Source organism: Aliiglaciecola lipolytica E3, from assembly GCF_000314975.1.
Taxonomy (GTDB): Bacteria; Pseudomonadota; Gammaproteobacteria; order Enterobacterales; family Alteromonadaceae; genus Aliiglaciecola; species Aliiglaciecola lipolytica.
Window position 1 is genome coordinate 1 of record NZ_BAEN01000064.1, and the last position, 87,013, is coordinate 87,013.

An 87,013-nucleotide genomic window follows, 5' to 3' on the forward strand; every position below is an offset into this window, starting at 1 on the left:
CCTAGCAAAGAAAACGTTAAGCTAATCGCCATGGACTTGTCAGAGACGTACCGTAGCATTGCTAACAAGTACTTCCCTAATGCGACGATAGTTGCTGACCGGTTTCATGTGGTTCGCCTGATAAACCACCACTTTTTAAAAGCCTGGCAGCACCATCACCCTGAGGGGCGTAAGAACAGAGGTTTACTGAGTTTGATGCGGCGGCATCAGTGGCGACTGAACGAAGATAATAACGCTAACTTACAACGTTACTTAGCTGATTATCCGGTGCTAAAAACCTTGTATGAGGTTAAACAAAAGCTCATCAGATATATGCTGTTAAAGACAATGAATGAAAAGCGGATGGAAAAGAAGCTCCCCGGTTTTTTAGATCTAGTTGAGCAATTACATCACAGTCCACTACGAGGACTGGCCAAAACCCTAACTTCATGGTTACAACCCATCATTGCCATGTGGCGCTTTACACGCAACAACGGCATTACAGAAGGCTTCCACAACAAAATGGAAATGATATCGAGAAGAGCGTATGGTTTTAGAAATTTTGAAAATTACAGAATAAGAGTGATGACCCATTGTGGGTGGAATGGTGTTATCAATCGAGTAAGGTGAATGCTGATCCCCCGTTTACAGGGTAGAGCCAGATTCTTTAATATGGCGCGTGTGGAAGGATTCGAACCTCCGACCGCCTGGTTCGTAGCCAGGTACTCTATCCAGCTGAGCTACACACGCGTGGTATTAAACTGTAAATATGTTGATGTCATCATCAACGTCTGACCTGCTAGAACCTCCTTCGGAGATTCTTTAATATGGCGCGTGTGGAAGGATTCGAACCTCCGACCGCCTGGTTCGTAGCCAGGTACTCTATCCAGCTGAGCTACACACGCGTAATACATTTGCCATTTCGCAAAGGAAATGGCGGAGAAGGAGGGATTCGAACCCTCGATAGGGCTACAAACCCTATACTCCCTTAGCAGGGGAGCGCCTTCAGCCACTCGGCCACCTCTCCAAATGTGGGAGCGAAGTTTACTGAATCGTAAAAGGAAGTCAAACCTTTTTTTAAACTTCTCTACCTGTATGCTGTGATTTTAAACGATCAGAGCAAAACCTCAATATTATGTTCAGATTTCATACAAAAAAATCGAAACCAATTAAACAAAAACGAATCTAACAAAATGAATTAAAAAAGGCTGGTTAAACCAGCCTTTTTCGTCACTCTACATCTTCGTTCGTATTTCCCGAACGTTCAGATGTCGAGCCATTTTTTTCAGCTTGAATGCGCATGTAAATTTCTTCACGATGCACAGACACTTCTTTTGGGGCATTGACCCCGATTCTTACCTGATTTCCTTTAACACCCAATACAGTTACGGTGACTTCATCACCTACCATCAAGGTCTCACCTACACGACGGGTTAAAATTAGCATTCTATTGCTCCTTTTGCGTTAGTCCACAATATGTCCCTAATTAAAATTAGCGTATTTATCAGGTAACTCCAGAAAAATACACAATCAGCAATCCATGTTTTTGTCGTCACTTACAAAAACTGTCTGATTAACACTTATAATCGCTCTTCTAACCAGTTTTGAACTGAGTCTATCGCTGCATCAAGGTTTTCAGGTTGACTACCACCAGCTTGCGCCATGTCAGGTCTACCACCGCCTTTACCACCAACTTGATTTGCAACAAAGTTTACTAGCTCACCGGCCTTAACTTTGTTGACAAGATCTGGCGTTACACCAACGATAACACTGACTTTATCAGCAGCAGGTAAACCTAAAACGATAACCGCGCTTTTCAATTGATTCTTTAAGTCATCGACCATTGTACGCAAAGTTTTAGATTCTACACCTTCAACTTTAGTAGAAAGTACCTTAACTCCATTTACTTGCGTTGCTTTGGATGCCAAATCAGAACCGGCTTGACTGGCCAATTTTTGCTTTAACTTAGCCAACTCTTTTTCCAGTTCTTTAGCATGATCAACAATAGACGTAAGTTTATTCTCTAAACTTGTTGTATCTGTTTTAAGTAGACCGGATAAACCACTAATTAATTTTGCTTGATTTTGCACATATTGCAATGCTGCCTGGCCAGTAATCGCTTCAATTCGTCGTACCCCGGACGCAATACCGCTTTCGCTAATGATTTTAAATAGGCCAATGTCGCCTGTTTGCTGCACATGCGTACCGCCACAAAGCTCCATGGAAAAGTCGCCCATTGTCACAACACGGACACTGTCATCATACTTCTCACCAAATAAGGCCATTGCTCCTGCATTTTTCGCCTCTTCCAATCCCATTAGTTTAGTCTCTAAACTATGGTTTAAGCGAATTTGTTGATTTACTAAGGTTTCAATTTCCAACAATTGTTGTTGGGTAACCGCTTCAAAGTGTGAGAAATCAAAGCGCAATCGCTCTGCATCAACTAACGAGCCTTTTTGATTGACATGATCTCCTAAGACCGTTTTCAATGCAGCATGCATTAAATGGGTAGCGCTATGGTTAAGCTTTATCGCTGCACGGCGTTCAGATTCAATTTGGGCTTCTACCACATCGCCTATTTTAATGTTTCGTTGTGCAACGCCTTTATGAGCCACTGCATCATTTAATTTTACGGTATCGACTACTTTAAATTCTGCAGACTCGCCAATAAGCGTTCCAGTATCACCAACTTGACCACCTGATTCTGCGTAAAAAGCTGTTTTTGATAAAACAACGATCCCTGAGTCACCTGCCTTAATTTCATTAACAGGGCCATTTTGATCAAATAATTCTACGACTTCTGCGCTGTTATTTTCTGCGTCATAACCCAAAAATTCACTAGCAGATTTGGCAAAAATGGCGTCATTATAATCTTTTCCAAAGTTGCTGGCTTGTTGGGCGCGTTCACGTTGTTGTGTCATTGCACGATCAAAGCCTTCTTGATCAATACTGAATCCTTTCTCGCGTGCAACATCATTGGTTAAATCTGCGGGGAAACCGTAAGTATCGTAAAGTTTAAACGCAAGCTCACCAGGTACAACATCGCCTGATAACTCTGTCAGTGCTTCATTGAGAATAGTCATACCACGCTCTAAGGTGCGAGAAAATTGCTCTTCTTCTACTTTAAGCACCTTTTCAAGAACGGGTTTCTGCTCAATTAATTCAGGATAGGCTTCGCCCATTTGATTACATAATTCGTCGATCAGTTTATAAAAGAAAATATCTTTTGCGCCCAGCTGATAGCCATGTCTAACTGCACGACGAATAATTCGACGTAGAACATATCCGCGGCCTTCATTTGAAGGCATGACACCATCACAGACTAAAAACGCACAAGAACGAATGTGATCGGCAATAACACGCAACGATTTATCTTCTAAATCTGTACTACCAACGATTTGCGCTGCGGCAGCTATGAGTTTCTGGAAAATATCGATTTCATAGTTACTGTGCACATTTTGCATAATCGCAGAGATACGCTCCAGCCCCATTCCGGTATCAATAGACGGTTTGGGCAATGGATGCATAACTCCATCAGCAGTTCGGTTGAACTGCATAAATACTAAATTCCAGATCTCGATAAAACGATCGCCGTCTTCTTCAGGTGTGCCTGGAGGTCCACCCCAAATATGTTCACCGTGATCATAAAATATCTCTGAGCAGGGACCACAAGGACCGGTGTCACCCATTGACCAGAAATTATCAGACGTAGCAATACGAATGATTTTGTCTGCTGGCAGCCCTATTTCTTTATTCCAAATATCAAAAGCTTCATCATCTTCGTGGAAAATGGTGACTAATAGTTTTTCTTTGGGTAACTCAAGAACTTCCGTTAAGAATTTCCAAGCATGTTGGATTGCTTGCTGTTTAAAATAATCGCCAAAGCTGAAATTACCTAACATTTCGAAAAATGTATGGTGTCTTGCGGTGTAACCAACATTTTCTAAATCGTTGTGTTTCCCGCCAGCTCTCACACAACGTTGTGAAGAGGTAGCTTTGTTATAGCGTCTAGTTTCAGTACCAAGGAATACATCTTTAAATTGATTCATTCCAGCATTGGTAAATAAAAGCGTAGGGTCATCCGCCGGGACCAATGAAGAACTGGATACAATTTGATGACCGTGATTGGCAAAATAGTCCAAAAAGGCGCGTCTAATTTCAGCGGTTGTTTTACTCATTCATTTTCCTGATAAAATAATTTATTCATACAAGCTCAAAGACTTGCTGCTAAGGCCATAAGCGGCGAACGATACCACAAATAGAGGAACCTTGTTAAGCTGTGAATCATAGCCATAGCTATTCTTTTGCTACGACTTTTAATGTATTTTGGATTTGTTGATGGTTAAATCCTCGATATTGTAAAAATCGCATACGCTTTTGTTTGTCTTTCCAATCCTCAATTGGCTTGTCTGCATATTTTTTTCGATAAGCTTCTAAAGCAGTTTCGGTGAAATCAGTTTCACACACTTCAAACGCTTTTAATATAATTGCTTCATCTATGTTGTGTTGCTGAAGATCCAATTGAATCCGTTGCTGTCCTTGCCCTTTTGACACTCTACTGCGAATAAATGCTTCAACATAGCGCTCATCACTTTGAATATCTTTTTCCACAAACAACGCTAGTTGCTGTTTGATTAAATCAGGATCTAATCCTTTAAGCGCGAGCTTCGAATAGAGTTCATGCCGACTATGTTCACGACGGGCTAAAAGTCGAGTGATCGAATGATTGATGATCTTCACATCATTGTCTGACATATTAATAGCCTATCAATTTGCATTACTGGAACCGTTGCTTTGTATTTTCAATTTATTCACTCTATTGATAAAGTACCAAAACAGATCTGGGATGATTTGAATCAAAATCAAGAGCCATTTTGTAGCTACGCCTTCTTGGCCGCCCTAGAACACTCAAATTCCGTTGGCGGTGACAGTGGTTGGACTCCTCACCACTTAATAGCATATCAAGATACTAACATCGTCGGTATCCTGCCTTTATTTAAAAAAAACCATAGTTATGGTGAATATGTGTTTGATTTTGCTTGGGCTGAAGCATACCAACGTTATCAAAAAAGTTATTACCCTAAATTTGTTAATGCCATCCCTTTTACTCCTGTTACTGGCACACGATTACTATCGATTGAAAAAATAGACCGGAATTTATTGTTAAGCCAAATGTTCGAATTTATAAAGCAGCAATTAACTGACTTGGGAATATCTTCAATCCATTTTCTTTTTCCCACACAACACGCTAGCGAAACGCTTTGTGAGTTAGGGACGGTTCAACGTAAGAGTGTGCAATTTCAATGGTTTAATCGAAATTATCAGAGCTTTGATGAATTTTTATCAACCTTCACAGCAAGGCGACGTAAAAGCGTTAAAAAAGAACGGCTAAAAATCAGCCAACAACAATTAGTTGTTAAACGCTTTCATGGCAGCCAAATAACTTCTGTCGAAATGGACTTTTTCTATTTATGTTACTGCCAAACTTATTTAAAACGTAGTGGTCATCATGGCTATTTAAGCAAAGCATTTTTTACAAATATTCTCGAAAACATGTCAGAGAATATTTTATTAGTCATCGCCTCTCACCACGACACGCCAGTCGCTGGCGCGCTCTACTTTTACGACAATCATCAATTGTATGGCCGCTATTGGGGGGCTTTGAGTGAATACGATGGCTTACATTTTGAGTGTTGTTATTACCAAGGCATTGAGTTTTGCATTCAACAAAATTTAGATAGTTTTAATCCCGGAACTCAAGGAGAACACAAAATTCTCCGCGGATTTGAGCCAATATTTTGCTATTCAAACCATTGGTTAAACGATCCATCGTTTCAGGATGCAGTTTCAAGATTTGTTCAACAAGAAGCGCCAGGTATCACAGCATACAAAGAAAGTGCCGCAAAAGTCTTACCGTTTAAACAACAAGATTAAATCGATTGGCAGCTATTTTTGCCACACCAGTAAATGATTGTTAGCCGGTAATTGAATCATTTCAAGCAATGAAAGTGGTTTCGCCCATTGCTGTAATTCTGCAATATCACGAATGCCGCCATAACCGCGTTGCCGTAAGCTTTGATCAAACTGAGCATTGCTATGACTGGTAAATTTGCCATCTATATTAAATGGGCCGTATTGGCAGAATATGCCGCTTAAAGGCAAATGATGGGCAACGGTTTCCATCATTAGTTTGGCTTCATTGGGCTGCATTATATGCGTTGTGTTAGCGCTGAAGACACCGCTCACATCGTCAAATAACCAATCATCGACACCGATAAAAAAAGGGACAGGCGGCAATACATTGGTGCACTTAGCCTCTTCTACCCACGCATTGATACTGCCATGATTATCTGGAATATCTGTTGGTTGCCAAATTAAATGTGGTAATGCTGGAGCGAAATAAGCAACGTGTTGTCCAGTTCCAGAGCCAATCTCCAGAATTTTAGCTTGATTAGCAAACTGCACTAACAACTGCTCTAAGATAGGTGCTTTATTATTCTCACAAGCCTGCGAAAAATCTTTGTTATTGAACATAAATCACCTAACGTTAAGCTTTCTAAGCGTTTAAATTTGGACCAAGCCACTTCTGTGCGTATTCAATTGTCCAACCTTTGCGCTGCGCATACTCTTCTAGCTGATCTTGCTGGATTTGAGCTACCGCAAAATAACGCGCTTCTGGATGAGAGAAATACCAACCAGAAACCGATGCGCCTGGCCACATGGCATAAGATTCGGTTAATTTCATACCGGTTGCTTTTTCGGCATCTAACAAATCCCAAATAACTTGCTTTTCAGTATGCTCTGGACAGGCTGCATAACCAGGTGCAGGTCTAATTCCTTGATATTTTTCGCGGATTAAATCGTCATTGGATAATTGTTCATCCGCAGCATAGCCCCAGATTTCTTTTCTCACTTTCAAATGCAAATACTCAGCAAAAGCTTCCGCTAAACGGTCAGCTATGGCTTTGACCATGATGCCATTATAATCATCACCATCATCAATATATGCTTGTGCTATTTCATCTTCACCGATACCAGCAGTTACCGCAAATGCACCGATATAATCTGCTTTCTTACTGGCTTTAGGAGCAATATAATCGCTTAGACAATAGTTAAACCCTTTAGGCTTTTGAGTTTGTTGACGCAAATGATGGGCAACGTGAAGCGTTTGCTGGCGACTCTCATCTGAATATATTTCCACGTCATCACCAACTCGATTGGCAGGGAAAATTCCAACTACACCTTTAGCAGCTAAATCACCCTCTTCACACAATTTATTCAGCATGTTAGTCGCATCATTGAACAGCTTTTTCGCTTCCTCACCCACAACCTCATCTTCTAAAATGCGCGGATACTTGCCTGCAAGAGACCAGGTCAGGAAAAATGGCGTCCAATCGATATAGTCAATAAGTTCTGACAACTCAACACTGATGGTTTGAACCCCTAATTGTTTGGGAGTTGGCGGATGATACACTTGCCAATCACATTCAAATCGATTCTCTCTGGCGGCTTCTAAACTGACCGGTTTTGAGCGCGGTTGTTTACGAGCATGTTGATCCCGCACGACATCGTATTCTTTTTGTAATTGCGCAACATACGCTGGACGGAACTCATCCGAAATCAGCTTTTGACATACACCCACAGCACGGCTGGCATTCGGCACGTATACAACTGGTCCGTTATAGTTTTGTTCTATTTTCACAGCTGTATGTGCTTTCGACGTTGTTGCCCCACCAATTAGCAGGGGAAGATTTAGTTCTAAACGCTGCATTTCTTTAGCTACATGTACCATTTCATCTAAAGAAGGCGTGATCAATCCTGACAGACCAATCATGTCGACTTTTTCATCTTTAGCAACTTGCAAAATTTTCGCCGCAGGCACCATGACACCCAAATCAATGATTTCATAGTTATTACACTGTAAAACGACGCCAACAATATTTTTACCGATATCGTGTACATCACCTTTTACAGTAGCTAATAATATTTTACCGTTACTGCTACTTTGGTCTTTTTCTAATTCAATGTAAGGTTCTAGATAAGCCACGGCTTTTTTCATTACCCGTGCTGATTTAACGACTTGAGGTAAAAACATTTTACCTTCACCAAACAAGTCTCCCACTACATTCATGCCGTCCATCAAAGGACCTTCAATCACATGTAGAGGTTTATCAGCTTGCAGTCGGGCAGCCTCGGTATCTTCAACAATAAAATCAGTGATACCTTTAACTAAAGCATGTTCCAAACGCTTATTAACCGGATAGTCGCGCCATTCCAAATTTTCTTTAACGACAGCTTTACCGTCACCTTGATATTTTGGTGCAAGGGCGAGCAAATTATCCGTCGCGTCAGGATGACGATTAAGAATAACGTCTTCAACAGCTTGCTTTAATTCTGCCGGAATATTGTCATAAACCTCTAACTGCCCGGCATTTACGATGGCCATATCCATACCAGCTTTAATGGCATGAAATAGAAATACCGAGTGCATAGCTTCACGAACAGGGTTGTTACCACGAAACGAAAATGAAATATTCGATAGACCACCGGAAATATGACAATGCGGTAAGTTTTGTTTTATTTGACGAGTAGCTTCAATAAAATCAACAGCATAATTGTTATGTTCTTCGATCCCAGTGGCAACAGCAAAGATATTGGGGTCGAAAATAATGTCTTCGGGTGGAAAGCCGATTTTTTCAGTTAATAACTTATAGCTTCGCTCGCAAATTTCGTACTTCCTAGCTTGCGTATCGGCCTGCCCTTTTTCATCGAACGCCATCACAACGGTAGCGGCACCGTAACGTTTTAATAGTTTTGCTTGCTCTAAGAAAGGCTTTTCACCTTCTTTCAAGCTAATCGAGTTGACGATCGCTTTGCCTTGTACACATTTTAGGCCCGCCTCGATGACACTCCATTTAGACGAATCTATCATAATAGGAACGCGTGAAATATCAGGTTCCGAAGCAATTAAGCATAGAAAACGTACCATCGCAGCTTCAGAGTCCAACATGGCTTCATCCATATTGATATCAATAATTTGCGCGCCATTCTCCACTTGTTGACGAGCGACATCCAAAGCGGTTTCATAGTCTTCTTCTAGAATGAGACGTTTAAACATAGCCGAACCTGTAACGTTGGTTCGTTCACCCACGTTTACAAAGGTAGCACTACTATTTTGTTGATTTTGTGACACTAATTACTCCTCTTAATGCACAAAGGGTTCTAAACCAGACAAGCGCATTCTAACTTCTTTTTTGACTGGAACCCGAGGTGCTATGCCATCAACTGCTCGTGCAATAGCGGCGATATGCTCTGGACTACTACCGCAGCAACCGCCAACGATATTGACTAAACCAGATTGCGCCCACTCTTTAATATGTTCAGCCATCTCTTCGTCATCCATGTCGTATTCACCAAACTCGTTGGGTAACCCGGCATTTGGATGAGCAGATACTAAACATTCCGCTTGATTGGCAATTTCTTCAACATATTGACGTAATAAATCGGGTCCCAAAGCACAATTAAGTCCAAATGACACTGGATTGATATGACGTAACGAGTAGTAGAATGCTTCTGCTGTTTGCCCTGATAACGTACGACCAGATGCATCCGTTATAGTCCCAGAAATCATTACCGGTAAACTTACACCTAACTCATCAAACACACTATCAACCGCAAACGCAGCTGCTTTTGCATTAAGTGTATCAAAAATAGTTTCTATCAAAATAATGTCAGCACCACCTTCGATTAAACCATGTGTTGCTTCTGAATAAGCTTCTACTAATTGGTCAAAATTCACATTGCGTTTGCCTGGATCATTAACATCCGGCGATATTGATGCTGTACGATTGGTAGGACCTAACACGCCTGCCACAAAACGCGGTTTTTCTGGTGTTTTTGCGGTGTATTCATCGGCTGCTTTGCGCGCTAATTTAGTGGCTTCAATGTTGATCTCTTTGGCCAAAGATTGCATGTCATAATCTGCCATTGCAATAGTGGTAGCGTTAAACGTATTAGTTTCAATGATATCTGCACCAGCAGCAAAATATTGGCAGTGGATATCATAAATAATTTGCGGTTGACTCAATACAAGCAAATCGTTATTACCTTTTACATCGCAGTGCCAATCTACAAATCGGTCACCACGATAATCTTCTTCTTCCAATTTGTGCCGTTGAATCATGGTGCCCATTGCGCCATCGAGCACAAGAATTCTCTGCTGAGCTAAAGAATACAATATTTCGGTGTTATTTTGCGCCACGCAGTTACCTCTTATTTTTTGGCTGGAAGATCAGCTAGATCAAATGGTGTCGTCTGATAAACATAATAGTTTAGCCAGTTGGTAAACAATAGCGAACCATGGGAGCGCCATGTTACATGATAGGGCTTAGTAGGATCATTGTTTTCGTAATAGTTTTCTGGAATACGTGGTGACAAAGCGTTATTAGTGTCACGCGTGAATTCTTGATCCAAGGTTTCCGGGTCGTATTCAGGATGCCCGGTAATACACACCATACGCTTATCTTTGGAAGCAATAATATAAGCCCCTGTTTGCTCCGAACTGGCCAACACATTTAAGCCTTCAACACTATGATAAACGTCGATGGGAATTTCGCCAAAGCGTGAATGAGGGGCATTAAATTCGGGATCAAATCCACGCAGTAGTTCGTCATGGGGCGCATTAACCTGATGTGTATATACCCCTGACAATTTGTGTTCACGTAGTTGACGGTTATGCCCGTAAAAATGGAACATCGCTGCATGAGCAGCCCAACATGAATACAAGGTAGACTGCACGTGGCGACGAGCCCATTCCATAATAGTGGTGATTTTATCCCAATATTTCACGTCAGCATAATCCAAATGTGCCAAAGGAGCGCCGGTAATGATAAGACCATCATAATTTTTGTGAGCAACTTCATCAAAAGACAGATAGAAAGCATCCATATGTGCTTTGGGTGTGTTTTTGGGTGCCTGATTGTCAATTCGAATCAAATCAATATTAATTTGCAAAGGCGTATTGGAAAGCAAACGCAAGATCTGCACTTCTGTTTCAATCTTATTTGGCATCAAATTTAGAATACCCACTTCAAGAGGACGAATGTCTTGCTTGGCGGCGGCTTCACCGTCCATTACGAATATATTCTCCGCGTTTAAAACGTCCTGAGCAGGCAGGTCACTGGGAATTCGAATAGGCATATGCACTCCAACGTGGTTGTAAAGTTGCAAATTTCGCTCATCCACACGTAAAAGTCAACATCTTTACGTCTAGACGTCTAAACGTATATCAGCTTTATATGTTGAATATTGATTAAGATTAGTACATCTAGCAACAATTTATAAAAATCGAGATAAGGTAAATCATTCAACAGTTAATGCGACGAATAAGTAAACGGATGATGCTGAAATAAATCGTCAAACATCTCGGCAATCGGCACTGTGTCGCCGTAAACCCGAATGTAGCTACGTATCCCTGAAAAATAAATTTGAATATGCCTTGCCAGATTTTGACTATCTTTAGTTTTGTCTATCTCCCCTGCTGCTTGCGCAGCAATAATGAGTTCTTCGAAGCCACTCTCCATGGTTTTTAACGATTCTCTAGCTTGAGCTAATAATTCTGCGTTGTTATCTGTCAATTCAGCAACTGATTTGACTAATAAACACATACAAGTTGGCGAGGCTTTTTGCGCTAATTTCACTCGTTCGATCATAAACGACTTAAGTGCATTAACCGGTGAGTCTGCTTTTCGTCGACATTCTGTTAATTGCTCACGTCCAAGTTGGGTGTAGCGAATTAGTGCTTCTTTAAATAAGCCCTCTTTACTACCAAACGTGGCGTAAATGCTTCCAGGACGCATATCAATCTCGTTCTGTAATGTGCGCATCGAGGTGCCGTGAAAACCACTATTCCAATAAAGGTTTATCGCTTTATCTATCACTTCTTCACGATCGAATTTGCTATTTTTCCCCATACACATCTCCCACATTACTTGAACAAGTGTTCAATAATAACTTGAACGATCGTTCAAGACTAGATATATTGCGTTACCGTAAAGTTGGTTGACTCGATTATTAGCGTCAATCAACTGCATATCTTATCGGTGTTTGGAATGGTGCTCAGCCATTTGTTAAAACACCAACATATTTATCATCAAAAAAGCGAGTATTCATGTACTTAAAAAAATCGTCTAAATTTATAACCTACCTATTTTTTAGTTGTTTTCTAATCGGAGTCAGTTTTATGAGTCAGGCTACAAGTAAACCTAAAGTTATCTTTTTTGATGTGAATGAAACCTTACTTGACCTTGAATCTATGCGTTCTTCCATCGGTAAAGCGTTAAACGGCAACGCCGATTTAACCAGTTTATGGTTTTCAACCATGCTTCATCATTCATTAGTGACAACTGCTACAGGCGATTATCAAGACTTTGGCAAAATAGGTGTCGCAGCCCTGATGATGGTCGCACAGAGCAATGACATTGATATCACCGAGGAGCAAGCCATAGAGGCCATAAAGACGCCATTGTTGTCATTACCTCCTCACCCAGATGTAAAAACAGGTTTAGCTGCCTTAAAGGAACAAGGCTTTACCTTAGTTAGCCTAACGAATTCCTCAAATAAGGGGGTTGAAACGCAATTTATCAATGCCGGTTTAACCGAATATTTTGATCAACGTTTAAGTATTGAAGACGTAAAAATATATAAACCTGACTTAAGATCATACGCTTGGGCACTAAATAAATTAGGTATCAAAGCAGAGGATACATTGATGGTTGCAGCACATGGCTGGGATGTTGCTGGTGCAAAAGCTGCAGGTATGCAAACCGCTTTTGTGGCACGCAAAGGAAAAGCACTTTATCCCCTTGCTGAGAAACCGGATTATATCGTTAAGGACTTAAATGAACTGGTAGAGATACTAAATTCTAAATAAATTATTTTTAGCTGAAAACGGACAGACTGATAAACTAACAATGCCGATAATCAATTTTTTATAGGCTTGATTTAAGAACATTCATATTCAGCTAGTAAGCAAATCAAAACAAAATGAATTTAAGTTATTTTTGTATTTTTTAGGTTGGTGTTTAGCGACTTTTTTTGACAGCAATGAGCAATTCGGCTTCAGCACGAGGCAGATCACACTCGCGCATTAGTTCTTCAACACTTGCACCTGCATCGACCATTTTAGCCGCTTGAGAATACAGTTTTGTATCCGGATCGAGAAATTCAATTTCTTGCAACTTGTCTTGTATTAAATCAACTTTAATTACCAAGTCTTTTACTTTAGCGCCAATCCCCATAGCCCCCGACCTTACTTCATGTAGTTCTTCGCGCAATAATGCGTTGGCTTGCTGTAAGCTAATTATTTGTTGACCTAAGCCTTCAGTTTTTAGATTGCCAGACTTTATGCGTTTACTAAGCACCACGTAAATGATCAAGATTATCAGCGCAAATATAACTATCGTAGCAAGCGCGAGGTAATGCAAAGTGAGCATTTATTTACGCCTTTTCACGCAAAATGCTCGAATTATATGCTACTAATTTCATCCCACTCTTCATCGCTTAGCAATTTGTTTAAGTCAACTAATATAAGTAATTCGCCGTCTCTGTTGCTCACACCTTGGATAAACTTGGCACTTTCTTCGGTACCCACATTAGGTGCGCTGTCAATTTCTGAAGAACGCAGATAAACAACTTCCGCAACACTATCGACTAAAATGCCTACGACTTGTTCTTCGGATTCGATAATCACAATACGAGTGTTATCTGTAATGTCATTTGGCGAAAGCCCGAAACGAGTTCGAGTATCAATAACGGTCACAACATTGCCGCGCAAGTTAATAATGCCTAGTACATATTCTGGTGCACCTGGCACAGGAGCAATTTCAGTATGTCTTAATACTTCCTGCACCTGCATCACGTTGATACCATAGGTTTCTTCACCTAAGCGATAAGTAACCCACTGTAGTACTTCATCGTTACTATCAACTGCCGCATTTTTTGCAATTCTATCATCACTCATTTGAGTCACTCCCTACATGCTGCATCTATTTACCATTACTGCCCTGCCCCTTGTTGAGTAACTTGACTAACTGTTTCACATTAACAAGTGCGCACATTTTTTCTTTTACCATACCCGCCAACCAGGGTCGCTTTCCATTTGCTTCTCGCCATTTCACGTCATTTGGCGCTAAGGTAGCAGTAGTAACCAGACTTTCGCAGGCTAATCCCCAACTACTGGAATCTAACATGATTAGGTATTGATATTTCAATGACTCAGCCAGTGCTTGATTGTACTTTTCTGGCATGACCCACATTGCAGTATCAACCACGCTAAGTTTTTCTTCTCTATGAAGCATAACACCTTTGAACCAATTTGGTTTACCAAACAAAGGGCCAATTTTTTGAATCTTGTGGATGCCACCTAACTCAGTCAAAGGTAAAGCTAAAGTTAGACCCGCCACATTAAAAAACAACGCTTGAAAACTCGTGGTTGGAATTTCCCACTCTGCAGTTTCTATTTTATTTACAGGCAACGCTTCTTGTTTGTCGACCAAAGCAGCGGATTCTTTAACTTCTACAAGCGAACTTTCAAGGTTTTCAGTGGGTAGAGTAACTTCTTTTTGATTCTCTACAACATTCGCTGTTTCTAGCAATTTAGCTACATTTTCGCGCTGCAACTCTTTTTCTGGGACCTCTTCGGTCAGCAATGCAGTTAAATAATCTTCTACTAACTCTTCTTTTGCGAAGGTGCCATTGCTCATGATACGTGACCGACTTTTGTTTGAAGTTGTGTTAATAAATTCTTGTACGCATAAACACCTCTGGCCTTCGGGCTAAATACTGAAGGAGGTGATTGCGCCTGACTGGCATCTCTAAAACGAGTGTCAACCGGAATCACACCTGACCAAACTTTTCCCTTATATGTCTCACATAAATTTCTATAAGCTTCGGTGGCAGCATTTACACGTTTATCGAACAATGTAGGAACAATAATATAATCAAAATCGCGTTTTTGCGACTTCGACATTATCTCTAGTGTGTGCATCATTCGTTGCAAGCCCTTAAGCGCTAAAAATTCCGTTTGCACAGGTACCAACAATTTGTCACATGCAGCAACTGCATTTACCATTAACACCCCTAACACTGGCGGACAATCAATTAGTACATAATCAAATTCGTCAGCAATTTTTGCAAATGCTTTTTTTAGTATTAATCCCATTCCAGGCTGCGTGCCCATGGTCCTATCTAAAGTAGCCAATGCCATAGAAGAAGGTAAAATAAATAAAGAATCTAATTTAGTCGAACAAAGGCTGTCGAGTACTTTGTCTTTATCTAAACTGTCACCAGCGGTAAAAACATCGAATACACTATGCGATAATTCTTCTGCATCAACACCAAAATAGTAGCTCAAAGACGCTTGAGGATCGGTATCAACCAACAGGACTCGGTTACCTTGTTGCGCAAGAATGCCCCCCAAGGTAACAGTAGTTGTGGTTTTGCCAACCCCACCTTTTTGATTGGCTATTGCCCACACTACCACGAGAATACTCTTATCGAACAAAAGCCTATATTGTTCATTTTACTTGCATTTCCAACAGAACACTCTTTGCGATATCACCAATAGGTAAATTTCGTTCTGAAATATTCGCCTTGGTCACAGCTTGCGGCATGCCATAAACGACACAGGTTTGTTCATCCTGAGCCCAAATTTTAGCGCCCTTTAGTTTTAACGCGTCACAGCCTTCTTTTCCATCGGATCCCATGCCGGTTAAGATAATACCCAACACGTCACCTGCATAAACCTCACTAATCGCTTTAAACGTTAAATCAACGCTAGGTTTAAATAGATGATGGGAAAGATTATCTGCATCTACAATTTTTACTCTTGCGTGACGACTAGATCCCTCAATTAGCATCTGCTTTCCGCCTGGCGCTAAATACGCGCAGCCTTTAAGTAATTGCTCACCATGGGTAGCTTCTTTCACTTTAATTTTGCAACTATTGTTTAACCTATCGGCAAATGCTTTAGTAAAACTGCCTGGCATATGTTGAACCAAAACAATAGGATACGGAAATGACGCTGGAAGTTGCGTGAGAATTTTTTGCAATGCTACCGGACCGCCAGTGGATGTTCCAATCGCTAAAATTCCATAGCGTTTTCCAGATGCTTTGCGCACATTCGCAAATTGTTCACCAATAACTGATTGTGACGAACTCGGTGCGACAGACAAGCTAGAACTGCGCATAAATACTTGCGTTTTAGGCGTAGTTCCCGGCGACTTTGTTTGCAATGTGCTAGAAATGCCACTTCGTCTGGCTACTAAACCGCGCTTTGCAGCAAGTGTTCTTACCCTGTTCTGCAACAACTCGATTGATTCTTTGCGATTACTGGCAATATCTTCGAATTTTTTGGGTAAAAAATCCAATGCGCCAGCATCTAAAGCATCTAATGTGGCTTGCGCCCCATCAGAAGTCAGTGAGGAAAACATCAGAATAGGTAAAGGATGAGACTGCATAATGCGTTTAACCGCTGTAATGCCATCCATAACCGGCATTTCAACATCCATTGTTACAACATCAGGTTTTAGTTCAGCAACCATGCGAATTGCTTCTTCGCCATTTCTGGCAACGCCTATGACATCCAATAGCCGATCTTGATTTAGAATATCTTTTACGCGTCGGCAAAAAAAACTTGAGTCATCTACCACCAATACTCTGTATGCCATCGCGGAAAAGCGTCCTCTTAATTAATTGGTTTTATTTCTTTTTAGCGTAACGTTTTAGCAAGCTTGGAATATCTATAATTAATGCAATGCCACCATCGCTGGTAATAGTTGCACCAGCCATTCCGGGGGTCCCTTGCAGCAATGCATCTAGTGGTTTAATCACCACCTCTTCTTGTCCAATCAAGGCGTCTACTACAAACCCGACTTGTTGTGTGCCTATTTGTACGACAACGACGTGTCCCTGATTTTTATCAGCACTGCCTTTACCATTTTTTAACCAGTCTCGTAAGTAAAACAATGGGATAGCTTTAGAGCGCACTATCATAGTTAACTGACCGTCAACCGTATTTGTTTTACTCATATCCATATTAATAATTTCGTTTACCGCGCCGAGAGGAAGTGCAAACGTTTGTTCGCCTACGACGATCATTAATGTTGGCAGAATGGCTAACGTTAAAGGGACTTTAATTTCTAGACGCGTTCCTTTACCGAGCTGGGAATCAATATTTACGGTACCGTTGAGTTGGTTAATTTTGGTTTTCACCACATCCATACCCACACCGCGACCAGAAATATCGGATATTTCTGTTTTAGTAGAAAATCCCGGTGCAAATATTAAATTGAATGCTTCTACATCTGACATTCTGGCAGCCGCATCGGCATCTAACACACCACGACTAATAGCGATATCTTTCAATTTATCTGGGTCCATACCTTTACCATCATCTTCAATGGTAAGTAGTATATGGTCACCTTCTTGTGATGCCGCTAATTTAACAACACCCATAGATGGTTTACCTGCCGCAACCCGGTCTGCTGGCATTTCTATACCATGATCAACTGAGTTACGCACCAGATGCACCAAAGGATCGGCTAACGCTTCTACCAAGTTTTTATCTAAATCGGTTTCTTCACCTTCAAGATTCAACGAAATCTCTTTCTTAAGGCTACGCGCCAAATCGCGCACGACGCGAGGAAAACGTCCAAAGACTTTCTTAATAGGCTGCATACGCGTTTTCATAACAGCGCCCTGCAAGTCACCTGTCACAACATCAAGATTAGCAATCGCTTTGGTCATGCTTTCATCATTAATGTTAATCCCTAGACTTAAAAGGCGATTACGAACCAGTACCAGTTCGCCTACCATATTCATAATTTGGTCTAGACGCTTAGTATCTACCCTAACCGTAGTTTCACCTTGCGCACTAGCTTGCGCTGAGCGTTTCTCTTCTTTTTTGGCAACTGGTTGAGGCGCTACAGGTTTCTTTTCTGCAGTAGGTGCAGCCTCTTCAGAGGGCTTAGCCACTGGTGGAGGAGGTGTTGGCGTTGGCGTTGGCGTCGGCGTCGGTGGAGGTGGTGGCGGAGCACTTTGCTTCACTGCCGGTCCTTTACCAGCACCATGCAATTGGTCTAAAAGTGCTTCAAACTCATCATCGGTAATTTCGCTATCATCAGAATCACTTACTACCTCAGCACTGGCAGGTATAGCGGGAGTCGACTCTGACTTTTCAGGTTTATTGGCTGAAAAGCTGCCTGCTCCATGCAGTTGATCTAGCAGCGCCTCAAATTCATCATCGGTAATATCTTCATCGCTTGCGCCCGTATCTAACTCCACTGATGGAGCAGGACTTGCTGAAGGAGCCTTTGCGGTCCCATGTAACTCGTCAAGCAAGGCTTCGAATTCATCTTCTGTGATTTCATCGAGATCATCGCTTTCGGTTTTTGCCTCTACCTTTTCCGGCGTTACTGGCGCAGGCGTTGCAGCTGGCTGAACTTCATCTTGTGATTCAGGCTTACTCAAACGGTGTAGCGTATCTAATAATTCAGGTTCTGCGGGATCAAGTGGTTCACGCTTTTTGACATTTTCGAACATTTGCACAACAACATCCGTTGCTTGCAAAATGACATCCATTAATTCTGGCGTCAGGGTACGTTGGTGATTACGCATCGTATCAAATACGTTTTCTGCACCATGGCAAATATCTACCAACTCGGTTAATGACAAAAATCCGGCCCCACCTTTTACTGTGTGGTATCCGCGAAATATTGCATTTAATAAATCAGAGTCTTCTGGATTGTTTTCGAGGTCAACTAGCTGCTCTTGCAACTGTTCTAATATTTCACCTGCCTCTACTAAAAAGTCCTGTAGAATATCCTCGTCAACTTCAAAAGACATGAATCAGTTCCTCTTAAAACCCTAAGCTAGATAATAAATCATCTACATCGTCCTGGCCGGATACCACATCATCACGCGTTTCTGCATCAATGATTGGTCCTTCCGCCTTCACTTTATCGGACTTGGTTTCAGATTTATGAGCATTTTCGTCAATTTTCGAAAACAAGGCAGCCGTATCAGGTGCACCAAAAACAGTCAGCATATGTACTAAACTGTCTTCAACTTCTTTGACTAATTCAATTACTCGCCGAATGACTTGGCCTGTCAGGTCCTGATATCCTTGCGCCATCAAAACTTCAGTCAATAATTCATTTAACTTTGCAGTATCAACTGTTGACTCTTCTAGTAACGTATCTAAGTCGTAGCAAAGTGTTTTAAATTCGCCAAGTTGTAACTGTCTCGTCATCAACTTTTTCCACTCTGGAAGCAACTTTGCAATACCATCATGCAGCTTTTCCGCAATTGGCATGCTGGCTTCAACAGCATCCATTGTTGTATTGGCAGCCTTTTCAGTGGTTTCAATTACATAGGTTAATCGGCTTTGTGCATCAGGTATATCTTCATTAGCTAAATTAGATATACGTGGATCTAGTTGAAAACTATTTAACGAATCATGCAATTGACGCGTTAATTTCCCCACCTCAGCAAATAATTCTACCGAATTGGTTAACGATGCTTCTTCCAGCAACTCACTGGCGGCTTGGTTTTCACCGTTTTCAAGTAATTCTACTAATTTTTTAGCATCATCAAGAGACAACGGAGCTGTATTAGAGCCTGTCATTCAGACACTCCTAATTTCTGTTACAGGTTATGTCTTAACCCAGTCTCTCGAAAATTTTGTCTAACTTTTCTTTAAGTGTAGCCGCTGTAAAAGGTTTAACGACATAACCGTTAACACCAGCCTGCGCTGCTGCCACAATTTGCTCCTTTTTCGCTTCCGCGGTTACCATCAAAACAGGCAAATGTTTTAAATTATCATCTGCTCGGATTGCGCGCAGTAAATCAATGCCTTGCATACCAGGCATGTTCCAATCTGTTACCACAAAATCAAAGTCGCCTTGCTGCAACATTGGTAATGCAGTGTTACCGTCATCAGCCTCCTGAATACTGGTAAATCCGAGATCCTTAAGTAAATTCTTGATGATACGTCGCATTGTTGAAAAATCATCAACAACGAGAATTTTCATATTTTTATCCAAAACTGCCTCCAATGAGGATTAAATCAAATGGTGTTTAATTATTCTTCGTTAACTCGCCAAGACTGCATTTTATTTTTCAATTTTAACATTGCTTGACTATGAATTTGGCTTACTCTTGATTCACTAACTTCAAGTACTTCACCAATTTCCCTGAGATTCAACTCTTCATCATAATACAAAGATAGAACAATTGCTTCTCGCTCAGGTAGTGTAGTAATAGCATGAGCCAAGGCTTTTTGAAATGAACCTTGCAATAAATCTTGAAACGGGGTGTCACTGCCTTTATTTTGCTCAGTCGCTATGACATCTTCAGTTATGCCTAAGTCCTCAATACCAATAATTTTTCCAGCGTTAACTTCATTTAACATCTGGTGATATTCGGAGAGTGTGACTTCTAGCTTTTCTGCGATATCGGTATCTCTTGCGTCTCTGCCAGTTTCTCGTTCTACTTGATTAATTGCTTCAGTAATTGCTCGGCCATTTTTATGCACTGACCTCGGTGTCCAATCGCCTTTACGAATTTCATCTAACATAGCGCCACGAATTCGAATTCCGGCGAAAGTTTCAAAACTTGCCCCCTTGGAACCATCAAAGTTTTTAGCCGCTTCTAACAAACCAATCATGCCAGATTGAATGAGATCATCCACCAGCACACTGGCCGGTAATCGCGCTAATAAGTGATGCGCAATACGCTTAACCAAGGAAGCATGTCTTTCTACAAGTTGAGCCATATCGGCTTGTTGTTGATAAGCTGCCGCCTTTCTAATCACTTTTGCCCACCTGCCATTTTTTCGACAACAAGTTGTTCTAAGAAAAATTCTAAGTGACCACCTGGTTGATTGGGTATGGGCCAATGAATTGCTTTTTCTGCCAACCCTTTGATCGCCACCGATGCTGGTGATCCTGGAAATGCATCAACTATCGCTTTTTGCTTGCGCACAGACTTACGAATATTTTCATCGTATGGAATAGTCGCAACCAATTCTAAGGCCACATCTAGGAACCGATTGGTTACTTTAGATAATTTAGCAAACAATTCTTGCCCTTCGCGCATGTTGCGCACCATATTGGCAACAATTTTAAAACGGAATACACCATGTTCACGATTGAGCAATTTTATCAATGCGTAAGCATCCGTTAATGAGGTAGGTTCATCACACACAACCATCATGATATCTTGTGATGCTCGTGAAAAACTGAGCACCATATCGGAAATACCCGCTGCAGTATCAACTATCAGTACATCAATATTTGTACGTAATTCGCTGAATGCACGAATCAAACCTGCATGCTCAGTTGCAGTCAGTTCAGTCATTGATTGTGTACCCGATGTTGCCGGAGCAATTAATATACCGTGAGGCCCTACCACCAGCACTTCATCCAAGGTGCATTCACCAGATAATACATGGGATAAGTTTTTTTCCACTCGCAAGCCTAGCATTACGTCGACATTTGCCAAACCTAAGTCAGCGTCTAAAACCATGACGCGCTTGCCCATTTTAGCCATCGAGATAGCCGTATTCAAAGTGATGTTAGTTTTACCTACACCACCTTTACCACCGGTTACCGCAATCACTTTAATTAATCGAGATTGATTCATTCGTCTTAAGCTACTCGCTTGGTCGTCAATCATATTGCCATTGCCGGATGTTTTTGTTCTGACTTAGCAGTATGGATCAAACCATATTTTTTATAAAGTTTAGCCGCTGCAGAGATTAAAAACTTTGCATCTGCAACTTTAATATCTTCTGGGACGCGTTGTCCGTCCGTCAAATAGCTAACGGCCAATTTATGTTCAATTGCCACACTCAAAGCTTCGCCGAGACTATAACTCTCATCTAGCTTAGTTAAAATACATCCTTGCAAATCTATCGCTTTAAATGCATCGAGTGTATGTTCCAGCACTTTATATTGTGCATTTGCTTGGATTACAACATACTTCTTGATATTAGCACATGAATGCTGATTCAAGGTATCTAACTGTTTGATTAAACGGGAATCTCTTTGACCAAATCCCGCTGTATCAATCAATACCAAACGTTTGTTGCGTAATTGATAGAGTATATCCGACAATTCTTCCGCATTTTGCGCTTTTTTTACATTGCAGCCAATAATTTTTCCATAAGTAGCTAATTGTTCATAAGCGGCGATACGATATGAATCAATTGTCACCATGGCTACATGCTCTGCACCGTATTTTTGAGCGGCTCTGGCGGCTAATTTTGCGATGGTTGTCGTTTTGCCTGTTCCGGTTGGTCCTACTAGCGCGACTACCCCTTTCTCAGCCAAAATAGCATTACCTGTGGTTTGAATTCTATTAGCCAAAAGTTTAAGTAAAAACAACCAGGATTGTCTTTCATCAGCATCTTCTGGCGTGTAAGAAACTATTTCGTTTGCAATATGATGACTAATTCCCATTTCGGTCAGTCTCGACGTCAAATATCCGTGCAATGGGTTTGCTCGCTGGCGCTCTTGTTTAATTAAACCAGACACCTGGAATTGTAATACGTTGCGTAGTGAATTTAATTCGTTACGAATATCGTTAATTGCTGACGAAGAAGCTACTTCTTCATTTGTGCTTTTTACGGGGCGGTTAGTAAAGCTATTATCATTTGACGTTTGAGTAGAGTCTGCATTTTGCTTTTCCAATAGTTCACGCAGACTATCCGGACCTGAATCACCTATTATTTCACTTAGACTCGGTACACTCTTTCCTTCAGAAGCAACCTGTTGCGATTTTGTTGCAGTTTGGTGAGTCGACTGAACCTGTCGATAATTTGCATTTGAGCCCTTTTCAGCCTGTGCTTTTTTCGGTATTTGAAAGCTAGGAACATTGACAGGTTCGGGGTTTGCCTGATCATAAGCGGCTACAATTTCGATTCCTTCCGAAGTCTTTTTATTTGACATAATAACGGCATCTCCACCAAGTTCCTTTTTAACTTGATTTAACGCATCGCGCATGTCTTTTCCGATAAAGCGTCTGATTTTCACATTGCCCCCCAAAGAAGCATTGGTTGTTTAATAAATTTAGTTACCGTCATTTTATTGACCTACTGCACTAACAATTCGAATTTGTTTATCACTTGGAATTTCTTGATAGGACAAAACGTGTAATCCCATAACGGAATGTTTGAAGAATTTAGATAACACAGGTCTCAACATTCCTGATGTCAGCAGAACCGCTGGCTCGCCCTCAAGTTCACGCTGTTGTGACGCTTCGGTAAGCGAGTTTTGTAGTTTTTCAGCCAATCCAGGCTCAATTCCAGCACCGTCGTCTCCGCCGGCTTGTAAGGACTGATGTAGCATTTGTTCTAAATCAGGAGCTAAAGTGATAACCGGCAATTCACGTTCATTATTATTAATTTCCTGAACGATAAGACGTTTTAACGAAATTCTTACCGCAGAAACCAATACATCTGGATCTTGCGTCTTAGGACCATACTCACATAATGTTTGTACTATGCTACGCATGTCTCGAATAGGCACACCTTCGTATAAAAGAGTTTGCAACACTTTTACCACGGTACTTAAGGGTAAAATGTCAGGCACCAAACCTTCCACTAATTTGGGGCTATTTTTTGCCAAAATATCTAACAGTTGTTGTACTTCTTCATGCCCTAATAACTGATATGCGTTATTTGTAAGCAATTGACTAAGATGCGTAGCAACTACAGTAGCTGCATCTACCACTGTATATCCAAGTGTTTGTGCGTGCTCTCGTTGTTGTGGACGAATCCACACAGCTTCTAATCCAAAAGCAGGATCTCGAGTGGCTTTCCCTTCCAATTTGCCAAAAACTTGGCCTGGATTGATGGCTAATTCATCATCATGGCTGATTTCAGCATCACCAACGGTGACGCCTAGCATTGAGATAGTATAACTATTTGGATTCAAATCGAGGTTGTCACGAATGTGCACAGGTGGAATCAAGAATCCCAACTCTTGCGATAACTTTTTACGTACCCCTTTAATTCGAGTCAATAATTCGCCACCTTGAGTTTTATCCACCAAAGGTATTAATCTATATCCAACTTCCAAGCCAATCGTATCGACATGCTGTACATCATCCCATCCCAGCTCTTTTATTTCCTGCGGTTGAGCTTGTTCTGGCACATTTTCCAACACTTGAGGCTCGGCAGCTTGTCGTTTAGCATTCCACACATTGTAATAAGCAACCCCCCCCACAAAAGCGCTGAAGCCTAAAAAGGCTAAATGCGGCATGCCAGGAACAATCCCCATTACAAACAAAATTCCAGAAGTGACATAAAGCGCTTTTTGGTTGCCCAATTGACGCTTCATTTCGTGCCCCATTTCTTGTGAATCATTTTCACGGGTGACGATAATTGCTGTCGCAACAGAGAGTAATAAAGAAGGAATTTGAGCGACTAACCCGTCACCTATGGTCAAAATGGTGTAAATTTCAATGGCTTCACTGAAGGCTAGATCATGTTGAATAATGCCAATAAATAGGCCACCAACAATGTTGATCAACATAATAAAAAGGCCCGCAACCGCGTCACCTTTCACAAATTTTGAGGCACCGTCCATAGATCCATAAAAATCTGCTTCGCTGGTTATTTCCAAGCGTCTTTTTCGAGCCTCATCTTGATCGATATAACCTGCGTTCAAATCCGCATCAATTGCCATTTGTTTACCTGGCATAGCGTCTAGAGTAAAACGTGCGCTGACTTCCGAAATTCGACCGGCACCGGCGGTAACCACTTTAAAATTGATTATCAACAAGATAGCAAATACCACTATACCCACCGCATAGTTACCACCGATGACAACTTCACCAAAGGCCTGAATAACTTTACCGGCGGCGTCTCCACCTTCGTGGCCTTCTAGCAAAACAATACGCGTGGAAGCGACGTTTAAAGCCAGACGTAAAACGGTAGCAATCAAAAGTACTAAAGGAAAAATACCAAATTCAACAGGTTTCTTAGTAAAAACGGATACCAAAATGACCATCAATGACAAGGCAATATTAAAGCTAAAGAGGATATCTAATAGGAATGCAGGCATTGGCAAAATAACCATGCCCATAATAGCTAACAATACTAGCGGTGCACCTACACCATTCATAAAGCTTTTTACTTGATTTTTGTCGACTCGATTAAGGTAGCCTGCAAGTTCCATAAACAATTTTTTGACGGTTATTAATATAAACCTTGGAATTGCAACAAGCGCGCCACAATGAATCGACTTTTAATTGACGTTTAGCCCCCCTTCTTTTGGCACAGTATGGTGAAAACAAGCTCAAAAAAAAACCTGACAGTCGCCAGGCTTTTTAAATATAAATTTCTAGAAGATTAGTTTATTTAGCAGCGACTTTTCTGCGCACTAACAAACCTAAACCAGCAAGCATTAGCACTAGAGCTGAAGGCTCTGGAACATAAGTCACTTCACCTAGCGTTGTTTCACCAAATACAATTTCAAACACGTCTTCTACACCACCATTTTGGTCATAAAAAACCTCATCAAGAAGCAAAAAACCACCAAAAGAGCTGATATCTAGTGTTAATACATAATCAGGCATATCACCATATAGATTGAATACTTCAATCATAAAATCTAAACCTGCGAACGGGTCAAACGGGTTAAATCCAGCTACAACCGGTAAATCATATTGCACGCTTTCACTGTCAGCCATGCTTAACATTAGTGAGCCAACTGAAAGATCTAGTTCAACGCCTTCATTAAATAAAAATCCAGCATCGTCAGCAAGATCAGTATTGTAGGTTACCGAACCTATCATTTGCGGACCTTCAGTGATACCGAAAGGGTTAAAATCAGCGAATTCAACATTTGCGTAGATATCTTGTTGAATGATCGCCCCAGCGTTTGCTGAAAGTGACATACCTAAAGTAGTAGCGATAAGACCTGTTGCGAGCAAAACTTTTTTCAAATACTTCATACTAGTGAACCTTAATTATTGTTTTAAACGATGCCGTTCATATTTTTATTGTTATACGCCGGTCACAAACTAACCAGCGTGACCTCTGCCACTTAGTGAAGCAATTACTGAACCAACTTATTTTTATTATAATAATCAGTAATTTAATATTTAACTAAAGAATATGACTTTTCAGATCGTTAAATTTTTTGACAGTGAAACCGTCATTTATTTCTCAATATCTGACGACTTATCAGGCGAATCTGAAAAATCTGCATCCGACTCTTCATGATCACCTACTACATCTTCCAATCTAACTTTATCTACACTTCTAAAGGTGTTAATTGGGCCTGCTAAAGCATAAAGAGCAAAGACCAAAAACAAGACTAAAGAAGGTGCGGTGGCAACAATAACAAAAATTAACATAACGATTAAAATGCCGACAAAGGGCACTTTTCCATGCCAATCCACTTCTTTGAAGGAGTTATATTTAAAATTGCTGACCATTAACAAACCAGCTAATCCAGTAATAAACGCAACTACTATACCAAAGTCATCACCATTAACTTCATACTCGACACCGACCCAAACCATACCTGCAACAAGCGCTGCGGCAGCCGGGCTTGCTAGACCTTGGAAAAAACGCTTATCTGCAACCCCTAACTGAGTATTGAATCTGGCTAACCTCAATGCAGCTCCTGCAACATAGATAAATGCTGCTAGCCAACCGATTTTGCCTAAGTCACTTAGTCCCCAGTTGTAAGCGACCAATGCTGGTGCCATACCGAATGAGACCATATCGGCCATGGAGTCATATTCAGCTCCAAACTCGCTTTGCGTATTTGTCATACGCGCGACTCGACCATCAAGGCCATCAAATATCATTGCAATAAATATTGCTACTGCAGCAGCTTCAAACCTGCCGTTCATAGAAGCAACTACTGCATAAAATCCAGAAAACAAACCCGCTGTGGTCAGCAAATTTGGCAATAAATAAATACCTTTGCGTTTAGATTCTGACATTATTCCCCCTTCAAAATGAGCGCACAAGATAGCATAGTCCCTATTTAGCACAAAATACTAAGCAAACATAAATTGCTGTGTTTTTGTGGTTAAGGGAATCCTTTATTTAAATTTTCATACGTTCATCACGTTATACCTATACCGAAGAATGCATACTATTTAATTAATTTAATCTGTTAAATTAATTAAATAGTATGCATTTGTTACCTGATTTTTATTAGTCGCAAATCGTGCACAGGGTAAATTTTTTGGTGTCCAGTATTTTTACAACACAATGTTAGCGCACCATTTGAAATGAGTTAATACACTGAAACATATACATTTTTTAATTATGGTCTTGATTTTGCTTAACAACGACCATTAGTTGGCCAAAAGCCATCGAGTTTTAGAGTTGTAGGACAAAAAAGATGATTAAAAGATCAATAGTAGGAATTTTCGCATTAACGTTTGCAGGTTATGCTGCAGCCGGCACGACTACCTATACTACGCAGACTTGGAATTTTGGTTCAAGCAGTAGTTCGGCAAACGTCAGCGGCAACGAAGTTAATCTAACCGAAGGCACGATTGGTGTAACGGCGACCGCATGGTCCTCAAGTGGCAATCCATCATACGGTCATCAGTCATCATGTGGAACCGGTCCAGAATGTAACAGCGGCAACGTTGCCTATGATCAAGACCCGTTCATTGAACGTGCAACATTGACTCAGTACAACGGAAGTGGTCTTGGAGCCATTAATTTAGATGAAGGAGATAGTTCCCCTCATCACGCAGTAGATAACAAAGGTAGCAACACTGGTTGGATTGATTACGACATGGTGTTGTTCGAGTTCGATACTGCAGTCGAATTGACTGGTGTGAGAGCTGGATGGACTAGCAATGATTCAGACGTCAGTATTTTAGGCTACACAGGAACTGGCTCTCTTGGCTCTACACCATTTTCATCAAGCACCAAATGGAGCGATTTGATGTCTGATGGTTGGGGTTACCAAACTGACAAATTTAATATTGGCACCAACACTGCGAATATCTCTCCAGGGTTTGAATCAAAATATTGGTTAGTGGGTGTTTACAACTCTGTATTTTCTGGAAATGCAGGCGATAGCAACTGGGACTCTGTAAAAATCAAAAAACTGTACACCCGTAAAGGTGACTCGCAGACTCAAGTACCAGAACCAGCTACTTTTGCACTTTTATTAGCCGGTATGGTTGCGGTTTTCAGACGTAAACTATCTGCTTAAAAGATTTCTTATGCAAAAAAAGACGGTTCGCCGTCTTTTTTTATGTCCAAAATTCAGTGAAATTGAATAAAATACTCGCACAATATTAATGGCTAGCGGTATAAAGTCATTTAGCTTTGCGGTATCTTGTTAGCAAATTTTATCACAATGCCAATTGATTAGTTGTCGTTCTCCATGAATTGGTATTGTCCTTTAGTAACACAATAAATAGAGAGATCTTACGTGGTGAAATTGGCCAAAATTGTAATGTTAGCTACGCTGCTTTCAGTAGGTAGTCCAGCTATTGCACAAAACAGCAGTGAATATTACGAAAAGGCGTTAGCGTCATTTGAAGAAAAAGATTTTGAAACTGCTTATATACATCTTAAAAACAGCTTACAAAAGAATGAAGATAACTTGCCCGCTAAAATCCTGATGGGAAAGGTTTTACTAATTAGCGGCTATATGTATGAATCAGAAGAAATATTAGAAGAAGCTTTAGCAATGGGAGCCGACCCAAGTTTAGTCGTAGATACATTGGGAAAAGTATGGCTATACACTAAGCAAAATGAAAAAATCATCGATAGTGAATTTAAAAATCTTACGCCTAAAAGTTTCAATGAATGGCAAATTATCGTAGCCACAGCTCACTTAAATTTGAAAAATGTCGAGGCTGCAAGACAAGGCTATGAATTAGCGTTAAAAAATGACCCTGCCAATATTAGAACACTGAACGCGTTAGCTTCCCTAGAAATGCGTGACGAAAAGTTCGAAAAAGCAAAATCCTATTTAGAATTATCAATTGAACTGGAGCCAGAAAACACTCAAACCTTGCGCATTTTTGGCGATCTTTTTTTGTATCAAAAAAAACTAGATGAAGCGATTAAGTATTACAAACAAAGCTATGCATTAGACTCAGATGACCCAATTGTAAAGCGTTCATTGGTCACTGCTCATTTGCAAAATCAAGATACCGAATCGGCTAAGCAATTGCTGGATGAAATTTTGCAGCAAACGCCTGGTGATCCTACAGGGATGTTGATGAAAGCATGGCTTTTGGCTAAAAACCAAATGAGTGACGATGCCGCTAGAGAACTCGAAAATCTCAGCGCACAGTTAGCGGGACTAAGTGAAGAGGCGCTGCAAGAAGATCCTTCTCTTTTTTACGTCAGTGCTTTATCTGCTTTTGCTTTGCAAAATTATGTTCAAGCGAAGTCATTTTTTATTCAGTACCTCAATTTTGTTCCCAATAATGTTGAAGCTGTCGCTTTGCTTGCGCAAACACATGTAAAGTTAAACGAACCAAAACCAGCTTTAGAAGCAATGCAGCGTCACGAAAGAGCGCTAATGGTTAAACTCGACAATGCATTGTTGCTGGCCGATTTATACTTAGCAAACGATAAAGTATTCAAGGCCGTGGAGATCAGTGAAAAATTAAATGAGCAGTATCCTGATAATCCGGATGTAGCTTTATTAGAAATAAAAACCCTAAAAGCTCGCGGCAAACTGGAGCAAGCTTTAGCACAACTAAATCAGTCTAAATATGCTCAAAATAATATTCGCTTTATTATTATGCGTAGTGAATTGTTTATGCAAATGGGCAAAGTGCAGGAAGCTGATGAAATTGCAGATTTTTTACTTGAAGCAGCACCTGATAATATTGATTTTTTAAATTTAAAAGCGGCAATTCAAATTCGCCTGCGCGACTATGCACAAGCAGAAGTCTTTTTAGATAAAGCGTTAGCTATCAATAGTGAACATTTCTCCGCTCAATATAATAAAGCGAATCTATTAAGCTCCCGAGGTGAACATAAAGCGGCGCTAGAAATAGCAGAGAAACTCAACGCAATTCAACCAGATCAAGTGAGTATTCTGACGCTTTTAGCTCGTTGCCAGTTAAATGCAGATAATCAAGAGAAAGCAATTAAAAACTTACAGCGAGTATTACAAAAAGACATTAGTAACCTCAATGCACTCGAATTATTAGCAACGATTTATACCCAGCAAGGTGAGCTAGAAAAGGCGATTAGACAATTAAATGTTGCAATTAAAACTGAACCTGACGCTGCTGTTTACCAAATGCGTCGTGTGGACTTGTACATCGCATTAAAACAACTTGATCGCGCTGAACGTGAGCTCAAAAAAATCAGTTATATGGTACAAGACGATCCAGTTGGCTTAGTTGAATTGAGTAAGCTTCAGTTTAAAGCAGGTTTATTTGATAATGCCAAACAAAGCATTGTTTCCGCCTATGAGATACTCCCTGACAGCCTGTTTCTAGCAACTGAATATATCCGGATGCACTTATCTACTAATGACTTAGATAAAGCCAGAGACATGCTCGACAAATGGTTGAAGTCGAACCCTCAGGAATCAAAGTTGTTTATTTTGTCAGGTGATGTAAATGTAGCCGCAGCAAATTTAGCAGCTGGCTCAGAAGACTACCTTCGTGCTTTAGAGGTAAACAGCATGGACCGCAGCGCATTGTTTAAACTTTATCAATTGGCATCCAGAGGAGTAAATAAAGATAAATTTGAAAACTTAGTGTTGAGTTTATTAGAACAGAATCCGGACCAGCACTTTCAGCGAAATATGCTAGCTGATTTTTATGTGAATCAGAAGCGTTTGGAAGAAGCATTACCACACTATAAAAAGTTAATCACCGTCGACGCTTTACCAAATAAAGCATATATGTTGAATAACTTGGCAAACATTTATATAAGTCGAGATTTGCAACAAGCCAGCGAATATATTAATGAAGCTCTGAAGCTTGGCGTTGAGGATGCTGCACTATATGATACCCAAGGTTGGATTAAATCCTTACAAGGAAATTTTGAAGAAGGATTGACGATATTACGAAAATCATTCGCGATGAATTCTAATGATCCGTCAAATCAATATCACTTAGCCTATACATTGCAAAAGTTGGGAAGAACATCCGAAGCTAAACATTCACTGGATAGAGCTCTTAATTCAAATCAAGAATTTATGGAAAAAGATCAAGCTGAGGCACTGAGAACACAGCTAAAGTAATACAAAAAACGCCGACATCAAAGTCGGCGTTTTATCTTCATTAAATTAAGTTGTTACCTAATCAACGATACAACACTAATTAATCGTTAACTCATCATCTTTTGCGTCGATTCGAATTGTACTATCCAATGCCATATCGCCTGCTAATAAGCGTTGTGCCAATGGGTTTTCGATTTCCATCTGAATTGCTCGTTTGAGTGGCCTTGCCCCATAAACAGGATCGAAACCAGCAAGCGCAATCTTCTCCAACGCGGCCTGTGACAACTCCAACTTAAAGCCTTTTTCCAGTAACCTTTGACGCAATGATAAAAGTTGTATTTTGGCTATTGCTTTAATTTGTTCTAACCCGAGTGGATGGAATACCACCACATCATCAATGCGGTTAATAAACTCAGGGCGGAATTGTTGCTCAACCGTGCGCATCACCAACTCTTTCATTTCCTCGTACTGACTCTCTTGATGTTTGTCTTGAATCACATCAGAGCCAATATTCGAGGTCATGATAATCACAGTGTTTTTGAAATCTACTGTACGTCCTTGACCATCTGTTAATCGTCCATCATCCAATACCTGCAACAAAATATTGAATACATCTGGATGAGCTTTTTCCACTTCATCTAACAATATAACTGAATAAGGCTTCCGTCTAACCGCTTCGGTTAAGTAACCCCCTTCTTCATATCCGACATAACCTGGAGGAGCACCCACTAATCGAGAAACAGCGTGCTTTTCCATAAATTCTGACATATCAATACGTACCATGGCCTGCTCAGTATCAAACATAAAACCAGCAAGCGCTTTACACAGTTCAGTTTTACCGACACCAGTTGGACCTAAAAACAAAAAAGAACCAATCGGTCTATTCGGATCAGACAACCCAGCCCGTGAACGGCGAATAGCGTTGCTTACTGCATTTACAGCTTCCGTCTGGCCAATTACTCTATTTTGTAATGACTCTTCCATGCGCAAAAGTTTATCTTTTTCACCTTCCAGCATTTTGTTTACCGGAATTCCGGTCCAACGCGAAAGCACATCAGCTATTTCGATTTCAGTCACCTTGTTTTTCAACAATTGCGTTTCGGTTTGCTCTGCTTCTGATGCTTGTTCGAGCTTTAACTCAAGCTCTGGAATTCGGCCATATTGAAGCTCCGACATGCGGTTTAGATCTGACGCCCGTCGCGCTATTTCCATATCAAGTTTTGCCTGTTCAAGTTCAGACTTAATATGTTGTGTGCCTTGCATCGCACTTTTTTCCGCTTGCCAAATAGCTTCAAATTCAGCGAATTTATTTTCCGCTTGCTCACGCTCCAGTTCAATCAATTCCAGGCGTTTCTGACTGGCCTCATCCTTCTCTTTCGAAAGCGCTTGTTCTTCCAGTTTTAACTGAATAATTCGGCGTTCAAGGCGATCCATGTCTTCTGGCTTAGAATCCATTTGTAAGCGGATACTAGACGCGGCTTCATCGATCAAATCAATTGCCTTGTCTGGTAACTGTCTATCTGAAATATACCGATGCGACAGCGAAGCAGCTGCCACAATAGCGGGATCAGTAATATCAACAGAATGATGCAGCTCGTAACGTTCTTTTAAGCCTCGTAGAATAGCAATCGTGTCTTCGACGCTGGGCTGATCCACCAGCACTTTTTGAAAACGACGCTCTAATGCTGCATCTTTTTCAATGTATTGACGATACTCATCCAAGGTCGTCGCCCCCACGCAATGCAACTCTCCGCGGGCTAAAGCAGGTTTGAGCATATTACCGGCATCCATTGCTCCTTCACCTTTACCAGCACCAACCATAGTGTGCAATTCATCGATGAATAATATGACTCTACCCTCTTCTTTGGATAGCTCATTCAACACGGCTTTCAAACGCTCTTCAAATTCTCCTCGAAACTTAGCTCCTGCCACCAAGGATCCCATGTCTAATGACAATACACGTTTATTTTTAAGCCCTTCAGGTACTTCAGAGTTGATAATGCGCTGCGCTAGCCCTTCTGCGATAGCGGTTTTACCCACACCAGGCTCACCAATTAATACTGGATTATTTTTGGTTCGACGTTGTAAAACTTGAATGGTACGACGTATCTCATCATCCCGACCGATAACGGGATCTAACTTGCCTTGTTCAGCACGCTCAGTTAAATCTGTCGTATATTTTTCCAGTGCTTGGCGCACATCCTCAGCATTAGGGTCCGTGACTTTCTGACCACCACGCATGGTCTCAATCCCTTTTTCTATTTGAGGTTGAGTGATCCCTAACTGGCGAAATATATCACCTAATTTGCCTTTATCCTCCAAAGCTGCCAAAACAAATACTTCAGAACTGATATATTCATCTTTTCGCTTCTGAGCAATTTTGTCGCTCAAATTTAGCAATACAATCGAGTCTTTACTCAATTGTACATCACCGCCTATACCATCGACACGCGGTAACCTTTCTATAGCTTCAGCAAGTGAAGAACGTAATACATTGACATTAACTCCAACACTATCAAACAAGGGCCGAATTGATCCCCCTTGTTGGTTAAGTAAGGCTGTCATCAAGTGCACTGGATCGATATATTGATGATCTCTACCCAATGCAATAGATTGTGCGTCAGAGATTGCCATCTGAAATTTACTGGTAAATCTATCTAATCGCATAAAATTTCCTCGAAAATGATTTACCAATTTAATGGGTACTTTTAATCGTCAATTCAAGCAGGATTTGAATATAGATTGATCCAGATCAGCAATTTGATGTGCATAAACATCCCCCAAATTTGGGTAATGCTATGAAAAATAGGAAATTTATTGTAGATAAATGCCACAAACAAAACGACCTGTATGAGTTTGACCGTTATGTTGAGCGAATCGGTGTGAATAAAAGTCAGAATGGTGAACATAGGTACAGATACCACTTTCAATGACACTATTGACTTGCATAGATTTACAAATGTGCCCTGCAATATGCGCCAAACTGCACAGGTACTTGCCTGGTTCTGCATCTTTTTTAAACGCTTCAGGGTATTCTGAGAATACCTGTTTTAAATCTTCAGATACTTGAAAGTGCCGTTGTGAAATATGGGGGCCTATCCATACCATTAACTGGTTAGCTGGTATTCCCATGGAATGAATTGTATTTTCGATTATGCCGTTGGCTAATCCGCGCCAGCCTGCATGAATTGCTGCAACGCAACTACCTGCAGTATCTGCGACCAAGATAGGCAAACAATCTGCCGTCATGACAGCACAAACCATATTTTTCTCAGTGGTAAAACTAGCATCCGCTTTGGCAGACTCCAACGGTAAAAAGTAATCCTCAGTAATTCGAATACAACGTTTACCATGCACTTGGGTTAGCCATGCGGTGGATTCAGATAGAGGTAAGTTACCCCGATTAGATTGCACGTCAGCAGGATTGTCGCCTACATGTGCGGCCAAATTGTTACTGTCATAAGGTGGCTGGCTCGCGCCTCCCTTACGTGTCGTATAAAAAGCCTTAACCCCAGCGGGTAGATCCCAATGAGGCGTTCTTATTGGGCTACTTAATACAGTATCAATCATCATCAAACCCGTGTTCGGCGGTGTCTTCTTTTAGTACGGAAAGTAACTTAACCATGTCATCTGGTAATGGTGCCTGCCAACTCATCCACTCGCCGGTCGTAGGATGCGCTAACTCTAGCTGAATAGCATGTAGCGCCTGACGCTTGAACCCGCGTAACATGTTAATCATCGCTTCAGAACACGCTTTAGGTAAACGTGGTCTACCGCCGTATAGCGCATCTCCAACCAATGGATAACGAAGATGAGACATATGCACACGAATTTGGTGAGTTCTGCCCGTTTCCAACTTTAATCTAAGATGGGTATGTGCCCTAAATTTTTGTTTAATACGGTAATGTGTAGCGGCTGGTTTTCCCGTTTCTCGCACTGCCATACTTGTTCGTTTAGTAGGGTGGCGGCCAATAGGGGCATCAACAATCCCACCAGCGACCATAGTGCCATACACAACAGCTTCATATTCACGACTAATTTCACGGGCTTGTAATTGCTCGACTAAGTGGGTTTGTGCTGGCACCGTTTTAGCGACAACCATCAGGCCTGTGGTGTCTTTATCGAGACGATGAACAATGCCTGCCCGCGGCACACTAGCTACTTCAGGTGCATGACTCAATAGAGCGTTTAATACTGTTCCGTCGGCATTACCTGCTCCAGGATGGACAACCAAATCCGTTGGCTTATTAATGACTAAGATATGTTCATCTTCATAAACGATATTTAATTCGATATTTTGCGCTACATGATTTTCTTGCTTTTCCAGCACAGCATCTAAAGAAACTTGTTCTCCACCAAACACTTTTTCTCTTGGTTTATCACATACGGTACCGTTTAAACTCACATTTCCAGCCAAAATCCATTCTTTTAAGCGAGATCTTGAATAATCAGGGAACAATTCAGCTAAAGCTTGATCTAACCGTTTACCAACTAACGTTTCTGGCACATCTGTGGAAAGTTTTATCGCTTGGGGATCGATGGGCATGTATATTTGAGTCCTATAAGATCGATTAAGTATATAAATTTCCGCATGTTACGATTCAATTCATAAATTGCGGCTTAAAATGCAAGTGCCAGGTATCACGATTAGGTGATTTGCAACAAAACGTGCATCCCATGGATCCCTAGGGTAGAATGCCTCGGATCGATGGATTACTGAAAACAAAGTTTAGCGGATTTTTAACGTCGGCTAAATCCCTGTATAGAATAAGAGTAACATGACATTTAAAAACACATTCTACAAACTAATCATTTTGATTTCTGTTGTCACTATGTACGGCTGCTCTTCGTCACCTGATGATGACGATATTTTGATAGGCAACCGAAGTGAAAGTGCGCTGTATGATCAAGCAAAAAAGAATATGTCGCAAGGTAATTTCAACGTTGCAACTGAAATATTGAGCACACTGGACTCCCGCTTTCCATTTGGTCCTCACTCCCATCAAGTGCAACTAGACCTTATTTATTCTTATTATAAAATTGGTAAAACCGAAGAAGCGATTGCTACTATCGACAGATTTGTACGACTCAATCCAAACCATTCTGACGTTGATTATGCGTTATACATGCGCGGATTGACCAATTTGGATGCTGATAAAAACTTGTTTCAAGAGCTTGTTGGCATAGACCGTTCAGATCGAGATCCAAGCAAATCAAGAGAAGCATTTGCAGATTTTCGACGTTTAATTAATAAGTTTCCAGACAGTAAATATGCGGCGGATTCTAAAAAGCGCATGGTCTTTATTAAAAATAGATTGGCGAAATATGAAATTGCCATTGCGCGTTTTTACATGCGCCGTGAAGCATATGTAGCTGCGGCTAACCGCGGTAGATATGTGCTTGAATATTTCCCAGATTCAAGCGAAATTCAAAATGCATTAGAAATAATGGTGGAATGTTACGACCAATTGGATCTCGATGAATTGAAAAACAACGCGCTAAAAACGTTGAAACTGAACTATCCAAATAGCAACTATATTAGCTAGCCTGACATTGCGATAGCAAAAACGGTGGTATACAAAAAACGCGCTATGATTAAATCTCAGCGCGTTTTTTGTTTGCAGTCCTTTTTAAAAGAATAGATGACTAAATGGATTGAGAAGCCTAGCTATTCCTGAGGTGAAATGTAATGGGGCATCAACAATGCTGAAGACTAAACATCCTTCGCTTGCCTCCGAATGGGGAGCATGTGTATTGTCGCTGTTCATTAAGATAAAATCGCCAGTGTCATAATGCGAAATACCATCGCTAAACTCACCATCAATCACTAGGGTTAACTCTGTTCCTCTATGGGTATGTTCAGGAACACGTCCATTTTTTTGCATGAAAATGAAGTGCGCTTTCCCTATTGGACCTAAATCAACTGGTGCTTGCCAAAGATTGCCTAACAAGTGCGACCAATTACCGGTTTTATCAACATAACGTTTCAGCGCTCTAGGCACAGCAAATTTTCGTCCGTCTAACTCAATCATACTCTCTTTGGGTGTTGCAGACGGGCTCTCGGAAACCGGTAAACATGTGATATCAGCTAACATTGAAGCAAATTCTTTAGGCTGATTAGCCGCAATATTTATTTGATCTTCAAAGACTGCTTTTGCACTGTCACTCTCTAACCGCGCTACATGCTTTTGACATTTCCCACACATATCAATATGTGCTGAAATCACCAAAGCTAATGCTGGCGAACTTAGCCCCTGCGCAAATTCGCTTAACTGCTCTTCAGTGGGGTGATAATTAATCATCGTCTTTAATCAACTCTTTTAAACGTTGTAATGCTAATCTGGTTCGAGACTTGACAGTACCTAAGGGTATATCTAATTCGAGGGCAACTTCTTGCTGGGATTTCCCTTGTATATAAATGGCTTCAATCACTACTTTTTGTTTTTCAGGTAGAGATTCAAACATGGTGTTAATTTGTTGCAATGTCATTTGTTCTTCAAGTGTCACTTCGTTCGCATCAGCAGTATGCTCACACAATATTGGCCAAAGGTCGTCGGAACAAATATCTTCTTTACGATTCTGTTGTTTACGCAACATATCAAAGCGTAAGTTCCTAGCAATCGTAAAAATCCACGTCGAAGGTGAGCCTTTGTCTGCATTAAAAAGATGCGCTTTTTGCCAAACGTTTGACATCGTGTCTTGTACCAATTCCATTGCCAATGCTTCATTGCCAGTCTGTTTTAAGCAGTAGGAACGTAAGCGTGGAGCAAAGTAATTAAAAATTTCGGCAAACGATCGTTTACACCTTTTATCCGCCACAGTAACAAGAAACTGCGACATTTCTTGCGCACATTCTTTGGGCTTAGGTATGTTTGCATTATTTGACTGCAATGGAATTCCGACTAGCATGCGTACTTTCCTGGCTTCGTTCTAGTTTAAGGTTTGTACGCATTTAAATGGATAAGGATCACTCTACCAGTTGTGATAAAAATTCCAAAGCAGGTAAACAGTTTTTTTGTTGTAAAAATGATTGCTTTTGTTCTGCGTTAACCGGAAGAAGTTCTAACCATCGATAAATAACCCATACAGGATTTGTAAAATCAGCGTTAGGATAAAGCGCGTTAACTTCTGGGTACTTATCAAAAACTTCTTTTAGCTTTGTATCAATAATGGTTGTTTCGGTTGTAATTGGATCTGAAGACCAAATTTCTAATCGCTTACAATGCCCCACTCTAAGTTGATCTTTTTCGGTAACAATCGAATCAACGTGAACACAATAGTGCGCTCTAATCGTAATACCAAGCAGACCATCTTCTAGTAAATTAAAGTCCTCGACGGTGACGTATGTCCCTATCGGGTAAATGTGCTGATTTTTTTCTTTATTGCCCATTGTGTTCAACATACATATAACAAAGCCCGTTTGCTGCGCACACGCTTCTTTAACCATACGTACATATCTTGATTCAAAAATTCGCAGAGTCATTGCACCACCTGGCAATATGTGAGCAGACAATGGGAATAGCGGTGCTGTGAACGTTTCTGAAGCCAATTTGAAATTCCTTTGTTGCTATCTTCTGTTGGTACGACACGTTCGATATTTTAGATCGATAAAAAAACATGTAAGCATTTTTGCAACAAAAAATGATCCCATTAAATCAACATTCAGTATTTACCTTAATACTTCGGCCACTTAGTTAGCTTGCAAAGAATGCTTGCTAGAAAGTGAAACAAACGCATAATCAAAGGCGAATTTGGTGAAAACGATATTAATTACTGGAGCAACCTCAGGCATAGGAAAAGCCCTAGCAATGTTGTGCGCAAGTAAACAATACAAGGTCATTGCCTGCGGACGCAACCTTAAAGCGCTTAAGGAACTTGGCAAACATCAAAACATTACCCCCCTTCAGTTTGATGTTGCTAGTAAACAACAAGTTGATGAAGCATTAAAAAATATCAGTGTAGACATTGCCGTGTTAAATGCAGGAGTGTGTGAGTATGTTGATGTTGAAGAGTTTAACGCAGACATGTTTAAGCGCGTGTTTGACGTTAATTTTATGGGCACGGTTCATTGTGTTGCAGCACTGCTCAACTCCCCCTCCAGTGTGCAACAAATTGTAATTATCGACAGTTTAGCCAGATTACTCCCGTTTACCCGCAGCCAAGCTTATGGAGCAAGCAAAGCCGCTCTACATTATCTCAGCAAAAGTTTGCAGGTTGACTTAGCCCCAAAAAATATTTTGCTTCAAAGCGCCTCTCCAGGCTTTGTCGAAACTCCTTTAACGGATAAAAATGATTTTGAGATGCCAATGAAAATCAGTGTTGATGAGGCGGTCAGAGCGCTATTAGCCGGTATAGAACAACGTCGAACGAGTATCTATTTTCCGAAAAAATTTAGTTTGATATTGCGGATTTTAAATCTACTACCCAGTTCGTTGAAATTTAGAATCAGCAGTAAAATGAAGCATAAGCAGGATGAACAATGACAAAACGCATCGCGATTATAGGCTCTGGTATTTCAGGCATGACCTGTGGGCATTTATTGCACAAAAATTATGACATAACATTGTTTGAAGCGAATGATTATATTGGCGGGCACACTGCCACTGTTGACGTTGAAGTTATGGGCAAGCCATTTGCTATCGATACAGGTTTTATCGTTTACAATGACTGGACCTACCCTAATTTTATTAAGCTACTTAAGAAAATTGGCATTCAAGGACAGCCAGCTGAAATGAGTTTTAGTGTCAAAAATTTAAGTGAAAATCTTGAATATAATGGCAACACGATCAACAGCTTATTTGCGCAACGCAGGAATTTATTGCGACCTAAATTTTACCGTATTGTTCGCGACATATTGCGCTTTAATAAATTGTGTAAAGAACTTTATGCTAGCCAATCGCCTGAACAAATAGGCGATATCACTTTAGGCGAATTTCTGGATAATCATAATTTCAGTACGGCATTCTGCCATAACTATATTTTGCCTATGTGTGCGGCAATTTGGTCTGCGACGCTTAATGATATTAAAGGTTTTCAACTTGCTTTCTTTTTGCAGTTCTTTAATAACCACGGACTACTCAATATTACCAACCGCCCTCAGTGGTATACGATTAAGGGTGGTTCTAAGCAATATATTGCCCCGTTAACAGCAGGATTTAAGCAACACATTCGCTTAAACAGCCCGATTAAAAAGGTGCTCAAAAAAGAACTTCAGTACCAACTGGTGCTAGCTGACAATAACTCGAATCAACAGGACAAAACGCTTTTGTTCGATGACGTTATTTTTGCCTGTCACAGCGATCAAGCACTAGACATGATTGCGCAGCCGAGTCAGGCACAAAAAAGCGTTTTATCCGCAATGCCTTATTCACCCAATGAGGTCGTGCTGCATACTGATACCTCGGTATTACCAAAGCGAAAACTCGCCTGGGCAAGTTGGAACTATCTGCTAAAAGGACATCATGACGAAGAAAATGCTCCAACATCACTTACCTACAATATGAACATTTTGCAGCGCTTAAATTCCGAACATACTTTCTGCGTCACCTTGAATAACAGTGAGCATATAAACCCAGAAAAAATATTGCGACGTTTCAATTATCATCACCCTCAATTTAGTTTAAAAAGTACAAACGCCCAATTACGTAGACAAGAAATTTGTGGAGTTGATGGCCTCCACTTTTGCGGTGCATATTGGTACAACGGATTTCATGAAGATGGTGTACGCAGTGCTTTAGATGTGTGCAGCCGTTTTGGAGTGGAACTCTAATGAACAGCGCGTTATATACAGGTAAAGTGTTCCATGCACGGCATTTTCCGAAAAAACATGCGTTCGACTATCGAATTTTCCTGTTTTGGCTCGATTTGGATGAAATAGAAGAGGTGTGCGCACAAGTAAAAGGCATCTCCAAAAATCGATTATCGCCGATTCGATTTAAGCGCGCAGATTATTTAGGTGACGAACACCAAGACCTGAAAACATCAGTGTTACAACGCATGAGTGAATTGGCCGAAAAGCCGTTAACAGGAAAAGTGTTTCTGCTTGGACAACTACGCACATTTGGTCTCTATTTTAGTCCGGTAAACTTCTACTACTTACAACAGTCTGACGGCCACTTTAGTCACTTATTAGCTGAGGTGAGCAATACCCCTTGGAATCAAAGACATCATTATTTAGTCGACTTATCAGAACAAAATAGCTGTGAAAAGGCATTCCATGTATCGCCATTCAACCCAATTGATATGCAATATCAATGGAATATTAAACAACCCGATAGTCGACTCGCGCTCACTCTAAGTTGCATAAAAAAACAAAAACACTTTGAGGCTAGTTTACAACTAATTCGTCAACCACTGAACTCAAAACACCTTTTCCGCGTATTACTAAGTATTCCAAGCATGACGATTAAAACCTTGGTTGGTATTTATTGGCAAGCACTGAAATTATTTATTAAAGGTGTGCCTTTTTATGGTCATCCAGGCAATAAGGATAAAAAAGCTGATGTTAAATAGTGAAAACACCCTAACCCAAACCGAAACAATGTCTTGGTCTGATCGTATGTGCCGAAGCATTCTATTTAAAGTGTTCAGTCATTTACCAGAGGGTATGATGACGATCAAAGAACATGGTGTACTCGTTGACAGGTTCGGAGATGTTAACTCTGATCTACATGCAGAAATTAATTTTTTAGATCCTAGGGCTTATCGCAAATTACTGTTTGGCGGCAGCGTTGCCTCTGGAGAAACCTACACGGAAAACCTTTGGGAAAGCCCAAATCTCACTGACGTCATCCGCATTTTTGCTAGAAACTTACCGATGCTTGATGCTTGGGAATCGAAAATGAGTTGGTTTGCTACTCCGATTAGAAAATTAAGTAATATCAAGACTAAAAATTCTACCCGTCAGGCTAAAAAAAATATTTCCGCACATTACGATTTGGGAAATCGACTCTATAGCCAATTTCTAGACAGTAGCATGATGTATTCTGCCGCCATCTATCCAACCCCAGAAACATCATTGGCAGATGCTCAACAAATAAAACTAAAGGCCATTTGCGATAAGTTGCAGTTGACAGAACAAGACCATCTGTTGGAAATAGGTACAGGATGGGGGGGACTAGCTGTTTTTGCCGCCAAGCACTATGGTTGCAAAGTTACGACCACGACCATTTCAGAAGAGCAGTTTGATTACGCGCAAGAATGGGTGTTTAAAGAGAACCTTGAAAATCGAATTACCTTATTAAAACAAGACTATCGTCAATTAGAAGGTAAATATGACAAACTGGTGTCTATCGAAATGATCGAAGCTGTGGGAAAAGAATATTTACCCAACTTTTTCGAAAAATGTTCATCCCTTCTGAAAAGCAACGGTCTTATGCTTTTGCAGGCAATAACCATTGATGATCGTCGCTACGAAAGCTACAGCAAAGATGTCGATTTTATTCAAAAACATATATTCCCGGGTGGATTTTTACCTTCGCAGTTTGAATTGAACCGACATTTGAAACACTACACCGACATGATGATCCGAGATTTGCATGACATAGGTTTAGATTATGCAAAAACAATCAATCATTGGCAGCAAAGATTCACCGCTAAACAAGAGACCTTGTCCTCTTCCGGATATGACGAGAGATTTATGCGTATGTGGCAATATTATTTTAGCTATTGTGAAGGTGGTTTTTTAGAACGCACGATTTCGACAGTTCAGTTGGTAATTAGCAAACCTAGCTACGTCAACGAACTGAAAAGATAGCGGCCAATGAAAGTTTTTCTTTTAATTTTGTGCTTTTCTTTTAGTACCCTGAGTGTGAGAACAGCAATGGCAAATCCAGTCGCCGAGCTTAAAAAAGTGGGAGCTGCAAAGTTAGAAATATTCTTTTTCGATATCTATTTTTCAACGCTTTTTAGCGCCGATGGAAATTATCAAGAGAATACCTTCCCGATTGCGTTGAAAATAAAATACCTTCGCGATATCAAAAGCAAAGACCTGCTAGAGCGCACTCAGCAAGAGTGGCAAAAACTTGGCTATAGCGATGAAGATACACAACCATGGCTCGAAAAACTTGCCACCATGTGGCCTAACATTAATAAGCATGATGAACTTACTTTGCTAGTGCAATCCGATGGGACAAGTGAATTTTATTTAAATGATGAGGCTATTGGTGAAATTCAAGATACTAAATTTGGCAGACATTTTTTGGCGATATGGTTAGATAAAAATTGTAGCTACCCGAAACTACGCAAACAGCTTATTGGAGGCGAGTAAATGAAAACTCTACAATCTTCAGGGGTCATCCTAACCTTTCTAACATTAAGTGGTTGCTCTTCGTCACTTGAAGAGTATCAGGGCACAACACCAGAATTTAACTTGCAGCAGTATTTTTCGGGTGACTTGACCGCTTGGGGGATAGTGCAAGATTATTCAACTAAAACCACACGTCGTTTCTGTGTCGACATTGTTGGCACTTGGCAAGGTAACCAAGGAAAGTTACATGAAACCTTTTATTTTACAGATGGTGAAACGCAAATACGGGAGTGGGCATTAACTGTCGCTTCTGATGGCACAGTGACAGGTTCAGCGGGAGATGTCGTGGGTCAAGCAAGCGGAGCTGCAAATGGTATGAGTTTTAACTGGGTGTATACACTAACAGTACCAGTTGATGGTTCGGAATATGATCTAAAAGTTGACGACTGGATGTTTATGTTAGACGAACATCGAATGATGAACCGTTCTTACATGAGTAAATTTGGTGTGGGTGTTGCGGAGATATCAATCTTTTTCGACAAAACATCTCCGTTAAGAAAGTGCAGATAAGAACGTTTACCATCAACAGAGTACTTACACCTTAGGGTTCTATTACCGAAATAGGCTTGGAGTACATCGGCTTACCTTGGTTGATTGCAATTTCAACCCGACGATTTTGTCCTCGGTCGGCTGCATCGCTATTATTAGCCAGCGGAGAGGTATCCGCTTTGCCCACCACCACCATTCGCTTCTCGTCAAATCCCTCTGCTTTTCTTATTTCTTCGGCAACAGCTACTGCACGTTGAGCAGATAAATCCCAATTAGAACGATACAACTCATTAGAAATTTGTTGGCTATCGCTATGACCTGAGATTTCAATTTCGCCAGGTACGTCTGCAAGCAGTTCTCCAATACTCTTAAGGATAGGTCTGAACTGCGGCTGCAAAAATGCTGAGCCTGCCGAAAAAGAACCGTTTTCACGGATCCGAATGATAATTTGCTGACCCAACGATTCCATTTCAATTGAACCGTCTAAAATTTGTTTTTGCAACTGCTGAGCGACCTTTTTCATCAACTCATTGGTTTGTTCTTGGCTAGCTTGTTGCTGAGCGGAACTTGACGTTTGATCAGTCGCTGTTTGCTGAGCCGCCCCGCCCCGTTGCTCACCACGTTGTTTTTGTCTGCCACCAGCAGAATCTTCATCACCGGCTTGGAATTCCAACATTTCTTGGGTCATATCGATGGTTTGTTGCTGAATATTTTCTATCGGTGTGGGGTCTGGACGGCCTGGACGAAATTCCATCGCAATCACACTGGTACCTTTGGGAATATCCTTAACTTCGATTTTATTTTGCACCCCAAATGCAAACTTCATTGAGCCAGCAATTTGCTTAAATTTAAGTACATCCATTTCAGAAAAAGCTAATAAAAGCACAAAAAAGCACATTAACAGCGACATTAAATCTGCGAATGTCCCCATCCACGCAGGGAGTCCCTCAGGAGGGCATTTAGGACATTCTTTTTCAGCCATTCTCTATTCTTCCTCAGTCGCCGCGCCGCGTTTATTGGCAGCCAGATAACTCTTCAATATGCCCTCAATCACTCTCGGATTTTGGCCATCAGCAATGCCAATTATTCCGTCTAGTACTAGACTTTGATTGAGCTTTTCTTCATTAGCGCGGTTCTTAAGTTTCACTGACATGGGTAAACAAATAACGTTGGCAAAAAACGCGCCGTACAACGTGGTTAACAATGCAACGGCCATTGCAGGTCCAATCGCTTTTGGATCATCCATGTTTGATAACATGGCAACCAAACCAATCAGGGTACCAATCATTCCCATTGCCGGAGCGACATCTCCCATACCTTTGTAGATAGTCGCGCCAAATTCATGCCGTTCAGAGGTCATCGTAATGTCTTTGGCCAATGTGTCTCTTACTACATCCACATCATGACCATCTACGAGCATATCGACACCTTTTTGCATAAACGCATTTTCTATCTCAGCTTCTTCCAAAGCTAAAAAGCCGCCTTTTCTTGCTGCATCCGCCATTTCTACAATTTTCTGAATCAAGTCGTCAGGCGATTCAATTTTAAACATGAATGCCTTACCACCGATTTTACCAGCGCCGAAAAATTGCCCGAGCGTATACTGAGATAACACAACAAACAAGGTACCGCCAAATACAATAAGGATAGATGGCACGTTAATAAACATGCTTATATCGCCACCCATAACCATGGCCATGACGACGAAGCCGATTGCTCCAAGCATACCTATAAGGGTTGCTAAATCCACATTGTCCTCCCAAGGATTCGATAAGCTAATCGAAAATTCACCCGATTACCTTGCTCTTTTTAAGGCATTTGACCGGATAAGTCACTGAATTATTCAATTTTATCGACTGTTGAAGCCGTTTCTAAAGGAGTTATATCCTCGTAAAATAAAAACATAGCATATCCATTGCTTACATGAGTAAAAAAACAACCTAAAAAAATCCAAATTTTAACCACAATGACGTTTTAACAACTGGTAAAATCAATTGACCGAAAAAGGTGCCTCAGGTATCGTTCCCACCTTTTAAAATTTATCGATTAAGGATGCAAACCAGATGAGTAAAGACAACGAAGCCAGTGGAAATTCGTTCGAAGACACTATGCTAGAACTCGAGCAACTGGTTGCAGAAATGGAACAAGGCGACATCCCATTAGAACAGGCATTAGCGAAGTTCGAACGTGGCATTGCTTTGGCCAGAAATAGTCAAAAAATGCTCACAGCAGCAGAACAGCGTGTTCAGATTTTAATGCAGCAAGATCAAGAAGAGAATCTTCAAGACTTAGATCAACAGCGGATAGATGAGTGAATCAATTAGTTCAACAACAAAAGCATTATCATCAACGCCTTGATGGTTTGCTTCAGCAATATTTTTCACAACACGTCTCTCCTGCTGCACGACTTTCTGAAGCGATGCAATATGCGTTGCTCAATGGCGGTAAACGAACACGGCCTTTTTTGGTATACGCCACAGGTGAAATGCTCAATGTACCCCTGACCAGCCTAGATGCGCCTGCAATCGCAGTAGAATGCATCCATGCTTATTCATTAATTCACGACGATCTGCCAGCAATGGATGATGATGAATTACGTCGTGGTAATCCAACTTGTCATATTGCCTTCGATGAGGCCACCGCAATATTAGCTGGTGATGCTTTGCAAACACTTGCGTTTGATATCTTATCCTCAACCCAGAACGAGCCGTCTAAACAGTTAGCGCTAATTAACCTGTTATCTCGTGCTTCTGGGCATTTTGGAATGTGTGCAGGACAATCTCTAGATTTACTAGCGACCGACAAAGTCATAGCTCAGTCTGATTTACAGCAATTACATAGTTTAAAGACAGGTGCATTAATCAAAGTATCCGTTTCGATGGCCGCCACATTAGCGGAAAATATTGATCCTGTTGTGCTGCAACATCTTGACAATTTTAGTGCTGCATTAGGGTTAGCATTTCAGGTTAAAGACGACATTTTGGACATTGAAGGGGATTCTGAGGTGATCGGAAAACCTCAAGGTTCAGACCTGGCGCACAATAAATCAACTTACCCTTCACTATTGGGATTACAGGGCGCGAAAACATATTTGCAACAACTTCATCAACAAGCACTTCACGCATTAGACGCTTTGCCATACAATACAACGTTATTGCGTGAGTTTTCTGATTTTGTTGTAAATCGGCATTATTAAACAAACGTACAAGCCATAATCATAATTAATACTAGGCAAAACATGACACTCGATTTAGCTCACTACCCTATATTGGCAAAGGCCAATACGCCTGAAGATTTGCGCAAACTGCCACAAGAACAATTGAGACAGTGTGCAGATGAATTGCGTCAATACCTCTTGTCATGTGTCAGTAAAAGCAGTGGTCATTTTGCATCTGGTTTAGGTACGGTAGAGTTAACCGTAGCTTTGCATTACGTTTATAACACGCCATTTGATCGTCTTATCTGGGATGTGGGCCATCAGGCCTATCCGCATAAAATATTGACGGGTCGTCGAGCGCAAATGACCACGATTCGTCAAAAAGAGGGGCTACACCCCTTTCCTTGGCCCCTAGAAAGTGAGTACGACACTTTCGCTGTAGGTCATTCTTCTACTTCAATCAGCGCTGCACTTGGCATGGCGGTGGCAGCAGAAAAAGAAGGCAAAGATCGAAAAGTGGTGGCGGTTATTGGCGATGGTGCTATGACAGCTGGCATGGCCTTTGAGGCGCTCAATCATGGTGGTGATATCAACAAAGATTTGTTGGTGATCCTTAACGATAATGAAATGTCCATTTCCGAAAATGTTGGCGCTCTGAATAGTCATTTAGCACGTTTGCTAACAGGTAACTTTTTTAATTCAATTCGTGATGGCGGTAAAAAATTATTGAGTAATGTGCCTCCCATCAAAGAATTTGCAAGCCGTGCGGAAGAGCACATAAAAGGGATGGTTGTTCCCGGTACAATTTTTGAAGAATTAGGTTTCAATTATATTGGTCCAATAGATGGACACGATGTGAAAGGCGTAGTTGAAACGTTGCGCAACATGCGAAACATCAAAGGTCCACAAATTCTGCATGTCGTTACCAAAAAAGGGAAAGGGTTTGAATTGGCCGAAAAAGATCCAATCAAATTTCACGCTGTGCCCAAATTTAATCCAAGTGACAACGGCTTACCTAAATCCGCGCCAAGCGGTCCTAGTTTTTCTAATGTTTTTGGCGACTGGTTATGCGATATGGCTGCGTTAGATTCTAAGTTAATGGCTATAACGCCCGCGATGCGTGAAGGTTCTGGGATGGTGAAGTTTTCGCAACAGTTTCCCAAACAATATTTTGATGTAGCCATTGCTGAACAACATTCAGTGACCTTTGCAGCTGGATTAGCAAAAGATGGTTTGCACCCTGTCGTTGCTATTTATTCAACATTTTTACAGCGCGCTTATGATCAATTAATTCATGATGTCGCATTACAAAATTTACCTGTTCTTTTTGCAATTGACCGCGCAGGAATTGTGGGTGCTGATGGTCCGACTCATCAAGGTGCTTTTGACATTCCATTTATGCGATGTATTCCGAACTTGGTTATTATGACACCTTCAGACGAAAACGAATGTCGCCAAATGTTATTCACTGGCCACAAACTTAATCAACCTGCTGCAGTGCGGTATCCCAGAGGCACAGGGGTTGGTGCAGCTATCGAAAAGAACATGACCGCCCTGACGTTAGGCAAGTCGCGAACCCTTAAACAGGGTAGCAAAATAGCTATTCTTAATTTTGGAACGCTATTGCCCTTCGCCCTTGAAGCAGCAGAACAACTAGGAGCAACGCTTGTCGACATGCGTTTTGTGAAACCGCTAGATACGGAAGTTCTTGATAGTCTACAAAGTGACTATGAGCTGTTTGTGAGCTTAGAAGATGGTGCAATTGCTGGCGGAGCAGGAAGCTACGTAGGGGAATATCTATTGAGTCAAAAATACACCAATAAATTATTGCAAATAGGTTTGCCTGACCAATTTATTATGCAGGGTACCCAGCAAGAAATGTATCACGAATTAGGTTTAGACTCAGAAGGTATCGTCAACAAAGTGAACGCCTTTTTAGCTTAACGATCACTAATCTAATTCCATTGGGGGAAAATAAATAACTGAGTTGACCTCAAAGTCAGCACGTTTTAGCGATTCTCACTGGCAAATTTCTGAGCAGTTGCTAGATTAATTTTACCCTATCCCCATTGGAGTCTGGCTCAATGAGCAAAATTAATCGACGCAGGTTTATTCATATTTCTTCTGCAGCCCTAAGTTTGGGGTTGCTATCTCCTAAAGCGTTTGCATTGGCAAAAAATTCCAACAAGATTGGCGTGGCATTATTGGGATTAGGGTACTACAGTCGAGACTTGTTAGCGCCTGCACTACAGCTAACTAAACATTGCGAACTACGCGGTATTATTACCGGTAGCCCCCACAAAATCCCTGCTTGGCAGGCGAAGTATGGGATAAAAGATAGCAATGTGTACTCCTATTCAACTATGCATAATATTGCTAATAACCCTGACATTGATGTCATATATGTTGTCACACCGCCTTTCACCCACAAGACATTTTCTGTTGCCGCTGCGAATGCTGGAAAACACGTTTGGTGTGAAAAACCAATGGCGATGACCGTTGAAGAATGTACTGCAATTAAAGCCGCCTGCGATAAAAACAAAGTAGCTTTAAGTATTGGCTACAGGATGATGCATGAACCCAATACTCGCCAAATCGCCGCCAATATAAAATCATCTCAGCTTGGAAATGTAGTCGATATGCAAAGTGATTCAGGCTATGCAGGCAATGGTACTTCCGCAGACAATTGGCGAATGCATCGTGATCAGGGTGGCGGTGCTCTTTATGATATGGGGGTCTATTGTATCAATGGCACAAGATTCATATCTAGTATGGAGCCCATTGCTGTTACCGCCAGCCATGAAATGCAACATGCCAAATTTATTCATGCCGACGATACCACCAATATGACATTAGAATTTCCACACGGAATAATAGCCAAATGCAGAACAAGCGTCGTCAAAGGGTATAATCAGCTAAAAGTAAATTGTCAAAATGGATGGTATCAACTTAAGCCTATGCAATCCTACTCTGGCGTAGTGGCAAGCGATAGTAACGGAATGTCAATCGCAGCATTTAAAGGTAATCAACAGTCGAATCAGATGGACAATGATGCTTTGGCCATTATGGGGAAAGGTTCATTTTTGACAGGCTTTGAAGATGGTATGCGCGATATTCATATCATACAGAAAGTGTTGGAATCGGCCGCTACTGGCAAACGAGTGTTGATTTAAGATTTACCGGGTAACCCCGACTTAAAACACGCCCATGTAAAGCAACAAATGTAGACTCGCCAATGCAGCAATTCCCGCTAGGATATCATCTGCCATAATACCAAACCCACCGTGCACATATCTATCTAAGTAACTGATTGGCCACGGTTTTAGGATGTCGAAAAATCTAAACAAGGCAAAACCTACCAACATTGTTTGCCAACTTATGGGAGCGGCGATCATGGTAATCATCATGCCGGCAACTTCATCCCAGACAATGGAAGAATCATCATGAACCCCCATATCATCGGCCGTTTTACCACAAATCCATATACCTGCAACACTGGCAATAACCGCCAGAAGAATATACAAATTGGTTGATATTGATACAGACAAAAACCACACTAAAGGCACTGCGGCCAGTGTACCAAAGGTGCCAGGCATTTTGGGAGCAAGCCCAGAACCCGCCCCCAATGCCAAAAAAATGAGCTGGATTTAGCAGCGAAACTTTTGCGCGCAGTTCAGCGTTCAAGCGCTAAAATGCTCGAAACAAGCACCTTGTTGTTGATAGGGCTCATCGTCAAAAACTAGCTCTAGCTTACGTTTTACACCGGTTAATTGACCAATACAGGTAGCTTTCATGTTGGCATTTGCTAAGCTGGTTTCCAAAATTCCTTTTTGTTCTTCATTCACAGTGAACAATAACTCGTAGTCATCGCCGGAACTCAAGGCATATTGGTATGCTTGCTCTAAATCCACCGTTTCTTTTAAGGCTACCGATAACGGGAGATTTTTGACTTGTATTTTCGCACCACACTCAGATGCATTCAGAATATGCTGAAGATCTTGTATTAAGCCATCGGAAATATCAATACAGGCACTGGCTGTGCGTCTTAAAGCCGTACCTGCTAATAATCTCGGTGCAGGGTAATTTAATCTATTGAGTAAAAAGTTCGCCCCATGCTCGCTACTCGTCAGTTTACCTAACTTGATATCAAGGCCAGCACCGGCATCCCCTAACGTCCCCGTGACATAAACCAAGTCGCCAGGCTTAGCACCACTTCGCACAAGCGCTTTTTCATTAGGAACAAACCCCTGAGCAGTAATCGTAATCGCCAGAGGTCCTTGAACAGTATCACCACCAATCAGTTGTATGGAGTAATACTCAGATACTTCAAAAAGCGATTGAGAAAATGCTTCCAGCCAATTTTCGTCAACTTCTGGTAAGGATAGCGATAAACTAAACCAGGCAGGTTCAGCGCCCATGGCCGCCAAGTCGCTTAAATTAACCGCCAATGCTTTATGAGCAATGGCTTCTGGGGGCGTATCGACTGGAAAGTGCACGCCGGAAATCAAGGTATCTGTTGTAATGGCAAGATTCAGTCCTTCCGGCACACGAGTGATTGCACAATCATCCCCTATGCCCTGAAGTACGTCTTTACGAGACTCACGTTCCTGTTTAAAAAAACGCTCAATAATATCGAATTCTTTCACGTTACTCTTTTGAAGATAATTCGTGTTTTCTAAGGGTTTTAATAGCTTTATCTAAAACGCCATTAATGAATTTGTGACTTTCTTCAGCCCCAAAGGATTTAGCCAACTCAATGGCTTCGTTGATAACGACCTTATAAGGGACATCAATCCGCGCGGTAAGTTCATAGGTTGCGATTCGAAGTATGGCTTTTTCAACCACATCAAGCTCTTCAGGTAAACGCCCTAGATAGGGTTTGATAGCTTTATCAAGATTTTCACTGTCTTTCACCACTTCGCGCAACAATTCTTGAAAATAAGCCATATCGACCTTTTCCATATTGTTACTCGTAGCGATACTCAACTCTATCTGTTCTACTGGGTTATTGCTCATTTGCCATGAGTAAACTGCTTGGACAGCAAGTTCTCTGGCTTTTCTGCGCGCAGCTGGCTTCACGTATTAAGCCTCTTCTATCTGAGCAATAACATTAACCATTTCAAGAGCACCCATAGCGGCGTCAGCACCTTTATTTCCAGCTTTAGTACCAGAGCGTTCTATCGCTTGTTCAATGCTATCTGTGGTGATAACCCCAAAAGAAACAGGAATCCCATATTCTAATGAAACTTGCGCTAACCCTTTGTTACATTCACCAGCAACAAAGTCAAAATGAGGCGTTCCACCACGGATAACAGCACCTAGGGCAATAATCGCATCGTACTTTTTTTGTTCCGCTAGTTTTTTAGCAACTATTGGCAACTCGTATGCGCCCGGTACTCTTACCAAGGTGATATCTTGATCACTGACTTCACCAACACGCTCTAACGTGTCAAGTGCACCATCAACCAAACTCTCAACAACAAAACTGTTAAAGCGAGATACAACCAGCGCAAATTTTTTACCTGTTGCGCGAACATTACCTTCGATGATATTCATGTTTGTGAAGCCCTATAAGAAAAACGGCGCGAATTGTAGCACAACACGCTTCAAACCCAAACGGATTAATCAAAAAACCCGCAAGGCATGATACCAATATTGTTTTTTAAGTATTTTGAATTAATACACGTAATCGACAACTTCTAATCCGTATCCCGATAACGCGTGATATTTCTTAGGTTTACTGATCAGACGCATCTTACGAACACCCAGTGTCGCCAAGATTTGACTGCCAACGCCAACCGTGCGCGAAGTGCCTTGGTACTTAGCCGAAGCAGGGCTATTACCCATATCTTCTGCTTCAAATTGTTTAACTTGGGTAATCAGGTCTTCCTGTTTTCCTAGCAACACTAAGACACCACCTTCGTCTGCGATTTTTTGCATGGCTTCAGGTAAGCCCATACTACGTTCAACTGAACGTTCAGAACCTAACAGATCATTAAATGTATTATGTAAATGTACTCTTACTAAGGTAGGTGAGTCGCCATTGATTTCGCCTTTGCACAAAGCAAAATGTATTTGATCATCGATGACATCTTTAAAGGTAATCAGATCAAATTCGCCATATCGTGTTGGTAATTTACAACTCGCAACTTTTTCTATGGTGGTTTCATTAAGATTACGATATTCAATTAAATCCGCGATAGTGCCAATCTTTAAATTATGTTTCTTGGCAAATTTTTCTAACTCCGGACGGCGAGCCATACTGCCATCTTCATTAAGGATCTCAACGATAACAGAAGCGGGTTCAGCACCTGCTAAACGCGCTAAGTCAACACCTGCTTCAGTATGTCCAGCACGATTTAGTACCCCACCTTCTTTAGCAATGAGGGGGAATATGTGACCCGGCTGTACGATATCTTCTGGTTGTGCATTTTTATTCACTGCGGCCAAAATCGTTTTGGCTCTATCGGCAGCAGAAATCCCAGTTGTTACACCACGAGCAGCTTCAATAGATACTGTAAAATTGGTCGAAAACTGCGCGCCGTTGTTATCCACCATCAATGGTAATTTCAAACGTTGGCAGCGCTGCGCTGTCATCGGCAAGCAAACTAATCCTCTAGCATGAGTAACCATAAAGTTAATCGCTTCGGGCGTGATATATTCTGCGGCCATAATTAAATCGCCTTCATTTTCACGGTCTTCGTCATCCATCAAGACAACCATTTTGCCTTGTTTGATGTCTTCGATTATTTCTTTAGTGCTGTGTAATGCCATTGTGTAGGATACTCTGTGTTTTGTATTTTTTAAGATAGGTATTTTGATTACTTCAAATAACCATTTTGTGCCAAAAATTGCAGATCTATGCCTTGCTTACTTTGGCTTTGCGCTGCTTTATCTCCCATTATAAGCCTTTCTAAATAACGGGCGATTAAATCTACTTCTAAATTTACCAAACTACCCACTTGGTATGTACCAATTATCGTTTCTTGCAACGTGTGAGGAATTAAGGTCAGCATAAACTTCGGGCCGTCAACATCGTTCACGGTTAAACTCACTCCATCAACAGTGATCGATCCCTTTTCGGAAATATATTTAGCTAAATCATCAGGCGCTTGAATCCAAATTTCTAACCAACGATCGATAGGATTAATTGCCACGATTTTACCGACACCATCTACATGTCCACTAACAATATGCCCACCAAAACGTGATGTGGCTTGCATTGCTTTTTCAAGGTTAACTTTGTTACCCACTGTGTAATTAGCAAAGCCTGAGCGTTTAATCGTTTCTGGTGAGACATCAACGCTGTAATGTTTGTCTGAAAAATCAACCACGGTTAAACACACGCCATTGGTGGCAATACTGTCGCCTAAAGCTACATCTGACATATCCAGTTTGTGTACATTAACGGTCAGCCGAATGTCATCCCCTTGGGGCTGCAATTTGGCGATTTGGCCGACGTCTTCAATTATTCCAGTAAACATGTTTTTAATTCCGGTTTTTGTAATGTTAAGGGTAACAAAATGCTATTTGAACTGTGCGACCATTTTAATATCGTCACCTACCATGCGAACACTCGACCATTGTAACATTTTCGCCTGCTGCATTTGTGTTAGCTCGTCCATTACAAATAAATTTTGACCTTTGTCCCCTATTAGTTTGGGCGCTTGATATAAAATCAATTCATCTACTAAATTTTGTTGTACTAATGCGCCGGCTAACATGCCACCCGCTTCTACCCAAACTTCATTCAACTGCTTTTTTGCTAAAGCAATTAACATTGCATTTAAATCAAGCTTATTACCCACACTAGCAACTTGAATTTGCTCAACAGAATCTCTTATCACTGGATTGTGAAGACGATTGAGCACCAATGTTTGTCCCTCTAGATCAAACATTTTTAAATTGTCTGTAAGTTGATTTTTGCCGTCTAAGATAACTCTTAAGGGTTGTCTAAGCTCCGATTCGTTAATTGACTTTTTAGCCTCACCCAATTCAGCGTAACGTACATTTAAACTAGGATTATCCGCCAGTACTGTGCCCGATCCGGAAAGAATAGCGCAGCTTTTTGCACGCTGAATTTGCACATCCGTGCGCGCGGCAGGGCTTGTAATCCATTGACTCGTGCCGTTAGCTAATGCTGTTTTGCCGTCTAAACTAGCGGCAAGTTTAACCGTCACCCAAGGAAGGCCCAAAGTCATTCTTTTAATGAATCCTCGATTAAGCTGCTGTGCCTGTTCGCGCATTAAACCATGAGATACGCTAATTCCATGCTCAGCTAAGCGCTTTAATCCATTACCAGAAACTGTAGGGTTGGGATCGACCATCGCGGCTACCACGCGTTTCACGCCAGCCTGAATTAATGCATCAGCACACGGAGGTGTTCTGCCAAAATGACTACATGGCTCTAAGGTAACGTATGCGGTAGCGCCTGAAGAGAGTGTTCCTGCTTGTGCTAATGCATGTACTTCCGCATGGGGAGTGCCTGCTTTATGATGCCATCCCTGCCCCAATATAACACCGTTATCATCAGCGATAACACAACCTACATTGGGGTTAGGCGAAGTCGTATATTGACCCTTTTTAGCTAATTTGAGCGCAATGCTCATCATTTGATGATCTAAAATCGAAAAGTTATACACCGACATTGATTACCAATTCCATAAAGTCTTGGTCTTTTAAGGCTTTTCGCCAAGTTTGGCAATTTCTTCGCCAAACTCACGAATATCTTCAAATGAACGATACACGGATGCAAAACGTACGTAGGCTACTTTATCCAACTCTTTAAGTGCGTCCATAATTAGGCTGCCTAAAAACTCACTGCTTATTTCGCGTTCGCCTGTGGCTCTCAATGAAGACTTCAACTGGCTAATACAATGCTCAACTTTTTCAGTGCTCACCGGACGCTTTTCTAAGGCTCTCAATAACCCTGCGCGTAACTTATCTTCATTGAACGGCTCTCTTGAGCCATCACGTTTAACGACTCTGGGCATGACTAATTCGGCTATTTCGAATGTAGTAAAGCGTTCATGACAAGTAGTACACTCGCGTCTTCGGCGTACCTGATGTCCCTCGGCCACAAGTCGAGAATCGATAACTTTGGTTTCTTGTTCAGCACAAAAAGGACAAAACATATTCAGTTATTCTTTTCACTATCCACTAATGGTGGCTAAACTAGCATAAAAAGGTCAAAAGGTGATATATGCAACGTTTAATTTCTCTCATTTCAGTAGCGATATTGGTGTTTTTTGGGCAATCAACCCTAAATACAGCAAAAGCGAGTTGTACCACGCTATCGCAATTAGATTGGATATTAGGAACCTGGCAAACACAACCCGATGGAAATACACAAGAAACTTGGTACAAAATAAGCGAAGACACGTTTTCTGGCATTGGAAGCAGTCGCAATAGCGCAGGAAAGTTACAACAACAAGAAAGTATGCGTCTGGTACAGATGCAAAGCGATTTATTCTATTTGGCCAAAGTAGGTCATAACAGTATGCCCATTCCTTTTAGAGTGACAAAATGCGCTGAAAATAGTGTTACTTTTGAAAACCCGACCCATGATTTTCCTAACAAACTGGTTTACATGCGGACTAAAAACAAAATGCATGTAGCGGTGTCAGGCTTCAATAACAAAGGTTTTGATGTGCACTACCAACTAGCAAGTCAAGACTAAACCTTAAATTTGAGGGTCGTTTCTCGATTACGTTTCTTGTGCGACCAATTCAAACCCTTCATCAAGCCACCCAGTGATGCCGCCGATCATTTTTTTAACTGGTCTTTCAAGTTCTGCTAATTTTAATGCCGCCTTGTCAGCGCCATTGCAATGAGGTCCTGCGCAGTACACTACAAATAAGGTATCAATTGGAAAATTCTGTAAACTTTCGACACTGATGTTTTTGTGAGGAAGGTTGATGGCATTAGGCAGATGCCCTTGATTAAATAGCAACGCATTTCTCACATCTAACAACACAAAGTCTTGTCGATTATTGCTAATGGCAAAGTGCGTATCCCAACAATCCGTTTCCAAGCTTAATAAACTAGCAAAATGACGTTTAGCTATCTGTGACGAAGCCGCAGCAACTCTCGAAACAACTGATGACATATGACACTCCAAATAAAGTAGAATATATATCTTATTGTTATCTAAAGTGAAAAGATCACAAAGTGGCTTGCGTGCCAATATTCGATGATTTTGAGACAAAAAAACCGCCTTAAAAGGCGGTTTTACGATTAAAAAACAGCGACAGATTTATCCGTAAACTGGGAACTTTTCACATAACGCGATAACTTCTTTTTTCACTTTCGCAATAGTGTCAGCACTTTCAATATCATCAAGCACGTCACATATCCAGCTAGCGACCTGTTTCGCTTCGGTTTCACCAAAACCGCGACGTGTAATCGCCGGTGATCCAATGCGCAATCCACTGGTTACGAAAGGTGAACGTGGATCATTTGGTACGGAATTTTTATTAACAGTAATATTGGCAGTACCTAACGCGGCATCCGCATCTTTTCCAGTAATATCTTTGTCAATTAAATCAAGCAAGAATAAGTGATTATCTGTGCCGTCAGATACGATCTTGTAACCGCGGTCTTGCATAACGCTAACCATTGCTTTGGCATTCTTCACAACTTGTTTTTGATATTCTTTAAACTCTGGCTCTAGGGCTTCTTTAAACGCCACTGCTTTTGCTGCAATGACGTGACATAGAGGACCACCTTGGTTTCCAGGAAACACTGAACTGTTAAGCTTTTTATAGATAGTTTCATCGCCACAAGCAGAAAGAATTAATCCGCCTCTTGGCCCGGCTAAAGTTTTGTGAGTGGTCGTGGTAACGACATGCGCATGTGGCAGTGGATTTGGATAAATTCCCGCGGCAACTAAGCCAGCCACATGAGCCATATCAACCAATAAGAATGCACCTACTTTGTCCGCAATCTCTCTAAATTTCTGCCAATCAACGATGCCCGAATAAGCCGAGAAACCACCAATAATCATTTTTGGCTTATGTTCCAGTGCTAATGCTTCAACCTGCTGCATATCAATTTCGCCGGTAGCTTCATCTAATCCATATTGAACGGCATTGTAGGTTTTACCAGAAAAATTAACGTGAGAGCCATGGGTCAAGTGACCACCATGCGCTAAGCTCATCCCTAACACTGTGTCACCGGCTTCAAGAAGTGCCATGAACGCAGCCGAGTTAGCTTGAGAACCTGAATGGGGTTGAACGTTTGCATAATCTGCACCGAATAATTGTTTGGCACGCTCAATCGCTAAATCTTCAGCAATGTCAACATACTCACAACCACCGTAATAACGCTTATGTGGATATCCTTCTGCGTATTTATTGGTTAATTGCGAACCTTGCGCTTCTAATACACGGGGACTACAGTAATTTTCAGATGCAATCAGTTCTATATGGTGCTCTTGGCGTTGAGTTTCTTTTACTATTGCATCGTATAACTCAGGGTCAAAATCAGCAATATTCATGTTACGTGTCAGCATGGTGTCTCCTCAACAACTTGGCACAGAATTCAGATGAAAACGGGTAAAAAATAACGTTTATTTCTACCAACGCAGGGATAAAAAATGAGCGCTTATTCTAGTCATTTTGACCGTTTTGTACATACTTTTCCCCAAAAATCATCAAAACCCTTAAGCATAAATTATAGCTGTTAGGTAATTACGCTAGCGATACTAAAAAGTATCCTTGTCAATGGCCCCCAAACAACAGAGTTTCATTTAGTCTACCGCTTCTATCGACTCTGGAAATTTCAAGTCAATCTGTTCGCGGATTGCATCCAGCGTTAACATTACATCGATGCTGTCTTGATGGTTCATCCTTGCATCGCATGAGCGTCCTAAATTGATTGATTCCATAGTGGATTCAATTTGATATTCAAAGCCATTGACTGGATGAGGAAAATCGATTGTTTCCACCAGTTTTTCTTGTTGATAAAGTTGCGCCTGATTTCCATTCCAGAAATAACCTGGGATTAAAATATAGCCTTCTTTACCGTGTATGGTCATGACGTTTGAGCATTGCGCCGCCATTGTGCAGGTAAATTGACTAATGACACCAGATGGGTACGTCATATTCACCATCGTATTGTGATCAATACCCACATCGTCTAACTTAGCCATTGCCTGAATGCTAGTAGGATACTCTTCCAATAAAAATTGGCTAATACTGACACTGTAGATCCCTAAATCTAACAGTGCGCCTCCGGCTAAATCTGGGCTGGTAAGGCGATGGTTTTGCAAATGCGAAAACGCAAATCCAATTTGTGATGTGATATATTGAATGTCACCAATTTGTTGTTGATCAACCCACTCTTTCACCTGAGTAAAGCATGGCATAAAGCGACTCCACATAGCTTCTTGGAAGACGCAGTTATTTTGTTCAGAAAGCGTAACCAGTTGTTTCGTTTGCTGTGCATTTACGGTCAATGGTTTTTCCATAAGTACATGTTTACCCGCTTGTAAACACGCCCTTGCATAAGGGAAATGGTGAGAATGAGGAGTTGCAATATAAATGACATCGATATTTTCATCGGCAATTAATGAATCATAATCTCCAAATACTACCGGCGCGCGATAACGGTCTGCAAACGCCTGTGCTCGCGTTATATCACGACTTGCCACTGCATATAATTTACCCTGCACAGAGTTTGCAAGAGCCGCTGCAAATTGATGCGCAATACCACCCGGTCCAATAATTCCCCAATTCAACATCGTTTTTCATCCTTATGTTTTTAGCTTCCTATTATTGTGCAGTGTATGCATCAAAATGCCAATCATGGGTAAAAATTAGCCATTGCTATTGATAGAAAAAACGAAAACTTTCACTTACAGCACCAACATTGAAGATAAAAAGATAACTTGAGCATTGGACTGTTAGCCCGACTGGATTACACTATTGGTTTTACACACCACTGATTTAATACAATGGCACAATACGTATATAGCATGCACAGAGTGGGGAAAATTGTCCCACCCAATAGACACATTCTTAAAAACATCTCTTTAAGTTTCTTCCCCGGCGCGAAAATTGGCGTCCTAGGTTTAAATGGAGCAGGTAAATCGACACTGCTTCGCATTATGGCTGGAATCGATAAAGACATTGAAGGTGAAGCCAGACCGCAACCCGAGTTGAAGATAGGTTATCTCCCTCAAGAGCCGCAATTAGATGAAAGTAAAGATGTGCGAGGTAATATTGAAGAAGCCGTAGCGGATGTTGCTCATGCTATTAAACGCTTGGATGAAGTTTACGCAGCATATGCTGAAGAAAATGCAGACTTTGATGCATTGGCCAAAGAACAGGGTGAATTAGAAGCGATTATTCAATCCAAAGACGGGCATAACTTAGAAAATGCATTGGAAAGAGCTGCTGATGCACTACGTTTACCTCCTTGGGATGCGGATGTTAGCAAGCTATCAGGAGGGGAACGCCGCCGTGTGGCTCTATGTCGTTTACTACTTGAAAAGCCTGACATGTTATTGCTTGATGAGCCCACCAACCACTTGGACGCAGAATCAGTCGCTTGGTTAGAACGCTTCTTACACGATTATGAAGGAACTGTGGTAGCCATCACCCATGATCGCTACTTCCTAGATAATGTTGCCGGCTGGATATTAGAGCTAGACCGTGGCCAAGGCATACCTTGGGAAGGTAACTACTCTTCGTGGCTTGAGCAGAAAGATCAACGTCTAGCACAAGAAGAACGCACCGAAAGCGCACGTCAAAAGTCCATAAAACAAGAATTGGAATGGGTGCGTACCAATCCTAAAGGGCGACAGGCAAAAAGTAAGGCTCGGATGGCCCGTTTTGATGAATTGACCACCGGCGATTATCAAAAGCGTAACGAAACCAATGAACTGTTTATTCCGCCTGGAGAACGCTTAGGTGATAAAGTTATTGAAGTGAATGGTTTATCAAAATCTTATGGCGATCGACTACTTATTGATAATCTTTCTTTTAGTGTGCCCAAAGGGGCAATTGTTGGCATTATTGGTCCCAACGGTGCAGGTAAATCGACATTGTTCCGTATGCTAACGGGTCAGGAACAACCGGATTCAGGTGAAATTGTATTAGGCGATACGGTGCAATTAGCAAGCGTAGAGCAATTTCGTGACCACATGGATGAAAAAAATACCGTCTACAAAGAGATATCCGATGATTCAGATATCATTCGCATCGGCAATTTTGAACTCAATAGCCGTGCTTATTGCAGTCGATTTAACTTTAAAGGTACGGATCAACAAAAATTCATAAAAGATCTTTCTGGTGGTGAACGTAACCGCGTACATCTTGCGAAACTTCTAAAAGCCGGCGGAAACGTGTTATTGCTGGATGAGCCGACCAATGACCTTGACGTAGAAACGCTACGAGCTCTGGAAAATGCTATTTTAGAATTTCCTGGCTGTGCCATGGTGATATCTCATGACCGCTGGTTTCTCGACAGAGTAGCCACGCACATCATGGATTACCGTGATGAAGGAAAAATTAATTTCTATGAAGGTAATTATACCGATTACGAAGCATGGCTAAAAGATACCTTAGGCGAAGATGTGGTTGAACCTCACAGGTTAAAGTATAAAAAAATTAGCAAGTAATTAAGCATGCTAATTGCTGAAATATAAAACTAAGGCGCAATTGCGCCTTTTTTATGCTTAACTATAATAATCTAGGGAAATGTAGAGGGATTAAAGTGGAAAAGCGTCAGTTCAATCGCGTTGATTTTTCTTCGCCAGCTATGTTGCTACAACAAAATCAACATTGGCAAACTTCCATCATTGATATATCACTCAACGGTGCGCTCATCGCTTATCCAGACGAATTTAACGGTAATCTCGACCTCGAATTTGAGCTTGATATTGAATTTGAAGGGGCGAATCGCGCTATCATTGTTTTCGGTGAGATAGTCCATAGTGCTAATCATTGCCTTGGCTTCCATATAAAATGTATGGACATTGAAAGTATTTCCGAATTACGCCGATTGGTAGAATTAAACCTTGGGGATAGTTCGTTATTAAAAAGAGATTTTGCTTCATTAGTTTCTTAAAATTGAATAGCAAAAGCTAAATCCCCTGTCTATTCTAGAACTATTAAACAAAGTACCAATCCAAGTTAATTGCAACACAATAAAAGTCCGAAAAGGTAGTCAACAGGAGTAGTCGTTATTCGTAGCACTTAAGAAAGTTTATTCGAGAATGATAACGCGTTAATTTTAATAGTAGAAGACGAGCCTATCAGTGCATTGATAGTAGCAAAGGCGTTTTCGGAAAATTTTATTACGCATCACGTTTCCTCAGGACAATCCGCATTAGAGTTTTGTAAAGTTAAGCTCCCAGATATTATTTTGATGGATATTAATATGCCTGTGATGGACGGTTTAACGGCGTGCAAAAAGCTCAAAAGCCAGGAAAATACACAAGATATCCCAATTATTTTTATCAGCTCTCATGACTCTCCTGAAGCCGAAGATGAATGCTGGGAAGCTGGATGTACCGATTTTATAACTAAACCTTATTCAGTAACGACATTGAGACACCGAGTCAACTCACATTTAGCAGCTAAACTGATGGCCGATAAACTAAGACGTTTGGCCACCATAGATGGTTTAACAGAAGTTCAAAACCGGCATTATTTTGACGATTTCTTACGCAAACAAATGAAATTAAGTGTGCGTATGGAGCACCAAATTGGGTTACTTCTCATCGATATCGACCATTTTAAACTATACAACGATACCTACGGTCACACTAAAGGTGACGAATGTTTGCGAATTATTGCAGGTGAAATAGAAAAAACTTTAAAACGTCCCACGGATTGTTTGGCACGATATGGTGGCGAAGAATTTGCGGTGGTTTTACCACACACTGATATTGACGGCGTAACACATATGGCTGAAAACATGCTGAAGGCAATTCGCAACCTAAATGTACCGCATAAATTATCTAATCTAAGTCGCGTAACCATTAGTATTGGGGGCATATGCATGCTGCCAAACAAAATTACACAAACCGAATTAATTGATCTTGCTGATCAGAATTTATACGAGGCTAAAAACGCTGGCCGAGACACTTTCGTCGTCAAATATACGACAAAAGCGCTTCAGATAGTCTCAAAGCGCTTCTAATGCTTCAGATAGTCTCGCAACAGCCACCACTTCAATACCTGGAATCGCCTGTTTAGGCTTATTACCTTTGGGCACAATAGCTCGTTTAAAGCCATGCTTAGCGGCCTCCTGAATACGCTCAGTACCATTGGGTACGGGACGAATTTCGCCAGCTAAACCCACTTCGCCAAACGCAATTAACTCTCTGGGTAACGTTTGATTTCGAAAGCTAGATATCATTGCCATTAACAATGCCAAATCTACACTTGTCTCGGAAACGCGTACTCCGCCTACAACATTAACAAAGACATCCTGATCATTCATTTGCACGTTACCATGACGATGCAACACGGCCAGCAACATAGCCAAGCGATTGGCTTCTGTTCCCACTGCTATGCGACGCGGATTGGCCATTTGCGAATAATCCACTAATGCTTGAATTTCAACTAAAAGCGGGCGTGTTCCTTCCCAAATAACCATCACAATACTGCCAGGAGACTGCTGTTCTTCGCGGCTCAAAAAGATCGCGGACGGATTGCTCACTTCTTTTAAGCCTTTATCGGTCATTGCAAACACGCCCAGCTCATTTACTGCACCGAAGCGATTTTTATTCCCTCTTAGGGTGCGGTATCTACTATCGCTTTCTCCTTCAAGCATCATCGAACAATCGATACAGTGCTCAAGCACTTTAGGACCCGCTAAGTTTCCTTCCTTGGTCACATGACCAACTAAAAACATAGCAATGTGGTGTTGCTTCGCAAAGCGCGTTAAAAATGCTGCACTTTCACGAACTTGCGAGACACTACCTGGTGCTGATTGAATATCAGAAACATGCATGACTTGAATAGAGTCAATCACCATAATATCTGGTTTGTGTACTAATGCGAGCTCGCAAATGGTTTCGACATTGGTTTCAGCAAGCACTTTTAATTGAGATGTGGGTAAGCCTAAACGTTGAGCTCGCATAGCGACTTGCTGCAACGATTCTTCGCCAGTTACGTACAGAGCATTGCGGCCTTGTGCCAAATGACACATGACTTGCAACAATAAAGTACTTTTACCCGCACCAGGAGAACCACCGATCAGCATAGCGGCTCCGGGCACCACTCCACCACCTAGAACGCGGTCGAGCTCTTTGAATCCTGCACTGAACCGCGGAAGTGCCTGTAAATCAATTTTATCTAAGGTTTCTACCTTAGCTTGTGTTTGACCAGCGTATCCTTTTAGATTGCGCTCTGGAGAATGTTTATCTGAACTAAGTACGACTTCTGAAATAGTATTCCATGCCTGACAATCGTTACATTGTCCTTGCCAGCGAGGAAACTCTGCTCCACAATCAGTACATACGAAAGCAATTTTGCGTTTAGCCATAAGTTGTTGAACTACATTAATTTAAGGCTTGTTGAAATACTCAACTAAGCCGATAAGTTGGGATCAAAGGTTATTCATTCGTTGCCGATAACAGAATATCATAACCACGCCCTAACCATAGCGAACATTTGATTGGCATGAGTCAAGATTTAGAAGAATACCAAGAAATTATAGAACAGCTAAAACCTATGATAAATGAACCTGAATTTAATCAGGTTCTTTCGCAGGTTGCTTCTAATGTGCCAAAACAGAAACGCTTCTTAATTAAAATGGAGTTAAAAAGACTGTCTCGCCCTTGCCTGCGCTTAATTGATTTAAGAGGTCAGGTCGCCGGCGATTGCAGAGAATATACCTATCAAGGTAAATCACACTTTCTCGACGACACAGCTATCGATGTATTTGAAAGGCAGGTGCGCCTATTTGGTGAATACACCATGGGTGTCTATGAAGCCGTTAAAAATACTGAAAATAGTTATCGAATCATTTACCAAAAGCAGCGTGAGGAAGCCGAAAAAGAAGGACTTGAAGTAGAAGAACGTAAGCCGCACCATGCGCCTGTGTTACGTTTTGGTGAGTATGCTAAGCGCAGTGAAGAACGCATGAATTTTGCGGTCAACATTGAATTATTTACAGATTTAAATAAAAGTATTCAAGCAACAACTATCGATGTTTCGGTCAGTGGTTTAAAAGTAAAACTAGCGAATGAACATTTATTTAAGGTGGGAGAACGAATTACGGTTCAATTCCGCGGACTCGAAGGTGAATATTCAATTGATCGCAAAGCCGGTGTCGGCTACAACATTGTTGATGTTGAAAGCAGCAAACGCGAACAACGTATATCGTTACAGAAAAACGATGAACATGCGCATCATTCATTTGACGATTTTTTCGAAAAGTTTATCCATGGCAACAAACGTCGATACAAAGTCAACATGGACAATACCCTCACTGCAATAAAGTTAAAAACCTACGAACAGTACTTTATTCCTAACGTCACCTCAGTGCCGGTTTATATCGAAAAACTGAACAATGTCTACATTCCTAAATATGCGCTGATTAATGACAGTAATAAAGATCCACTTTATTACTGGAGTGACGAAATATTTGAATTGCGCTTAGGTTACGTATTGGGACACCAGCGTATCGAGCGCATGTTAAGCTTACCTGAGAACAGCCAAGAAACCGTGGTGTACTCGTTCACCCATGTCAAAGACGACAAAATTTATTTCTATTCGGCTTCTCAAGAAGAGTTGTTTGAACGTCCGGATTTAATGAAAGTATTTTTAGGCTACGGCGGTAGAAAAGCGAGTTGGCGCGTATTTAAACTGCAAATTACCGATGTAGATATTAATCAAGCACATATGCCTCTATCCCTGCCTGACTCCGTGAGTGGTGCGGTAAAACGGCAAAATCATCCACCTGCTCCTAGATTAATGTCGCGGATAAAAAATGTCAGACACATTGCGCTTTTAACCGACATTACCGATGATGTTGGCACGCAAATATACGAACGAATTCCAATTCGTCGTGGTGAAATTTCGCAACTCAAAGTGTTTGGTCACCCACGTAATAAATTGCCACCCACAGTGCAAATGTTTCGTTTCAAATACCACAATCAACGTAAAGAAACCCGTTATCAGTTGCGTACTAAAGTGTTGTTAAATTTTGGTGATATGGTGATTGAGGGAAGCAGTGAAGATGTCTCAACTCGAGGCATGCGTATCGAGCTAAACGACTTTTTTCACGGCGAAGAACAAGATTTGGTTAAACTCAGTTTTCCGCTATTACAAAATGTGACCAAAAAATATGAACTAACCAACCTGCCATATAAAGTGAAAGGCATTTCGTACGACCGAAACGTCCTTCATTTACAAGCTGTTGTGGATTCGGCAAACAAAACAGCACAACGCTTTTTTGATGAACTTATCCGTAACAACCGCAGTAAATTAAAAGCTTACAAGGAAGAAGAAGAGATTCCTGGTATTGGCGCAGCACTTCGAAATATGTACGCTAGAAATGTGATCAATACAGCATTCTTTATTCGCAAAGAAGGGATCGAATTTCTACCAGATGCAATTGTGACCAGCAACCCTAATAGCCGCCTAAACAACTTATTGGCCTATGATGCTGAAAGTGGTCAATACAATATGCATTTCTTGTATTCTACCTATGGCGTCGAACTCGACTTTATTCAATACACCCTTAAAAAAATCAAAACCAATAAAAAACCTTTAATGCGAGAAATATTTATCGCATTTGATCCCAGTCGTGAGTTTATTGATGAAGCGATAAAAAGTCGGTTTGCAGATCAGTTTCACGGCGACAAAGAACGTAAGAACTTTATAAATCAAGCACGACAAGCTGGCCAGTTTATCGCAGTTAAAGTCTTTTTAGCGAGGGCTGGTCGTCCCGATATCGAACGTTTGCAATCGGAAATCAGTTATGTGGGTATTTACGCTATTCATCGGGCTAAAGTGCTGGAAGAACAGCTGTGGAATATTATTGGCGTAGGGGATTTAATTGATGTCACTGATGAGGTCTTGATTAGACACCATTTCAGCCAACAACAGATTCTTGATAATCAACAAACACCGGCTTATCACAAAGTTAATTCCGCCAAAATCGAAAACCTACTTAAGGCATAAAGCTATTTTTCAGATTGTCGTAAGAATAGAATTTTATTGCATCTGAACGTGAAAATGGTAGACTGCGCGGCGAAATTTTGTGCAGCGTTATGACTTGTTTGAGTTAACGTTGCTCGTCCGTTCTTTTAAAATTGGTGGTAAACTATGCATCCTATGCTGAATATTGCGGTGCGCGCTGCTCGCGCTGCTGGAAATGTGATAACTCGTGGATTTGAAAATCGCAATGATTTGTTGCTAGAAAAAAAAGGTGAAAACGACTTTGTTACTAAAATAGACAAAGAAGCCGAAAAAGTCATTATTGACAAAATTCAGCAATCATATCCAGATCACACGTTTTTAGGCGAAGAAGGCGGTATAGTCCAAGGCAATGATGAATTTAAATGGATCATTGATCCCCTTGATGGCACCACTAATTTTATTAAAGGCATCCCACACTTTGCAGTTTCCATCGCACTTATGCACAAAGGTCGAATAGATCAAGCCGTCGTATTTGATCCGATTCGTGGTGAGTTGTTTACCGCAAGCAAAGGCGCAGGTGCACAACTTAACGGTTTTAGAATCCGTACTGGCAAAGCTAAAGATTTAGCTAATACAGTACTTGCTACAGCCTTTCCGTTCAAAGCTAAAGAAACAGCAGAGGACAGCGTAGCTCGGTTTAGCAATATATTTAAACAGTGCGGGGACGTTCGTCGTTGTGGCTCAGCTGCTTTAGATTTAGCTTATGTTGCCGCAGGTCGTTATGATGGCTATTGGGAACGTGGAATAAAACCATGGGATATCGCTGCTGGAGAGCTTTTAGTACGTGAGTCTGGTGGTTTGGTCACCGACTTTAAAGGCGGCAATGACCCTTTGGATAAAGGGGAAATTGTGGCAGGTAACCCGCGTGTAGTTCAATCACTTGTAAAACATTTAAAATAAAGTCTATTGAGCTAACGCTATGACGAGTAACTTGACGATATAAAATGCCTCACAAAACATGTGTGACCGCTTTACAAGAAGCGGTCATTTTCCTGCAGTCATAAGCATAAAATCACAGGCATACCACTTGATTAAATCCATTGGATTTAGCTTGTTTCAATGCTAAATCGGCTTTAATCAGACTCGTATCTATATCGATAAATTCATTAATACTCGTCACCCCAAAACTAGCTGTAAATTTAACCGACTGGTTTTCAACTTTTACTAATATACTTTCAATTTGTTCACGCATTCTTTCTGCAATCAAGGCTGCGCCCACCGCCCGGGTTTGCGGTAATAAAACTACAAACTCTTTATTGCCTAATCTGGCCAAAAAGTCTTCCTTTCGTGTTTGTGTTCTGATGACATCAGCCACTTTTACAATCACATTGTCTCCTGTGAAGTAGCCAAAATTATTCTTAATATCATCAAACTTATCGATATCAATAATGATGAGACTAATCGGAAATTCATGACGTTCAGCGGCACTCAAAAATCGTGCAGATTCCTCTTTAAAAAATCGACGATTATATAGCCCGGTGAGTAAATCTTGGCTTTCAGTGTTACGAAGATAATTTGCTCTATCCACAAGCACGGTAAAAAGCAGGGCACCGAATAACAAGTAAGAGACTATATTCTGCCCTAGCAAAAATAGGTTTAAATACCCCATTGGCGAGGTCGACCATGTATAGAATAAAGGAACTAATAGAAGTTGCATTAACGCAACCCCAATGGCTATATTCAACAGTTTTGGAGTGGTTATTGCGGAGATATATCGCAATAAAAGGCTTAATGCATACAGTAAAACAGCTGCTAGATTGATGTAGAACAAAAACAATCGTAACAAGAAAAATTCAGGATAAAGATAACTCGCGCTCACCTGCGCAATAATCAAAATACAAATATGAAAGATAACTAATTTATTGTTAAATTTTTTAGCGTTTTTATTTCGCCAATTCAGACCATATGCAATGCAATACGCCGCAGTTAAAGCAAACCCGTTTGTGGCAGCAACTGACAATTCTAGCGGAATTGCAATTCTAGCAGCAAAAAACACGTAGCCAATGCTTGAAAACAAAAAGTAGCTTCTAAAATAAAACAGAGATGTAATATGATAGCGATCACTATCTTTAGGTACTAAAAAGAGAATGATGTAAGCAATACCGCTATGCATCAATAAAAGGGAAACTAAAATAATAAAAGTTAAATTACTTTCCAAAATTCGTTACTCTGATTACTTGAATCCTTTAAAAGCTTAGTCTACTTTTCCATCAAATTACATTTTTATTAGTCCTAACCTTTTGATTTAAGGTTATTTTTTTAACCTAGCTAGACTTATTGATGTTCAATTCAGATTAAAGTAAAACCGCTAAAAAGTAGGAAGTAATTGATCTTTAAGCAATAAAAAACCGGGAAAACCCGGTTTTTTGCTTTTACAGATAATTTACGGAAGGGGATCTAAATCTGCACCTTCTTTTTCTACGACCGTCGGCATTAAATCTTCACGACTTATACCCAGCAACAAAGCAACTAAGCTCGCAACATAAATCGATGAATAGGTACCAATAACAACACCAAATAATAAAGCTGTGGCAAATCCATGTATTAATGCCCCACCCTTATAGAATAGCGCCATCAGTACCAAGATCGTTGTTAACGAGGTAATTATTGTTCTATTCAACGTCTGAGTAAGCGAAGTATTAATAATCTCAACAGGCTCACCCTTGCGCATTTTGCGGAAATTTTCACGGATTCGGTCAGATACAACAATAGTATCGTTTAGTGAGTAACCGATGACCGCTAATACCGCTGCCAATACTGTTAGATCAAATTCAATTTGTAGAATCGAAAATAATCCCAGAGTCAAAATGACGTCGTGTGCTAGCGCGATAACAGAGCCAAGTGCAAAACGCCATTCAAAGCGCATAGCTACGTAAATGAGGATACAAATTAACGCAACTAACATCGCTAATCCGCCTTGCTCAGTAAGTTCTTCCCCTACATTCGGGCCAACAAACTCGATACGACGCATATCAACGTTTTCGCCAGATGCTCGCAGAGTACTAAGCACTTGGTCTCCCACTTCTTGCGCTTTAACACCATCACGGGGTGCGAGTCGAATTAGCACATCTTCGCTACTACCAAAATTTTGTACAATAGCATCACCAAAATTGGCAGCTTCGAGTTGCGTTCGAATTTGGTCAAGTTGCGCAGGCTTTTCGTAGCCTACTTCGATTAACGTACCACCGGTGAAGTCTAATCCCCAGTTTAACTGGTTAACACCTAAAGAAACTAGAGCACCAATAATCAATAATCCTGACAAAAGCATGGCAGGTATACGCATCGACATAAAGTTGACACTTTCTTTTAATTTAAAAAATCTCATGTCAGCTCCTAAATCGACAGTTTCTGAAGACGTCTACCACCCCAAACACCGTTTACAATCACACGGGTTAGAATAATCGCGGTAAACATCGATGTGGCTATACCTATCATCAGGGTGATAGAGAACCCTTTTATCGGGCCAGTACCAATTGCGAACAAAATAAGCGCCGCGATAAAAGTGGTGATGTTGGCATCTAAAATAGTAGAGAATGCACTGTCGTAACCGTGATGAATGGCTTGCTGAGGACTTCGACTATCACGTAACTCTTCGCGAATCCGTTCAAATATGAGTACGTTAGCATCTACTGCCATACCCACAGTTAGTACAATTCCCGCCATTCCCGGTAACGTTAAGGTTGCCCCTGGGATCATCGACATCACACCCACAATCATCACCAAGTTAGCAGCTAGTGCAACATTGGCAACTAAGCCGAATGCTTTGTAATAAAACAGCATGAAGGCGAGTACCAAGACAAAGCCCCATATAATCGCTTGCATACCTAAATCAATATTTTCTTGACCAAGACTTGGACCCACTGTGCGCTCTTCAACAATTGTAATTGGAGCGATTAGTGCACCTGCTCGCAATAATAACGATAAGTCTCTGGCTTCTTTAGGGGAATCCAAACCAGTAATCTCAAAGCGACTACCTAGTTGAGCACGGATAGTGGCAACACTCACTACTTCGCGTTCTGGAACAAAAATGAGTTTTCCTTTTTCATTTTTCTCACCGGTGGTTTTGTATTCAATAAATACGGTTGCCATAGGTTTACCAATATTGCCTTTGGTTGCCAAAGACATTTTGCTACCACCAGCAGAGTCTAATGAAATAGAAACTTTTGGCATGCCGTATTCATCCACACCTGCATTCGCATCAATGATATGGCTTCCTTCGAGCATGACTTTTTTCTGTAAAAGTTGAGGTACGCCTTGTTGATCTTCTACAATTTCAGAACCTGGAGGAATACGCCCGTTTAGCGCATCTCGGATATCATGTTCTTGATCCAACATTTTAAACTCTAATGTTGCTGTTGCATTTAGAATTTCTTTAGCGCGGGCAGTGTCTTGAATACCAGGCAACTGTACGACGATACGATCAGCACCTTGACGCTGAATCACAGGTTCAGCTACACCCAACTGATTCACCCTATTCCGCATGATGGTAATATTTTGTTTTACTGCGTAATCACGGATTTCAGATAATTTTTGCTCAGACATATTAGCAACTAAAATCAGATCACCTTGATCTACCAAGGTTATATCGCGATTTCTATTGCGTAAGAAAAATTCTGCTTTATCTAGGGTTTCCTGATCGCGGAACCGCACATGCACTGATTCACCGACAATACTTACCCGTGAATAACGAATTTTCTCTTCACGAAGCGATGTTTTAAAATCCCCCTCCATGTCAGTTAGTGATTTGGTGATAACCGAGTTCATATCCACTTCCATTAGAAAGTGAACACCGCCACGTAAGTCCAAACCTAATTTCATAGGTGTACCGCCCAGATTATCTAACCATTCGGGAGTATCTGGCGCTAAATTCATGGCCACGGTATAGTCTTTACCGAGTGATTTGGCTAACGTTTCGTTAGCTAGTCGCTGTGCACTATCATCTTTAAGACGAACAAGAATTTGTTCATTTTCTAATACAATCGACTTTTTATCGATACCCGCATCAGCCAATTCTTGATTGACTCGGTCCACCAATGGCAGATCTAATACTGCGTCACGGCCGGCAGAAATCTGCACTGCGTAATCTTCACCATACAGATTGGGAGAAGCGTAAAGAGCACAAACGGCAACCACCATCAATACTAATATGTACTTCCACAAAGGAGTTTTATTTAACACTTGTCTTTCCTTAACTACATAAATGAAAAAGGCAAACTTATGTTTGCCAGTTTCAATTAAGTTATATTGATTTCATTGTGCCTTTAGGCAGCACAGCTGTCACTGCACCTTTTTGAATCACAATATTAGTATTGTCATTTAATGAAATTTCGATAAAGTCTTTCTCTTCAGAAACTTTAGACACTTTACCAACCATGCCGCCCTGAGTAAGAACTTCATCACCTTTACCTATTGAGGCAACAAGATTTTTATGCTCTTTTACACGTTTAGCCTGTGGGCGATACAACATGAAATAGAATATCAAGCCAAAAACACCCAACAAAATTAGCATTTCAAAACCACCACCTTGTGCGCCGGCGTCTTGAGCATAAGCATTAGAAATAAAAAAACTCATAAATTCCTCTTATATTTTTAGTTATAAAGCCGGTACCGGCATGTCTTTTTGTGCGTAAAACTGTTCAACAAACTGATCTAGTTTTTGTTCAGCAATTGCGTCACGTAACCCCTGCATTACGCGTTGATAGTAACGCAGGTTGTGAATAGTGTTTAACCTTGCACCTAGTATCTCATTGCATTTGTCTAAGTGATGTAGATATGACCGTGAATAGTTTTTACAAGTGTAACAATCACATTTTTCGTCCAAAGGACCGATATCGGTCTTATGTTTTGCATTTCGAATTTTGATTACACCCTCGGTCACAAACAGATGGCCATTACGGGCGTTTCGCGTAGGCATAACACAATCGAACATATCTATACCGCGTCTTACCGCTTCGACAATGTCTTCTGGTCTTCCAACGCCCATCAAATACCGGGGCTTTTCAGCAGGAATTTTGTCAGCCGTGTGATCTAAAATACGGATCATATCTTCTTTAGGCTCGCCAACTGATAAACCACCAATGGCATAACCATCAAATCCTATATCTTCAAGACCCTTTAATGATTGATCACGCAATCCTTCATACATTCCGCCTTGAATAATACCGAATAATGCCGAAGGATTACCTTCGTGAGCTTGTTTACTGCGCTTAGCCCAGCGAAGTGATAACTCCATAGAGCGGCGCGCATCAGGCTCTGTCGCAGGATAAGGAGTACATTCGTCAAATATCATGACAATGTCAGAACCGAGGTCACGCTGTACTTCCATCGACTTTTCAGGAGTAAGAAGAATTTTTTCACCATTGATAGGTGAACGAAACGTAACACCCTCTTCAGTAATTTTACGCAGATCACCTAGACTAAATACCTGAAATCCACCACTGTCAGTTAAGATGGGTTTATCCCAGTGCATGAAATCATGCAAGTCACCGTGCTGCTTCATGATTTCAGTCCCCGGACGCAACATCAAATGAAAGGTATTTCCTAAACAAATGTGTGCACCGGTTTCATCTAACTCTTCAGGCGTCATGCCTTTTACTGTTCCGTATGTCCCCACAGGCATAAAGGCCGGTGTTTCCACTACGCCTCTATCGAACACTAATCTACCGCGGCGTGCCTTACCATCGGTTGTATCTAATTCAAATTTCATTATTAACCTTTTATATTTCTGCGTACCGGAAAACAGTCCAGTGCTGAAAAAACAGCGGGGATTATAAAGCAATAATGCTCAGGCTGAAATCATCAAAAGGTGATTTCAGCCTGAAAGTTTGTATTGTTAGCGGATATAAAAGGAGTGAAGCTTGATTTATTGACTATGTACTTAAGATTTTTCAATAAACATGGCATCGCCATAACTAAAAAAGCGATATTCATTGGCAATTGCATCTTGATATGCATGCATTACGTTCTCTCTTCCTGCGAAGGCGCTGATCAACATGATTAAGGTTGATTCTGGTAAATGGAAATTCGTTAACATGGCGTCAACAACCTCAAACTGATATCCCGGATAAATAAAAATATCAGTATCCTCAAAAAACGGAGCCAGAGGCTTTCCTTGTTTTATTGTCGCGGCCGCAGCCGATTCAAGTGACCTCACTGAGGTTGTCCCTACAGCAATGACGCGTTTGCCATTCGCTTTGGTTTGGACTATAGCATCCACAACGTCTTGGGGCACTTCAGCATATTCTGAATGCATATGGTGCTCGTAAATATTATCGACTCGCACAGGCTGAAATGTGCCAGCGCCCACATGCAGCGTCACAAAGGCAATGTTAATTCCTTTTTGCTTTAACGCTTCTAATGTTTGCTCATCGAAATGCAAGCCAGCTGTAGGTGCTGCTACTGCACCTGGTTTATCTGAATAAACCGTTTGATACCTTTCTTTGTCAGAATCTTCATCAGGTCTGTCGATATAAGGAGGAAGCGGCATGTGACCATACTGTTCAAGTAAGCTCAACACAGGTTCATCATTCAAAACTTTCAATTCAAACAATTGGTCATGGCGTTTCACCATTTCCATTTGTATCTGCTCTTCCAAAATTAATTGAGCTCCAGGCTTTGGAGACTTGCTCGATTTCACGTGCGCTAACACCGTTTTATCATCCAATATGCGCTCGACCAACACTTCCACTTTCCCACCGCTAGATTTTTTTCCCAATAAACGGGCTGGGATAACTCGGGTATTATTAAAAATAAGTAAATCACCTACTTCTATTAAATCGAGAATAGATGAGAAACGCGTATGATTTAGCGCACCTGTCTTGCCATCCAAACACAACAAACGGCTGGCGGTTCTTTGTTCCGTGGGATATCGAGCAATTAAATGTTCTGGTAAATCAAAGTGAAAATCTGAAAGCTTCATGTCTTGCGGTTAGCCTAAAAGTAGATTATTGCCAATCATTTTACGTATTAAAAAATATACCTGCAATGCTTTATCCATACCTGCTTTTGGTTGTGATAATTTTTACATAGTATAAATTATATACACCTTAAGTAATTCGATGTTTCTCCTAAACATGCTTTAGCCCGGCAACTTTGCTGGGCTTTTTTTTGTCTGTTTTTTATCGAATATATTGAACACTAAACGTTATATTTTAGTTTTCATTATCTAAACTAATTTGCATGTCTGCAAAAAGCTCGATAATTTCTTCGCGTTCTATTTTACGCATATTTAAAACATACATGATTTGCAATAACAAATCCGCCCCTAAAATGCCTTTATTAACTTTGTTTCTTAAGTTATCCGCGCTTTGTGAAATACCTATTGTGTTCAAGCGATCGCTTAAATCTTGGTATTTAACGCCCCGTTTTGACATTTCCGCCTTAATAATGCGCTGTACCACTTGCCGCCAACTGGCATTGTCTTGTATTTTGCTCACGTTTCATCCAGCCAAATAAATTTAGTTTTGTGAATTATATTTTACAAAAATGAATTATACGCAACAAATAGAGAAAATAAAGTTTGACATTAAAAAACTTTTGTAAGTACAATTCGAGCCGTTGCAAAAAAACTTACAATTCAATTTGAACTGATCATGTTTTTTCGTTAACAAAGGTAACATACTATAGTCATAACACTGACAGGAGATTAGGCATGACTTGGGACCTTGATCAACTTGAGACCCTTTTTACAGAAAACGATAACTTAGTAGTCACCCGTGAAAATAACTGTTTATTGATTGGTAATGGAGATGGATTAGATGCGTGGTTAGCCTTAAGTGGTGAGCAAATAATTATTGAATCAATTTTATTTTCAAGTGCAGAAGTTAAAGATAAAGCGGCTTTAAATGAAGAGATTTTAAAGACTCACATGTTATTTCCGCTTACGACCATTGGGATATCCCAAGTTGCCGAGCAAGACTATTACACAGCGTTTGGTGCACTTAGCTCACAGTCAAAAGCCGAAAGCGTCAAAATTGAATTAGATGCTTTGTTTCATAATGTGGCTGCTTTTTTAGACGCTTATCAAGAACATTTGCACTAGCAATTTACTTATTTGGAGAATCTTATGTCGGTTTGGAGAAAATTAATTACGGCCGTAAAAGGTGGAGCTACAGAAGCTGCTCAGTCGGTTGTAGATAGTCAGGCTATCCGCATTCTTGAACAGGAAATTCGGGATGCAAAAGAAGAATTGAGAAAATCAGATCATGCGCGAACTCAAATTTTAGCTAAATGTAAGCTCGCTAAACAAAAAGTCGACAGCTTGAAAACATCCATAGCTGAATATGAAGCACATGCGCGTAAAGCGGTCGATTCAGATCGTCAATTAGCCTTAGACTGCGCACAAAAGGTGTCAGACCTGACTGCTGAGATGGAAACTGAACAAGAGTTTTTAGATCAATTTACACAGTCGGAAAAGCAGCTTGCGAAGAACATTGACCAGGCCAAGGCTAACCTAAAGCGTTTAGAGCAACAGGTTGATATGGTCAAAGCAACTGAATCAGTACAAAAAGCTCAAGTCGCTGTGTCATCACGCCATATGGGCGCGAATAGTAAAATGAAAACAGCTACGGAATCTTTAAGTCGCATTCAGGATAAACAGAAAATGCGCAGTGCAGAGCTTGAAGCAGCAGAAGAATTAGCCTCAAGTGATGCGAGCAGTGACTTGGAAAAACGCTTGGCAGAAGCCGGGATCAAAGGTGGAAAAAGCTCTGCCGATGATGAATTAAAACGTATTTTAGGCCAATAATTTGGCCAGCTAACTGAATGATTATATTTCAAAAAGTACGTCAAGCTCTCACTCGAGTATTTTCAGAAATGCGCTGGTACAGTATTGTACTGGCGCTTTTGTTTTACGGTATTAGCACTTGGCTGATGCTTTTTGCCGCGGGTGAAGAGGCACTGCTCAACATCAATGACTTTATTTATTGGCTAGTCGTGACTGGCTCAACAGTCGGATACGGAGACATGTCTCCTGTAACCAGTAGCGGTAAATATATTGTTTCATTTTACGTAATCCCGATGGGACTCAGTATTTTTGCGTTAGTGTTAGGCCGTGTAGCAGCTTGGGTATCCTCGCAGTGGCAAAAAGGAGTGAAAGGTTTGAAACCATTAGATCTTGAAAATCATGTTCTCGTGATTGGTTGGAATGGGCAACGTACCATTGCCCTGTTAAACATGTTACTTAAAGAACGGGCCGAAACTGAGAATAAACCAGACATAGTGTTGTGCGCTAAGGCCGATATTAATAATCCAATGCCTGATCTTATTGAGTTTGTAAAAGTTAACTCCTTTAACAATGATGAAGAAATGGATCGTGCATGTGTCGCTAAAGCGGCGGTCATTGTCATGGATAACGAAGAAGATGATGTCACTATGACGACTTCTTTATACTGCAGTAAGCGTAATCAACAAGGCCACTTGATAGCCTATTTTAAAGACGAATCGTTAGTGGATTTACTACAAACACACTGTCCGAATGTAGAATGTACCCCAAGTGTCGCTGTAGAAATGTTGGCAAAATCCGCATTTGATCCCGGCTCTAGTCTTCTGCAACACGATTTACTTACCGTTCAGGAAGGACAGGCGCAATTTTCAATCGAAGTCCCAGAAAGCGCACCTAACATTTCCGTGGAAACTATATTTCTTGACTTAAAACGAAATTATAATGCAACCTTTATAGGTTTTATTGAGCCAACAGTTCCCGCAACCGTTACCTTAAATCCCAATTTTGATGTAATTATCCAGCCTAAATTCAAACTATTTTATATTGCCCAGCAGCGCATCAAACACTTTAATTGGCAAGCATTAGCTGTCGAAGAAACTCAATAAGCTCGCGGCGGAGGAATCATGTTTTCAAAATGGTTTAGCAAGAAAGAAGAAAATTCCAAGCCCAAAACCCCTGAAATAATGGGATTATATTTAGGTGGCTCATTTGAATTAGATGATCTAAAACTGAGACTGATTGAATCACAGTTGATTATTGAGGGCGCAGCAAGGCAGCACCTTATACAAGCTGTTGGCGAGGCACACTTAGATACTGGCGGTAAAATTTTGCGCTTTTATACCGACGATGACGCGTTTTTGCAGGTGGTATTAGATGGTGGAGATACAGAAAACCACATTACCGATGTCAAGCTGTGGTACTTTTATGATACCCAAACTGTTGGCACTGACACTCAATGGCAAAATTTAATTAAGCAACAAGTTTCTCAACCTCAATATGAAATCGAAAACACGTTATTTCAACGAGTTTGGAACGCGGTAGGTGATGAATCTCCACCAGTTGCCATGACCGAAACAACCTTTGAGCTTGATGGAGATACGAGCCAAACGGACCAATTCGTTATGCTTTATGAGCGTGAAATAAATGATGATGCATGTGAAACCTTATTGGTTTGTGCTGAAGAAAAAATTGTCAATAACAATCATGATCGCTGTCTTGTAATAAGCACTGGTTTCGATATTTTACCCGCTGATATTAAAATAAACGGTTAATCTAATTCATATATTAATTCTTATAAATTTATACTGATAAGGAAACGTTAATGGACATTATTCAAGAATCAATTTCAGGATTGAGTAATTTTGCAATTTACTTTGTGGTTTCACTCGTTCTGCTGTTTGTATTTAAAATTGCTTATGCTTGGGTCACTCCGCAAGACGAATGGAAGTTAGTTAAAGAAGATAAAAACACCGCAGCTGCGATTGGATTTGGTGGAGCAATTGTAGGATTTTGTATTGCACTTTCCGGTGCTGTAACGAACTCTGCTGCGTTAGTTGATTTCGCTATTTGGGGACTCATCGCACTGATTGCACAAATATTGGCATTTTTAATTTTGCGCTTTACGTTTATGCCGGCGATTGCAGAGAGAATTGATAATCAAGAAGTTTCCGCAGGTATAATGCTCGCCTCGATGTCAATTGGTATTGGTCTATTAAATGCGGCCTGTATGACCTATTAAGGAGTATCGAGCATGACCCGTAAACGTAGTGAACAAATCAATCTCAATAGAATGCGTAAGCATTTTTCTCCCAAGCCATTGGCTATAGGTATCGCATCTGTTTTTTTAGCGGCCTGCGCAGATAATCGTCAGGAAGCAACAATTTATACAAATGCCCAGGATTGTGTCAATGATAATCCAGAGCAAGCTCAAATTTGTGAATCTGCATATCGAGAAGCCTTAGCTGAAGCTGAACGAACCGGTCCCAAATATAATTCACAACAAGATTGTGAAAGTGAATTTGGCCCTAATCAGTGTCAACATGTCCAACGCAACTCAGGTTCGTTTTTTATGCCTTTTATGGCGGGTTATATGATAAGTAACCTGTTATCACCTAACCGCTACCAGTATCAACCGATGTTTACCTCCTATTCACCCTACTCATCTTATCGCTATAGATGGATTGGTGCCGGTGGATATGATTATGGTGATTTGCGTAAACGTAATTATAAAGTTAGACCTGACGCATTCAAACCTAAGCCAGCGGTTACTCGCACCATTAAACGCGGTGGATTTGGCAGTACCGTGCGGGCGAAATCCAGTTGGGGTAGTAAAAGTGGCACTAAAGGCGGCTGGGGTGGCTAATTCACTCCAACTCATTTAAGCAAAAACGCCAGTAGGATTAAGATGTTTAGAATGCCTGTCGAACCACGCAAAAACTGGCAACAAAAAGCAAAAGATTTCGGGTTCACTTTCCATAGCATGTATGGTGAACCTTATTGGGATGAATCGGCTTATTACCAGTTTACGTTGCAGCAAATTGAAAAAGATTTAGAAGATCCTAGCGAAGAAATTCATCAAATGTGTCTGCAAGTGGTAGACAAGGTTGTGAATGATGAAGAACTGCTAAATGCATTTAAAATCCCAGAGCCTTTTTGGCAGCCCGTAAAGGATTCATGGAAAAATCACGATCCTTCATTGTATTCCCGACTCGATTTTGCGTACGACGGCAGTGGACCTGCAAAACTATTCGAAAATAACGCCGATACCCCTACCAGCCTTTATGAATCTGGATTCTGGCAATGGTTATGGTTGCAGGATTTAGTCGATAACAACCAGCTTTCTAGGCACTCTGATCAGTTCAATTCGTTACAAGAAAAGTTGATTAGACGACTAGATGAGATTGCCAAACATTACCACACTGATCAGATTCATTTTGCTTGTTGCCATGACACCATTGAAGATAGAGGAACAGTACAATACCTACAAGACTGTGCTGCAGAATCTGGAATTGAAGCACCATTCGTGTTTATTGAAGATATTGGCATAGGAGAATCCGGCAGGTTCACTAACTTAAAAAACCAGGAAATAAGTACGCTTTTTAAACTCTATCCATGGGAGTTTATGCAGCGCGAAGAATTCGCTGATTTTGTAGTGAGTTCAGATACAACATGGATTGAACCCTTGTGGAAAAGTATTCTTTCCAATAAAGCGTTGATGCCAATGCTTTGGAAGATGTTTACAGGTCATCCCAATTTATTACCTTCATTTTTCGAAAATGAACTTCATCTTTGTGATCATCAAAAAATAGTCAAGAAGCCAATCTTTTCTCGTGAAGGCGCGAACGTCAGCATTTTTGATAAAGGTGAAACAGTGTTAGAAGCACAAGGCCCATATGGTGAAGAAGGATTCATTTATCAAGCATTTCACCCTCTCCCCAAGTTCGATGACAACTACACATTAATTGGCTCTTGGTTGGTCGATGATAAAGCAGCTGGAATTTCTGTTCGAGAAGATACCTCATTGATTACTCAGGATATGTCTCGTTATCTTCCGCATATTATTTTAGGGTAAAATTAATGCCAACAAGGACTACTTCTTTTTCATCCCAATTAAAATTTGTCATGTATTTGATGGGATTTTTAGTAGCGATAGAAATTATCAATATTGTGATGGGCCGAAGTTTAAATGTATTTGGTTTATACCCACGCGAGTTATTTGGACTACGAGGAATAATATTTAGCCCCTTCTTACACGGGAACATAACCCACTTCCTATCTAATATAGTGACCTTAGGCGTATTCAGTTTACTGGTAATGCAGTACGGTAAAAAGACCTACATTGTGGTTAGTCTATATCTAATCTTAAGTATTGGCATTTTAGTGTGGCTGCTTGCCCGTCCTGCTATGCACATTGGTGCAAGCGGCATAATCTACGGCTATTTGGGATTTTTATTATTAGGTGGACTCATTTCTGGGCGGATCAAATTAATCATCATTTCATTGGTTGTTGCTTTCTTTTATGGCAGCCTGATTTTTGGTGTTCTTCCATCAAAGGCGTTTGTTTCTTGGGAGTCACATTTATTTGGATTCATTGCTGGTTTATGCGCAGCAAAGTTATGGGCAAAATAAGTGGCATTTTTCCCACCTATGTTCCGTTTTTAGGGTTTAAATGCGTAGTGGATCGACATCGAGTTCGTTATACTTGATATCAGTTTAAAATAAACAGTTCAAGAATTCATGGATAAACAACCCGAAAACGCAGCAGCACAAAACGAATTAAAAAAGCCAAAACAAAATAATGGTTTTTTAGGCAATCTTGCTTTTAACATTGTCATTCCTGTTTTGATTTTATCCAACCTCAGTGGCGAAGAATATTTAGGCCCAGCTTGGAGTGTTGTGTGTGCGTTGGCCTTCCCTATCGTTTATGGTCTTTGGGATTTAAAGAAATCAGGCAAAGTAAATGGCTTTTCTATTTTAGGGATTGTTAGCGTTATTCTCACGGGCGGCATTACTTTACTCAAACTGCCAGCCGAATACATTGCGATAAAAGAAGCAGCCATACCAGGTGTATTGGGTATCGCCGTGTTGATTTCCCAATATACTAATCGTTCTTTGGTAAAAATCCTGATCTTAAATGAAAATGTGATCAATTGGGATGCGCTAAATGAAGCATTAATGAAAAAGCAAAACAGCGCTTTATTTGAACGTAAAATTACGATTAGCTCATACATAGTTGCTGCTTCTTTCTTTTTATCTTCGTTTCTAAATTACGTACTAGCGAAAGTGATTTTAGTAAGTGAACCAGGTACAACAGCTTACACTGAAGAATTAGGTCGCATGACAGCACTGAGCTATCCGGTCATAATGGTACCCAGTTTAATCATGCTTTTTTCAGCTTTAGCCTATTTGATTATGCAAATGAAAAAACTCACTGGAGAAGATTACTTATCTTTCATTCAAGAGGAAGGGTAACGATGCAACTGGCTTATTGATAAGGGGGTTTGGCTTACACAAGCTTGAGTATTTTGGAAAGTTAGCAGTCAAATCGGCAAGCAATTTGACTGCTATCGAATAACCAGAGTTACTTTTCAGATTCCATCATTTCAAAAATTATTTTGGGAATATCGGTATTATCCATAAAGCCCTCAAAGTGTTCTTTACCTTGGCCCATAGCAAATATCTGAACATCAACCGCAGTGTGACCAGAACTCGTCCATCCTGAATTTGTACGAATATCCAATAGACCTTTTAGCTGACCATAAAGTGCTTTAACATCTTTAAAATCTGCATTTTGAAGTAACGATTTCTCAGTATCATTTAGTTCAAAACCTAATGCCGCTTCGGCTGTTTCAATGGGAGTTTTACTCGCACTCATTTCTTTCGCCAAAGAAGTTAATGACATACTTAAGTTTTTAACCGGATCTGGATCCCATTGGTAATCTCCATTAGCAGCTAACGTAAAACCGCCAGTGCTGTGGTCTGCGGTAATCACAACCAAGGTATCTGGATTTTCTTGCACATATTGCTCTAACCATTCCAGTGTTAATGCTAAATCATGCATTTCAGCCATAGCAGAAGCAACATCATTACCGTGTCCAGCCCAATCTATTTGACTCCCTTCTACCAGTAAGAAATATCCTTTATCGTTGGTGAGTTGCTTAACGGCCGCTTTGACCATCTCAGGCAAACGAGGTTTATCTTGCATATCCAACGCCCATGGCATGCCACTATCGCCGAAAAGACCGAGTACTGGGCCAGGTTTAAGTGTGTCAAGTTGGTCCAAGTTATCAATATATTGATACCCTTCAGATTTAAATTCCTCTACCAGGTTTCTGTCTTCACGAATAAAATACTTCCAACCACCTCCCAACATGACATCTAAAACAAATTGACCATTTAATTTGTCATCAAAGTAACTATTTGCAATAGCATCATAATTATGACGGCTTTCGTTATGAGCGGCATAAGACGCTGGGGTCGCATGGTTAATTTGTGATGTCACCGCAACACCGGTTTTTAAACCATTTTGTCTCGCCTGTTCAAGTACGGTTTTAACAGATTGTTTATTTTCATCTACACCGATAGCGCCATTATACGATTTTATCCCAGCCGACAATGCAGTCGCACCGGCAGCTGAATCAGTAACATAGCCACTAACTCTCGCAGGATAAGTGCTTGCCATACCAACTAGATGTCTATCGAATACTGTCTGCTCGATCGTGGGGGACGATTTATCGTCTGCATAATAACGATAAGCAGTTGTGAAGGCCGGTCCCATACCGTCTCCGACAACCATTATGATATTTTTAGGTTTTCCATTTTCCGCATGTGCTAAGGAAACAACTAGCGACAATGCAACTGCTGAAAGCAACTTCATTCTATCTCCAAATTTAGACTAAAAAATTCTGTTCAGATAATACGTGATATTTAATATGGATAAACGCATTTTTTGGCGTTTCACAAATCTATGGGACGAATGACATCTAGATAGTAGAAATCCAATTAAGTAATAATTACAGCGCGGAAATTAATCGTTAGTAGAGTTTATTGATGTTCTTTTGATTGCAGTTTTTCACGCATTCTTTGTTGCACGACGTCAACCAATAAATCAGGCTGGAACTTTGAGATAAAACGGTTACAACCGACTTTTTTCACCATGGCTTCGTTGAAACTACCACTTAATGATGTATTTAAAGCAATGAACAAATCACTCATACGCTTATCGGCACGGACTTCAGCTGTTAATCGATAACCATCCATTTCGGGCATTTCAGCATCGGTAAACATCATCAATATTTGCTCATTAATATTTTTCCCTTGCCCTGCCCACTCTTGCAGTAGTTTTAACGCCATCAAACCATCGCGACGCTCAATAATATTAATACCTAGCTGTTTTAGCGTATCGCGAATCTGCCATCGTGCAGTTGCTGAATCATCAACCACCAATACTGTTTGGCCATGTAAATGTCTGACAACTTCTTCATCTAAAATCTCTTCTGAGATATGTATGTCATATTCAATAATTTCAGCCAACACTTTTTCAACATCAATTATTTCAACAATTTCTTTTTGGCCATTTATTTCAATTTGCGTGATTGCGGTTAAATAATTATTTTTTCCAATTGCAGTGGGAGGAGCTTGAATATCACTCCATGAAGTGTTGACAATACTCATTACATCGCCGATTAAAAATCCCTGCACGGAGCGATTATATTCAGTGATAATGACATTGTTGCTGCCTTTTTCACTTTTTGTTTTTGGTAATTTAATTGCCTGACGCAGATCAATAATGGGAATAGAGGTGCCTCGGTAATTAGTTACTCCCTTTAAATTGTCGTGAGACCCAGGCATTTTGTTTAAATGAGGGACAGTGATCACTTCTCTAACTTTGAATACGTTAATTGCGAATGTATGTCGAGTGCCTAATTTAAACATAAGCAATTCTAATCGGTTCTCTCCTACCAATTGAGTTCGCTGATCTACTGACGCTAAAATTCCTGACATAAGGGATACAAGTGATTAAATCTTATTACGAAGGATAGCGCGAAAAACTAATGATGGGGAATAAAAGTACCAGCAATTTTTAGACTTAATTCGTTATTTGGTGGTAATTAGCAAACAATCATTCACCAAATCTATTTTGAAAATCATTAATATACGTTTTGCTTATCTTAAAGAGCGGTCTAGGATAATTACATCGACACAAAATAATAATCAGGTGAATCGATACCAGATGTCTATATGTATTTGACACAAATATACACTAGCCATCAGTACCCTACACATGCTAGAAAAGAGAAGGAAAAAATGATGTCTCAATATCAAAATGACCTAAACGCCGTAATGCAATTATGCCAACAAAATGGCTCTGGTTGGAATGCGATTAATCCTGAATATGCGGCTAGAATGAAAGCGCAAAATCGTTTCAAAACTGGATTGGAAATTGCGAAATATACAGCAGCGATCATGCGTCAAGATATGCAAGACTATGATGCAGACAGCAGCCAATACACACAATCATTAGGATGTTGGCACGGCTTTATCGGTCAACAAAAAATGTTGGCTGTGAAAAAGCATCAAGGTAGCACAAATAAAAAGTACCTTTATTTATCTGGTTGGATGGTTGCCGCGTTGCGTTCTGAATTTGGGCCGTTACCTGATCAATCGATGCATGAAAAAACATCCGTTCCTGCGTTAATTGAAGAACTATACACATTTCTTCGCCAGGCCGATGCTAAAGAACTAGGGGAGCTATTTCAAGCGCTTGATTCGGCCAAAGCATCAGGTCAAGACACAACGGAGATTCAAGCTAAAATCGATAACTATGAAACACATGTCGTACCTATTATTGCTGACATAGATGCAGGTTTCGGTAACGAAGAAGCAACTTATTTATTAGCTAAGAAAATGATAGAAGCAGGCGCGTGTTGTATTCAAATTGAAAATCAGGTGTCAGATGCTAAACAGTGTGGCCATCAGGATGGTAAAGTAACTGTGCCACATGAAGACTTTTTAGCCAAAATTAATGCTGTGCGCTACGCCTTTCTTGAATTAGGTGTTGATGATGGCGTAATAGTCGCCAGAACGGATTCGTTAGGCGCAGGGCTTACCCAAAAGATACCAGTATCGACTTCTGAAGGCGATTTGGCTTCGCAGTACAATGCATTTCTAGATACAACCGAAATTAATTCAGTAGACGAATTAAAAGACGGTGATTTAGCACTTCGCCAAGACGGTAAATTAGTGAAGCCTATTCGTTTACCAAATGGTTTGTTTAAATTTAAAGATAACACCGGTTTTGACCGCGTGGTACTAGACTGCGTGACGTCGCTACAAAATGGGGCGGATTTACTTTGGATTGAAACGGAAAAACCGCATGTTGGACAAATTGGCGCGATGGTCGACGAAATCCGCAAAACCGTGCCAAATGCTAAGCTTGTTTATAATAATTCACCGTCATTCAACTGGACGCTTAACTTCCGTCAACAGGTCTTTGATAGCTGGTTAGAGCAAGGTAAAGATGTTAGTGATTACAACCGCGCTGACCTTATGCAAGTAAAATACGATGACAGTCAATTAGCCCAGGAAGCAGACGAAAAAGTACGCACTTTCCAAGCTGACGCTGCTCGTGAAGCCGGCATATTCCACCACTTAATTACCTTGCCCACTTACCATACAGCTGCCTTATCTACCGATAATTTAGCGAAAGGTTATTTTGGTGACGAAGGCATGCTTGCCTATGTTAAAGGTGTGCAGCGTCAAGAACTGCGTCAAGGATTAGCTTGTGTTAAACATCAGGCTATGGCCGGGTCTAATTTAGGGGATGACCACAAAGAATACTTCAGTGGTGAGCAAGCTCTAAAAGCAGCAGGTGAAGACAACACGATGAATCAATTTGATGTAGCCTCTTAAAACGTTCCATATATTGAATATAAAAAGCAAGGCGGA

82 protein-coding genes, 3 tRNA genes and 1 pseudogene are annotated in these 87,013 nt (G+C 40.8%); 32 read left to right on the forward strand and 54 right to left on the reverse strand.

Features of this window, described 5'->3' with window-relative positions:
- Positions 1–609: ISL3 family transposase (locus tag GLIP_RS15725; RefSeq protein ID WP_040523243.1), on the forward strand; the 609-nt coding region annotated here is incomplete at its 5' end.
- A 43-nt stretch (positions 610–652) separates the two neighbouring features.
- On the opposite strand, the gene GLIP_RS15730 is transcribed toward GLIP_RS15725, so the two are convergent.
- The 6 genes from GLIP_RS15730 to GLIP_RS15755 form a co-directional block, all read right to left on the reverse strand.
- Positions 653–729: transfer RNA gene (locus GLIP_RS15730), tRNA-Arg, on the reverse strand.
- Between the two features lie 78 nt (positions 730–807).
- A tRNA-Arg gene (locus GLIP_RS15735) sits at positions 808–884 on the reverse strand.
- Between the two features lie 29 nt (positions 885–913).
- Positions 914–1,006 (reverse strand) — tRNA-Ser (locus tag GLIP_RS15740).
- 203 nt (positions 1,007–1,209) lie between these two features.
- Positions 1,210–1,425 (reverse strand): carbon storage regulator CsrA, encoded by a 216-nt coding sequence (csrA, locus tag GLIP_RS15745; protein ID WP_008845659.1) that lies wholly within the window; start codon positions 1,423–1,425, stop codon positions 1,210–1,212.
- A gap of 134 nt (positions 1,426–1,559) precedes the next feature.
- Positions 1,560–4,157 carry an alanine--tRNA ligase gene (alaS, locus tag GLIP_RS15750; protein WP_008845660.1) on the reverse strand — a complete coding sequence of 866 codons (2,598 nt, stop codon included), beginning with the start codon at positions 4,155–4,157 and terminating at the stop codon, positions 1,560–1,562.
- A gap of 118 nt (positions 4,158–4,275) precedes the next feature.
- On the reverse strand, positions 4,276–4,734 hold the full coding sequence (locus GLIP_RS15755; RefSeq protein WP_008845661.1) for a regulatory protein RecX: 459 nt from the start codon (positions 4,732–4,734) through the stop codon (positions 4,276–4,278).
- Positions 4,735–4,773: 39 nt separating this feature from the next.
- Here GLIP_RS15755 and GLIP_RS15760 point away from each other — a divergent pair, with 39 nt between their 5' ends.
- Positions 4,774–5,913 carry a GNAT family N-acetyltransferase gene (locus tag GLIP_RS15760; RefSeq protein ID WP_008845662.1) on the forward strand — a complete coding sequence of 380 codons (1,140 nt, stop codon included), beginning with the start codon at positions 4,774–4,776 and terminating at the stop codon, positions 5,911–5,913.
- 12 nt (positions 5,914–5,925) lie between these two features.
- Here GLIP_RS15760 and GLIP_RS15765 read toward each other — a convergent pair whose 3' ends face one another.
- From GLIP_RS15765 to GLIP_RS15785, 5 genes are all read right to left on the reverse strand, one after another.
- Entirely contained in the window at positions 5,926–6,513 is a 588-nt protein-coding gene (locus tag GLIP_RS15765; RefSeq protein ID WP_008845663.1) for a DUF938 domain-containing protein, read from the reverse strand.
- A gap of 22 nt (positions 6,514–6,535) precedes the next feature.
- A complete protein-coding gene (gene metH, locus GLIP_RS15770; RefSeq protein WP_008845664.1) occupies positions 6,536–9,172 on the reverse strand; it encodes a methionine synthase in 2,637 nt (878 codons plus the stop codon).
- A gap of 12 nt (positions 9,173–9,184) precedes the next feature.
- On the reverse strand, positions 9,185–10,240 hold the full coding sequence (locus tag GLIP_RS15775; protein WP_008845665.1) for a homocysteine S-methyltransferase family protein: 1,056 nt from the start codon (positions 10,238–10,240) through the stop codon (positions 9,185–9,187).
- 11 nt (positions 10,241–10,251) lie between these two features.
- Positions 10,252–11,178: a homoserine O-acetyltransferase MetA gene (gene metA, locus GLIP_RS15780; RefSeq protein WP_008845666.1), complete on the reverse strand. Its 927-nt coding sequence runs from the start codon at positions 11,176–11,178 to the stop codon at positions 10,252–10,254.
- Positions 11,179–11,351: 173 nt separating this feature from the next.
- Positions 11,352–11,951: a TetR/AcrR family transcriptional regulator gene (locus GLIP_RS15785; RefSeq protein WP_008845667.1), complete on the reverse strand. Its 600-nt coding sequence runs from the start codon at positions 11,949–11,951 to the stop codon at positions 11,352–11,354.
- A 269-nt stretch (positions 11,952–12,220) separates the two neighbouring features.
- On the opposite strand from GLIP_RS15785, the gene GLIP_RS15790 reads away from it, so the two are divergent.
- Entirely contained in the window at positions 12,221–12,910 is a 690-nt protein-coding gene (locus GLIP_RS15790; protein WP_008845668.1) for a haloacid dehalogenase type II, read from the forward strand.
- 151 nt (positions 12,911–13,061) lie between these two features.
- Here GLIP_RS15790 and GLIP_RS15795 read toward each other — a convergent pair whose 3' ends face one another.
- The 14 genes from GLIP_RS15795 to pssA form a co-directional block, all read right to left on the reverse strand.
- On the reverse strand, positions 13,062–13,472 hold the full coding sequence (locus GLIP_RS15795; protein WP_008845669.1) for a DUF2802 domain-containing protein: 411 nt from the start codon (positions 13,470–13,472) through the stop codon (positions 13,062–13,064).
- 32 nt (positions 13,473–13,504) lie between these two features.
- Positions 13,505–13,999 carry a chemotaxis protein CheW gene (locus GLIP_RS15800; protein WP_008845670.1) on the reverse strand — a complete coding sequence of 165 codons (495 nt, stop codon included), beginning with the start codon at positions 13,997–13,999 and terminating at the stop codon, positions 13,505–13,507.
- Positions 14,000–14,024: 25 nt separating this feature from the next.
- The gene (locus GLIP_RS15805; RefSeq protein WP_008845671.1) at positions 14,025–14,741 is read right to left on the reverse strand and encodes a chemotaxis protein CheW; all 717 of its coding nucleotides are present in this window, start codon (positions 14,739–14,741) and stop codon (positions 14,025–14,027) included.
- Positions 14,738–15,520: a ParA family protein gene (locus tag GLIP_RS15810; RefSeq protein WP_008845672.1), complete on the reverse strand. Its 783-nt coding sequence runs from the start codon at positions 15,518–15,520 to the stop codon at positions 14,738–14,740. The genes GLIP_RS15805 and GLIP_RS15810 overlap by 4 nt, the downstream gene beginning before the upstream one ends.
- Before the next feature lie 34 nt (positions 15,521–15,554).
- A complete protein-coding gene (locus GLIP_RS15815) occupies positions 15,555–16,706 on the reverse strand; it encodes a protein-glutamate methylesterase/protein-glutamine glutaminase (protein WP_008845673.1) in 1,152 nt (383 codons plus the stop codon).
- 31 nt (positions 16,707–16,737) lie between these two features.
- Positions 16,738–18,882: a chemotaxis protein CheA gene (locus tag GLIP_RS15820; RefSeq protein ID WP_008845674.1), complete on the reverse strand. Its 2,145-nt coding sequence runs from the start codon at positions 18,880–18,882 to the stop codon at positions 16,738–16,740.
- 13 nt (positions 18,883–18,895) lie between these two features.
- On the reverse strand, positions 18,896–19,663 hold the full coding sequence (locus GLIP_RS15825) for a protein phosphatase CheZ (protein ID WP_008845675.1): 768 nt from the start codon (positions 19,661–19,663) through the stop codon (positions 18,896–18,898).
- 34 nt (positions 19,664–19,697) lie between these two features.
- The gene (gene cheY / locus GLIP_RS15830; protein ID WP_008845676.1) at positions 19,698–20,081 is read right to left on the reverse strand and encodes a chemotaxis response regulator CheY; all 384 of its coding nucleotides are present in this window, start codon (positions 20,079–20,081) and stop codon (positions 19,698–19,700) included.
- Positions 20,082–20,119: 38 nt separating this feature from the next.
- Complete coding sequence (locus tag GLIP_RS15835) at positions 20,120–20,851, reverse strand: RNA polymerase sigma factor FliA (RefSeq protein ID WP_008845677.1); 732 nt, start codon at positions 20,849–20,851, stop codon at positions 20,120–20,122.
- Positions 20,848–21,714 carry a MinD/ParA family protein gene (locus tag GLIP_RS15840; RefSeq protein ID WP_008845678.1) on the reverse strand — a complete coding sequence of 289 codons (867 nt, stop codon included), beginning with the start codon at positions 21,712–21,714 and terminating at the stop codon, positions 20,848–20,850. The genes GLIP_RS15835 and GLIP_RS15840 overlap by 4 nt, the downstream gene beginning before the upstream one ends.
- Complete coding sequence (gene flhF, locus GLIP_RS15845) at positions 21,711–23,072, reverse strand: flagellar biosynthesis protein FlhF (protein ID WP_040523251.1); 1,362 nt, start codon at positions 23,070–23,072, stop codon at positions 21,711–21,713. The genes GLIP_RS15840 and flhF overlap by 4 nt, the downstream gene beginning before the upstream one ends.
- Positions 23,073–23,123: 51 nt before the next feature.
- Positions 23,124–25,220 carry a flagellar biosynthesis protein FlhA gene (gene flhA, locus GLIP_RS15850; protein ID WP_008845680.1) on the reverse strand — a complete coding sequence of 699 codons (2,097 nt, stop codon included), beginning with the start codon at positions 25,218–25,220 and terminating at the stop codon, positions 23,124–23,126.
- Positions 25,221–25,398: 178 nt separating this feature from the next.
- Complete coding sequence (locus GLIP_RS15855) at positions 25,399–25,998, reverse strand: PEP-CTERM sorting domain-containing protein (RefSeq protein ID WP_008845681.1); 600 nt, start codon at positions 25,996–25,998, stop codon at positions 25,399–25,401.
- A gap of 207 nt (positions 25,999–26,205) precedes the next feature.
- Complete coding sequence (gene pssA, locus GLIP_RS15860; RefSeq protein WP_008845682.1) at positions 26,206–27,000, reverse strand: CDP-diacylglycerol--serine O-phosphatidyltransferase; 795 nt, start codon at positions 26,998–27,000, stop codon at positions 26,206–26,208.
- A 407-nt stretch (positions 27,001–27,407) separates the two neighbouring features.
- Between pssA and xdp1 the strand changes: the two genes are divergently transcribed.
- On the forward strand, positions 27,408–28,238 hold the full coding sequence (gene xdp1, locus GLIP_RS15865; RefSeq protein WP_008845683.1) for an exosortase-dependent surface protein XDP1: 831 nt from the start codon (positions 27,408–27,410) through the stop codon (positions 28,236–28,238).
- 231 nt (positions 28,239–28,469) lie between these two features.
- Complete coding sequence (prsT, locus tag GLIP_RS15870; RefSeq protein ID WP_153886355.1) at positions 28,470–31,250, forward strand: XrtA/PEP-CTERM system TPR-repeat protein PrsT; 2,781 nt, start codon at positions 28,470–28,472, stop codon at positions 31,248–31,250.
- 75 nt (positions 31,251–31,325) lie between these two features.
- Here the strand turns inward: prsT and clpB are convergent, their stop codons facing one another.
- From clpB to rluD, 3 genes are all read right to left on the reverse strand, one after another.
- The gene (gene clpB / locus GLIP_RS15875; RefSeq protein WP_008845685.1) at positions 31,326–33,896 is read right to left on the reverse strand and encodes an ATP-dependent chaperone ClpB; all 2,571 of its coding nucleotides are present in this window, start codon (positions 33,894–33,896) and stop codon (positions 31,326–31,328) included.
- 147 nt (positions 33,897–34,043) lie between these two features.
- Complete coding sequence (gene pgeF / locus GLIP_RS15880; RefSeq protein ID WP_008845686.1) at positions 34,044–34,799, reverse strand: peptidoglycan editing factor PgeF; 756 nt, start codon at positions 34,797–34,799, stop codon at positions 34,044–34,046.
- Positions 34,792–35,775, reverse strand: a complete 984-nt coding sequence (gene rluD, locus GLIP_RS15885) for a 23S rRNA pseudouridine(1911/1915/1917) synthase RluD (RefSeq protein WP_008845687.1) — start codon at positions 35,773–35,775, stop codon at positions 34,792–34,794. The genes pgeF and rluD overlap by 8 nt, the downstream gene beginning before the upstream one ends.
- A gap of 232 nt (positions 35,776–36,007) precedes the next feature.
- On the opposite strand from rluD, the gene GLIP_RS15890 reads away from it, so the two are divergent.
- A complete protein-coding gene (locus GLIP_RS15890) occupies positions 36,008–36,775 on the forward strand; it encodes an outer membrane protein assembly factor BamD (RefSeq protein WP_008845688.1) in 768 nt (255 codons plus the stop codon).
- 84 nt (positions 36,776–36,859) lie between these two features.
- Here the strand turns inward: GLIP_RS15890 and GLIP_RS15895 are convergent, their stop codons facing one another.
- The 3 genes from GLIP_RS15895 to GLIP_RS15905 are packed head-to-tail and all read right to left on the reverse strand — an operon-like array spanning position 36,860 to position 38,778.
- A complete protein-coding gene (locus GLIP_RS15895) occupies positions 36,860–37,531 on the reverse strand; it encodes a ChrR family anti-sigma-E factor (protein ID WP_008845689.1) in 672 nt (223 codons plus the stop codon).
- Positions 37,524–38,138 (reverse strand): sigma-70 family RNA polymerase sigma factor, encoded by a 615-nt coding sequence (locus GLIP_RS15900; RefSeq protein ID WP_008845690.1) that lies wholly within the window; start codon positions 38,136–38,138, stop codon positions 37,524–37,526. Before GLIP_RS15900 ends, GLIP_RS15895 begins: the two co-directional genes overlap by 8 nt.
- A gap of 58 nt (positions 38,139–38,196) precedes the next feature.
- Positions 38,197–38,778 carry an LON peptidase substrate-binding domain-containing protein gene (locus GLIP_RS15905; RefSeq protein WP_008845691.1) on the reverse strand — a complete coding sequence of 194 codons (582 nt, stop codon included), beginning with the start codon at positions 38,776–38,778 and terminating at the stop codon, positions 38,197–38,199.
- 205 nt (positions 38,779–38,983) lie between these two features.
- On the opposite strand from GLIP_RS15905, the gene GLIP_RS15910 reads away from it, so the two are divergent.
- From GLIP_RS15910 to GLIP_RS15935, 6 genes are all read left to right on the forward strand, one after another.
- Positions 38,984–39,712 (forward strand): SDR family NAD(P)-dependent oxidoreductase, encoded by a 729-nt coding sequence (locus GLIP_RS15910; RefSeq protein WP_008845692.1) that lies wholly within the window; start codon positions 38,984–38,986, stop codon positions 39,710–39,712.
- Positions 39,709–40,998 (forward strand): NAD(P)/FAD-dependent oxidoreductase, encoded by a 1,290-nt coding sequence (locus GLIP_RS15915; protein ID WP_008845693.1) that lies wholly within the window; start codon positions 39,709–39,711, stop codon positions 40,996–40,998. Before GLIP_RS15910 ends, GLIP_RS15915 begins: the two co-directional genes overlap by 4 nt.
- Entirely contained in the window at positions 40,998–41,741 is a 744-nt protein-coding gene (locus GLIP_RS15920) for a DUF1365 domain-containing protein (RefSeq protein WP_008845694.1), read from the forward strand. The genes GLIP_RS15915 and GLIP_RS15920 overlap by 1 nt, the downstream gene beginning before the upstream one ends.
- Positions 41,731–42,984 (forward strand): SAM-dependent methyltransferase, encoded by a 1,254-nt coding sequence (locus GLIP_RS15925; protein WP_008845695.1) that lies wholly within the window; start codon positions 41,731–41,733, stop codon positions 42,982–42,984. The genes GLIP_RS15920 and GLIP_RS15925 overlap by 11 nt, the downstream gene beginning before the upstream one ends.
- A gap of 66 nt (positions 42,985–43,050) precedes the next feature.
- Positions 43,051–43,497, forward strand: coding sequence for a chalcone isomerase family protein (locus GLIP_RS15930; RefSeq protein WP_008845696.1), 447 nt, complete (start codon positions 43,051–43,053; stop codon positions 43,495–43,497).
- Positions 43,498–44,046, forward strand: coding sequence for a DUF3833 domain-containing protein (locus GLIP_RS15935; protein WP_008845697.1), 549 nt, complete (start codon positions 43,498–43,500; stop codon positions 44,044–44,046).
- A gap of 31 nt (positions 44,047–44,077) precedes the next feature.
- On the opposite strand, the gene GLIP_RS15940 is transcribed toward GLIP_RS15935, so the two are convergent.
- A complete protein-coding gene (locus GLIP_RS15940) occupies positions 44,078–45,007 on the reverse strand; it encodes a flagellar motor protein MotB (protein WP_008845698.1) in 930 nt (309 codons plus the stop codon).
- A gap of 3 nt (positions 45,008–45,010) precedes the next feature.
- Positions 45,011–45,775 carry a flagellar motor protein PomA gene (gene pomA / locus GLIP_RS15945; protein ID WP_008845699.1) on the reverse strand — a complete coding sequence of 255 codons (765 nt, stop codon included), beginning with the start codon at positions 45,773–45,775 and terminating at the stop codon, positions 45,011–45,013.
- 313 nt (positions 45,776–46,088) lie between these two features.
- Here pomA and GLIP_RS15950 point away from each other — a divergent pair, with 313 nt between their 5' ends.
- The 4 genes from GLIP_RS15950 to GLIP_RS15965 all read left to right on the forward strand — a co-directional run bounded on the left by GLIP_RS15950 (position 46,089) and on the right by GLIP_RS15965 (position 50,355).
- Positions 46,089–46,340, forward strand: coding sequence for an exodeoxyribonuclease VII small subunit (locus tag GLIP_RS15950; protein ID WP_008845700.1), 252 nt, complete (start codon positions 46,089–46,091; stop codon positions 46,338–46,340).
- Entirely contained in the window at positions 46,337–47,221 is an 885-nt protein-coding gene (ispA, locus tag GLIP_RS15955; RefSeq protein ID WP_008845701.1) for a (2E,6E)-farnesyl diphosphate synthase, read from the forward strand. Before GLIP_RS15950 ends, ispA begins: the two co-directional genes overlap by 4 nt.
- Before the next feature lie 42 nt (positions 47,222–47,263).
- A complete protein-coding gene (gene dxs / locus GLIP_RS15960; protein ID WP_008845702.1) occupies positions 47,264–49,126 on the forward strand; it encodes a 1-deoxy-D-xylulose-5-phosphate synthase in 1,863 nt (620 codons plus the stop codon).
- A 140-nt stretch (positions 49,127–49,266) separates the two neighbouring features.
- Positions 49,267–50,355: a Gfo/Idh/MocA family protein gene (locus GLIP_RS15965; protein WP_008845703.1), complete on the forward strand. Its 1,089-nt coding sequence runs from the start codon at positions 49,267–49,269 to the stop codon at positions 50,353–50,355.
- Positions 50,356–50,376: 21 nt separating this feature from the next.
- Here the strand turns inward: GLIP_RS15965 and GLIP_RS15970 are convergent.
- The 8 genes and pseudogenes from GLIP_RS15970 to nrdR all read right to left on the reverse strand — a co-directional run bounded on the left by GLIP_RS15970 (position 50,377) and on the right by nrdR (position 56,316).
- Positions 50,377–50,866 (reverse strand): annotated as a pseudogene (locus GLIP_RS15970) (phosphatidylglycerophosphatase A family protein).
- A complete protein-coding gene (gene thiL, locus GLIP_RS15975) occupies positions 50,863–51,828 on the reverse strand; it encodes a thiamine-phosphate kinase (RefSeq protein ID WP_008845706.1) in 966 nt (321 codons plus the stop codon). The pseudogene GLIP_RS15970 and the gene thiL overlap by 4 nt, the downstream one beginning before the upstream one ends.
- Before the next feature lies 1 nt (position 51,829).
- Positions 51,830–52,261, reverse strand: coding sequence for a transcription antitermination factor NusB (nusB, locus tag GLIP_RS15980; protein WP_008845707.1), 432 nt, complete (start codon positions 52,259–52,261; stop codon positions 51,830–51,832).
- Positions 52,262–52,264: 3 nt separating this feature from the next.
- The gene (gene ribH / locus GLIP_RS15985) at positions 52,265–52,738 is read right to left on the reverse strand and encodes a 6,7-dimethyl-8-ribityllumazine synthase (protein WP_008845708.1); all 474 of its coding nucleotides are present in this window, start codon (positions 52,736–52,738) and stop codon (positions 52,265–52,267) included.
- 120 nt (positions 52,739–52,858) lie between these two features.
- Entirely contained in the window at positions 52,859–53,956 is a 1,098-nt protein-coding gene (ribBA, locus tag GLIP_RS15990) for a bifunctional 3,4-dihydroxy-2-butanone-4-phosphate synthase/GTP cyclohydrolase II (protein ID WP_008845709.1), read from the reverse strand.
- A gap of 47 nt (positions 53,957–54,003) precedes the next feature.
- Positions 54,004–54,666 (reverse strand): riboflavin synthase, encoded by a 663-nt coding sequence (locus tag GLIP_RS15995; RefSeq protein ID WP_008845710.1) that lies wholly within the window; start codon positions 54,664–54,666, stop codon positions 54,004–54,006.
- 42 nt (positions 54,667–54,708) lie between these two features.
- Positions 54,709–55,824 carry a bifunctional diaminohydroxyphosphoribosylaminopyrimidine deaminase/5-amino-6-(5-phosphoribosylamino)uracil reductase RibD gene (gene ribD / locus GLIP_RS16000; protein WP_085949192.1) on the reverse strand — a complete coding sequence of 372 codons (1,116 nt, stop codon included), beginning with the start codon at positions 55,822–55,824 and terminating at the stop codon, positions 54,709–54,711.
- A 36-nt stretch (positions 55,825–55,860) separates the two neighbouring features.
- Complete coding sequence (gene nrdR / locus GLIP_RS16005) at positions 55,861–56,316, reverse strand: transcriptional regulator NrdR (protein ID WP_008845712.1); 456 nt, start codon at positions 56,314–56,316, stop codon at positions 55,861–55,863.
- Positions 56,317–56,384: 68 nt separating this feature from the next.
- Here nrdR and GLIP_RS16010 point away from each other — a divergent pair, with 68 nt between their 5' ends.
- On the forward strand, positions 56,385–56,861 hold the full coding sequence (locus tag GLIP_RS16010) for a DUF6265 family protein (protein ID WP_008845713.1): 477 nt from the start codon (positions 56,385–56,387) through the stop codon (positions 56,859–56,861).
- 27 nt (positions 56,862–56,888) lie between these two features.
- Here GLIP_RS16010 and GLIP_RS16015 read toward each other — a convergent pair whose 3' ends face one another.
- The 3 genes from GLIP_RS16015 to GLIP_RS16025 form a co-directional block, all read right to left on the reverse strand.
- The gene (locus GLIP_RS16015) at positions 56,889–57,290 is read right to left on the reverse strand and encodes a rhodanese-like domain-containing protein (RefSeq protein WP_008845714.1); all 402 of its coding nucleotides are present in this window, start codon (positions 57,288–57,290) and stop codon (positions 56,889–56,891) included.
- Between the two features lie 147 nt (positions 57,291–57,437).
- Positions 57,438–58,694 carry a serine hydroxymethyltransferase gene (gene glyA, locus GLIP_RS16020; RefSeq protein ID WP_008845715.1) on the reverse strand — a complete coding sequence of 419 codons (1,257 nt, stop codon included), beginning with the start codon at positions 58,692–58,694 and terminating at the stop codon, positions 57,438–57,440.
- 237 nt (positions 58,695–58,931) lie between these two features.
- Positions 58,932–59,924: a Gfo/Idh/MocA family protein gene (locus GLIP_RS16025; RefSeq protein ID WP_008845716.1), complete on the reverse strand. Its 993-nt coding sequence runs from the start codon at positions 59,922–59,924 to the stop codon at positions 58,932–58,934.
- 213 nt (positions 59,925–60,137) lie between these two features.
- Between GLIP_RS16025 and ettA the strand changes: the two genes are divergently transcribed.
- From ettA to GLIP_RS16040, 3 genes are all read left to right on the forward strand, one after another.
- A complete protein-coding gene (gene ettA, locus GLIP_RS16030) occupies positions 60,138–61,805 on the forward strand; it encodes an energy-dependent translational throttle protein EttA (protein WP_040523260.1) in 1,668 nt (555 codons plus the stop codon).
- Positions 61,806–61,900: 95 nt separating this feature from the next.
- Complete coding sequence (locus tag GLIP_RS16035) at positions 61,901–62,254, forward strand: PilZ domain-containing protein (RefSeq protein ID WP_008845718.1); 354 nt, start codon at positions 61,901–61,903, stop codon at positions 62,252–62,254.
- A 168-nt stretch (positions 62,255–62,422) separates the two neighbouring features.
- The gene (locus tag GLIP_RS16040) at positions 62,423–63,331 is read left to right on the forward strand and encodes a GGDEF domain-containing response regulator (RefSeq protein ID WP_226992238.1); all 909 of its coding nucleotides are present in this window, start codon (positions 62,423–62,425) and stop codon (positions 63,329–63,331) included.
- Here GLIP_RS16040 and radA read toward each other — a convergent pair.
- Positions 63,317–64,681: a DNA repair protein RadA gene (radA, locus tag GLIP_RS16045; RefSeq protein ID WP_008845720.1), complete on the reverse strand. Its 1,365-nt coding sequence runs from the start codon at positions 64,679–64,681 to the stop codon at positions 63,317–63,319. The genes GLIP_RS16040 and radA overlap by 15 nt on opposite strands.
- A gap of 137 nt (positions 64,682–64,818) precedes the next feature.
- Between radA and GLIP_RS16050 the strand changes: the two genes are divergently transcribed.
- Together GLIP_RS16050 and suhB are read left to right on the forward strand one after the other, a co-directional pair.
- Positions 64,819–67,326 (forward strand): PilZ domain-containing protein, encoded by a 2,508-nt coding sequence (locus GLIP_RS16050; RefSeq protein WP_008845721.1) that lies wholly within the window; start codon positions 64,819–64,821, stop codon positions 67,324–67,326.
- A 144-nt stretch (positions 67,327–67,470) separates the two neighbouring features.
- Complete coding sequence (suhB, locus tag GLIP_RS16055) at positions 67,471–68,244, forward strand: inositol-1-monophosphatase (protein ID WP_008845722.1); 774 nt, start codon at positions 67,471–67,473, stop codon at positions 68,242–68,244.
- Between the two features lie 112 nt (positions 68,245–68,356).
- Here the strand turns inward: suhB and GLIP_RS21520 are convergent, their stop codons facing one another.
- The 7 genes from GLIP_RS21520 to GLIP_RS16090 form a co-directional block, all read right to left on the reverse strand.
- Positions 68,357–69,502 (reverse strand): GGDEF domain-containing protein, encoded by a 1,146-nt coding sequence (locus tag GLIP_RS21520; protein ID WP_052154998.1) that lies wholly within the window; start codon positions 69,500–69,502, stop codon positions 68,357–68,359.
- Between the two features lie 225 nt (positions 69,503–69,727).
- Positions 69,728–70,669 carry a protein translocase subunit SecF gene (secF, locus tag GLIP_RS16065; RefSeq protein ID WP_008845724.1) on the reverse strand — a complete coding sequence of 314 codons (942 nt, stop codon included), beginning with the start codon at positions 70,667–70,669 and terminating at the stop codon, positions 69,728–69,730.
- Positions 70,670–70,677: 8 nt separating this feature from the next.
- Positions 70,678–72,522: a protein translocase subunit SecD gene (gene secD, locus GLIP_RS16070; RefSeq protein ID WP_008845725.1), complete on the reverse strand. Its 1,845-nt coding sequence runs from the start codon at positions 72,520–72,522 to the stop codon at positions 70,678–70,680.
- A 61-nt stretch (positions 72,523–72,583) separates the two neighbouring features.
- Complete coding sequence (yajC, locus tag GLIP_RS16075) at positions 72,584–72,916, reverse strand: preprotein translocase subunit YajC (RefSeq protein WP_008845726.1); 333 nt, start codon at positions 72,914–72,916, stop codon at positions 72,584–72,586.
- A 21-nt stretch (positions 72,917–72,937) separates the two neighbouring features.
- Positions 72,938–74,050, reverse strand: coding sequence for a tRNA guanosine(34) transglycosylase Tgt (gene tgt / locus GLIP_RS16080; protein WP_008845727.1), 1,113 nt, complete (start codon positions 74,048–74,050; stop codon positions 72,938–72,940).
- Positions 74,051–74,221: 171 nt separating this feature from the next.
- Entirely contained in the window at positions 74,222–75,262 is a 1,041-nt protein-coding gene (gene queA, locus GLIP_RS16085) for a tRNA preQ1(34) S-adenosylmethionine ribosyltransferase-isomerase QueA (protein ID WP_008845728.1), read from the reverse strand.
- 232 nt (positions 75,263–75,494) lie between these two features.
- A complete protein-coding gene (locus GLIP_RS16090) occupies positions 75,495–75,779 on the reverse strand; it encodes a DUF6471 domain-containing protein (RefSeq protein WP_008845729.1) in 285 nt (94 codons plus the stop codon).
- Positions 75,780–75,994: 215 nt separating this feature from the next.
- Between GLIP_RS16090 and GLIP_RS16095 the strand changes: the two genes are divergently transcribed.
- The 9 genes from GLIP_RS16095 to GLIP_RS16135 all read left to right on the forward strand — a co-directional run bounded on the left by GLIP_RS16095 (position 75,995) and on the right by GLIP_RS16135 (position 82,537).
- Positions 75,995–76,384: a DUF2170 family protein gene (locus GLIP_RS16095; RefSeq protein WP_008845730.1), complete on the forward strand. Its 390-nt coding sequence runs from the start codon at positions 75,995–75,997 to the stop codon at positions 76,382–76,384.
- 24 nt (positions 76,385–76,408) lie between these two features.
- Positions 76,409–77,089 carry a PspA/IM30 family protein gene (locus tag GLIP_RS16100; protein ID WP_008845731.1) on the forward strand — a complete coding sequence of 227 codons (681 nt, stop codon included), beginning with the start codon at positions 76,409–76,411 and terminating at the stop codon, positions 77,087–77,089.
- A gap of 17 nt (positions 77,090–77,106) precedes the next feature.
- A complete protein-coding gene (locus GLIP_RS16105) occupies positions 77,107–78,171 on the forward strand; it encodes a potassium channel family protein (protein WP_008845732.1) in 1,065 nt (354 codons plus the stop codon).
- A gap of 18 nt (positions 78,172–78,189) precedes the next feature.
- Complete coding sequence (locus GLIP_RS16110; protein ID WP_008845733.1) at positions 78,190–78,837, forward strand: YjfK family protein; 648 nt, start codon at positions 78,190–78,192, stop codon at positions 78,835–78,837.
- A 50-nt stretch (positions 78,838–78,887) separates the two neighbouring features.
- Entirely contained in the window at positions 78,888–79,304 is a 417-nt protein-coding gene (locus GLIP_RS16115; protein ID WP_008845734.1) for a DUF350 domain-containing protein, read from the forward strand.
- Positions 79,305–79,316: 12 nt separating this feature from the next.
- Complete coding sequence (locus GLIP_RS16120; RefSeq protein ID WP_008845735.1) at positions 79,317–79,928, forward strand: DUF1190 family protein; 612 nt, start codon at positions 79,317–79,319, stop codon at positions 79,926–79,928.
- 42 nt (positions 79,929–79,970) lie between these two features.
- A complete protein-coding gene (locus GLIP_RS16125; protein ID WP_008845736.1) occupies positions 79,971–81,137 on the forward strand; it encodes a glutathionylspermidine synthase family protein in 1,167 nt (388 codons plus the stop codon).
- A 5-nt stretch (positions 81,138–81,142) separates the two neighbouring features.
- Positions 81,143–81,694 (forward strand): rhomboid family intramembrane serine protease, encoded by a 552-nt coding sequence (locus GLIP_RS16130; RefSeq protein ID WP_008845737.1) that lies wholly within the window; start codon positions 81,143–81,145, stop codon positions 81,692–81,694.
- Positions 81,695–81,802: 108 nt separating this feature from the next.
- On the forward strand, positions 81,803–82,537 hold the full coding sequence (locus GLIP_RS16135) for a VC0807 family protein (protein WP_008845738.1): 735 nt from the start codon (positions 81,803–81,805) through the stop codon (positions 82,535–82,537).
- Between the two features lie 109 nt (positions 82,538–82,646).
- Here the strand turns inward: GLIP_RS16135 and GLIP_RS16140 are convergent, their stop codons facing one another.
- Together GLIP_RS16140 and GLIP_RS16145 are read right to left on the reverse strand one after the other, a co-directional pair.
- Positions 82,647–83,942, reverse strand: a complete 1,296-nt coding sequence (locus GLIP_RS16140; protein ID WP_008845739.1) for an alkaline phosphatase — start codon at positions 83,940–83,942, stop codon at positions 82,647–82,649.
- Positions 83,943–84,109: 167 nt separating this feature from the next.
- Positions 84,110–85,069 (reverse strand): chemotaxis protein CheV, encoded by a 960-nt coding sequence (locus GLIP_RS16145; protein ID WP_008845740.1) that lies wholly within the window; start codon positions 85,067–85,069, stop codon positions 84,110–84,112.
- Between the two features lie 306 nt (positions 85,070–85,375).
- On the opposite strand from GLIP_RS16145, the gene GLIP_RS16150 reads away from it, so the two are divergent.
- Positions 85,376–86,977 (forward strand): isocitrate lyase, encoded by a 1,602-nt coding sequence (locus GLIP_RS16150; RefSeq protein WP_008845741.1) that lies wholly within the window; start codon positions 85,376–85,378, stop codon positions 86,975–86,977.
- The last annotated feature ends 36 nt before the right edge of the window (positions 86,978–87,013 follow it).

Bases quoted from the DNA above. Each gene is read 5' to 3' on its own strand.
- csrA (WP_008845659.1), bottom strand. From the start codon at position 1,425: ATGCTAATTTTAACCCGTCGTGTAGGTGAGACCTTGATGGTAGGTGAT.
- alaS (WP_008845660.1), bottom strand. From the start codon at position 4,157: ATGAGTAAAACAACCGCTGAAATTAGACGCGCCTTTTTGGACTATTTT.
- GLIP_RS15755 (WP_008845661.1), bottom strand. From the start codon at position 4,734: ATGTCAGACAATGATGTGAAGATCATCAATCATTCGATCACTCGACTT.
- GLIP_RS15765 (WP_008845663.1), bottom strand. From the start codon at position 6,513: ATGTTCAATAACAAAGATTTTTCGCAGGCTTGTGAGAATAATAAAGCA.
- metA (WP_008845666.1), bottom strand. From the start codon at position 11,178: ATGCCTATTCGAATTCCCAGTGACCTGCCTGCTCAGGACGTTTTAAAC.
- GLIP_RS15785 (WP_008845667.1), bottom strand. From the start codon at position 11,951: ATGGGGAAAAATAGCAAATTCGATCGTGAAGAAGTGATAGATAAAGCG.
- GLIP_RS15790 (WP_008845668.1), top strand. From the start codon at position 12,221: ATGAGTCAGGCTACAAGTAAACCTAAAGTTATCTTTTTTGATGTGAAT.
- GLIP_RS15795 (WP_008845669.1), bottom strand. From the start codon at position 13,472: ATGCTCACTTTGCATTACCTCGCGCTTGCTACGATAGTTATATTTGCG.
- GLIP_RS15800 (WP_008845670.1), bottom strand. From the start codon at position 13,999: ATGAGTGATGATAGAATTGCAAAAAATGCGGCAGTTGATAGTAACGAT.
- GLIP_RS15805 (WP_008845671.1), bottom strand. From the start codon at position 14,741: ATGAGCAATGGCACCTTCGCAAAAGAAGAGTTAGTAGAAGATTATTTA.
- GLIP_RS15815 (WP_008845673.1), bottom strand. From the start codon at position 16,706: ATGGCATACAGAGTATTGGTGGTAGATGACTCAAGTTTTTTTTGCCGA.
- GLIP_RS15820 (WP_008845674.1), bottom strand. From the start codon at position 18,882: ATGTCTTTTGAAGTTGACGAGGATATTCTACAGGACTTTTTAGTAGAG.
- GLIP_RS15825 (WP_008845675.1), bottom strand. From the start codon at position 19,663: ATGACAGGCTCTAATACAGCTCCGTTGTCTCTTGATGATGCTAAAAAA.
- GLIP_RS15840 (WP_008845678.1), bottom strand. From the start codon at position 21,714: ATGATTGACGACCAAGCGAGTAGCTTAAGACGAATGAATCAATCTCGA.
- flhA (WP_008845680.1), bottom strand. From the start codon at position 25,220: ATGGAACTTGCAGGCTACCTTAATCGAGTCGACAAAAATCAAGTAAAA.
- GLIP_RS15855 (WP_008845681.1), bottom strand. From the start codon at position 25,998: ATGAAGTATTTGAAAAAAGTTTTGCTCGCAACAGGTCTTATCGCTACT.
- pssA (WP_008845682.1), bottom strand. From the start codon at position 27,000: ATGTCAGAATCTAAACGCAAAGGTATTTATTTATTGCCAAATTTGCTG.
- xdp1 (WP_008845683.1), top strand. From the start codon at position 27,408: ATGATTAAAAGATCAATAGTAGGAATTTTCGCATTAACGTTTGCAGGT.
- clpB (WP_008845685.1), bottom strand. From the start codon at position 33,896: ATGCGATTAGATAGATTTACCAGTAAATTTCAGATGGCAATCTCTGAC.
- pgeF (WP_008845686.1), bottom strand. From the start codon at position 34,799: ATGATTGATACTGTATTAAGTAGCCCAATAAGAACGCCTCATTGGGAT.
- rluD (WP_008845687.1), bottom strand. From the start codon at position 35,775: ATGCCCATCGATCCCCAAGCGATAAAACTTTCCACAGATGTGCCAGAA.
- GLIP_RS15890 (WP_008845688.1), top strand. From the start codon at position 36,008: ATGACATTTAAAAACACATTCTACAAACTAATCATTTTGATTTCTGTT.
- GLIP_RS15895 (WP_008845689.1), bottom strand. From the start codon at position 37,531: ATGATTAATTATCACCCCACTGAAGAGCAGTTAAGCGAATTTGCGCAG.
- GLIP_RS15900 (WP_008845690.1), bottom strand. From the start codon at position 38,138: ATGCTAGTCGGAATTCCATTGCAGTCAAATAATGCAAACATACCTAAG.
- GLIP_RS15915 (WP_008845693.1), top strand. From the start codon at position 39,709: ATGACAAAACGCATCGCGATTATAGGCTCTGGTATTTCAGGCATGACC.
- GLIP_RS15920 (WP_008845694.1), top strand. From the start codon at position 40,998: ATGAACAGCGCGTTATATACAGGTAAAGTGTTCCATGCACGGCATTTT.
- GLIP_RS15925 (WP_008845695.1), top strand. From the start codon at position 41,731: ATGTTAAATAGTGAAAACACCCTAACCCAAACCGAAACAATGTCTTGG.
- GLIP_RS15930 (WP_008845696.1), top strand. From the start codon at position 43,051: ATGGCAAATCCAGTCGCCGAGCTTAAAAAAGTGGGAGCTGCAAAGTTA.
- GLIP_RS15935 (WP_008845697.1), top strand. From the start codon at position 43,498: ATGAAAACTCTACAATCTTCAGGGGTCATCCTAACCTTTCTAACATTA.
- GLIP_RS15940 (WP_008845698.1), bottom strand. From the start codon at position 45,007: ATGGCTGAAAAAGAATGTCCTAAATGCCCTCCTGAGGGACTCCCTGCG.
- GLIP_RS15950 (WP_008845700.1), top strand. From the start codon at position 46,089: ATGAGTAAAGACAACGAAGCCAGTGGAAATTCGTTCGAAGACACTATG.
- dxs (WP_008845702.1), top strand. From the start codon at position 47,264: ATGACACTCGATTTAGCTCACTACCCTATATTGGCAAAGGCCAATACG.
- GLIP_RS15965 (WP_008845703.1), top strand. From the start codon at position 49,267: ATGAGCAAAATTAATCGACGCAGGTTTATTCATATTTCTTCTGCAGCC.
- ribH (WP_008845708.1), bottom strand. From the start codon at position 52,738: ATGAATATCATCGAAGGTAATGTTCGCGCAACAGGTAAAAAATTTGCG.
- ribBA (WP_008845709.1), bottom strand. From the start codon at position 53,956: ATGGCATTACACAGCACTAAAGAAATAATCGAAGACATCAAACAAGGC.
- GLIP_RS15995 (WP_008845710.1), bottom strand. From the start codon at position 54,666: ATGTTTACTGGAATAATTGAAGACGTCGGCCAAATCGCCAAATTGCAG.
- nrdR (WP_008845712.1), bottom strand. From the start codon at position 56,316: ATGTTTTGTCCTTTTTGTGCTGAACAAGAAACCAAAGTTATCGATTCT.
- GLIP_RS16010 (WP_008845713.1), top strand. From the start codon at position 56,385: ATGCAACGTTTAATTTCTCTCATTTCAGTAGCGATATTGGTGTTTTTT.
- GLIP_RS16015 (WP_008845714.1), bottom strand. From the start codon at position 57,290: ATGTCATCAGTTGTTTCGAGAGTTGCTGCGGCTTCGTCACAGATAGCT.
- glyA (WP_008845715.1), bottom strand. From the start codon at position 58,694: ATGCTGACACGTAACATGAATATTGCTGATTTTGACCCTGAGTTATAC.
- GLIP_RS16025 (WP_008845716.1), bottom strand. From the start codon at position 59,924: ATGTTGAATTGGGGAATTATTGGACCGGGTGGTATTGCGCATCAATTT.
- ettA (WP_040523260.1), top strand. From the start codon at position 60,138: ATGGCACAATACGTATATAGCATGCACAGAGTGGGGAAAATTGTCCCA.
- radA (WP_008845720.1), bottom strand. From the start codon at position 64,681: ATGGCTAAACGCAAAATTGCTTTCGTATGTACTGATTGTGGAGCAGAG.
- GLIP_RS16050 (WP_008845721.1), top strand. From the start codon at position 64,819: ATGAGTCAAGATTTAGAAGAATACCAAGAAATTATAGAACAGCTAAAA.
- suhB (WP_008845722.1), top strand. From the start codon at position 67,471: ATGCATCCTATGCTGAATATTGCGGTGCGCGCTGCTCGCGCTGCTGGA.
- secF (WP_008845724.1), bottom strand. From the start codon at position 70,669: ATGAGATTTTTTAAATTAAAAGAAAGTGTCAACTTTATGTCGATGCGT.
- yajC (WP_008845726.1), bottom strand. From the start codon at position 72,916: ATGAGTTTTTTTATTTCTAATGCTTATGCTCAAGACGCCGGCGCACAA.
- tgt (WP_008845727.1), bottom strand. From the start codon at position 74,050: ATGAAATTTGAATTAGATACAACCGATGGTAAGGCACGCCGCGGTAGA.
- queA (WP_008845728.1), bottom strand. From the start codon at position 75,262: ATGAAGCTTTCAGATTTTCACTTTGATTTACCAGAACATTTAATTGCT.
- GLIP_RS16095 (WP_008845730.1), top strand. From the start codon at position 75,995: ATGACTTGGGACCTTGATCAACTTGAGACCCTTTTTACAGAAAACGAT.
- GLIP_RS16100 (WP_008845731.1), top strand. From the start codon at position 76,409: ATGTCGGTTTGGAGAAAATTAATTACGGCCGTAAAAGGTGGAGCTACA.
- GLIP_RS16105 (WP_008845732.1), top strand. From the start codon at position 77,107: ATGATTATATTTCAAAAAGTACGTCAAGCTCTCACTCGAGTATTTTCA.
- GLIP_RS16110 (WP_008845733.1), top strand. From the start codon at position 78,190: ATGTTTTCAAAATGGTTTAGCAAGAAAGAAGAAAATTCCAAGCCCAAA.
- GLIP_RS16115 (WP_008845734.1), top strand. From the start codon at position 78,888: ATGGACATTATTCAAGAATCAATTTCAGGATTGAGTAATTTTGCAATT.
- GLIP_RS16120 (WP_008845735.1), top strand. From the start codon at position 79,317: ATGACCCGTAAACGTAGTGAACAAATCAATCTCAATAGAATGCGTAAG.
- GLIP_RS16125 (WP_008845736.1), top strand. From the start codon at position 79,971: ATGTTTAGAATGCCTGTCGAACCACGCAAAAACTGGCAACAAAAAGCA.
- GLIP_RS16130 (WP_008845737.1), top strand. From the start codon at position 81,143: ATGCCAACAAGGACTACTTCTTTTTCATCCCAATTAAAATTTGTCATG.
- GLIP_RS16135 (WP_008845738.1), top strand. From the start codon at position 81,803: ATGGATAAACAACCCGAAAACGCAGCAGCACAAAACGAATTAAAAAAG.
- GLIP_RS16140 (WP_008845739.1), bottom strand. From the start codon at position 83,942: ATGAAGTTGCTTTCAGCAGTTGCATTGTCGCTAGTTGTTTCCTTAGCA.
- GLIP_RS16145 (WP_008845740.1), bottom strand. From the start codon at position 85,069: ATGTCAGGAATTTTAGCGTCAGTAGATCAGCGAACTCAATTGGTAGGA.
- GLIP_RS16150 (WP_008845741.1), top strand. From the start codon at position 85,376: ATGTCTCAATATCAAAATGACCTAAACGCCGTAATGCAATTATGCCAA.